We start from the raw sequence: 115343 nt of genomic DNA, 5'->3' as shown, positions 1-115343 counted from the left end.
ACGATATCAGCGGGATGAGGCATGCCTCACCTCATCCCCGGAGCCGAGCCGCGCACCGCAGGAGGTGGTGCCGTTCCGCCAGCGTGGCCGCCTCGGCGGCGGCCCGCACGTACAGCTCCGACGCCTCCTGGACGTCGCCGGCGCGCTCGCGCAGGTACGCCGCGGCGGCGGTCCGCCGGGGCACCCGGTCGAGCACTGCCTCCAGCGCCCGCAGTCCCGCGAGCGCCCCGTCGACGTGCCCGACGGCGATCGCCCGGTTGAGCCGCACGACCGGGGAGTCGGCGAGCGCCACCAGCTCGTCGTACCACTCGAGGATCTGGACCCAGTCCGTCTCCTCGGCCCGCGGGGCGTCGTCGTGCAGTGCCGCGATCGCCGCCTGGACCTGGTACTCCCCCAGCCGGTCGTCGGCGAGCGCGGCCTGCAGGACCTGCACACCCTCGGCGATCGCCGCGGTGTCCCACCGCGACCGGTCCTGCTCGGCGAGCGGCACGAGCTCACCGCGCGCCGTCCAGCGGGCGGCCCGACGCGCATCGGTCAGGAGCATGAGGGCGAGCAGCCCGGCGACCTCCGTGTCGGCCGTGGCGACGGCGAGCTGCCGAGTCAGGCGGATCGCCTCCCGCGCCAGGTCCACCTCGCCCGTGTGCCCCTCGGTGAACATCACGTACAGCACCCGGAGCACGTTCCGTACATCACCCGGGCGGTCGAAGGACCGGCCGGACAGCGTGCGCTTCGCCCGGCTGATGCGCTGGGCCATCGTCGCCTCCGGCACCATGTACGCCCGGGCGACCTGCGCCGTCGTCAGCCCGCCCACGGCGCGCAGCGTCAGGGCCACGGCCGACGCCGGACTGAGCGACTCGTGGCAGCAGCGGCTCAGCAGCAGCAACGTGTCGTCGGTCTGCTCGGTGGGACCCGGGTCCGGCGTGGCGTGGACCTGCTCCTCCCGGCGACGGCGCGCCGTCTCCGAGCGCCGCGCGTCGAGGAACCGGCGCCAGGCCACGGTGACCAGCCATCCCTGCGGCTCGTCGGGGACCCCGTCCGGCCAGCGTCGGGAGGCCTCGAGCAGCGCCTCCTGCACGCAGTCCTCGGCCGTGGCGAAGTCGGCCCCGCGGCGCACGAGCACGCCGAGCACCCGCGGGCCGAGCTCGGCCAGGAGCTCGGCCACGCGGGCCTCCGGTGCCGTGGCACCTCCGGGCGGCACCGTCATCCGTCCGCGGGAGGAGCGTCCGTCATGAACGGGCGCACCTCGATCCACTCCTCGAGGGGCTTGCCACCCTGCCCCGGCGCCGAGGACAGGAACGCCGCCGCCTCGTGGGCCCGCTCGGTCGACTCGACGTCGATGATCATCCAGCCGGCGACGACGTCCTTCGTCTCGGCGAACGGACCGTCGGTCACCGGCGGACGCCCCTCGCCGTCGTACCGCACGAACGTGCCCTCGGGGGACAGCGCCTGGGCGTCGACGAACTCGCCGCGCTCGGTGAGCACGTCGGCGACGTGCTGCATGAACGCGATGTGGTCGGAGACCTCCTGGGGCGTCCAGCGGTCCATCGGCTCGCGGGCGTTCGGACGCTGCTCCGGGCCGCCGCGGTAGTGCTTGAGCAGCAGGTACTTGGCCATGGTCGTCTCTCCTTCGTCTCGAGGTCGCCGATCGGGCCTTCTCCGATCGTGCCGACACCCCGGGGACGGAGCCACCCGGCGGTTCTCGACATCCGGCCGGTGCGTGTCCCCGGGGCGGCCTAGGCTCGCCGGTGACGACGAGGAGGTCGACGTGGACGAGGACGAGGTCAGGGCCACCCTGCACCGCTACCTGCGCGACGCCCGCGAGGCGCTGCTGTGGAAGACGGAGGGGCTGTCCGAGCGCGCGCTGCGCACGCCCCGGACCAGCACGGGCACGAACCTGCTCGGTCTGGTCAAGCACGCCGCGAGCGTGGAGATCGGGTACTTCGGCGAGACGTTCGGGCGCGACTGGCCGACGCCGGAGGAGACCCCCTGGATCGCGCGGCTCGACGAGGACCCGAACGCCGACTTCTACGCCGAGGCCGACGAGACCGCCGACGGCCTGCGCGACCTGTACCGCCGGGTCGCCGAGTTCGCGGACGAGACCATCGAGTCGCTGCCGCTCCGGGCACCCGGCCGCGTGCCGTGGTGGGGCGACCGCGGCGAGGTCACGCTGCACCGCGTCCTGGTGCACGTGCTGGCCGACCTGGAGCGTCACGCCGGCCACGCGGACATCCTGCGCGAGGAGATCGACGGCGAGGTCGGGCTCCAGCCGAGCGCCACCAACATCTGGCCGACGGACTGGGACGCCTACGTCGACCGGCTGCGGGGCATCGCGGACCGGTTCCCCGGGCCGGACGAGGAGGACCGGACATGACAACCCCTACGACGGCGTCCGACGGATACCCGCGCATCCGCCAGGTCGTCCTCGACACCACGGACGCGCGCACCCTGGCGGAGTTCTACCGCCGCATGTTCGGACTGCGCTACCGTCCCGGCGACGACCCTCCGGACGACGGCGAGGCCGACCCCCGGGGTGCCGACTGGCTCGTCCTGGGCGGCACGGGGGGTTTCAGCCTCGCGTTCCAGCAGGTCGACACCGTCGCACCACCGACCTGGCCGGACCCGGCCGTGCCTCAGCAGCTCCACCTGGACACCACGGTCCCCGACGTCGCCACGCTCGACCGGCAGCACGACCGGGCCCTCGCCCTCGGGGCACGGCTGCTGTTCGACCGGTCGGACGACCCGCAGGAACCGTTGCGCGTCTACGCCGACCCGCACGGGCACCCCTTCTGCATGTTCGTGGCCTGACGCACGGGACAATGGGGCCGTGCAGTGCCCCCACTACGACGCCGGCCGGTGCCGCTCGTGCACCCTGATCGAGATCGCGCGCCCCGAGCAGGTCCGCGACAAGCAGGCGCACGTGGCCGAGTTGCTCGCGGACCACGACGACGTCTCGTGGCTGCCGGCCGTCGTCGGCCCCGAGAGCGGCTTCCGCAACAAGGCGAAGATGGTGGTCACCGGCACGGTCGAGGAGCCGGTGCTGGGGATCGTCGGGCCGCCCGGACCCTTCGCGGGCCAGAGCGTCGACCTGACCGACTGCGGCCTGTACCCGCCCGCGCTGCAGGCCGCCTTCGGCCCGCTCGCCGAGCTGGTCACCCGCGCTCGTCTGCAGCCCTACGACCTGTCACCCGCTCCCGCCGGCAGCCGCCGCAAGGTCACGCAGCGCGACGCCGCCCGGCGCGGCGAGCTCAAGCATGTGCTGGTCACGCTCTCCCCCGACGGCGAGCTCATGGTCCGGCTCGTGCTGCGCTCCACCGAGGCCGTGGCCCGGATCCGCAAGCACCTGCCGTGGCTGCACGAACGGCTGCCCGGGCTGGCAGTGCTGAGCGTGAACGTCCAGCCGGCACACGCCGCCGTGCTCGAGGGCGAGCAGGAGATCGTGCTCACCGAGCGCGCCACCCTGCCCATGCGGCTGGACGGGGTCACGCTGCACCTGCGTCCGCAGAGCTTCTTCCAGACCAACACCGGGGTCGCGGAGGCCCTGTACCGCCAGGCACGGCGGTGGATCGACGAGATCGACCCGGCCACGCTGTGGGACCTCTACTGCGGCGTCGGCGGATTCGCACTGCACGCCGCCGCACCGGGCCGGTCGGTCACCGGGATCGAGATCTCCGCCGAGGCGGTCGCGTCGGCGACCACGACGGCGGCCGAGCTGGCCACGTTGCCGCCCGACGCCGTCGTCGGCTCCCGGGACGCGGACTGGTGGCGTCGCGCCATGGCGGACGTCCGGTTCGCCGCCGGGGACGCGACCGGCTTCGCGCTCGGCAGCGGGGACGACCCCGAGCTGGTCGTGGTCAACCCGCCCCGGCGGGGCATCGGCACGGACCTGGCCCGCCGGCTCGAGGCGTCCGCGGTGCAGCACGTGCTCTACTCGAGCTGCCGTGCGAGCACGCTCGCCCGCGACCTGGCCGACATGCCGTCGCTGCGACCCCGGCGTGCGGTACTCCTGGACATGTTCCCGCAGACGAGCCACTACGAGGTGCTGGTGTTGCTGTCCCGCGAGTGACGGGCGCGCTCAGCGCTCGTCGACGGCGTCGAGCCACGCCTCCGGCGTCGTCCCCTCCGGCGCGCTGACCTGCACGGTCACGCTGCCCGGCGACCCGCCCGGGGTCCACACGCGCCACACGCCGTCCGCGGTCTGCTCGATACGGACGTTGCCGCGCGCGGCCTCGACGGCCACGACCTCGACCCCAGGGCTCAGCACGACCCGGAACTCTCCTCGCTCCTCGAGGTCGAGCCCGACGGTGGTCGTGACCGGCTCGGGGGTCGGCTCGGGGGTCGGCTCGGGCTCCGGGGCCGGGTGCTCCGGCGTCGGCTCCGGTTCCGGGGACGGCGCGGGCCCCGGGCCGGGCGGGGGCTCCGGCGAGGGGTCCGCCGGCGGCTCCGGGACGACGGCGGGCCCCGGGGCCGGGGGCTCGGGGGTCGGCTCCGGCGTCGGTTCCGGCGTCGGCTCCGGTTCCGGGGACGGCGCGGGCTCCGCAGAAGGCTCCGGGGACGGCCCCGTGGTATCCCGCGGGGTCGGGGCCGGCGAGGGCCGCTCCATCACCACCGGAGCGGTGGGCGGCGCCTCCTGCGGCGCGTCACCCCCGACGAGGGCGCCGGCCGCGACCGCGACGGCGGCGACCCCGACGCCGGCCGCGACGGCCACCGGGCGCCCGACCAGCCGGCGCGCACCCTGCACGAGCCACTCCCCGGCGGCGACGAGGGCGGTGCCGAACGGCCCCAGCCAGACGAGCGCGCCGTGGGACGCCGCCGCACCGGACGCGCCGACGACGACCGGTACCGACATCCCCGAGACGGCGGCCCCGCTGAGCAGCACCGGCGCCACGTCCCGCAGCGCCCAGGAGGACTCCCGGACGTCGATGAAGGCGCGCAGGCACCCGGTGCAGCCGAACAGGTGGTCCTCGAGCAGCTGCCGCCGGCCGCCGCCGAGACGGTGCTGGACGTAGGCGTGCAGGTCGCGCCGGGTCTCGACGCACGCCCGCCGCGGTCCGCCGCGGGCGTGGGCGGCGGACAGGGCCCGGCCGAGCTGGTCCTCGGCCTGCCGCAGCCGACGCGCCGCCGACTTCACGTGCACACCGAGCTCGCGCGCCACGACCTCGATCCGCCGGCCCAGGACGTGCAGGTCCCAGAGCAGCTGCTGGTCGTCGTGGGACAGCGTGGCCAGGGCGGTCCGCACGACGTCCGGGTCGACCGTCCCCTCGGCGCCCGGCCCGTCGTCGTGGCCCCGGGCAGCGGCCGCGGCACGCATCTGCCGCGCGACGTCGTCGGCGCCCGACGACCCGGAGGCGTCCTGCCTCGCCCTCACGCGTTCCCTCTCCCCTGCCGGTCCACCGGCCTGCCACGGCGGGCTCCGCCCGCGCCGGGGACATGATGGCAGCGGTGCACCCGGTGCTGGCAAGTCCGTGCGCAGGAAACCTGCGACGGGTTCCGGTTGACTGAGCGGGTGCGCACCATCGATCGTCTCCGCCCCTGGGAGCGGCTTCGTGACTGGTCGGCGTCGGCCGCGAACCAGACCGACCTGCTGCAGCTGGTCAAGGCCGTCGTCGCGGCCATGATCGCCTGGGCCGTGGCCGGGTTCGCCCTGGGCCTGGAGCAGTCGTTCCTCGCCCCCTGGGTAGCCCTGCTGACGATGCACGAGACGGTGCACCGCACGCTGTGGCGCGGCGCGCAGACGGTCCTCGCCGTCGCGGCCGGGATCCTCGTCTCGCTGGTCGTCGTGACGTTCTTCGAGGCGACCGTGTGGTCGTTCGGCCTCGCGCTGCTCGTGGGGCTCCTGATCGGGCGTCTGCCCGGTCTGCGGACCGAGGGACTCACCGTCGCGACCACCGTCCTGTTCGTCGTCACCACCGGCTACGACCTGTCGGAGCAGCGCGCGATCGAGCTGCTCCCCGACCGGTTGCTGGACACGGCCGTCGGCGTGGGCGTGGCGCTGCTGGTCAACCTGGTCGCGTTCCCGCCGCTGAACGACCGCAGCGCGCAGCGGCAGATCGACGACGTCGACGAACGACTCGGCGAGCTGCTGGGCGACATGGCCACGGAGATGCGCCGGCCCTGGGACTCACAGTCCGAGGACGACTGGATCGAACGCACCCGGTCGATCCAGCGCGACCTCGACCACGCCTGGTCGCTCGTCCGGACGGCCCGCGAGGCCGGCCGGTGGAACCCGCGCCGACGGCGGCACCCCGGCGCCGCGCTGGCCACCTACCCCGAGGTGCTCCTGCGGCTCGAGGAGGGCGTGGCGCAGACCCAGGCCGTCGCCCGCCACGTCCGCGACGCGGGCCAGGAGGCCTCGGAGTGGGACCCGCGCTTCCGGGACCGGTACCTCGACCTGCTCGAGGAGGTCGGCCGCCGGGTCGCGGACCCGGACCAGGACGTCGCACCCCTGCGCCAGGATGTCGGCCGGCTCGCCGAGGACCTGTCCGACGAGGACCTGTCCGGCCGGTACTGGCCGTTGTACGGGGCGCTCATCGCGAACCTGCGGGCCATCATCGACATCGTCGACGACGTCGCCACCGCCCGGCCCGTGCGGACCTGAGCCCACCGGGCCGGGCGGAGGACGTCGGGCGACCTCAGGCCTGGGGCTGGAGCAGCGGCGCCGCGACGAGCGAGAACAGGTCCTTCGGGTCGGTCGGCTCGGCGATGAGGTCGACCTGCGCCAGCAGCTCGCGTCCGGCCGGGTCCGCGCGCAGGGCGGCGTGCACGAACCGCAGCGTCGTCCAGTCCTCGACGGCGAACCCGACGGAGTCGAACACGGTCACCTGGTCCGGGTCGGTCCGGCCCGAGGCCTGCCCCGCGAGGATCTCCCACAGCTCGATGACCGGGTAGTCGTCCGCGACCTGCTGGATCTCCCCCTCGATCCGGGTCTGGGGGGTGTACTCGACGACGACGGCGGTCCCGGGGGCGGTGAGGATGCCCGCCTCGAGCTCGGTCTTGCCCGGGCAGTCCCCACCGATGGCGTTGACGTGCACGCCGGGGGCCGCGGTCGCGAGCATGTCCGCCGTGAGCACCGTGGCGTTGCGCTTGTCGGCCGTGCAGGTGGTGACGACGTCGGCCCCGGCCACGGCGTCGGCCGCGCTGGTGGCCTCGTGCACGTCGAAGCCGAGCGCCCGCGCGTTGCGGACGAACTTCTCCCGCGCCGCCGGGTCCACGTCCCAGGCCCGCACGTGGGTGGCGCCGAGCAGGGCCCGCATCCCGAGCGCCTGGAACTCGGCCTGGGTGCCGGTGCCGATCAGGGCGTGCGTGCGGGCGCCGGGCCGGGCGAGCGTGCGGGCGGCGAGCGCCGACGTCGCGGCCGTGCGCAGCGCCGTGAGCAGCGTCATCTCGGCGAGGAACGTCGGGTAGCCGTTCTGGACGTCGGCGAGGACGCCGAAGGCCGTCACGGTCTGGAAGCCGCGCGCCGGGTTCAGCGGGTGGCCGTTGACGTACTTGAAGCCGTAGGTGACGTCGTCGGACGTCGGCATGAGCTCGATGACGCCGTCGCGGGAGTGCGAGGCGATGCGCGGTCGCTTGTCGAGCTCCGGCCAGCGCCGGAAGTCCGTGGCGAGGGCGTCGGCGAGCTCGGTGATGATCCGTTCGGGGCCGCGCTCGGCGACCCAGCGGGCGGTGGCGGCGACGTCCAGCAGGTCGACGGTGGTCATGCGCGCACCTCCTGCGCAGGTCGGAGCTCGAGGGTGCAGCACTTGACCGAGCCGCCGCCCTTGAGCAGCTCGGACAGGTCGATGCCGACGGGGGTGTACCCCCGCTCGCGCAGCGCGACGTGCATCCCGGTAGCGCGGTCGGACAGGAACACGTGCTTGCCGTCGCTGACGGCGTTGAGGCCGAGCACGGCCGCGTCGGCCTCGGTCGCGAGGATCGCGTCCGGGTAGCGCTCGCTCAGGACCGCCCGGGACTCCGGGGTGAACGCCCCGGGGAAGTAGGCGACCTCCGGGCGGGTGCCGTCGTCGGACGCCGTCGTCAGCACGGCCAGCGCGGTGTCGAGGTGGTAGAAGCGCGGGTCGACGAGCTCGAGGGTGAGGACGTCGACACCGAGGCGCTCGGCGACCTCGGCGTGGGCCTCGCGGGAGGTGCGGAACCCGGTGCCGGCGAGCATGACCTCGCCGTCCCAGAGCAGGTCGCCCTCCCCCTCGTTCAGCTCCGCCGCCTGTCCGAGGGCGACGAGTCCGTGCCGGGCCCCGGCGTCGCGCATCCAGGCGTCGTAGGCGATGCCCTCGGGCTGCCGCTCGGGGTGGGTGAACCGGGCGGCGAGCGCCTGGCCGTCGACGACGACGCCGCCGTTGGCGGCGTAGACCATGTCGGGCAGGCCGGGCTCGGGCTCGACGACGTCGACGGTGTGGCCGTGCGCCTCGTAGGCGGCCTTGAGGGCCTGCCACTGCACGACGGCGTGGCCGGCGTCGACGGGGACCGTGAGGTCCATCCACGGGTTGATCGCGTAGACGACGTCGAAGTGGACGGGCGGGCACATGAGGTAGTGGCGTGCGGTCGGCGTGCGGTCGGTGCCGGTCGTCGCGGTCTGCGCGACGGGCGGTGTGAGCAACGTCATGCAGCGAGGCTAGGGGGACAGGCATGAACCCGAACGGCGTGTTTCCTGCGCATCCTGACGCAATGTCGCATTATTCCGTACCCTGGGCGCAACGAACCTGCGTCGAGGAGTGGGGATGGACCAGACCAACCGCGAGATCGTGGCGATCCTGCTGCGCGACGGCCGGGCGTCCTACGCGGAGATCGGGGACGCCGTCGGACTCTCGGCGACGGCCGTGAAGCGTCGCGTCGACCGGATGCAGGCCCGCGGGGAGATCGCCGGGTTCACCGTGCGGGTCGCCCCGGAGGAGCTGGGCTGGCGCATCGAGGCCTACGTCGAGATCTTCTGCCGCGGCAACATCTCGCCGGCCGCCCTGGAGCGGGACTTCGGGCCGATCCCGGAGGTCGTGCGCGTCGACACCGTCACCGGCGAGGCCGACGCGCTGGTGCAGATCATGGCGGGGTCGATGTCCGACGTCGAGCGGATCGTCGAGTCGTTCCGGGTCAACGCCCGCGTGGACAAGACGCGCACGGCGATCGTCATGTCCCGGGTCATCGACCGGCCGGCGCGGCTGGACTGAGCCGTGCCCAGACGCGTCGAGCGTCTCTGTTCCTCAGGGATCACCAGCTGATTCCTGAGGAACAGAGACGCTCGACGTCCCGGGTCACGGTCGACGGCACCGACGCGAGGTCAGCGCCGCCGACCCGGGATCACTCGCAGGTGACCGCCTCGTACGGGTGGGTCGTGGCGACCCCGCCCGCGGTGACGGTCAGCTCGCCGGCCTCGAGGGTCGGCGACTCGGCCGAGAACGGCTGCTTCCAGGTCTTGCCCGGCTTCAGCACGTCCCGGGTGCGCTCGTCACCGAGCCCGGTGACGGTGACGTCCGTGCGCTCGCCGGAGGTGTTGGTCACCTCGGCGACGACGAACGCGGCGTTCCCCCGGCACTCGGTGGCGACCTGGACCGTCACCGGGCTGGGCACCACGACGTGGGCCAGCGGGGAGACGGTGATCCGGTCGACGATCGGGGCCCACTGCGAGCGCAGCAGGTAGTCCGCCGGCCAGATCTCGGACGCGTAGGTCTCGCCGTCCCAGTTCGGCATCTCCTCCGCTCGCAGGGAGATCGTGTTCTCGCCCTCGACGAGGTCGAGCACGATCGTGCGCTCGAAGAAGTTGTTCTCGTGGAACGTCGGCACGAACGGCACCCGCTCGGCGTCGCCGCCGTTCACCGAGATGTCGGCGTGCCGGGCGACGGGGTTCGGGTTGTAGTGCGTGCCGTCGACCTGCTCCGGGTTGGAGAACCGCACGACGACCGCGTGCCGGCCGGCCTCGGCCGCCTCGACGTGGAACGTCAGCGTGTTGTCGTTGCCCGGCTCGCCCCCGACGCCGGTGACGGCGGCGCCGCCCTCGGCCAGGGAGTACTCGCCCACGGACGCGTCGCCGGTGAGCTCGGCGTCCTCGGCCTGGTACTCGGCGGGCTCCAGCAGACCCTCGCCCGGGGCCACCGTGAGACGGTCCAGGACGACGCCGTCGGCACCGGCGGTGACGACGATCTTGTTGACGCCGCCGGCCAGGTGGGCGGCGACCTCCTGGGAGGTGCCCAGGTCGAGCACGTCCGCACCGTTGACGGCCAGGGTGCCGTCACCCGCGGAGCCGACGACGTCCGCACCCAGGTGCGCCTCGCCGTCGACCGGCGAGTACACCCAGAACGTCGCGGAATCGCCCTCGGCGAGCTCCACGGCGCCCGGACCGGACACGTCGGAGACCTCGTAGGTGGCGGTCCCCCCGTCGAGGACGGCGGTCTCGGCCTCGTAGACCGAGGTCGCGGCCTCGGGGTTCGGCAGGGCCAGGGTGATGCGGTCGATGATCGCGTCACCCTGCGTGGCGCCGGAGCCGTCGAGGCTCTGCGCGGCCAGCGAGATGGTGTGCGTGCCGGCGGTCAGCTCGACGGTGGTGTCCGCGTGGTCCCACACGACCCACTTGTAGGCGAGCGGCAGGTGGATCTCCTGCTCGGCCCCGCCGTCGACCCGGACGAACACGTTGGTCGGCCCCTGCTCCTGGACCAGCCCGAACCGGTTCATCGTGGAGGAGAACACCGACAGGTCGTAGGTGCCGTCCTCGGGCACGGTGACCTCGAAGTCGAGGACGCCGTCCGACCCGGTGCGCAGGCCACCGACGTTGTACCCGCCGGAGGTGTAGAACTTCGCCACGTCCTGCGGCGAGCCCTCGGGACCGTTGAGCGAGTAGCCGGAACCGGTGTACTCGGCGTCCTCGGCCTCGTAGCTGCCCTGCCACAGCGTCGGGGTCGACGCCGTGGTCTCCCCCGCGCCGACCGGCGTGACGATCAGCTCGTAGGCGCTGGACTCGGCCAGCTCGGGCAGCTGCGACCCGTCGAAGGCCACGGTCGCGACGCCGTCGGTCACCGGGACGGTGAGGTCGGCCAGGTGCCGGGGCTGGGCGGAGTCGCCGAGCTGACCGGTCCACGGGATCTCGCGGGCGGTGACCCGCACCTCGTCGCCGAAGACGTCCGACGGGACGTTCACGAGGTCGACCGGGGCGGGGCCGTCCTGCCCGCCGAGGACGACGCGGGCCTGCCGCTGCTGCTCGTCGAGCGTGGCCAGGCCCTGCAGGCTGTAGTTCTGGCCCGGGTAGGGCGGCGTGACCTCGACGGTGTGGCCGGTCATCCGGCTGTAGGCGTTGTAGAGCCACCACTGCCCGTTGCCGCGGTTGGTCTGCACGGCCGAGTCGGACAGGTTGCCGTTGATGTTCCAGAACGCGATCATCGCCTGGACCTTGGCGTCCTCGATGGCCGACATCCACTGGATCATCTGACCGGGGACCGAGGTGTGGTAGTTGAAGGCGTACTCGTTGACGTTGACGGGGAGCTCGGTGCCCTCGTGCTCGGTGCCGGCGAAGACGTCGGCCTCCCACTCGCGGTACTCGGCCACCGACTCGCGGATCGCCTGCGGGTGGGTCAGCTCGTGCCACGTGACGATGTCGGGGACGGTGTCCTCGGCGACCGTGTGCTCGAGGAAGCCCTCGATCTGGGGCCAGAGCTCGATCGCGCCCGGCCCGGCGACGCGCATGTCCGGGAACCGCTCCTTGATGGTGCGGTACGTCTCGTCCCACGCGGCGAAGTAGTCGGTGGGGTCGGACAGCCACGAGGTGCGGTCGAGGCTCCACTGCCCCGTGCCGAACATGTTGCCCGCGGGCTCGTTGTACGGCTCGATGACGAGGTGCTCGCGGGTGTCCGCGTCGAGCGTGGAGATCATGTCGAGCTGCTCGTCCAGCACGGAGCGGTAGCTCTCGAGCTTCTCGGCGGGCGTGGCGTCGGGCTGGTCGGGCGACGGCCACTGGTAGGGGAAGCCGCGGTACCAGTCGGTGACGCGCAGGTAGACGTCCCCGCCGGTGGTGCGGGCCAGCGGTCCGAGCACCTCGAGAGCGTCGGAGCCGGGGTGCTGGGCGCCGTCCTGGGCCTTGGTGGCCACGGACTGCACGCCCATGCCCTCGACGAGGTTGTCGGTCGGCATGCCCTCGCCGTAGAGGCCGTACAGCAGCCCGGAGGCTCCGCCGGAGAACTCACCGGTGTCGGTGCCCAGGTCGACCTTCAGCTCGCCGCGGTGCACGGTGACCTCGGCGGTCACGGCCGTGCCGGCCGCGTCACCGGCGACGGTGAACGTCCCGGAGGTCTCGTAGTCGGCGGGGTCGACGTCGTCCCAGGTGACCGGCACGTCCCGATCGTAGCCGTCGGAGAACGACGCGCGGACGGCGGACGGCAGGTCGGGGGCCGACCCGGCCGAGGTGCGCACCTCGAAGACGTCCGTGCTCAGCTCCTCCAGCGTCGGGACCGTGCCGCCGAGCTCCTCGGTCAGCTCGGTCACCTGCTGGGCGCTGAGGGCCGAGCGGTAGATCCGGAAGTCGTCCACGGCGCCGTCGAACGCCGGGTCCGGGTAGAACGACCGCCCGATGTAGCCGGCCTGCGCCGCGGCGTCGGTGAGCAGGTCGGTGCCCGCCACGGACGTCTCGGCCGAGCCGACGGCCACGCCGTCGAGGTAGGTGGTGATCTGGCCGGCGTCGGAGTCGAGGGTGACGGTCAGCGTGACCCAGTCCCCGGCCTCCAGCGGCCCGTGCCCGGTGATCTGCGACTCGCCGCCGGCGCCGCCGCTGGTGACCGCCGTGCGCAGGTCCCCGCCGTTCGACGGCGTGGTGAACAGGTAGCGGGACGTGTCGGTCCCGAGGTCGAAGACCCGCTGCCAGGGCCCGCCCTCGCCGTCCCAGCGCACCTGGGCGGAGACGGTCAGGTCGGCGGCGCCGTCGATGGCGTCGCGCGGGATGACCACGTGGCCGCCCAGCAGGTCCAGGGCGCCGTCGGCGGAACCGTCGGCGGCCGTGGTCAGGGCGGTGTCCCCGGCCAGGGTCCCGTCGAGGCCGTTGCCCGACGAGTCCGGCACCGTGGTGTCCGTGACGTCGTCCATCGCGTAGTGCAGGTCCGGGTCGGGCGTGGCGGCGGCCGCGGGGGCCGCGACGGCCCCGCCGAACACGCCGGCACCGAGCATCGTCGCCGCGGTCAGCGCCGCGGTCGTGCGCCGCGGCGAGCGCCGCGGAGGTGTCGTCCTCATCAATGAGTACCTTTCGTCGTCGCGCGCCGCGTCGTGCGCGCCTCGAACCTCGTCGTACGAGCCCCCGCCCCCCGGCGGGGTCCAGCGTCCCCTCCTCTCGTCACGTCGTCGTGGCGATGCCCGGGGCCTGCGTCGAACCGGTTCGATGACCGGCGGACGACGACACGCCCCGGCGGATCGTCAGCCCACCGGCGAACCCCCGGTCACGGACCCGGACCGACCCGCGGTCCGTCCGGCAGTCCGACCCACCAGGTCGCCGAGCGCGCCGTCGCGCAGGAACACCGGCACCACGTCGAGGGGTGCGTCGACGACGACGGTGGTCCCGCCGTCGTGCACCGCACCGCTCGCGGCGTCGGTCCACCGCGCGCCGGCCGGCAGGTACACCGCGCGCTCGCGGGCACCGGCCTCCAGCACGGGCGCGACCAGCAGGTCGCGACCGAGCAGGAACTGGTCCGCCACGTCCCAGCAGGCCGGGTCGTGGGGGAAGTCGTGGAAGAGCCCGCGCATGGCGGGCTGGCCGTCGGCGTGCGCCGTCCGCATGACCTCGCGGACGTAGCCGCGCAGGTCCTCGCGCAGGTGGACGTAGCGCTCGAGGACGGCGTACACCTCCTCGCCGAAGCTCCACAGCTCGTTCGGCCCGCCGCTGCGCAGCCGCGGCGACCCGTCGGCCGCGGTCACCTCGCGGTACGGCAGCCGGTCGCCGTGCAGGCGCATCACCGGGCAGAACGCGCCGAACTGGAACCAGCGCACGAGCAGCTCACCGAAGTCCGGGTCGGTCGCGTCCCCGTCGTGGAACCCGCCGATGTCGGTGGTGAACCACGGGATGCCGGCCACGCCCATGTGGATGCCGGCGACCACCTGGCGGCGCAGGTCGGTGAAGGTCGAGGAGATGTCGCCCGACCACACCAGGGCGCCGTAGCGCTGGCTGCCGGCCCAGGCGCACCGCAGCAGGTTGACCACGTCGGTCTCGCCGTCGGCCCGCTGCCCCTCGGCGAAGGCCCGCGCGTAGTGCTGCGGGTAGACGTTGCCGACCCGGACGTTCGGGCCGGCGTGGTAGCGGTAGTTGTCGAAGTCGTAGACGCCGTACTCGGGCTCGGCCTCGTCGAGCCAGAAGGTGCGGATCCCGTAGCGGCCGTAGTTCTCCCGGCAGGTGTCCCAGAGCCAGCGCCGCGCCTCGGGGTTCGTCACGTCGAGGAACGCGCTGGGCCCCTGGAACGCCATGTGCACGTCCGGGCCGCGCTCGGCCCGGACCAGCAGGTTGTTCCGCCGCAGGTGGGAGTAGTTCTCCGACGTCGTGGCGATCTGCGGCCAGACCGACACCATGAGCTCGACGCCCATCTCGGCCAGCTCGTCGACCATCGCCTGCGGGTCCGGCCAGAACTCCTCGTCGAACCGGAAGTCGCCCATGCGGGGCCAGTGGAAGAAGTCCGCGACGATCACGTCCAGCGGCAGCCCGCGCCGCGTGTGCTCGCGCGCGACCGCCAGGAGCTCGTCCTGCGAGGTGTAGCGCAGCTTGCACTGCCAGAACCCCAGACCCCGCTCCGGCATCATCGGGGCGTGGCCGGTGGCGTCCGCGTACGCCCGCGTGATCGCCGCCGGGGAGTCCCCCGCCGTCACCCAGTAGTCGAGCTGGCGCGTCGACTCCGCGGTCCACTCGGTCCGGTTGCGCCCGAAGGTCGCCCGGCCCACGGCCGGGTTGTGCCACAGGAACCCGTAGCCCGCGCTGGACAGCACGAACGGCACGCTCGCCTGGGAGTTGCGGTGGGCCAGCTCCAGGGTGGAGCCCTTCAGGTCCAGCAGGTCCTGCTGGTACAGGCCCATGCCGTAGAGCTTCTCGTCGGCCGGCGTCTCGAAGGACGCCGTGAGCTCGAGGTCCCCGCCGAGCCGTGGCCGCAGCCGGCGGGCGGTGAGGTTGAGCGACCCGCCCCGGTCCTGCTCGCGCAGGAGCAGGCGGCCGTCGACGGCGTCGTAGAACGCCAGGTCGCACCGGGTCACCTCGTACCCCACGATCTCGTGGAACCAGGCGGCCACCGTGAGCTCGACCCGCAGCCGGCCGACCGTCAGGGTCGCCCCGTCAGCGCGCGTCTCGACGCGGGCGTCGGACGCCGCCGGCGCGAGCAGCGCCCAGTCGGCGTCCTCGACGTCGCCCTGCAGCGTCGAGCGCACGCGGACGGCGTCGGCGCCCCACGGCTCGACGACCAGCGTCTCGCCCTCGCCGCGCCAGGTCAGCCGCGCGCCGTCGACCTGCAGGGACAGGTCACCGGGGACAGGTGGTGTGGTCACGTGGTCTCCTTCGACGACGGTGCGGGAACGCGGCGCGGGTGGTCAGGCGGTGGGCAGGAAGACGCGCATGGTCGAGGGTCCTCGCTCGGCCCACCGGTGGTACGGGACCAGCGGCAGGTCGACCGGCTCGCCGCCCGCCGGCGGCGCCGGGGGGCCGAACGGCGGACGCCCGGCGGGCTGGGCGAAGTCCGGCAGCACGACCGCGCGCACCTGCGCCCCGTCCCCGGCGGTGACCGGGGCGACCGACGTGTCCATCCGGACCCGGTCGATGTCGACACCGTCGGGCAGGTCCGTGGACTCCAGGCAGAGCACCAGCGGCCCCCGCTCGACGGCGACGCACCCGCGCACGGCGTCGACCCGCGGGTCCGGCCAGGTCAGCCGCGGCGCCACGGGCAGCTCCAGCACCACGGTGCTGCCGGTCGCCACCGTCACGTCCGCCCAGCCGGGCGCGACGGCGCGGGGGGCGCCGCCGTCGGTGCTCACGGTCGCGCCGTCGGCCCAGTGCGGCACCCGCAGCCGGAGCGTGACGGGACGTCCGGGCGCCTCGGTGACGTCCACCGTGACCCGGCCGGAGACCGGGTAGTCGGTGGACACCGCCAGCGCCACGGCGGCACCGTCGTCGAGGGCGACCCGCAGGTCGGCCGCGGCGTACTGCACCAGCGAGACGGTGTCACCGTCGACCGCGGCCAGGTAGGTGTGCCACGACGCCAACGTGCGGGCGATGTTCGTGGGGCAGCACGAGACCTCGAACCAGGGGGCGCGCACGCCGCCCTCGGCCCGCGGGTTCTCCGCGTCCATCGGCACGTCCTCGCCCGCCTCGCGCTGGTGCAGCGGGTTGGCGTAGAAGAACGCGCGGCCGTCACCCCGCGGGGAGGTCGCCACGACGTTGAAGAACGTGCGCTCCATGAGGTCGGCGTACCGGACGTCTCCCGTGGCGAGGTGGAGCCGCCACGAGACCATCACCGAGGCGATGCCCGCGCAGGTCTCGCAGTAGGCGCGGTCCGGCGGCAGCTCCCAGTCGTCGCCGAATCCCTCGTCCTGGTGGCGCGAGCCCATGCCGCCGGTGAGGTACGTGCGACGCTCCACGGTGCGGTCCCACTGGCGCTGCACGGCCGAGAGCATCTCGGCGTCACCGGTGTCCAGGGCGACGTCCACCGCGCCGGCGGCCAGGTACAGGGCCCGCACGGCGTGGCCGCGCCAGACGTCGGCCTCCCGCACCGGGACGTCGTCCTGGTAGTAGGTCGGGGCGAGCAGCGGGATCGGGGCGAGCCGGCCGTGGCCGCGCCGGTCCAGGAACAGGCCGGCCTGGGCCGTGTACCGCGGCTCGCCGAGCGCCCGGCCGAGCTCGGCCAGACCGACCTCGATCTCCGGGTGCCCGCACAGGCCGTCGCGCCCGTCCGGACCGAACTCGGCGCAGACCTGGTCGGCCGCCCGGCGAGCGACCTCGACCAGCGGGTCGTCGCCCACCGTCCGGTACCGCGCCACCGCCGCCTGCAGCAGGTGGCCCACGCAGTACAGCTCGTGGCCCATGGCCATGTCGCTCCAGCGGGGCTGCTGCTCGGCGTGGCCGTAGCAGGTGTTGAGGTAGCCGTCCTCGTCCTGCGCCGCGGCGATCCGCTCGGTCAGCGCACGCACGGTGGCGTCGATCCGCGGGTCCTTCGTGCGCCCGAACTCCCAGGCCAGCCCCTCGAGGAGCTTGTAGACCTCGGAGTCCGAGAACTGCCAGCCGGGACGCTCCGTCGACGTGGTGCCGGAGGCCACGCGGTCGAAGTTCGCCAGCCAGCCCAGGTGCTCCATCCACTGCAGGCAGTGGTCGAACGTCGCCGCGGTGTTGGTCGTCTGGAGCTCGCCCCAGAACCCGCCGCGCAGGTGGGCCTCGCCGAGGCCCAGCCCGCGAGCTGTCGCACCGGAGGTCGGTGCGGGGACCACCGGGCGCGCCAGCACGGACGCCGGGGTGGTGTCGGTCATCGTCGGTTCGGTCACGTCTCAGTCCTTGATGGCGCCCGCGGTCACACCCGCGGCGACGTAGCGCTGGGCGATCACCAGGAGGATCGCCGCCGGGATCGAGGCGACGACGGCCGTCGCCATGATCGCGTTCCACTGCGTCGTGTTGTTGCCGATGTAGTTGTAGATGCTCAGGGTGATCGGGATGAGATCGCCGTTGCGGTTGATCGTCGAGGCGAAGATGAAGTCCGACCAGGCCCACAGGAACGCGAACAGCGACACCGTCAGGACCGAGTTGCGCGACATCGGCATGACGATCTCCCAGAAGGTGCGCCACGCCCCCGCCCCGTCGACCCGCGCGGCCTGCAGCAGCTCGCGCGGGATGCCGGACATGAACGCCGTGAACAGCAGCACGCCGAACGGCACCGCGATCGTCGAGTCGGCCACGATCAGCCCCGGGATCGTGTTGAGCAGCCCGAGGTTGTTGTAGACGGCGTAGAAGCCCATCGCCATGACGACGGCGGGGATCATCTGCGCCACCAGCAGCAGGAAGTTCAGCGTGCGGCCGCCCCGCAGGTGCAGCAGCGCCAGCGCGTAGCCGGCCGGAGCGGCGATCACCACGGTGAGCAGCACCGAGCCGAGCCCGATGAGCAGACTGGTGCCCAGTGCGGGCAGCTGCTGGGCGAACACCGCCTCGTAGCCCTCGAAGGTGGGGTCCCAGGGGAACCAGTGGGGCGGGTCCGCGCGCAGGTCGCGCGTCTGGGTGAAGGAGACGTTCACCATCCAGTAGACGGGGAACAGCATCAGCGCGGTGAAGACGAGACCCAGAGCCGTCTTCCACCAGACCTTGCGCTCGGTCATGACGTGGCCTCCTGTCGGTGCTGGAGGCGCAGGTGCAGGAACCCGAACACCAGCGCGATGACGATGAGCAGGTTGCCGACGGCGGCGGCCGGCGAGAAGTCGGGCTGCCCCGTGCCGAACGCCTCCCGGTAGGACCAGATGGCGAGCGTCGTGGACGAGTCGCCCGGCCCGCCCGTCGTCATGACCCAGATGACGTCGACGACCTTGAGCGTGTAGATCAGCCCGAGCAGGATCGTGATCGCGGACACCGGGCGCAGCAGCGGGAAGGTGATGGACCAGAACTGCCGCCAGGCACCGGCGCCGTCGAGGGACGCGGCCTCGTAGACGTCCCCGGGGATGTTCTGCAGCCCCGAGTACAGGATGACCAGGTTGAACGGGATGCCGAGCCAGATGTTGGCGATCGTCACGGACAGCAGCGCCGTGTCGGGGTCGGTGAGCCAGTTGATCTGCTCGCCGCCGAAGGCCGTGATCACCGAGTTGACGATGCCGTTCTCGCTGTTGAGCATCCAGGCCCACGTGGAGGCCGACACGATCAGCGGCAGCAGCCAGGGCACGAGGAACATGGCCCGCAGGGTGGTCGAGAGCCGGAAGCTCGACTTGAAGAACACGGCCAGGGCGAGGCCGAGCGTGAACTGGAAGGCGATCGACCCGAAGGTGAACACGGCCGTGTTCCACAGGGCTGTCGGGAACGTCGACGAGCTGAACACGTCGACGTAGTTCTGCAGCCCCACGAACTCGGCGTTGCCCTGCACGAACGCGCGGATCGTGTAGTCGTGCACCGACAGGTCGATGTTCCGCATCAGCGGGTAGGCGTAGAAGAGCACGAGGTACACCAGGAGCGGTGCGGCGAAGCCGACCGCGGCCCACTGGCTCGAGCTCAGCGTCCGTCGGCGTCGGGGGGCCGACGGCGCGGCGGGCTCGGTGCCCGCCGCGCCGCGCGACTCCCCGCGCGTCCCGACGTCTGCCGGGGTGCTGGTCATCAGAGGTCCTTCTCGACGGCCGCGCTCACGCGGGGTGAGCGCGGGGTGCGTTCAGGCTGACAGGCGGGACGCCGGTCAGCTGGTGGCGGCCTCGGCGTCGGCCTGCGCCGTCTCGAGGGCCTCGGCCGGGGTCGCCGCCCCGGACATGGCGTTCTGGACGGCGGTCCACAGCGCCTCGGAGATCAGTGGGTAGTCGGTCCCCAGACCGTCGCTGGTGCGGCCCTTCGCGCTCTGCACGGCCTCGACCCAGGGCTCCAGGTCGGGGTTCTCCTCGAGGAGCGCCTCCTGGCCCTCGGCCGTCGGCGGGATGTAGTACGCGAAGGTGTTCGCCGTCTCGACGAAGCCCTCGGGCGTCGTCATGCACTCGACGATCTGGCGGGTCACGTCGTAGCGCGCGGTGTCCTCCTGGACGGGCGCGACGATGAACTCACCACCGGTCGGCGCGGGGGCGACGCCGCCGTCCTTGGCCGGGAGCTGGACCAGACCGGTCTCGAACTCGGCCTCGGCGGCGCTGTTGACCTGCCAGGTGCCGTTCTCCGCGAACGCGAAGTCACCGGTGAGGAACTCCTCCCAGACGGTGTTCTGGGAGTTGTTGATCACGGTGTTGGGCGCGTAGCCCTCGTCCAGCCAGCCCTTCCACAGCTCGAGGGCCTCGACGGCCTCCGGCGAGTCGAGCTGGCTCAGGTCGGCACCGGAGCCCCAGAACCACGGGAGGAACTGGAAGGTGCCCTCCTCGGTTCCGATGGCGGAGAAGGTGATGCCCTTGCTCCCGGCGCCGGTGACCTGCTCGAGGGCGGCGGTCAGCGAGTCCCAGTCGGTGATCGACGCGGGGTCGACACCGGCCTCGTCCAGGATCTCGGCATTGTAGTACAGCGAGAGCGTGTTGGCGCCGATGGGGATGCCGTAGGCGTTCCCGTCGACGACGCCCGCGTCCAGCAGGTTCTGGTCGATCGAGGACGTGTCCAGCCCGAACTCGTCGACCGTGGTCAGCATGCCGGTGTCGGCGAGCGTGGACACGGCCGGGTTGTCGATGAGGATGACGTCGGGCGACGTGCCCTCCTGGGCCGACAGCAGCGCCTGGTTGGTCAGCGCGGTCGTGTCGTACGCGGTGCGCTCGATGGTGACGCCGGCGTCCTCACCGCAGGCCTGCACGCGGGCCTCCCAGTCGGAGGAGCCGTCGTGCTGGGGGTACGGGTCCCACCAGGTGTAGGTGCCGCCCGGCGCGTCGCCGGACTCGCCGCCGTCGGCGCCGGTCGAGCCGTCGTCGCTGGATCCGCAGGCGGCCAGCGCGAACGTGAGGCCGGTGACCCCCAGGATCCCGGCACCCCGCAGGGTGTACTTTCGCATCACGGTACTCCTCCTTGAATTCATCTCCGTGAGTGGGTGTCGTACCCGCCCGTGGCAGCGGGCGGAGCGGACCGGCCGCGCGTCAGACGCGCGGTCGGTCCGTACTTCCTCGGTCCACGATCTCCGGCGTGATGTACCGGACGACGTGCGGTTCGGTCACCTCGCCGCCACCCTCGATCCGGCGGACGAGCTGGCGCACGGCCATGCTCCCCAACCGGTCGGGGGCGCTCTCCACGGAGGAGTACGGCAGCGAGAAGTTGCGGGCGAACTCGTCCGAGAAGCGGCCGACGACCGAGAGGTCGGCCGGGACGGAGAGCCCGCGGGTCTGCAGGACGCTGGGCAGTGCTGCCGCGGCGGCCTCGTTGTTGAGCAGCAGCCCGGTGACGTCGGGGTGCTGCTCGAGCAGCGTGCGCAGGTCGGACCCGACCTGCGGCTGGTGCGCGGCGGCGGACGCGGTGTGCAGACGCACCCCGCGCAGCGCGGCCTGGGCGACGGCGGCGTCGCGCAGACGCCACACGTACGCGCCGCCGCGCTCGACGACGTGGTCGGGCTGGGAGACGAGCAGCAGCTCGCGGTGCCCCAGCGCGGCGAGGTGGTCGACCATCGCGCGGCCGGCCTCCTCGAAGTCGAGGTCGAAGACGTCGACGCCGGTCGTGTCGCGCGGCAGCCCGACCAGGGCGCCCGGGGCGCCGGCGGTGCGCAGCACGGGCAGCCGGTCGTCCTGCTCGGCGACGTTGAGCAGGACGACGCCGTCGACCATGCGCGAGTCGGTGATGCGGCGCAGGGCGTTCGGGCCGTCGGCCTCGGAGACCAGCAGGGTGTCGTACCCGAGCTCGCGGGCGGTGTCGGTCACGCCGCGGATGTACTGCATCATCGCGGGGGCGAACTCGTCGTCGAAGAACTGGGCGAGGAGACCGATCACCCGCGTCTGCGAGGTGGCCAGGGCGCGCGCGCCGGCGTTCGGCGTGTACCCGAGCTGCCGGACGGCGTCCTCGACACGACGACGGACGTCGTGCGAGATCGCCCGCTTGCCGGACAGTGCGTACGACGCCGTGCTGCGGGACACTCCCGCGACCTTGGCAACGTCACCGATGGTGGCCACTGCGCCTCCTTGTTGCGAACCGGTTCGACAGTAGCCGGTGGGCTTCAGGTCACGCAACCCCCGTTATTTCACCGAGACTTTTCATCGTTTGCGAACCGATTCGACGATGCGAACGTGACCTGCCTCACGATCGGCCTGACCTGCGCCGAAGTGGTGACACGAGGCCCCCGCGGGCTCCTAGGCTTCCTCCCATGGAGCCACGCGAGGTCTCGCAGCCGCCCGGTCGCCGCCACTCCCGCACGTGGGTGTTCGGCGGGATGCTGTTCTCCGCGCTGATCAGCCTGACCGCCTCCCTGGTGCTGTCGATCGACGCCGTCGTGCTGGCGGCGGACCCCGGCACGGAGCTGTCCTGCGACATCAACGCGGTGCTCTCCTGCGGCAGCGTCGCGCTGTCGTGGCAGGCGCAGCTGCTCGGGTTCCCCAACGCCTTCCTCGGGCTGATCGCCGAACCGGTGGTCATCACGATCGCGGTCGCCGGCCTCGGCGGCGTCCAGTTCCCCCGCTGGTTCATGGCCGCGGCGCAGGGCGTCTACACGATCGGGCTGCTCTTCGCCTACTGGCTGTTCGCGCAGTCGTACTTCGTCATCCACGCGCTGTGCCCGTGGTGCCTGCTCGTGACGCTGTCCACCACCGTCGTCTTCATGACCCTCCTGCACTGGAACGTCATGGAGAACAACCTGTACCTGCCCCGGCGGGTGCAGCGCTGGGCCCTGTCGATGGTCCGCATCGACGCCGACGTCTACCTCACCGCGGCATGGATCATCCTCCTGGTCGCCGCGGTCCTGCTGCGGTACGGCAACGCCCTGCTCGGCTGACCCGCAGCCGCGGCCCGCGCCGATAGCGTGCCGCCATGACGACGACGCCGCAGACCTCCGTAACCGGCCTCCTCGCCCACGCCCTCGGCGCGGCGCTGCTGGTCAACGCCGTCCCGCACACGGTGCACGGCCTGGCCGGCGAGCCCTTCCCGAGCCCGTTCGCGGACCCGCCGGGCGTCGGGGACTCGACACCGGTCGAGAACATCGTGTGGGGCGGCCTCAACGCCGTCGTGGGCGGTGCGCTGCTCCGGGGCGTCGGGGGGTCCCGTCCCCGGACGCGGGTGGACACGGCCGTCACCGTGGCGAGCGGTCTGGCCACGGCGTTCGCCGTCGCCCGCTACTTCACCGCGGCCCGCCGCCGGGACTGATCCCCGCGCCGTCCGGACCGTGGCGCGGCGCACGTCGCGTCGGCTCGTGAGGTGCCCCCGGCACCCGTATCCTCGTGCCTTCGGACGAACCATCGGAGGTGGGTGTGACCGAGCAGGGGTTCCTGGCTCCCGGTGAGGCGGTCGACCTCGACAACTGCGCGCGCGAGCCCATCCACATCCCCGGGCGGATCCAGCCGCGCGGGGTGCTGCTCGCGCTGCGGACCGACGACGGGCTCGTCAACCAGTGCACCGAGAACGTCGCGGACGTCCTCGGCGTCGACCTCGGCACGGTCCTCGGCGCCCCGCTCGCCACCGCCGTCGGCGACGAGGCCGCCCGGACGCTCCTGACGCACGTCGCGAGCGTGGACGACCCCCGCCTGCGCAACCCCGTCGAGATCGACATCGCCGTCCACGGGTCGCCCCGGCGGTTCGAGGCCGTGCTGCACCACGCCCCCGACTCCGCCCTCGACGGCCGCCCCGCGGTCCTGGTCGTCGAGCTCGAGCCCTTCTCCGGCCCCACCTCGCTGACCTACACGAGCACCTTCGAACCCGTGCGCGACGCCTTGACCGAGCTCGACCGGGCCAGCTCGCTGCAGCAGCTCTACGACGTCGCGGTGCGCCGGGTGCGCGAGCTCACCGGCTTCGACCGCGTGATGCTCTACCGCTTCGACCCCGACTACAACGGCGAGGTCGTCGCCGAGGCCCGCCGGGACGACCTCAACCCGTTCCTCGGCCTCCACTACCCGGCCTCGGACATCCCCCCGCAGGCCCGCGCGCTGTACGAGAAGAACTGGATCCGGCTCATCGCCGACGTCGGCTACCGCCCGGCCGACGTCGTCCCCACCGACGACCCGGTCAGCGGCCGGCCGCTCGACCTCACCTACGGCACGCTGCGCAGCGTCTCCCCGATCCACGTCGAGTACCTGCAGAACATGGGCGTCGACGCCTCGATGTCGATCTCCCTGCTCCGCGACGGCCGGCTGTGGGGGCTCATCGCCTGCCACCACTACAGCGGCCCGCACGCGCCGTCCTACGCGGCGCGCGCCGCCGCCGAGTTCCTCGGCTCCACCCTGTCCGCCCGGCTCGTGACCCAGGCCGAGGACGACCGCGCCTCGGCCGCGCGCCGCTCGGCCGGTGTCCTGGCGCGTCTGGTGGCCGTCACGCGCGACGACGACGTCCCCCTGACCAGCGCCCTCACCGGCGACCCGGGCCTGCTGGACCTGGTCGACGCGGACGCCGCGTTCGTCGTGGCCGAGGGCCGTGTCGAACGGCAGGGCGACGCACCCGAGGAGGAGGTCTGCCGCCGGCTGGCCCACGCGCTGGCCGAGCTGGACGTCGAGGTGCTGGTCACCGACCGCCTCGCGCGCCAGGAACCCGAGCTGGCGACCCTCGTGCCCGACGCCGCGGGGATGCTGGCGCTCGTCGTGCCCGGCGGGGCCGTGGCCGTGTGGCTGCGCCGCGAGGTCGTCCAGAGCGTCGACTGGGGCGGCGACCCGCGCAACAAGGCGATCGCGCGCCGCGAGGGTGACACCGTGCGCCTCTCCCCCCGCAAGTCCTTCGCCCGGTGGCGCGAGATCGTCCGCGGCACCAGCGAGGCGTGGAGCGACGACGAGATCGACGTGGCGACCTCGCTGCGCTCCTACCTCGGCGAAGGCCTGCTGCTGCGCGGCCGGCGGGACATCCGCGCCGCCGCGACACTCCAGCGCAGCCTGCTGCCCACCGAGCTGCCGACCGTCGAGGGGTGGACCATCGACGCGGTCTACGAGCCCTCGGGCGGCGGCCTGGCCGGTGGGGACTGGTACGACGCGCTCGTGCTCACCGACGACCGGCTCGCCGTCGTCGTGGGTGACGTCTCGGGGCACGGTCTCTCCGCCGCCGCCACGATGGGTCAGCTGCGCAACGCTCTGCGCGCCCTGCTGGTCACCGGCAGCACCGCCGGGCAGGCGGTCGAGCAGGTCGACCAGCTGCTGCGTTCCACCCTGCCCGGCCAGGTCGCCACGCTGGTCGTCGCGGTCGTCGACCCGGAGACCGGAATGGTGGAGTACGTGACCGCGGGTCACCCGCCGCCCGTCGTGGTCGGTCCCGACGGCGCCGTCGTCGCCGAGGCGCTGGGCACCCCTCCGCTGGGGGTGGGCCGCCGCGAGGCGCGCACGGGGACGGCGCAGGTCGCGCCGGGCGGGTCGCTGGTGCTGTTCAGCGACGGCCTGGTCGAACGCCGCGACGAGTCGATCGTCGACTCCCTGGAGCGGCTGCGCCGGGCCAGCGAGGACGGCCAGGGAGCGGCCGCTCTCGTGCGGCTCGTCCGCGACCCGGACTCGGACGACGACGCCACCGCCGTCGTCGTGCGACGCGACTGAGCCGGACCGTCAGCGCGCCGGGACGACCGTCAGACCGGGACGACCGGCTCCCGCCGGGCCGCCGTGAACGTCGCCCAGACGTGCTTCCCGGCGCTCGTGGCGTACCAGCCGACCGCGTCGGCCAGCCGGGCGGCCAGCAGGAGGCCGAAGCCGCCGCGGGCGGAGGGGTCCTCGGCGACCTGTGGTGCGGAGGACGGGGTCCGGTCGGCGACGTCGAGGAGGAACTCCCCCTCCCGGGCGAGCAGCCGCACGGCCGCCGGGCCGCCGCCGTGCTCGATCGCGTTGGTCGCCAGCTCGCTCGCGACGAGCAGGACCGACTCGGGCACCTCGTCGAGGCTCGCGCTCCGGGCGGCCGGGAGGTTCGCCTCCAGGTCGCCCCGCAGCGCGGCGAGCTCGTCGATCGTCAGGAGCGGCCACGACCTGACCTCGCGGAACCCGTCGGGTGCGGGGGCGGCGGTGATCCTGGTGTCCACCATCTCGCCTCCTTCAGTCCGCGAGAACGAACAGCGTATCCACACCGCTCAGCTTCAGCAGGTCGAGCACACGATCCGGGACGCCCGTGAGCACCGGCGGGGTGGGCTTGGCCTCCGCGGCCTGGTAGAGCAGACGGAGCCCGCCGGAGTCGATGAAGGTCACGTCGGCGAGGCTCACGGTCAGCGGCTCGTCGGCGGTGGCGGCCAGATGCGCCTCGATCTCCTCGCCGACGCGCTTCTTCACCGCTGCGTCGACCTCACCCCACATCGTCCAGTGGGCACGGTCGGGGTCGATGTGCACCCCGCCCTGGATCTGCTGGTCGTCCACAGGCATCCTCACTCGGTCTCTCCACGGGCCGCGTCTTCTCCGCGGACCGGAGACATATAGTGCCCGATGCTCGCGCCCCGCGCAGCACGTCCGGCGCGCACCAGGTCGGGGCCTGCGCGTGCGCCGCCGACAGCGGTCGGGCAGGATCGGCCGCGAGGATCGACCGCCAGGAGTGACACGTGCCGACGACATCGTCCCGGGCCGCTGCCGCCACCGTGCTGACCGGGCTGCTGCTCACCGCGTGCAGCGCGTCCGACGGCGGCGGCTCCGACGGCGCCGCCCCGGAGAGCGCCGCGAGCTCGCTGCCCGCCTCCCCCACCGGCGAGGCGTCGACGGTCGCGACCGGGCTGGCGGCCCCGTGGTCCGTGACGTTCGTCGAGGGCGCCCCGCTGGTCAGCGAGCGCGACAGCGCGCGGATCCTCGAGCTCGCCGACGACGGCGCGGCCCGGGAGGTGGGGGTCGTGACCGGCGTCGACACCGCGGGCGAGGCGGGGCTGCTCGGTCTCGCGGCCCACGACCGCCGTCTGTACGTCTACTCCACGACGAGCGACGGCAACCGCATCGAACGGTACGACCTCGACGGGGCGCCCGGGACGTTCACGCTCGGCGAGCGGGTCACCCTCGTCGAGGGCATCCCCGCTGCCCGCTTCCACGACGGCGGACGGCTCGCGTTCGGGCCCGACGGGATGCTCTACGCCACCACCGGCGACGCCGGCGAACCGGACCGGGCGCAGGACCCCGACTCGCTCGCCGGCAAGATCCTGCGGATGGCGCCCGACGGCGAGCCTCCCGCCGACAACCCGTTCCCCGGCTCGCTCGTCTACAGCCTGGGCCACCGCAACGTGCAGGGGCTGGCGTGGGCCGACGACGGCACCCTGTTCGCGACCGAGTTCGGGCAGAACACCTGGGACGAGCTCAACGTCGTCGAGCCCGGCGCGAACTACGGCTGGCCGGAGGTCGAGGGAGTCGCGGGCGTCGCGGAGTACGTCGACCCGGTCCAGCAGTGGCGCCCCGGCGACGCCAGCCCCAGCGGGCTGGCCCACCTGGACGGCACGCTGTTCGTCGCGAACCTGGGCGGCGAGGTGCTGCGTGCCGTGCCGGTCGACGACCCGTCGACCTCCGCCGTCGTCGTCCAGGACGAGGGACGTCTGCGCGACGCCGTCGTCACGCCGGACGGCGAGCTGTGGATCGTCACCAACAACACCGACGGGCGGGGTTCACCCGGGCCGGACGACGACCGGGTCCTGCAGCTCGAGGTCGCCGGGTCCTGAGAGCGCCGCCGACCCGCGCCCTCAGCAGGGGCAGACGCAAGGCTCCGCGGCGCCGCGCGGGGCCGGTGTCGTCCGCTCGACGCGGGCGGTGCGCTCCTGCCAGGCCGCGTACCGGTCCGCGACGCGCTCGGCGACGGTCGGACGGCGCTGCCGCAGCCGGTACGTCGAGGCGGCGGCGTCGTCGGACACCATCGCGGCGACCTGCTCCGGGCGGCACCGGCCGTAGGTGGCGCGGAAGGCGTCGTCGAGCACGTCGTGCATCTCCGGCGCGACCTCGCTCAGCACGACGAAGTGCTCCGCGCCACCGACCCGGACGCGACCGCGACCGCGGGCGTCGACGACGGAACGAGGCTCGGCCGAGCGCAGGTAGACGTCGTCACCGACCTGGACGAGCCACGCCGGGGCCGGGACCACCTCGCCGAGCAGGTGGACGACGCCACCAGTGGGCAGCGCGTCGGTCTCCGGTCGGGTCGTGGCGATCGTCATGGGACTCCTCGAGGGGTCGGGGGGTGGCGGCGGCCACAGGTTTCACGGGTGACAACACCCGGGGCGCGAAATGATTCCGCCGTGGTGAGAACACCACCGAACCACGGCCGGCTCTCGTCGAGGAGTTCCCGACGAGAGGTGTACCGACAGGACCTGTCGACGGGCCGGGAACCTTCCTAGCGTCGAGCCCATGGACGACCGCAGCGAGACCCCTCGGCGCGACACCACCGCGCGAGACGTGACGTGGGCCCTGGCCGCCCTGACGTACCTGGGGTTCCTGGCCCTGCTCACGCTCACGCCCCGGCCGTGGGGCCGGGAGGTCGACCAGGTGCCCTGGGGCGTGCTGAACCCCGCCGCCTGGCTCTCGTCCGCCACGTGGACCACCGGGACGGCACGCGAGTTCGTCCTCAACATCCTGCTGTTCGTGCCGGCCGGCCTGCTGGCCGCGCGTTTCCGCGGGGCGTGGGGGCTGGGCGCCGCCGTGCTGCTCACCGGTGCCGTCGAGGTCGCCCAGATCCCGCTGGCCAACCGGCTGTCGGACCCCCGCGACATCGTCGCCAACGTCGGCGGCGCCCTGGTCGGCCTCGCCCTCGGGGCCGCCTCGCGGTCCGGCGCGCCACCGCCACCGCCGACCGGGCGGGCGACCGCCGACCCGTCGGCCCCTGAGGGGGACCGCCGGAGCATGTACTGACAGTGACTGTCTCGGACCGGCGAGGCCGCCTAGCGTCGCCGTCGGCGGTCGACGTCATCCGTCGTCCGACATCACGTCCCCCACCGAACGAGAGGTACGCACCACCATGCGCGCATCCGTCATCTACGGCGCCGGCGACGTCCGCGTCGAGGACCTGCCGGCCCCGACGATCCAGGAGCCGACCGACGCGGTCGTCCGCGTCACCCTGGCCTGCGTGTGCGGGTCCGACCTGCACCCCTACCACTCCATGCCCGCCTCGGAGCAGGGCGTCCCGATGGGCCACGAGGCCATCGGCGTCGTCGAGGAGATCGGGGACGACGTCACCGGCGTCTCCGTCGGCGACCACGTCGTCGTCCCGTTCGCCTACGCGGACAACACCTGCTCCGTCTGCCGGGACGGCTTCCAGACCGCCTGCTCCCACGGCGGGTTCTTCTCCGGGGCCCAGGCCGAGAAGCTCCGCGTCCCGCAGGCCTCCGGCACGCTGGTGCAGATCCCGGACGACGTCGACGAGGCCCTGCTGCCCTCCCTGCTCACGCTGTCCGACGTCTACCTGACCGGTTACCACGCCGCCTTCATGGCCAAGGTGCAGCCGGGCCAGACCGTCACCGTGATCGGTGACGGCGCCGTCGGCCTGTCCGCGGTCCTCGCGGCGAAGCAGATGGGCGCGGAGAAGATCATCCTCATGGGTCGGCACAAGGACCGCACCGACCTCGGCCGCGAGTGGGGCGCGACCGACGTCGTCGCCGAGCGCGGCGAGGAGGGCATCGCCCAGGTCATGGAGCTCACCGGCGGCGAGGGCTCGCACGTCGTGCTCGAGGCCGTCGGCCACATGCCCGCCTACGAGCAGTCGTACGGCGTGGTCCGCCCCGGGGGCGTCATCTCCCGCGTCGGCGTGCCCCAGTACGAGGAGGCCCCCGTCGGGTTCATGTCGCTGTTCGGCAAGAACGTCACCCTCAACGGTGGCCCCGCCCCGGTGCGCGCCTACCTCGAGGCCGCCATCCCGCAGGTGCTCGACGGAACCATCGAGCCCGGCAAGGTCTTCGACGCCGAGGTCTCCCTCGACGACGTCGCCGAGGGCTACCGGCTGATGGACTCGCGCGAGAAGATCAAGGTCCTCGTGCGCCCGTGACACCGTGACGTCGACGGCCCGGGACGCCCTGACGGCGTCCCGGGCCGTCGCGTCCCCGGGGCGGGACGGCTCCCTGCCAGGATGACCGCCATGGCCTACTTCCGACGCACCGACGCCTCGACCTTCGCCCCGACCGACCTCGTGGGCGGGGCCTGGCGCACCGACGAGCAGCACGTGGCACCCACGTTCGGTCTGCTCACCCATCTCGTCGAGACCGACCGCACCGCCCGCGGACGCGACGACCTCGCACCGGTCCGACTCACCTTCGACGTCTGGGGCCCGTACCCCCTGGCGCCCATGGACACCGTCGTGCGCGTGCTGCGTCCTGGACGCGGGGTCGAGCTCGTCGAGGCGGAGGTGTCGTGCGCAGGCCGCACGGTCGCCACGCTCCGCGCCTGGCTCGCCGGCCGCGCGGACACGACCGAGCTCGCGGACGGCACGCCGGCGACGGTCCCCGGACCCGACGAGACTCCCTCGTGGGACCCCACGACGGACTGGCCCGGCGGTTTCATCTCCTCGCTCGACGTCCGACGGACCCTCGCCGGGCCAGGTCGCGGCACGGCGTGGGTGCGGACGGACGTCCCCCTCGTCGAGGACGAGGAGGTCGGCGCCCTCGCGCGGACCGCCGGCCTGCTCGACGTCGCGAACGGCATGACCGTCCGTGCCGACCCTCGCCGGGTCGCCTACCCCAACCTGGACCTCACCGCCCACCTGTTCCGGCACCCGACGGACGGGTGGCTCGGCCTGGACACCACCGTGACGTTCGGCTCGGGCGGGACCGGGACGACCGCCTCCGTCCTGCACGACGCCACCGGGCCGTTCGGTCGGCTGGCACAGGCGCTCGTCGTCCGGCCGCTCGGCTGAGCGGGCCTGCGCCGCGCGCACCGCCGTCGTACGCTCCCGACAGCCCACGAAGGAGAACGCATGGCCCGCCTCGACCTGACACAGCGGCTGCGCACCGACACCGGCGCGGCCGTGCTGCTGCTGTCGGTCACGCTGCTCGCGCTGCTGTGGGCCAACTCGCCGCTCTCCGGGGCGTACTCGGCGCTGTGGGAGACCCCGGTCAGCCTCGAGATCGGCGACCTGGCCTTCGACATGGACCTGCACCACTGGGTCAACGACGGGCTGATGGTGCTGTTCTTCTTCGTCGTGGGTCTGGAGGTCCGCCAGGAGCTGTCGGTCGGGTCGCTGCGACGGCGCAGCCAGCGCCTCGTCCCGCTGGTGGCGGGCACGGCCGGCGTCGTCGTCCCGGCCCTGATCTACCTGGCGATCGCCGGCAGCACGGCACCCGAGGGATGGGGCGCCGTCGTCGGCACCGACACGGCGTTCCTGCTCGGGGTGCTGGCCCTGGTGGGGCCGCGGATGTCCAACCAGCTGCGGGTCTTCCTCCTGACCCTGTCCGTGGTGGACGACTTCCTGGCGGTGACGATCATCGGCGTCGTCTACTCCGAGGACGTCCGGATCGGTCCGCTGCTGATCGCGGCCGCCTGCCTCGGGGCGCTGTGGCTGCTCGGGCGGATGCGCGAGTGGCGCAGCACCCCCTACGTGCTGGTCGTCGTCGTCCTCTGGGGCGCCACGATGCAGGCCGGTGTCCACCCCTCCATCGCGGGGATGCTCGCCGGTCTGCTGGTCCCGGCCGCCCTGACCCGGCGGGCCGACGTCGTGCGCACGAAGAACCTCTACCGCGCCTACTGGCAGTCGCCCAGCGCGAGCGTCGCCCGGGACGTCCACCTCGGGCTCTCCCGGTCGATCTCGGTCAACCATCGCCTGCACGAGGTGCTGAACACCCCGGTGAACGTCGTCGTCGTGCCGCTGTTCGCCCTGGCCAACGCCGGGATCGACCTGCGGGGCGGCGCGCTCGGCGAGGCGCTCGCCTCGTCCATCACCTGGGGAGTCGTCGGCGGCCTGGTGGTCGGCAAGCTGGTGGGCATCAGCCTGGGGACCTGGGCTGCGGTCAAGGCGGGGCTGGGGACGCTGCCCGACGGCGTCGGCCCCGGCAGCGTGCTGGGCGGCGCGGCGCTGTCCGGCATCGGGTTCACCGTGTCCCTGCTGGTGATCGGCCTCGCCTTCGACGACGAGTCGCAGGTGCAGGCCGCCACGGTCGGCGTGCTGCTGGCGCTCGTCCTCGCCTCGCTGGTCGCCTGGGCGCTGTTCCGGCTGGCCCGTGTGCGGTGGGGCGAGGAGACCGCCGACCTGCCGACGACGCTCGACCCGCCGGTGGACCCCCGCCACGACCACGTCCAGGGCGAGCCCGACGCCCCGCACACGATCGTCGAGTACCTGGACTACGAGTGCCCGTTCTGCGCCCGCGCCACCGGCATGTGGCGCGACCTGCGCGACGAGCTCGACGGCCGGGTCCGCTACGTGGTGCGGCACCTGCCCCTGGACGACGTGCACCCGCACGCCCACCTGGCCGCCGTCGCCGCCGAGGCCGCGCACCGGCAGGGACGCTTCTGGGACATGCACCACCACCTCTTCGCGCACCAGTCCCGCCTCGAGGCGGAGGACCTGCGCGGCTACGCCGACGAGCTCGGGCTCGACGTCGAGCAGTTCGACGCGGACCTGGCGGACGAGTCGCTGCACGCCCGCGTCCGCGACCACGCCGAGAGCGCCCGCCTCAGCGGGGCCCGGGGCACGCCGACCTTCTTCCTGGACGGTGTGCGCCACCAGGGTCCGCACGACGCGGCGACGCTCATCGCCGCGATCGAGGAGCTGGACGCCGCGGGGCGGACCGGGCGCTGACCCGTCCCGCCCCGCGGCCGTTCCTCAGGCGCCCGGGGGCGCGGCGGGCAGGCCGCTCACCGTGACCTCGGAGACCTTCAGGTAGGAGCCCGGCGTGGCGAACGTCAGCCGGAACCCGGTCGCGACGGTCGGGTCGATCGTGACGGCTGTCGGCTGCCCGTTCGCCGCGGGGGCGACCCCCGTCGCCACCGTCGTCCACAGGCCGTCGGTGCCGCGCGCGGCGACGTCGACCGAGGCGATGGTGCCCTCGGTGTTCGTGAACGACAGCTCGTCCACCGAGACGGCGGTCTCGGGCAGCACCTCGTAGGTCGCCTCGTCCGGCGACGAGCCGCCGTCCCAGGTGGACCACGCCGTGCCGGTGTCACCGTCGCAGGCCTGCTGCGCCGGCATGACCTCGTACCGCGTCTGGTGGAACGACGCCGCGACCTGGGTCCCGGTGAGGGTGCACAGGTCGACGGGGGCCTGCGCCGGGACCGACAGCTCGCTGATCTTGAGGTACGAGCCCGGCGTGGAGAAGGTCAGCCGGAGCGCGTCGGTGGTCACCGCGTCGAAGCCCACGGTGGTGACCGCCCCGTTGGCGGCCGGGGCGACGTCCTGCGCCGTCGTGGGCTGCCACGTGCCGTCGGCGGCACGGTGGTCGACGCTGACGTCCGCGAGGGTCCCCTCGGTGTTGGTGAAGACGATCTCGTCGGCCCCGAACGGGGAGCCCGCGTCCACCGTGAACGTCACCGGGTCGTGCGTGGTGCCGCCGTCCCAGGTCGACCAGGCGGTGGCGCCGTCGTCGTCGCAGGCACGCTGCGCCGGCATCGTCTCGTACCGCGTCTGGTGGAACGACGCCGAGACCGTGGTCCCCGCGGCGCTGCACACGTCGACGTCCCCCAGCGTTCCCCACACCTCGACCTCGGCGACGGACTGCCAGGTGCTGGTGTCGGTGTGCAGGAGCACGCGCAGCCCGGTGGTCGCCGGGATCCCCGCGGCGTCGAGCTGCACGACCGGCGCTCCGGCCGCGGGGTCCTGCACGACGTCGGCGCCGACCCCGGCGTCGGTCCAGGAGCCCGAGGCGTCCCGGTACTGGAGGTCGACGCGTGACGGCCAGGTCGCACCCGCCCCGTCGGCGTAGGTGTGCAGCACGACCTCGTCGGGCTCCTGCGGGCCGTCCCAGGTCAGCTCGAGCCACGAGTCGAGCGGGTACCCGCTGCTGGACCAGTCGTCCCAGCCCTTGGAGCGGGTGTCCCCGTCCACGGTGGTGGCCGCGAGCCCGGTGCGGCTCGAGGCCGACACCGTCGCGTCGCGCGCCAGGTTGACGGTGCCGTGCTCCCACACGGTCAGCTCCCGCGTGAACCGGCGCCCGGCGCCGAACCCGTCGCCGGCCGCCAGCGTGCCGGTCACGGTCTGCCGACCGAGCAGGTCCAGGTCGGCGTCCCAGGTGACGGCGACGTCCGACGTCGTCGTCCCCGCCTGGACGGACACGGTCGCGGGGAGCACGGCGGCCGGGTCGGCACCGCGCAGGACGGTCTCCGGGAGACCGTCGTCGACGACGGTCCAGATCTCCTCGCCCGCGCCCTGGTCGTCCCAGTACGTCGCGTCCCAGCCGGACCCCCAGGCGGTCGGGTCCTCGTCGGCGGGGTTGCGCATCTCGAGCCGTCCGCCCTCGCCGACGGTGATCGGCAGCCACACGTAGGTGGAGTCGGCCGCGCCGTTGTTCCACCGGTCGCCGAGGTAGACGTGCCGCCCGCCCCCCAGGGAGAGCACGTCCGTGGACTGCGACCCGAAGGTCGTCCCGCGGCCGTCGCCGACCGACAGCCGCCCGTCGCCGCCCTCGGGGATGGCGTCGTAGGAGATGTTCTCGGCCGGGTCGTCGGCCTCGACGCCGCGGATCCAGGTGCCGAAGAGGTCGTCGGCCGAGTAGTAGGTCTGCGAGTTCGGCGCCCAGCCCGTCGCCCCGGACGCGACCGTGTAGTAGGTGCCGCCGTGCTCGAACACCGCGGGCGCCTCGAGGTGGCCGCACTCCTTGACGATCTGGAAGTCGTCGCCGCGCACGGGGGCCTGCGGCGACCCGTCGGCGAACAGGTACGGGTACTGCCCGTCCTCGGAGTACTGGATGCCGACCGTGTCCTGGGTCGTGGTGTGCTCGACGTTCGTGTAGTCGGCGTTCAGGCGCGCGATGTAGAGGGTGTGGTTCTCCTCGGAGGAGTACACGATGTACGCGCTGCCGTCGTCCTCCTGGAAGACGGTCATGTCCCGCGCCTGGCCCGGGACCGCCGAGCCGGTGCACGCCTGGTAGTCGGCACGGTTGTACAGCCGGAAGGACCCGGTCATGCGGAACGGGCCCGTGGGGCTGTCGGACACCGCGACGGCGGCCATCGACCGCGAGTACGTGCTGCCGCCGACGCTGGTCTGCCCGTCGGCGTGCCACCACATCACCCAGGTGTCGTTCTGGGCGTTGTAGAGGACCTTCGGCCGTTCGAAGATCGCGGTGTAGTCGGACGCCTGGGCGGAGTTCAGGTAGTAGTCCAGCTCGTCGACACGCGCGGTGTCGACCGTACCGTCGTCGGCCACCGTGTTGTACAGATCGTCGAAGTAGGGGTCCTCCAGCTCGCTCGCCGTCACGACGCTGCGCAGCGCGATCCCCTCGTTCGTCCAGTTCAGCGTGTCGGTGGAGCGGTAGACCGCGACGCCGGGGCTGTCCCAGTAGCCGTTGCTGCGGTCCTCCCCGTACCAGTAGTGGACGGTCTGGCCGTTCTCCTCGACCGTGACGACCTGCCCGCCGTGGGCCTGGACGTGCCGACCGTCGGTGTCGTACCAGAGCGGCTGGAAGTAGTCGGGTGCGGTGCGCCCCGGGTCGTCGATCGCTCCGTACCGCGTGTACGTCGGCGGGTCGTCCGTGGTCGGTACGCCGTCGGCCGCGTGCCCGGCGGGCACCACGGCGGCGGACAGGACGAGTGCCGCGACGGTCGACGCGACGAGTGCATGACGAGACCTCATCGTCTCTCCGTTCGTTCGCGCTGCCCGATGGGCAGCCGGCGTCGTTGCCGGATGTTGACGTCAACATCCGCAGCCGACGCTAGCGACCGTCCACAGGCTTCTCAACAGGGGGAACGCCCCGGGCGCCGAACGAACAGAAGCGAAACCGACCCGGACGCGCCACGGCCCTCGCGCTCCGGTGTCCCGGTGCACGAGGGCCGTGGCGGACCGGCGGCGTCACCGCCGGCCGCGCCCATCAGGAGCAGTCGAACGCGTCGTACGGCACCTGCTCGGTCGTGGACACCTCCTCGCCGTCGATCGTGGCCGTGCCCGTCACCGTCGCCTCACCGGCCGGGACGGACCCGGTGCGCGCCGGGAATGACCGGTAGGCGTTCCCGCCCGGGTCGACGTCCGTGACCGTCCGGGAGCCGTAGGCCGTCGACAGCTCGACGTCCATCGGCACGTCCTCGCCGTTGACCGCCCGCACCGCCACGAAGACCCTGCCGCCCAGGCAGCGCTGCTGCACGCTCGCCTCGAGCGCGAGCCCGTCCTGCGCACCGTCGTCGACGGTCGTGCCCAGGGTGAGCGGCGACAGCGAGAGCCGGTCGATGTTCGGCGCGGCCCCGTCGCTCCGTCCGAAGCGGAGGGTGCCGCCGTCGGTCTCCAGGGTCAGGCCCGAGGTCACGTCCCAGAATCCGTCCCAGGTGTAGTTGTGCCGGTACACGGACCGCGTGGTCGCCCCGCCGTCCTCGGTCGTGTCGACGAACCGGCTCACGACGTCGGTGTTGTACGGGTGCCCGAGGTTGACCTGGGCGTTGGCGTACGCGACGTTCAGCACGTACTCCCCCGCGCCGAGGTCGGCGGGCCGCTCCCACACCAGGGAGCCGTTCTGCCCGAGCCCGTCGACGTAGGTGCCCTGGGAGGCCCACCGGCTCTCCTGGGCGGCGGCCTCGCCCTCCAGCACGAGGTCCTCCGCCTCCACCTGCGCGGTCGAGGCGTCGGCGTCCCGGTCGCGCACGGTGCGCAGCCCGTCGATGGAGACCGGGGTGTCACCGGTGTTGGTCAGCACCAGCTCGTTGACCCCCCGGTGCAGGTAGACCGTCGTCGTGACCGTCGCGGCGCCGGCCGGGACGTGCCCCGCCTCGGCGCCCAGGTCACGGCCCGAGGCCGTGACCTGCACCGTGCCCTCGACGTCGGAGTCGCCGGTGCGCACCAGATCGTAGTAGCCGTCCTCGGGAGCCCCGACGAACGTCTGCGACGACGCACCCGGCGCGAGGGTGACCGCACGGGCCGCCGTCGAGTGGTCCACCGAGACGTCACCGGACAGCCGCGAGCGCCACAGCGGGAAGTGCAGCGTGTCGGGCTCCGGCTCGGCGACGTCGATCCGGTCGAGGGTGATGTCGTAGTGCACGTCCAGCGCACCGTCGTCGTCGCTCGCGCGCAGCGAGATCGTGTGCGCCCCCGCGGTGAGGTCCACGGGGACCTCGGTCCGGCCGCGGTAGGACCAGCCGAGGGTCGCCGAGTACGTGATCCGCTCGCGGAACTCGCCGTCGACGTACAGCGCGTGCTGCCCCCACTGCGTGTTCGACCCGTGCAGGATCCCCAGCTCGTAGGTCCCGTCGGCCGGCACCTCGATGTCGAACGTGGCCCGGGACTCCGGGGTGTTGAACGACCCGACGTCCTGCCGCCCGGACGCGGCGTAGTCCCAGTCGGCGGCCTGGTCGTAGACCTGGGCCGCGACGAGGTCGGCGTCCTCCGCCTCGTACGAGGCCGACCAGCCGGTCTCCGGCTCGTCGACGGCGTCGGACGTCGCCGGGACGACGGTGACCCGGTAGGCGGCCTGCTCGCCGTCGCCCGGGATCGTGACGGTGACGTCTCCGCCGACGGCGTCCAGACGCTGCACGCGGTCCACGCGCGGGGCCGAGGTCTCGCCCTCCTGCCCGGTGAAGTCGGTCGTCTCGAGGTAGACGTCGACCTCGTCGCCGATCGTCTGGTCCACGCCGTGCAGGACCAACGAGCCGCCCTCGGGGTTGCCGCCGAGCAGCACCGTGGCGGTCTGCCGGGCCTCGTCGAGCGCGGCGATCCCCTGCATCGTGTCCGGCGTGTTCTCGGCCTCCGGCGTGAGCTCGACCGTGTGGCCGGTCAGGTCGGAGTACCAGGTGTTGAGCCACCAGCCGCCGTTGCCCATCGAGGTCTGGACGGCGTGGTCGGACAGGTTGCCCGCGTAGGTCCAGAACGCCATGTCGGCGTCGACCTTGGTGTCCTCGAACATCGACAGCCACTGGATCAGGCGCCCGGGGTTGCCCATGTCCTGCCGGTTGCCGTACTCGTCGATGTTGATCGGCAGCGGCCCGATGCCGAGCTCGGCCTCCAGGTCGCGGTACTCCTGGTAGCGGGTGCGGTAGCCGTTGGTCCCGTCGCCCAGCGACCCGGTGCCGAGCTCGTGCCAGGCCATGATGTCCGGCACCGTGCCGGACTCCTGGGCGTGGGTGAGGAACTCCCGCACCGGGCCGGGGCGCCAGTGGGCCTCGTTCGGACCGACGATCAGCGCGTCGTCGTCGACGGAGCGGATCGCGGCGTACGCCGCGTCCCAGTCGGCGAAGAACTTCTCCCGGTCCCCGCCGTACCAGTCCTGGTACCAGATCCAGTCGGGCTCGTTGAACGGGACCCAGGCGAACCTCTCCGGGTCCTGACCGGAGTCCAGCACCGCCTGGACCTGCGCGCGCAGGCGGGGCAGGTAGTCGGCCTGGACGTCCTCCGGCTCCTGGTAGGGCCACCGGCTGTACTCGTCCTGCATGTAGACCACGACCTGCTCGCCGCCGTTGGCGAAGAACGGGGCGGCGATCTCCAGCGCGTCGCCGTTGGGGTGCTGCTCGCCGCCCGGCGCCTTCTGGGCGACGGTGCGCGGCCGCTGGCCGGCGATGAGGTCGTCGCTCGGGACGCCGTCGTCGCTCAGCCCGTACAGGACGCCGGTGGCGCCGCCGTAGATCTCGCCCGTGCTCCGGGTCAGGTCGACCTCGACCGTCCCGGGGGCGGCCGTGGCCGGCATCGCGCCGACGGCTGCCCCCAGTCCGGCGATCATCGCCACGGCGGTCGCCGTGGCCGTCGTTCGTCTCAGCGCCATTGCTGGTTCCTCTCGGTGTGGTGGGTGGTTACTTGACCGCGCCCGACGTGATGCCGGAGATGATGCGCCGCTGGGCCACGATGAAGACGACCAGCAGCGGCAGGCTCATGAGCACCACGTAGGCGAAGATGAGATGCCAGTTGTCGAGGTAGAGGCCCGCGCTCGCGACCTGGAACAGGTTGAGCGGGAGGGTGTCCAGCCGTCCGCCGACCACGAAGAAGGCGTAGAAGACGTCGTTCCAGACGTAGAGGCAGATGAGGATGGTCGCCGTCGACAGCACGGGGACCAGCAGCGGCAGGATGATCGTGCGGAAGACCCGCAGCGGACCCGCGCCGTCGACCCGGGCCGCCTCCTCGAGCTCGTGCGGGATCGTGCGGACGAACCCGGTGACGAAGAAGATCACCGTGGACATGTACATGCCCATGTACACGCCGATCATGCCGACGGCGGTGCCGGCCAGGCCGAGCTGCCGCAGGACCAGCACGATCGTGACGACCGCCGGGGGCAGCACGATCCCGCTGATCGCCAGGGCGTAGAGCACGGCGAACGGACGGGTGGACCGGCGGGCGAGGATCCACGACGCCAGCGACCCGAGCGCGAGGACGCCCAGGACGGCCGGCACCATGACGAGGAGGCTGCCGCCGAGCGCCGCCGGGACGCGTCCCTGCTGCCAGACCTCGGTGAAGTTCTCCAGGTAGTGCCAGGTGGTCGGCAGCGCGAGGTTCGGGTTGAGCGCCTCGGCCTGGGTCTTGCCGGCGGTGACCAGCACGACCCACAGGGGCGCCGCGACGAGGACGACGACCGCCGCGACCGCCACGACGGGCTGCAGGCGCCGCCACACGCCGTGGCGGTCCGCGACGGAGCGCCGCCGGGTGCGGGCGGGGGTGGGGGTGACGGCCGTGGTGCTCACAGGACCTCCTCCCGCTTGCGCAGGGTCCGGATGACGGGGAACGCGAGGGCCACCACGACGACGAAGAGCACCAGGCTCATGGTCGTGGCCTGGGCGAACAGGCCCTGGCCGAACGTGCGGAAGATGAAGATGTTCAGGACCTCCGTGGTGCGCGCCGGGCCTCCCCCGGTGGTCGCCTGGACGATGTCGAAGCCGTTCATCGACCCGAGCAGCGCGGTGGCCACGTTGAAGGTGACGGCCGGGGCCAGCAGGGGGAACCGGATCTCGCGGAACGTGGTCCACGCCGACGCGCCGTCGAGGCGGGCCGCCTCGAGCACGTCCTCGGAGATGGTCTTCAGGCCCGCGAGGTAGATGAGCATGGACAGCCCCATCCACTTCCAGGCGTGCACGAGCGCCACGACGACCAGCGTCCAGGTGGTGCTCCCGAGCCACGGGATCTGGATCTGCTGCCCGAGCACCGCCGACAGCACCTGGTTCACCGCGCCGTCGGGCTTCAGCAGCGCCTGGAAGACGTAGCCGACGGCGAGGGCCGACATCACCACGGGCACGAAGAACATCACGCGGGCGAACCGGTTGACCCGGGTGTCCCGCTCGAGCAGCAGCGCCAGCAGCAGACCGAAGAGGTTCTGGAAGATCGCGACGAGCACCGCGTAGACCAGGGTGATGCGCAGCGAGGCCAGGAGGGTCCCGCTGGTGATCAGGTCCCGGAAGTTCTGCAGCCCGACGAAGCCGATCTCGGCCTTGAAGCTGGACCAGTCGGTCAGCGCGTAGACGAAGTTGAAGAGCGTCGGCAGGAAGAAGAACACCGCGAGCACGGCGAACGCCGGGAGCAGGAACCGCGCGGGGTGGTTCGCCCGGTGGCGGTCCTGCGGCCGACGGCGCTGCGGACCGCGGGCGGACGGCGCGGGCTCGGTGCGTGGTGGCCGGGTGGCCAGGTCTGGGGTCGTCACGTCATCACCTCGACGGTGCCGGGGCCGGACACACGTCCGGCCCCGGCACCACGGTCGGTCAGAAGCCCTCGACGCCCTGGGCGCGCGCGAGCTGGGCGAACTGGTCCTGGGTCTGCTGGGCGACCTCGGCGGGGGTGGTGGTCCCCTGGATCATGTCGGCCAGGTAGATGTAGAGGTCGGGGTTGGCCACGGCGAGCGCCTGCATCGACCCGACGGAGTCGCCGAGGGAGTCGTGCACGTCGAGCAGCGCCTGCGGCACGGAGTCGGGCGTCGTGACGTCGGTGCGCAGCGAGACGGTGTTCTGCGCCTCGACGAAGCCCTCGTACCCGTCGCCGAGCCAGAAGGACAGCAGCTGGCGGGCGGCCGCCTCGCGGTCGGCGTCGCCGGTGCGGAACGCGACCAGCGCGTTGGACTGGTCCGGGATGAAGGTGCCGACGTTGCCGCTCGGAGAGATCGGGAAGAACCCGATCGTCTCGTCGAGCTCGGCCGGGTCGGCCTTGGCCTGGAGCTGCCCGAAGAACGAGTTGACCTGGACCGCCATGGCGGCGTCGCCCGCGAGCAGCGCGTCGCCCTGGTCCTCGAAGGTGGCCGTGGCGATGTCCTCGTTGAACAGGCCCTCGTCGATCAGGCCCTGGTAGGTCTCGATCGCCCCGAGGACGGTCTCGTCGGTGAACGCCTCCTCACCGGTGTTGATCCGGTCCCAGAGGCCGTCGGCGGCGGCGTCGGCCAGCTGGACCTGCACCCACCACTGGGTCGCCCACCGGTCGCCCGCCATCTCGAAGAACGGGGTCTGGCCCTCGGCCTCGAGGTCGCGGGCGATCTGGAGGAACTCGTCCCAGTCAGCCGGCGTCCCGGTGATCCCGTGCTCGGCGAAGACCTCCTTGTTGTAATAGACGCCCTCGACGGCCGGGCTGCTGATGAGGGCCGCGTACCGGGTGTCGTCCAGGAAGCCGGTGATGTCCCGCACGCCGGGGCTGAAGCTGTCCAGCCAGGGCGCGTCGTCGAGCGGCTGCAGGTTCGTCGGCGCGTTGAGGGCCGTGAGCATGGACGCCGTCGGCTGCCAGAAGGCCAGGTCGGGCAGGTCTCCCGTGGCGACCTTGGTCTGCACGCCCTGCTCGTACGGGTCCGGGATCGTGACGACGTCGACCTCGGCGCCGGTGGCGGCCTCGAACTCGCCGACGACCGAGTCCGGCACGGTGGTCGAGTTCTGGGCGGCCCAGATCGTCAGGCTGGTGCCGCTGAGGTCGGCGGTCGGCTCCGGCCAGTAGCCGGCCTCCTCCGTCGGACCGTCGCCGGCGGCGGGCTCGGCCTCCGAGACGCTCGGGTCGCTGCAGCCGGTCGCGACGAGCGCGACCGAGGCCAGGGCGGCGGCCGCTGTCAGATACTTCTTCATATCGACTCCTTCGATGCTCCCGGGTCGTCGATGACCCGGTGCGGACGGGGGCTGGTCGGTCGGTCAGCCCGTCGGGTGGGTGATCTGCAGCAGGCGTGCGCCGGGCCGGGCGGCTCCGGCGCGTACCCGCAGACGGCCGGGCGCGATCTCGGAGACCTCCCAGTCGTCCGTGGCCGCGCGCGGGTAGAGGATCTCGGCCGTGCCCTCGGGCACGGTCAGGTCGATCGTCGTGGCGGAGCCCGACCGCGCCCAGAGCGCGATCCGGCTGTGCGTCGCAGACGACTTGCCGACGGCGACCCAGTCGTCCTCCCAGGACGGCAGGCCGATCGGCCAGAACGGTGCGCCGTCGAGGTCGGCGTCGTCCCAGGAGCGGGCGACCTCGACCCCCTCGCGGACCAGCCGCCGCTGCGCGGCGTCCATCTGGTCGAGCCGGCCCGAGAGGTAGAGGCGCCCGGAGATCCCGGTGATCATCGTGAACGCGATCTCCTCGGCGCTCATGTCCGGCTGGGGGTAGGCCCAGCTCGCGGCCTGCTCCGGCAGGATCGACACCAGGGCACCGGCCGCGATCGGCGGGTACAGCAGCGCGTCCTGCTGGTCGGAGGTCGACTGCAGCTCGAGACGGGACAGCATCGCGAAGTCCGCGCGCAGCCCGCCCGAGGCGCAGTTCTCGACGACGAGGTCCGGGTGCCGCTGCAGCACGCCGTCGAGCCACGACTGGTACGCGAGCGCGTGCTGGAGCAGGCCGTCGCCAGGGCTGTCCGCGGCACGGTCGGTGCCGACGCCCGGCGTCACGTTGTAGTCCAGCTTGAGGTAGCCGACGCCCATGTCGTCCACGAGGCGGTCGACCACGGCGTCGAGGTGCTTGCGCGAGCTCTCGTGGCGCAGGTCGAGCAGGTACCGTCCCTGCTCGACCACCCGGGTCCCGCGCCGCTGCAGGAACGCCTCGTGCGGCAGCGAGTCGGCCAGCGGGCTCCGCACACCGACGACCTCGGGCTCGAGCCACAGGCCCGGGACCATCCCGGCGGACCGCACGTGGTCGAGCACCCGGTCGAGGCCGCCGTCGCGGAAGCGCGCCCGCGAGGGTTCCCAGAGCCCGACCGAGTCCCACCAGTCGCCGTCGTCGTCGTACCAGCCCGCGTCGACGCAGAAGTAGTCCGCGCCGACCGCGGCCGCGGCGTCGATCAGCGGCAGCAGCTTCTCGGTGGTCGGGTCCCCCATCAGGGTGTTCATGTAGTCGTTGAAGACGATCGCGCCGCCGGCCCGCGGGGCGGACCGCAGGTGGCGGCGGTGGCGCGTCATCTCGGCCACGGCGTCCTGCCAGCCGCCGACGACGGCGCTGATCGACACGGGCACGCTCGTGAAGGTCTCGCCGGGGCGCAGCACGCGGGACCAGGCGTGGTCGGTGTCGGTCGGCCCGAACAGCCCGAGCGACACCGTCCCGTCGCCCGCGGCCGTGAGCCGCTCGGCGATCTCCGCCCGCCACGGGCCGTTGTGCTCGACCTGCCAGGCGAGCCCCAGCCCGGAGGTCCGGGAGGCGAGGGCGCCCGCCGGCACGCGCTCGCCCGAGGACCAGGCGCCCCGGCCGACGACGGCGTGGCTCCCCCGCGCGTCCTGCTGCTGGTGCACCGCGAGGTGGGCCTCGGCGAGCATGCCCTGGTCGCGCAGTCCGCGGGTCGTCCACCGGGACTCGGCGAGCCACTCGCTGCTGCCCTCGACCACCTGGACGTCGGCGACGGGCCCGGCGCCGACCGGGTCTCCCACGACGAGGGACGACACCGCCTGGAGGACGATCTCCTCCTCGCCGCCGTGGTGCACCGTCGTCCAGGCCTGGAGCGACGTGCGGCCGTCCGGGAGCACCAGGTGCGAGGTCACCTCGAGACCGGTGACCTCGTCCCGCTGGCGGACCGTCACGACGCGCCGCCCCGCCCCCGTCCCGACCTCGTGGTCGACGTACCGCAGGCGGGCGCCGACGGCGGTGGCGGTGTGCCGGAGGTTCGCGTGGGCGTGCCCGTGCCCCACGGCGAGGATCTCGACCAGCGGCTGGACGTGCCGGCCCGCGGCGTCCTCCGCCGCGTGGCCGACGTACGCGGTCACCGGGGAGTCGTCGGACCAGGAGACCTCGAGGTGCGCACCCCGCTCCCACAGGGGAAGGGTCGTGCGGTCGTGGGTCGTGCTGTCCATCGTGGCTCCCGTGCCTCTGGCGTCGTCGCGTGGCCACCATGAAAGCGTAGATCAGAAGAAATGGCAACGCTCACATCAAAACTGGTGGTCGCAATCTGATCGACGCTTTCACGACGCCGCACGGCCCGGCGCCCGGGATCCGGTGCCGGAGCGCTCAGGACGCGGTGTGCACGGCCGCCTCGACCCGACCGGTCGAGGCCCGGACGACCAGGTCGGGCACCATCCGGACCGACGACGCCGTCGTCCCCGGGGCGAGCTGGTCCAGGAGGAGGCCGACGACGCGGCGTCCGAGCGCCACGAAGTCCTGTCGGACGGTGGTCAGCGGCGGCGACCACAGCCCGCTCAGCGGATGGTCGTCGAAGCCGACGACGGACACGTCGTCGGGCACCCGGCGACCCTGGTCGCCCAGCGCCTTGACGATGCCCATCGCGAGCTCGTCGTTGCCCGCCAGGACGGCGGTGACCTCGTCGTCGGCGGCGAGGCGGGACCCGGCGTCGTACCCGGACATCGGGCTCCAGTCGGCCCCGATCACGGGCGGCACGGGTGCACCGGCCTCCGTGAGCGCCTCGCGCCAGCCGACCAGGCGGGCGCTCTCGGTGCCCACCGACGGGATGGACACGTGGTGGACCGTCCGGTGCCCCAGGTCGAGGAGGTACTGCGTCGCACGGTAGGCCCCGAGACGGTCGTCCATGTAGGCGTGCGGGACCGACTCGCCGCCGGAGCTGCTCCCGGCCGCGGCGGCCACCTTGGGCAGCCAGGCCGGCACGGCCCGGAGCGCCGCGGCCCCCGGGGGGTCGAACTCCAGCACCACGGCACCCGCGAGCGGCTGCCGCAGCGCGTGGTCGATCGCCTGCTCGGCGATCTCCGGCCGCGCCGACTCCACGACCGAGATCACGACCATGTACCCGGCCTGCCGGGCCGCCTCCTCGATGCCCTGCAGCGTGGAGGCGTAGCCGTAGCGCGTGGTGTTGCCGGCGAAGACCGCGATCATGGGCTGACCGCGGTTGGCCAGGGCCCGCGCGGCCCCGTTGGGGCGGAAGCCCAGCTCCTTGACCGCGGCCAGCACCCGGTCCCGGCGCTCGGCGCTCACCGGCACCGAACCGTTCAGGACACGCGACACCGTCGGCACCGACACTCCCGCCACCCGCGCCACGTCGGCGATGACGGGCGGTTTCACACCACGACTGTCGGCCATGGGACCAGCGTACGCGGGCCCCACGGCCGGCCGGTCGCGCGGTGGTGCGCGCGCGACCGGCGCGGGTCACGGGCGTTCCTGCGGGATCCAGACGCGCATCGTGCTGGGGCCCCGGTTCGCCCAGTCGTGGTACGGCACGAGCCGCACGTCGAGGGTCGCGCCCGGGGCGGTCGCGGGACGCGACCGGTACGGCCAGGGACCCTCCTCCCGCTCGACGAGCTCGCCGGAGACGTGCACGCCGTCCTCGAGGTCGTGCGGGACGGCGCCCGCCGCGATCCGGACCCGGTCCACGCCGACGCCGGCCGGGAGGTCGGTCGACTCGACGCACAGCACGAGCGGGCCCCGCTCGACGGCGGCGCAGCCGCGCACGGCGTCGACCCGGTCGTCCGCCACGGTCAGCCGCGGCTGCACGTCGAGGCGCAGCCGGACCTCGTCCCCCGCGGCGAAGCGCCGACGGGTCGTGGCCACCGGGCCGTCGACGGGCTCCCCGTCCAGGCTCGCCCGACCCACCGACCACTCGGGCACCCGCAGGGAGATCGAGACCTCCCCCGCCGGCGCCGCGACCACCCGCACCACGACGTCGCCGTCGTCGGGGTAGGACGTCTCGACCTCGAGCTCGACCTCGCGGCCGTCGCCGAGCGTCGTGGCGATCCGGCTCGGCACGTGCTGGTGGATCTGCACGCCGTCGTCCGAGACGGTCGCGACGTAGGCGGCGAACGACGCCAGGGTCCGCGCGACGTTGGTCGGGCAGCACGACACCTCGAACCACGGGGCCCGCAGGCGCGAGAGCGCGCGGGGGCTGGCCTCGTCGGGGTCGGCCTCCTCCCCCGGCTCCCGCTTGTGCAGCGGGTTGGTGTAGAAGAAGGCGTCGCCGGCGCGGGACGGCGAGGTCGCCACGACGTTGTACATCGTGCGCTCGACGACGTCGGCCCACCGGGTGTCGCCGGTGGCCAGCAGCAGGCGCCACGCCACCATCACCGACCCGATGCCGGCGCAGGTCTCGCTGTAGGCGCGGTCCGACGGCAGCTCGAAGTCGTCGCCGTAGGCCTCGTCCTGGTGGTGCGACCCCATGCCCCCGGTCAGGTACGTCCGGCGGGCGAGCGTCCGGGCGAACTGGTCGCGGACGGTCTGCAGGAGCTCGTCGTCGCCCGTGTCGACCGCGACGTCCACGGCGGCCGCCGTGAGGTACAGCGCGCGGACCGCGTGGCCGCGCAGCACCTCGGCGTCCCGGACCGGCACGTCGTCCTGGTAGTAGGCCCGGCCGAACTCGATGTCGGGCAGGCTGCCGCGCCCCCGCCGCTCGAGGAAGAGCCGCGCCTGCTCGAGGTAGCGCTCCTCCCCGGTGGTCCGGGCGAGCTCGACGAGCGCCACCTCGATCTCCGGGTGGCCGCAGACGTCGTCGCGCCCGGAGGGGCCGAACTCGACGCAGACGTGGTCGGCGGCGCGCCGCGCCACCCGCACGAGGGTGTCGTCGTGCCCGGTGCGCAGGCGGGCGACGGCGGCCTGGATCAGGTGACCGAAGCAGTAGAGCTCGTGCCCCCAGGCCAGGTCCGTGTAGCGCGGCTCCTGCCCGGGCCGGCCGTACTTGGTGCTGACGTAGCCGTCGTCGTCCTGGACCGCCTCGACCAGGAGCGCGATCTCCTCGATCCGCGCGTCCAGGCGGGGGTCGCTCGTGCGGCCGGACTCCCAGGCCATCGCCTCCAGGAGCTTGTAGACGTCGGAGTCGGCGAACTCCCGCCCGGTGCGCTGCTCGACCGTCCCGGCGAGCGCGTGCCGGAAGTTGTCGATCCAGCCGACCCGGGACTCCCAGTGGTCGCAGTGCGGGATGGACACCTCGGCGTTGCGCCGCTGGCGCTCGGCCCAGAAGCCGCCGGTCAGCTCGACCTCGTCGAGCCCCAGGGGACGCAGGGCACCGCGGGCCGGGATCACCGGCACGGGCCGCCTCGTCGCTGTCGTGGTCACGCTCATCCCTTCAACGCTCCTGACATGAATCCGTTGACGTAGTGCCGCTGCAGCACGAGGAACAGCAGGATGCAGGGGATCGTCAGCACGACCACGCCGGCCTGCGTGGCCCCGTAGTCGATGACGCCCATCACCTGCTGCCGCATGTTGACCAGCGCCAGCGGCAGCGGCTGGTTGTCACCGCTGACCAGGTACAGCGGCACCATGAAGTCGTTCCACGCGGCGAGGAACGCGAACAGCCCGATCGTGATCAGACCCGGCTTGACCGCGTGCAGGAGCACCCGGCGCAGCGCGGAGAAGGTGCCGCAGCCGTCGACCAGCGCCGCCTCCTCCATCTCGCGCGGCACCGCCTCGAACGCGATACGCATCATGAAGGTCGCGAAGGGCAGCTGGAACACGGCCAGCACGAGCCCGACGCCCACGAGGGTGTCGTTGAGGCCGATGTTCTTCAGCCAGATCACCAGCGGTACCAGCAGCGCCGCGTACGGGACCATGAGGATGGCCAGCGTGAGCAGGAACAGGGCGTCCTTGCCGGGGAACGTGAAGCGCGCGAACGCGTACCCGCCCAGCGTCGCGACGACGAGGGTCGTCACCACGGCCACGGCCGAGACGACGAGCGAGTTGCCCAGGTAGTGCCAGACGCCGTCCTGGTAGGCCACGAGGGTCTCGTAGTTGCCCCACCCGAAGCCGTCGACCTGGTTGGAGCCGGGCTGCGGGGACACCGAGGAGATCGACGTCCAGATGATGGGGTAGAGGAAGATGATCGCCAGTCCACCGGTCAGCACGTAGAACGGTGTGCGACCGGCGAGGCGGTTGAGTCGAGTCATGACGGGCTCCCTGTCACTCGTCCGGCGAACGCCGCAGCGTCTTGAGCTGGACGATGTTGATGATCACGAGGGCGGCGAGCACGATCACCGACAGCGCGGCGGCCATGCCCAGGTCCCGCTTGGACTCGAAGGCGAAGCTGTAGATCAGCTGCACGACCGTCATCGTCGACCCGTCGGGGCCGCCCTTGGTCAGGATGAAGAACTGGTCGAAGGCGAGCAGGGACCCGGTGACGCACAGGATCGTGCTCATCGCCAGCGACGGGCGCAGCAGCGGGAGCGTGATGCGGCCGAAGATCTGCCACGGCCGGGCGCCGTCGATGCGTGCCGCCTCGTACACCTCGTGCGGGATCCCCTGCAGGCCCACGAGCAGCAGGAGCATGAAGAAGCCCGCGAACCGCCAGACGATGAGGATGACCGTCGACCACAGGGCGCCCGACGGGGTCCCGAGCACGTTGACGTTCGCGTCGGCCAGACCGAGCGCCTCGAGGGCCGGCGAGACCGGTCCCACCTGCGGCGAGTACAGGGCGTAGAAGAGCAGGGACGCCGAGGCGAGGCCCAGCGACGTCGGGACGAGGAACGAGGTCCGCAGGATGCCGCGCCAGCGCGTGCTCTCCTGCACGAGCATCGCCAGGCCGAGAGCCAGCGCGATGAGGATGGCCGTGGTGATCACCGTGTACTTCAGGGTGAACCAGACCGACGGCCAGAACAGCCGGTGGTTGACGACCTCGACGAAGTTCTCGGGGAAGTTGACCCCCGAGTTGCCGCCGAGCAGCGTCCAGTCCGCGCCGGACATCCACACGACGAGGACGAGCGGCACGACGAAGAGCAGGGTGACGAGCAGAGCGGTCGGGCTGGCGTAGATCCAGCCCTGCCAGGCGCCGCGGTCACGGCGCCGGCGCCGTGGCGGCGGGGCGTCCGGCGTCCCCGCGGCGACGGCCCGGGGACGGGTGGGAGCGATGGACATCAGATCTCCAGAGAGGGTCCGGGCAGGAGGTGCGCGGGCGGCAGGGCACAGGGACCCTGCCGCCCGGCACGGTCACTGGTCGAGGACGGCCGTGATGGCCTCGTTGTCCTCGGCCACGGTTCCCGTCTGCCCGAAGGTGGCGTTGCGCGTGAGCGTCAGCCACGGGCTGTTGGCGGCGTTGAAGGCCTCGGAGAAGTAGTCAGCGACCGGGGTCCGGCCGTCGGCCGCGAGCTGGTTCATGGTGAGCGCCAGCGGGTTCTCCTGCGCGTACTCGTTGTCGAGCAGGCTGTTGCGGCCGGGGACGTCACCGCTCTGGGCGACGACCTCGAGCTGCGTCTCGTCCGAGAGCATCCAGGAGAGGAAGTGCCAGGCCTGGTCGACGTTCTCGGAGTCCTTCGAGATGCCCATGGCGTCACCGCCGAGGAAGGTCGACTGCCCGCCGTCGACGCCCGGGATGCCCCCGACGCCCACGTCGATGCCGGCCTCCTGGGCGGCGTACACGGCGGTGTTCGGGTACTGCATCACGCCGACGTTGCCGTTGGAGAAGGGGGCGGTCCAGGTGGCGCCGTTCTCCTCCTCGGAGCCGGCACCGACGGCACCGGCGTCGTTCATCGCCGCGTAGGCGTCGTAGACGGCCTGTGCGGTCTCGGAGTCGAGCAGCGACTCGCGACCGTCCTCGGAGAGGACCTCCTCACCGGAGGCCCAGATCGAGGGGAACCAGGTGAAGACCAGGCACCCGCCGCAGTTGCCGCCGTAGTACGTGCCGGAGACGCCGTCCTTGTCCAGGGCGGCGATCGCCTCGGCGTGCTCGCGGAACTCGTCCACGGTCGTCGGCCCCTGCTCCGGGTCCAGACCGGCCTCGCGGTAGAGGTCCTTGTTCCACGCCATGACCGAGATGTCGGTGACGAACGGCAGGGTGTGCTTGTTCCCGTCGACGTCGGTCCCGGCGTCCACGTGGCCGCGGGTGATGTCGTCGACGTAGTCGAGCCCGTCGATCTGGGCGGTCAGGTCGGTGAAGAGGCCGTTGGTGACCCAGTAGGGCAGGCGGACGACGTCGCCGGCCAGGAGGTCCGGCAGCTCGCCGTTGGTGGCGGCGGCGCCGACCTTGCCCTCCATGTCGTCGTTGGGGACGATCTCCAGGTCGACCTGGTTCTCGTGCGAGGCGTTGTAGGCGTCCACCAGGGTGCGCGCCTGGCGCTCCAGCGGCGCCCGGGTCCACATCGTCAGCGTCGTGCCGTCGTCCGTGCCGGTGGCCGACATCTCCGCCGGCTCGCTCCCGGCGCTGGTGCCGCCGTCGGAGCAGGCGGTCAGTCCGGCGAGCGCCAGACCGGCCACGGTGACCGCGGCAAGGCCCTTCGCGCCCCGGAAGGTGCGGTACGTCATCGTGCTCTCCTCAGTTCGTCGTCGAACGTGCACGTCCGGTACGGACGCGAGGCCGAAAGCCTTTTCGGCACATTAGGTTCTCGCGCGGGCGGTGTCAAGGACTGACGGCAACCTCGCTGCCCGATATAGTCGTCGGTAGGTCGGACGACGAGTGTGCCGACGCCGAGCCGACGGAAGGTCCCCGATGCCGACGAAGCCTGAGAAGAAGCGCAGGCCAGCCACTCTCGCCGACGTCGCCCAGATGGCCGGGGTCTCGATCGCGACGGCCTCGAAAGCCTTGAACGGCCGGAGCCAGGTGAAGGCCGAAACCCGGGCACGAGTTTTCGCCGCCGCCGAGCAGCTGAAGTTCTCCCCGAACGCCATGGCGCAGAACCTCATCAGCGGCCGGTCGGGGACGATCGGGCTGGTGACGCACGACCTCGAGGGCCGCTTCTCGATCCCGACCCTCATGGGTGCCGAGGACGCCGCCGGCAACGGCCGCACCTCCGTGCTGCTCTGCGACGCGCGCGGCGACGCGCTCCGCGAGAAGTACCACGTGCAGACGCTGCTCGGCCGCCGCATCGACGGCCTCATCGTCGTCGGCGCCCGCCCGGACCCGCGCCCCTCCCTCGGACCGCTGCCGGTACCGGTCGTCTACGCCTACGCACCGTCCGAGAACCCGCACGACACCTCGATCGTCACCGACAACCGGCTCGGCGGGCGGCAGGCGGCCGAGCACATGCTCGCCTGCGGCCGGCGGCGGATCGCGCTCATCACCGGCGACTCGGACTACGGCGCCGCCCACGACCGTGTCGACGGCGCGCGCGAGGTCCTCGACGCGGCCGGCGCCGAGATCGTGCAGGGCGACGCCCTCTACGGCGCGTGGAGCGAGGAGTGGGGACGCACGGCCGCCGGTCTGGTCGTCGCCCAGCACCCCGACATCGACGGGATCATCTGCGGCAGCGACCAGATCGCCCGCGGCGTCCTCGACACGCTGCGCGAGACCGGTCGCAAGGTGCCCGACGACGTCGCCGTCACGGGCCACGACAACTGGGAGATCCTCGCGCTCAACGCGCGTCCGCAGCTGACCAGCATCGACATGCGCCTGGAGGAGCTGGGACGACAGGCGGCCGCGCTCCTGTTCGACGCGATCGGCGGACGGGCCGACGAAGGGGTGCACGTCGTGGCCCCGCGCCTCATCCCGCGCGCCTCGACAGGGCCGCGCGTCGCCTGACCGCGCGGACGGATCCTCCGACCACGGACGACGGGACGCCCTCGTCCCTACGCACCCGACCCGCGGTGCGCAGGGACGGGGGCGTCCGCTCGCGCGTCCCCACGGTGAGCGGGCGATTCGCCCGAAATCCTGGTGCACTGAGACCGTAACTCCACGAAACCCCTTTCACTATTTCCGGATCTGTGTGAGCATGACGGCTGAGCCCGCACGGCTCTCCGGAGGGGAAGGACACCGCGGTCCTGCCACGACCGGCCGACGACGGCACCTGGTGCGATCCCTCCTCCGGGGCCGGGCTCGACGGACCGCACCGGACGAATCGATGGAGAGAAGTCAATGAACGCACGTGCAACGACGCAATGGTTCGCAGGCGCCACGATGGGTGTGCTGCTGGTGGCGACCGTGGGCGCCGGGACCGCAGCCGCCGAGGACGTGGACGACCAGGGGATCGACGTCTCGGTCGACATCACCGACCAGGGCGGCGGCGAGCTGTCCATGACCGTCGCCGCCAACGAGGGGGTCGACCTCGTCGAGGAGGGCTCGGACGAGTCCGCCCGGCAGTTCGTGGGGACGACGCCGACCGTCACCGTGACCGACACCCGCGACCCCGCCGACGTCCCCGAGGGCCACTACTGGGCCGTGCTCGGCCAGGCCGGCGAGTTCGTCGACGCCACCGACGGGACGAAGACGATCGGGGCGGAGTACCTGGGCTGGACCCCGACGCTCCTGTCGGAGAGCTCCACGGGACTCGTCTCCGAGGGCGAGCCCGTGGACAGCGCCGTGGACGCCGGCCCCGGTCTGGCGGGCCAGGAGCTGCTCGTCTCGACCTGGGAGTCGGGCGCGGAGAGCGGGACGTGGGACGTCGCCGCGGACCTCGCGCTGCGCACCCCGGCGGACGTCGAGGCCGGGTCGTACTCGTCCACCATCACCCTGACCCTCATGGAGCAGTCCTTCTGAGAGCAGGCCCCGGTGCCTCGACGGCGCGCGGCCCCGCGGTGCGGGAGCGCACGCCGTCGAGGCACCCCGTCGCGAATGGAGGTCCCATGCCCCGGAGCATCGCGCGCCTCGCGGCCGGTGCGGGCACGGCCGCCCTGCTGGTCGCCGGCGTCCCAGGAGCGGCCGGTGCGGCCGCGCCCGGACCGGCCGTGACCACGGCCGACACCGACACCATCACCTGGTCGCTGACCCCCGCGGACGCCGAGGGCGCCGACGGCCGGCGCCGCATCGCCCTGGAGCTGGAGCCCGGCCGCTCGACGACCGAGCACGTCGCGCTGACGAACAGCAGCGCCACGAGCGTCACCTTCGACCTCTCCGCGGCGGACGGCTACCTCACCGCGAACGGCAGCTTCGACCTCCGGGCGGCCGACGTCGAACCCGCCGGGGGCGGCGCCTGGATCGAGCTGGAGGACGAGATCACCGTCGCCGCCGGCGAGACCAGCGTGATCCCCCTGACCGTCGCCGTGCCCGAGGACGCGGTGCCCGGCGACCACCCGGCGGGCGTGGCCGCCGCCGTCTCGACGAGCGACGGGCCGGTCACGGTCAGCAACCGCGTCGGCGTCCGCGTCGACGTCCACGTGCCCGGCGAGGTCTCCGCGGCGGTCGCCGTGGCGGACGTGACGGCGGTGCACGCCTCCTCCTGGAACCCGTTCGAGCCCGGCACCGTGGACGTGGAGGCCACCCTGACGGCCACCGGCAACGTCGCGGTCGCCGTCGACCAGGCGGCCGCGGCGAGCGGAGCGGCCGGGCTGGTCCCGCAGGCCCGCAGCGCCCCGACGACGCCGGTCGACCTCATCCCGGGCTCGAGCGTGCGCACCTCCGTCCAGGTCCCCCGGGTGTGGCCCCTGGGCCCCGTGTCCGTCGACCTGACGGTCACCCCCACCCCCGCGGACGGCGTCGACGCCGCCACGTCGCCGCAGACCGTCACCGTCACCGCCTGGGCGATCCCCTGGCCCCAGCTCCTCCTGGTCCTCCTCGCCGTGGCGACGGTGCTGGGGCTCCGCGCGGTGCGCGCCGCGCGCCGCGAGCGCCTGGACGCCCTGCTCGCCGCCGCCCGTGCCGAGGGCGCGGCGTCGGCCGCGCGCTACCGCGCGGAGCGGAGCCCGGTCGGCCCGCCCGGCTGACCCGCACGCACGCCGCGGCCCCACGGCCCCGTCGCGTCGCCTCCCCGGAGACGGCGCGACGGGGCCGTCCTGCGTCCCGGCGGGCCGGGCCACGCTCACCTCGCGCCACCGCTCCCCCGACGGCCCGGCACGAAAACAGGTGCCGAAAACACCGAAAGCCATTGCAGGCTTTCGGCACCGGTGCTTGACTGTCGCCCAACCGGCGATCGAGGACGATCCGCCCTCGGTGCACGACGCCCGCCCTCGACGGACAGGCCCGGCGGATCCGTCCGATCGCACCTGCAGGTTCCCGACGGAGAGGACTTGGTGATGTCAGCAAGACGCAGAAGCAGGCTCGTCGCATGCGCGACGACCGGCGCCCTGGCACTGACCGGGCTGGGGGTGGTCCCCGCGGCGGCGGACGACCACGTCGTGCCCGGCAACGAGAGCGACGTCGGCGTGTACACCGACGGCACGACGGACTCCATGGACATCGGCGACCCGACGTACGCCGGCGTCGCCGAGACGACCGCCGCGCTCGAGCCCGGGGTCCCGTGGACCGCCGGCTCGATGCACCAGTCGATCTTCGACCAGGACCTCGCGGCCGGCGGGACCGACTACTACCTGGACCGCGTGCTCGGGGTCTCCGGGACGGCGAACAACGGCGTCCTGCAGACCCGCGGGCGCTCGCTCTACCTGCGCGGCAACAGCAGCTGGGGCGTCATGGGCTTCGCGGGTGACGCGCACGCCGGCGGACCGAACAACCTGGGCGACTTCTACCGCGTGACCGTGCCCGGCGAGGACGTGTCCGAGGTCGGCGCCGAACGCTTCAACGCCCCCAGCCACGCGAAGGCGCGCTACACGGTCGGCTCGACCGGGGTCACGGCCGACCTCAAGAAGTTCATCACGTACGACAACGTGGCCGTCTCGGCGGTCACCTTCACCAACGACGGCGACTCGGACGCCACGTTCACGGTCCGGGCGACGTCGCCCGTCGCGACGGGTACCGGGGAGGCGGCCGACGAGCTGACCGGCCGCCACACCCTCACCAGCGGCGCGAACAACGGTCTGGTCGACACGCCGTGGTCCACGGTGACGGTCGACCTCAAGGCCGAGGGCTTCGAGCGGTCCGGCGCGAACCTCGAGCGGGAGATCACGGTCCCCGCCGGGGGGTCGGTGGACCTGTCCGTCGTCGGCGCCCTGTACAGCGCGTCGATGCCCGACACCCGCCCGAGCCTGGAGGACTACGCCGCGCTCGAGCCGGCGGAGGCCTTCCGTCAGGGCGTCACGGAGTTCAACCGCCGCTGGGCCCAGGACATCCCCTACATCGACGTCCCCAGCGACCCGATCGAGAAGGCGATCGTCTACCGCTGGTGGGGCGAGCGCTACAACATCCTCGACACGAACGAGCCCGGGTACGTCTACCAGTACCCGACGACCGTCGAGGGGTCGAACCTCTACCAGAACTCGGTCGCGCTCACCCAGCCGATGCACCTGCAGGACACCAAGTGGATCCGCAACCCGTACCTCGGGTACGGCCAGGTGCTCAACATCGGTGAGCTGTCCGGCTCGTCCGCGTTCCTGGACAGCCCCGGCCACACGAGCTGGAACAACCACTACTCGCAGTACCTCGGCACGGCGGGCCTGGAGGCCTTCAACGTCCACGGCGGAGGCGCCGACGTCGCCGAGCGGTTCGCGTCCTACTTCGAGTGGGACGGCGTCGGGCAGCTCGAGCACTACGACGGCAACGACGACAAGCTGATCGCCTACGACACCAACTACATGCCGGGCAACGACGCCGACGCGATCAGCTTCGGCTACCCGAAGGACGGCACCGGCGAGCCGGGGGCGTGGACGATCGAACGTCCCGAGTCGGCCTACGTCTGGGGCGACTTCGACGCGGCCCGCCAGCTCTACGAGATGGCCGGCGCCGACGCCGCGAAGGTCCAGGAGATGGGCGACACCGCCGACCAGATCCGCGACGCGATCCTCGGCCGGCTGTGGAGCGACGAGATGCGGATGTTCCTCGCGGGCACCTCGCACGGTGCCACGTCGGCGGGCAGCCAGAACCCGCTGTCCGAGGCCGAGCGGGACCTCATCCCGGCGAAGGAGTCGAACCTCTACGACGTCTACGCCCAGAACCTCATCCCGACCGACCAGGCGGAGCAGTACGTCGACGGGTTCCGGTTCCTGCGCTACGGGGACAACTTCCCGATCTTCCCGTTCTACACGGCGAACCAGTACGACAAGGACAAGTTCGGGATCGGCGGGTCGAACAACTTCTCCAACATCAACTTCACGGTCCAGTACCGCGCGGTGCGTTCCGCCCTGCGCCACTACGACCCGGAGGGGAAGTACATCACCCCCGAGTACGCCGCCCGCCTGCTCGACTGGATGGCGTGGAGCGTGTACCCGGACGGTGACACCCGGATCCCGAACCAGTCCGAGTACTACGCGAACTGGAACCCGGACACGCAGTCGTACAGCCGCGTGAACCCGAACCACGTGATGCTCGGCAACATGAACTACATCTACGTCGAGGACATGGGCGGCATCCAGCCGCGGTCCGACGACAAGATCGAGCTGTGGCCGATCGACCTCGGGTACGACCACTTCATGGTCAACAACCTGCGGTACCACGGCCACGACCTGACGATCGTCTGGGACCCGGACGGCTCGCACTACGGGCTCGGCGAGGGCTACAGCCTGTTCGTCGACGGCGAGCGCAAGGCCGCGGCCGACGGCCTGGGTCGCTTCGTCTACGACCCGGCCGCGCACGAGGTCGTGGAGTCCGACGACGGCCTGACCGTCGCGGTCGACGGGACCGAGGGAGCCGACCTGCCCGCGGCGGTCGACACCCCCCTCGAGGACGAGCGCGTGGTCTCCTACCTCAAGACCGCCGGCATCGACGCCACCGAGGACGCGCCCGACCTGGCCACCGACGCGGTGCTCTCGTCGTCGGCCACCCAGGACGGACCGCGCCCGACCCCGTGGCGCGAGTTCCACACGCCCGGCACCGGGTCGATGAACTACACGCCCGGCGCGATCAGCGCGACCGAGCGGCCCGTGTCCCTCGACGCGGTGACGGACGGCGTGACCGCCAACGAGCCCTACTGGGGCAACTACGGCACCGAGGGCGACACCGGGTACGTCGAGCTCGACCTCGGCGAGCCGACGTCGTTCGACAACGTCAAGGTGTGGTTCGTCAGCGACCGTCAGGACGGCGGCTACCACGAGCCCAGCCGGTACTCGATCCAGGTGCCCGACGGCGACGGCGGCTGGACCACCGTGCCGGACACGTACAAGGCGCCGAAGATCCCGGGACCGAAGTTCAACGAGGCCCTGTTCCCGACCGTCACGACGGACCGTGTCCGGGTGGCGTTCACGAACACCCCGGACCGCTGGACCGCGATCTCCGAGATCCAGGTCTTCGACTCCGGGCGCGACGTCCCCGCGGTCGTCAACGACCCGCCCGTCGTCACGGCCTCGGCCGACCTGACCCAGGACGGCAACCTGTCCACGCGCCTCGTGGGCACCGTCGTCGACGACGGGCTGCCCGAGGGCGGCGAGCTCACCCACGCGTGGTCCGTGGCCTCCACCCCGGAGGGCGCCACCGCCATCGTCAGCGACCCGGACGCCCTGACCACGACCGTCACCGGGACCGTCGAGGGCACCTACGTCTTCCGCCTCACCGCGGACGACGGCGAGCTGACCACGGAGCGGGACGTCGAGGTCGAGCTGACGGCGAAGGAGGCCTCCGCGGAGTTCGGGGCGGCCGCGTCGATCTCGACCAGCGGCTCGGCGTCGTGGGAGAACCCCTCCCTCGTCAACGACCCGAGCACGCCCTCGAGCTCGGGCCCTGGCGCGGGCAACGGCTGGGGCACCTGGGGCCAGCCGAACAACGGTTCCAGCGAGTCGAACGCGGCGTGGATCCAGTACGCCTGGGACTCGCCGGTCCTGGTCGCCTCGACCGAGATCTACTGGTACGACGACCAGGGCGGCACGCGCATGCCGCAGGCGGACGCGTACACGGTCGAGCACAGCCAGGACGGCGAGAGCTGGACGCCGGTCACCCTGACCGGCGACTCGTCCTACGCCGACGCCCTGCAGCGCGACACGTACAACCGGCTCGAGTTCGAGCCGGTCGAGGCGAGCCACCTGCGGATCCGCATCACCGGCATCCAGGGCGGCGCCGGCGGGACCGGCGTGCTGCGCTGGCGCGTCAACGGGGACACCGTCGACGAGCTGGCCAGCCCGGTGATCATGCGCACGGTCACGGGGACCGTGCCGACCCTGCCGACGTCGCTCGACGTCGTCTACTCCACCGGTCAGCGCGGCACGGTCGACTTCACCTGGCAGGAGATCACGCCGGACATGGTCGCCGAGACCAACGTGGACCCGTTCACCGTCTACGGCTCGAACACCACGTACGGCCTGATCGCCGAGGCCCAGATCTACGTGCGGCCCGAGGACTCCCCGGGCGGCATCTCGATCCAGGGCGCGGAGCAGTTCAGCGAGACCGTGGACGTCGGCGAGGAGCCCTGGCTGCCCACCACGGTCCAGGTCTCGTACAACGACGGCTCGCGCGACAACCAGGCGATCGGCGTCGAGTGGGACTACGACCCGTCCGTGGTGGAGACGCCCGGCGTGTACGAGATCCACGGTGACCTGGTGCTCCCGGAGTACGTCGGCACCGCCGGCACCACGACGACGACCCTGACGCTCACGGTCGGCGACGGTCAGCCGGCCGGGCCGGAGGTGTCCGTCACGACGCAGACGCGCTGCCTCGGCGGGAAGGTCTACCTCGCGGTGCGGGCCACGAACGACGACGACGCGGCGCTCGCCGTCACGATCGACACGCCGTTCGGGTCGAAGGAGTTCGCCAACGTCGAGCCGGGCAAGAACGCCTACCGGGCGTTCCCGGCCCGCGCGGCGTCGATCGACGCCGGCGAGGCGACCGTGGTCGCGACGGACGCCGAGGGCGCCTCGTCGACGGTCACGAGCGCCTACGAGGCCGCGAGCTGCGGCTGACCGGAGGTGCCGTCGCAGCGGCGGTGACGTCCCGGGCTCCGGCCCGGGGCGTCACCGCCGCTCGCCGGCCGCGCCCCCGGGCGCGGCCCTGATCCCAGGAGAGAAGCATGTTCCCTCGCAGCAGGAGCAGGACCCGGTCCGCCGTGCTCGTCGGGGTGCTGGCACCGACCCTCGCGCTGGGCGCGACCGTCGGAACGCTCGCCCCGGCGGCCGCCGCCGACCCGTACACCGTCACGTCCGCCGAGAACCCGATCCTCGCCGACGGCAGCTACTACTCGGCCGACCCGGCCCCCCTGGTGGTCCCCGCGGGCGCCCCGGGGAACGACACCGCGCAGGACCAGCTCTTCGTCTACACGGGCCACGACGAGGCTGGCCCGACGCAGAACGACTTCATCATGAACGAGTGGGGGGCGTTCCGGACGACGGACGTCGACGCCGGGGAGTGGACCCACCACCCGTCCCTCATGCGCCCGGAGGAGGTCTTCGACTGGGCGACGCCGGGCCGCGCCTACGCCGGCCAGGTCGTCCAGGGCGTCGACCAGCGCTACTACTGGTACGTCCCCGTGGCCGAGCGGGACACCACCGCGTCCGACGCCTTCGGCATCGGCGTGGCCGTGTCCGACTCGCCGACCGGGCCGTGGACCGACCACGTCGGCGGCCCCCTCATCTCCCAGCGCGCGCCGGAACCGAACACGATCCACAACATCGACCCGACCGTCCTCGTCGACGGCGAGGGCACCGACGCCCGCGTCTACGTCTGGTGGGGCAGCTTCGGCACGCTGCGCATGCTCGAGCTCGAGCAGGACATGCGCACGCCCGTCGGTGACATCCAGGCGGTCTCGGGGCTCGAGGGCTTCTTCGAGGCGGCGTGGGCCTTCGAGCGCGAGGGCACCTACTACCTGGCGTACGCCGGGAACAACGCCGGGCCGACGTCGTCGTGCACCCCCGCGACCTACCACGCGTGCATCGCCTACGCGACGGCCTCCTCGCCCCAGGGTCCGTGGACCTCCCGCGGCAGGATCCTGGCGCCGGTGTCGTCGACGACGAGCCACCCCGGCATCCTGGAGTTCGACGGTGAGTGGTGGATCGCCTACCACACGGCCGACGCCGAGGGCGGCAACCACTTCCGCCGCTCGGTGGCGATCGACCGCGTCGAGTGGGACGACACCCAGTCGCCGCCCCGGATGGAGCCGGTCGTCACGACGCCTGCGGCGGAGCGCGACACGACTCCACGGGCGAACGTCGCGCACGAGGCCACGGTCCGCGTCTCCAACGAGCCCGTCCCGACGCAGTACTGGACGAAGGCGCTCAACGACGAGCTCGTGCGGCCGAACCCCCTGCCCCCGGACATGTGGGGGACGTACACCGGGGACAACCCGCCGCAGCAGTGGGTGCAGTACACCTGGGACCAGCCGATGCGGCTGGCCGGGTCCCGGATCGACTTCTGGAACGACCAGCCCCGGGGCACCGGCATCGGCGTGGCGGCACCCGACGCGTGGCACATCGAGTACTGGGACGCCGACGCCGGCGGCTGGGCCGAGGTCCCGGACGCCGACGGCTACGGCACCGGGACCGACGGGTTCCAGGACACGACCTTCGACCCCGTGACGACCACGCAGGTACGGGCGGTCCTGGACGCCTCGACCGACGGCAGCACGTACTCCGCGGTCGCGGTCGAGGAGTGGGAGGTGCACGCCGAGCAGCCCGTGTCGGTCGGCACGCCCGACCTGACCGTCGAGGTCGGCGAGACCGCCCTGCCGGGGACGGTCCCGCTCACCTTCGCCGACGGGGAGACGCTCGACCTCCCCGCCTGGTGGGACGACGTGACGGCCGAGGACGTCGCCGCCCCCGGCACGTTCGCCGTCGAGGGGTCGGTGCTCGGGTACGCCGGAGGCCGGGTCGGCGCGGACGTGACCGTGATCCCGGCCGAGGCACCGGCGGACGACGACACCGCCCCCGACGTCGCGCTCACCCCGCTCGGCAGCGCCGGCGCCGAGGGCTGGTTCCGCTCCGACGTGCGCGTACGCGTCGACGGCACCGACGACTCCGGCGGGCGCGTGGTGCTGACCACGGCGGTCGACGACGCCGAGCCCGTGGTCACGAACCACGTCCGGTCCACCGAGGTCGACGTCAGCGGCGAGGGCGCCCACCGCGTCGTCGCCACCGCGACCGACCGCGCGGGCAACGTCTCGGCCGAGCAGTCGCTCGACGTCCAGATCGACAGCGTCTCCCCGGAGGCCTCCGGCGAGCTGGACGCCGCGGCACGGACCGTCACGGTCACGGCGAGCGACGAGACCTCGGGCGTGGCGCGCGTGGAGTTCGCCGTCGGCACGGGCGAGTGGCAGGTCTACGACGGTCCGGTCGCCGCCCCCGACACGGGGCAGCACCGGGTGTCGTTCCGGGCCGTCGACACCGCCGGGAACGTCGGGACCCCGCGGTCCGTGACGATCCCCGCCGACGTCTCCGGGCCGCTCAGCGGCAACGTCGGGCCGATCGCGACGGTGTCGGCGTCGTACACGGCGGGCTGGAACAGCGTCGACGCCCTCCACGACGACGCCGACCCGTCGAACCCGAGCCAGGCGCAGCTCTGGGGCACCTGGTCGGGCGACCGCCCGTCGTCGCAGTGGGTGCAGTACGAGTGGTCACGTCCGATCCGGCTCACCGGCACGGAGCTGAAGTTCTGGCAGGACTCCCCCGCCGGCACCGGTGACGGCGTCGCCGCGCCGGACTCCTGGTCGATGGAGTACTGGGACGACGCGGCCGAGGGGTGGGCGCCCGTGACCGGCGCGGACCCCTACGACGTGAGCACGACGGAGTTCACCACCGTGGGCTTCGACCCGGTGACGACGTCCCGGCTGCGGGCCACGTTCCAGGCGAACGGCGACGGCAGCACGTACTCGGCCGTCGCCGTCACCGAGTGGCGCGTCCTCGCCGACGACCCGGGTGTCGACGGGTCGGAGCCCGACCTCGACGTCACGGCGACGGTGAGCACCCGCTGCCTCGGCGGCCGGGCCTACCTCGCGGTGCGGGCGCTGAACGAGGACGCCGTCCCGGCGGACCTCACCCTCACGACGCCGTTCGGCACCCGGACGGTCGAGGACGTGGCCCCGGGCGAGAACGCCTACCAGGCGTTCCCCACGCGGTCCGTCTCCGCCGCGGCGGGGTCCGTGACCGTGTCCGCGACGGGCGTCGTCGACGGCGAGGAGGTGAGCTCCGAGCAGACGGTCGAGCACGACGCGATCGACTGCTCCTGACGAGGGCAGACCGTCCCGGGGTCGCCGGGGGAGGACGACGTCGTCCTCCCCCGGCGACCCCGGGCACGACACCACGGCTCGACGACGAGTACACGAGGAGTCCACCCACCATGCCTGACCCGACCTACTCACGGCGGTCCGTCCTGCGCCTCGGCGCGATGGCCGCCGGCGCCACGGCCGGTGCCGTCGCGCTCGCCGGCAGCGGGACCGCCGTCGCGACCGCGCCGCCCGTCCGCACCTTCGCCCCGGCGGCACCTCCGGTGAGCCGCGGCTTCCTGCGGTCCCTGGACCGCACCGTCACCTTCGACGGCTGGACGGCCCGGCCGTTCGCGATGGCCGACGTCGACCTCGCCCCCAGCATCGCCACCCGGTCCCAGGACCAGATGCTGCACCTGGCGCGCGTGTACCCCGTCGACCGGGTGCTCGCCGTCTTCCGCCGCAACGCGGGCCTCGACGACCGCGGGGCGGCCCCGCCCGGCGGGTGGGAGGGCTTCGGGCACCCGAACGAGGACGCCTGGGGCCCGGACGACTACCCCGGCCGGGAGAACACCCAGACCGCGAACCTGCTGCGCGGCCACTACGGCGGGCACTTCCTGTCGATGGTGGCCCTGGCCTGGGCGAGCACCGGCGAGCAGGTCTTCGCGGACAAGGTCGACGCGATCGTCACCGGCCTCGGCGAGGTCCAGGCGGCGCTGGCGGAGACCGGCCGGTACTCCCACCCCGGGTTCCTCGCCGCGTACGGCGAGTGGCAGTTCAGCCGGCTCGAGGAGTACGCGCCCTACGGCGAGATCTGGGCGCCCTACTACACCTGCCACAAGATCCTCGCGGGGTTGCTGGAGGCGTACTCCCTCACCGGCAACGACCAGGCCCTCGAGATCGCCGCCTCGATGGCGCACTGGGTCCACGGCCGACTGTCGGTGCTCCCGCGCGCGCAGCTCGACCGGATGTGGGGTCTCTACATCGCCGGCGAGTACGGCGGCATGAACGAGTCCCTGGCCGACCTGGCCGCGATCACCGGCGACGACACGCACCTCGAGTCCGCGCGGTGCTTCGACCTGACGCGGCTCGTCGACGCCTGCGCCGGCGGCGACGACGTCCTCGACGGGCTGCACGCCAACCAGCACATCCCGCAGTTCCCCGGCTACCTCAAGCTCCACGACCTCACGGGCGAGCAGCGCTACCTCGACGCGGTCGAGGGTTTCTGGGACATGGTCGTCCCGGGCCGGACCTACGCCCACGGCGGCGACGGGGAGAGCGAGCACTGGGGCCCGCCGGACACGGTCGCCGGAGACATCGGTCCCCGCAACGCCGAGACCTGCGCCACCTACAACATGCTCAAATTGTCGCGGCTGCTGTTCTTCCACACCCTCGACCCGCGGTACATGGAGTACTACGAGCGCGGCGTCCTCAACCAGATCGTGGGGTCGAAGAAGAACGTGCAGTCCGACACCTCGCCGGAGGTGACCTACATGTACCCCGTCGACCCCGGGACGTGGCGCGAGTACGGCAACACCGGGAGCTGCTGCGGCGGGACGGGCCTCGAGAACCACGTGAAGTACCGCGACTCGGTGTACTTCCGCACCGCCTCCGGCGACGCCGTCTACGTCAACCTCTACCTCGCGTCCACGCTCGAGTGGCCGGAGCGCGGCGTCACGGTCGTCCAGGAGACGGCCTACCCGCTCGAGGGCTCCAGCCGCCTCACCGTGCAGGGCAGCGGACCGCTCGACCTGCGGCTCCGGGTCCCCGGCTGGGTGCGCCGGGGCTTCACCGTCGCGGTCAACGGCGTCGACCAGCAGGTGGACGCGACGCCCGGGACGTACGTCAGCGTGTCCCGGGACTGGTCGCCGGGCGACGTCGTGGACGTCACGATGCCGCTGAGCATCCGTGCGGTGCCCACGATCGACAACCCGGCGATCCAGAGCATCGAGAACGGCCCCACCGTGCTGGTGGCACGCAGCGCGTCGCGCGAGTTCCTCCGGCTCTCCCTCTACCCGCACATGGCCCTGGACGGGACGCTCGACGGCGCCTTCACCGACCTGGGCGACGGGTACCGCCGGCTCGGGGACCTCACCTTCGAGCCGGCGTGGTCCGGCGACGACACCCAGTACCACCTGTACGTCGAGCGGTCCGAGCCGCGCGTCGTGTTCGCGGGCCGCGACAGCCGGGTGGCGAACCCGGTCCGCGCCGACGGCACGTCGTTCCTCGACGCGGTCTGGGCCGACGGCGGGTTCGCCGACCGCGCCGCGTTCCTGCGCACGGTGCAGAGCACCGTCGAGCAGTTCTCCGCCGACGGGCTCCTCAGCCGTCGCGACGGGCAACGGATCCTGGTCACGGCGGGGAAGGCGAGGTTCGCATGAGCACGCACAGCGACGACACGGTCCTCGTCCCGCTCGGCGCCCGGGAGCGCCACGTCCCCGACGGCTCGCGGCAGCGGCGGATCCTCGCCGGCGCCACCGCCCTGGCCCTCGCGGTCGCGGGCGCGGGCGCGGCCCTGTGGACGGCCGGGACGGGCGGCGGCACGGCCCCCGCCGTGGCGGCGGCCGCGGAGGACGACCCCGCGAACGTGGCGCTGGTCGGCACGCCGGAGGCCAGCTACACGGCACCGTGGCACCGCCTCGACGCCGTCCACGACGGCGAGGTGGCGCCGACCGGCACCTGGGAGCAGGCCTGGTCGACGTGGAGCGGGGAACGCCCCGCCTCCCACTGGCTGGAGTACTCGTGGCCGGTGCCGGTGACGGTCGACCGGTCGGTGATGTCCTTCTGGACGGACGGGACCGGCGCGAACGGCGACAACGTCCGGGTGCCGTCGTCGTGGTCGATCCAGTACTGGGACGCCGACGCCGAGCAGTTCGTCGACGTCCCGAGCCCCAGCGGGTTCGGTCTCGAGCGCACCACCCCGAACGAGACGACCTTCGACCCGGTCACCACGACCCGCGTCCGGGCGGACCTCGACGCCCTGCAGGGCACCGACGTCGACTCCTACTCGGCCGTGGGCGTCACCGAGTGGGAGCTCTGGGGCACTGGTGGCGTGGAAGAGCCCGACCCGGTCGACCCGAACGGGCCGATCGACCACGAGCCGGTGCACGTGCCCACCGACGTGGGCGTGCTGCCCGAGCTGCCCGCCGACCTCGACGCGGTCTACACCGACGGCCGGGTCGAGACCGTCGAGGTGAGCTGGGAGGAGGTCACGGCCGAGGACGTGGCCGAGCCCGGGTCGTTCGCCGTCGCGGGCACCTCGCCCGAGCTCGTCGCCCCGGTCGAGGGCACGGTCCACGTGCGCGACGGCGAGCCCGGCGACGTCGTCGCCGTCGACTACGTCAGCGTCGTCACGCTCGCGGGCACCGCACCGGTCCTGCCCGGCACCGTGGTCGCCGAGTACGCGGACGGGACGCGGGACAGCAGCGTCCCGGTGACGTGGGACGCCGTCGACCCGGCCGACCACGCGGAGGCCGGGACCCTGTTCTTCGTCACCGGCGACGTCACCGGGACGGACGTCGCCGCCGAGGCCACCGTGTTCGTGGTGGCCCCGGACGACGGCGAGGACGCCGTCGCCCCGACGGTGACCGTGTCCGCCGAGCCGGGCCCGGCGACGTCGGGCTGGTTCCTGAGCAGCCCGACGGTCACCGTCACGGCCACCGACGACCGCGATCCCTCCCCCGCGGTCGAGGTCGCGGTCGACGGCGGGGACTGGACCCCCGACGACGGGCCGTTCGTGCTCGAGGACGACGGCGAGCACACCGTGGCCGTCCGCGCCACGGACGCCGCGGGCAACGTGGGCGAGGGGTCGCGCACCCTCCGGGTCGACACCACCGCCCCGGCGACCACGGCGACGGTGCGCGATCTCGGCACGAGCGTCGAGGTCACCCTCGCCGCGACGGACGCCGGGTCCGGTGTGGACCGGATCCAGTGGGAGGGTCCCGGCACGTTCTGGGGCACCTACACCGAACCGTTCACCCGGGCGCTGACCGACACCGAGCAGGTCCTCGAGTTCGCGGCGACCGACGTCGCGGGCAACGTCGAGGAGCGGGGTCGGGTCGTGCTCCCGGCGCTCGACGCCGGGGACCGTCCGGCCGTCGAGGCGACGGTGCAGCAGCGCTGCCTGGGCGGCCGCGGCTACGTGGCGGTGCGGGCGCAGCACGCCGAGGAGGTCCCGGTCTCGCTCACCGTGGACACCCCCTACGGGTCCCGGACGGTCGAGGACGTCGAGCCGGGCGGGAGCGTCTACCGGGCCTTCCCGGCACGCACCGGGTCCGTCCCGGCCGGCGAGGCGACCGTGACGGGCACCGCCACGATCGACGGCGAGGAGGTGTCCGCCACCGAGCGCGTCGGCTACGACGCGTTCGACTGCGGCTGATCGGCGGCCGGTGATCGGCGGCGGCCGGCCGGGGGTGCGCGCGAGGCTCCCGGCCGGCCGTCACCGGCGACGTACCGGGGTCGTCGGTGACGGACCGGGTCAGTCGAGCGGGTCGCGCACGATCGGGCACGTCATGCAGTGCCCGCCGCCGCGCCCGCGCCCGAGCTCGGCACCGACGATCTCGATCACCTCGACCCCGGCGTTCCGCAGGGCGGCGTTCGTCTGGGTGTTGCGGTCGTAGGTGAACACCACGCCCGGCTCGACGGCGACGGCGTTGTTGCCGGAGTCCCACTGCTGACGCTCGGAGGCGTACACGTCGCCGGCGGTCTCCACGACCCGCAGGCGAGGCAGGCCCATCGCCTCCGCGACGATGTCGACGAAGGACTTGCCCCGGGCGTCGACCACCTCGACACCGGGCGACTTGTCGCTCGGGTAGAGCACGTAGGGGTGAATGCCGTCGACGATCCGCGGGTGGACGGTCACCAGGTCGCGGTCGGCGAAGGTGAACACGGTGTCCAGGTGCATCGCCGCCCGCAGCCGCGGCATGCCGGCCACCACCACCTGCTGCGCCGCCCCGGCCTCGAACAGCGCCTTGGCGAGCTGGCTGATGGCCTGGCGCGAGGTGCGCTCGCTCATCCCCACGAGCACGACGCCGCCGCCGACCGGCATGACGTCGCCGCCCTCCAGGGAGGCCTGGGCCCAGTCGACCTCGGGGTCGCCCCACCACACCGTCGCGTCGCGGTAGTCGGGGTGGAAGGCGTAGACCGCCTTCATCAGCAGCGTCTCCTCCTTGCGCGCCGGCCAGTACAGCGGGTTGAGCGTGAGGCCCCCGTAGATCCAGCACGTGGTGTCCCGGGTGTAGAGCGTGTTGGGCAGCGGCGGGAGCAGGTACTCGCGGGCGTCCGGCGACTCGTGGGCCAGGGACACGTAGCCGGTGCGGTAGTCGTCGGGCAGGTCGGCGGTGGACAGCCCACCGACGAGGTACCGGGACAGCTCTGCCGGCGCCAGCCCGTCCAGGTAGGCCCGCGCGGGTTCCACGAGCCCCAGGCCGACCCGGTTCGGGACCACCTTGCGGTCCAGCAGCCACGAGCGGGCCTGCGGGTCCGCCATCGTCTGCGCGAGCAGGTCGTGCAGCTCGACGACCTCCACCCCGCGGACGGTCAGCTCGTCGACGAAGTCGGCGTGGTCGCGCTGGGCGGCCTCCACCCACATGACGTCGTCGAACAGCAGGTCGTCGGAGTTGCTGGGCGTCAGCCGCTCGTGCGCCAGGCCCGGCCGGCAGACCAGGACCTTGCGGAGCCGACCCACCTCCGAGTGCACGCCGAGGGTCGGGGTCGTGTCCGTCACCGTCGTTCTCCTCTCCTCACAGGGTGATCCAGCCCGTCGCCAGCCCGACGATCCCGAGGACCGCCCCGGCCGCGACGACCACGAACAGCACGAGCTCGGCCGGGGAGAACACGCCGCGGCCCTGCTCCCGCCGGGTCATCGCGAACAGCAGCGTCGCGGGCGCGTAGAAGACCAGGGACAGCAGCAGCAGGTCGAGCCCCGCCGCGAACACGAGGAACGCGGTGTACGCGGTCGCGAGCACGGCGACGACGAGGTCGCGGCGCAACGTGCCGGGCCGGGCGTCGTCGTACGTCTCCCGGGTGGCGCGGAGCTTGAGCGCGTACGCGGCGGCGAGCAGGAAGGGGATGAGCGACATCGCGGCCGTCAGGTCGAGGGCGAAGTCGAAGGCGTCGCTGCTGAACAGGGTGACCACCAGCACGACCTGCGACAGGGCGGTGGTGAGCACCAGGGCGTTGACCGGGACGTCACGGGACGAGGCGCGGGACAGGAACCGCGGCATGTCCCGGTCCTTCGCGGCGACGAACAGCACCTCGGCCGCCATGAGGGTCCAGGCCAGGTACGCACCCAGCACGGAGACGATCAGGCCGATGCTGACGAAGACGGTCCCCCAGTCCCCGACCGCGGCCCGCAGCACCCCGGCCATCGAGGGCTGGCGCAGCGCGGCGATCTCCTCGGCGGGCAGGACGCCGTAGGACACCATCGTCACCGACGCGAACACCGCCAGGACGCTGGTGAACCCCAGGATCGTGGCCCGCCCGACGTCCTCGCGGCGCCGGGCGTGCCGGGAGTACACGCTCGCCCCCTCGACGCCGAGGAACACGAAGACGGTGACGAGCATCGTGGCGCGCACCTGGTCGAACAGCGAGCCGTAGGACTCCCCGGCCCAGTTGCTCGCGAAGGCCGCCGGGTCGAACACGAGCAGGGCCAGCAGCACGAAGACGAGGATCGGCACGAGCTTGGCGACCGTGACGACACGGTTGATCGCCGTCGCCTCGCTGATCCCGCGGCGCACCAGCAGGAAGAACAGCCACAGGCCCACCGAGGAGATCGCCACGGCGAGCACCGTGTCCCCCTCGCCCAGGGCCGGGATCCACGCGCCGAGGGTGGACATGATGAGCACCCAGTAGGTCACGTTGCCCACGCAGGTGCTGGCCCAGTAGCCCGCCGCGGAGAAGAACCCCGTGTACTCGCCGAACCCGGCCTTGGCGTAGGCGAACACCCCGGCGTCGAGGTCCGGCTTGCGCACCGCGAGCCGCTGGAAGACCAGCGCCAGGGTGAGCATGCCCGCCCCGGCCACGGCCCAGGCGATCAGCGCGCCGGCGACCCCGGTCTCCTGAGCGAACCGGCTCGGCAGGGAGAACACCCCGGCCCCGACCATCGAGCCCACGACCATGGCGGTCAGCGTCCCGACGCCGACCTTCGTTCCCGTGCTGGTGCGTTCCGCCATCGCCCGTCCGTCGTCAGGGTGCCGGTGGGGCCGTCTCCGTCATCGTGGCAGCGCCGCCCCGGTCCTGCACCAGGGAGGTGTGGACCACGGGGACCGCCCGCGTCAGCCGGGACGCTCGACCTCCAGCAGCGCGAGGGCACCGTCGAGGGCGGCGACGGCCCCGGCCGGGTCGACCCGCACGGTCGCGTAGGCGCTGACGACCAGCGCGGTGCACAGGTCCGCGAGCCGGTCGCGCTCGAGGGCGTCGAGCTCGCCGTACCGCGCCCCGACCCCGCGGCCGAGCGCGTGCCGCAGCTCGGCCCGGTAGTCGGCGACGACGCGGCGCACGCCCTCGTCCCGCGAGAGCGGCGAGCCCGCGGTGTTGACGAGCAGGCATCCGCTGTCGGCCTGGATCTCTCCCGTGCGCGCGAGCGCCTCGCGGAGCTCAGCGAGGTACGCGACGACGGCGTCCGGGGCGACCGGGTCGGCGAGCAGGGGGCGCAGCCGCGGCCGCACGACGGCGTCGAGGTAGGTCTGCACGGCTGCGTCGAACAGTCCGCGCTTGGACCCGAAGGCGTGGTAGAGGCTCGAGCGGTTCAGCCCGGTCGCCTCCTCCAGCGCCGGGACCGACGTCGCCTCGTACCCCGTGCGCCAGAACACGCCGAGGGCCGCCCGCACCACGCGGTCGGTCTCGAAGGTCTGCGCCCTGCCCATCTCTTGCTCCCGAGTTTGCTGCAACGACCGTTCCAGAATACGTTGTGGACCGAACGTTGCAGAACCGCCGACGCACCGCGAGCCGAGGAGCACCTGATGATCGTCGCCGGACTCGTGCTGGCCGCCCTGGCTGCCGTGCTGCACGTGTACATCTTCTGGCTCGAGTCGTTCGCCTGGACGACGCGCGCCCGGGCGGTGTTCGGCACGACGGCGGAGCAGGCGGCGGCGACCCGCGAGCTCGCGTTCAACCAGGGTTTCTACAACCTGTTCCTCGCGATCATCGCCGTCGCCGGCATCGTCCTGACGCTGCTGACCGGGCCGTTCGACAGCCCGCGGCCGGGCATCGCCGGCGCCTCGCTGATCCTGGCAGGCACGGGCGCGATGCTGGCCGCCGCTCTCGTGCTGCTCGTCTCGTCACCACGCCAGTGGCGTGCCGCCGTCGTGCAGGGCGCGCTGCCGCTGCTCGCCGTCGTCACCACGACAACCACCCTCGTCCCCTGAACCCGGGAGAAGCACCCATGACCGAGGCCACCTCCACCCAGGTCCAGCTCGCCGCCCGCCCGACCGGCTGGCCGACCGCCGACACCTTCCGCACCGTCCAGGTCACCTACGGCGACCTGGAACCCGGCCAGGTGCGGGTCGTCAACGAGTTCGTCTCCGTCGACCCCTACATGCGCGGCCGGATGAACGACGTCAAGAGCTACGTCCCGCCGTTCGCCCTCGACGAGACCATGACCGGCGCGGCCGTCGGCCGCGTCGTCGAGTCGCGGTCGGACGACGTCGAGGTCGGCGCTCTCGTCCAGCACCAGTACGGCTGGCGCGACGTCGTCCAGGAGGACGCCCGCGGCTTCCAGGTGCTGCCGGAGATCCCGGGCGCGCCGTCGTCGCTGTACCTCGGCATCCTCGGGATGACAGGGCTGACGGCCTACGTGGGCCTGACGGCGATCGCCGACCTGCGTGAGGGTGACACCGTGTTCGTCTCCGGTGCGGCCGGCGCCGTCGGGACCGCCGTGGGGCAGATCGCCCGCCTGCTCGGCGCCTCGCGGGTGATCGGCTCGGCAGGGTCGCCGGAGAAGGTGGAGCTGCTCACCGGCCGGTACGGCTACGACGCCGCGTTCAACTACAAGGACGCCTCCGTGCGCGAGCAGCTGCGGGACGTCACGCCGGACGGCGTCGACCTGTTCTTCGACAACGTCGGCGGCGACCATCTCGAGGCGGCGCTGGACCGGATGAACACCGGTGGGCGCGTCGCGCTGTGCGGCGCCATCTCCCAGTACAACGACACCGAGCGTTCCCCCGGGCCGGACAACCTCGCGAACGCGACCACGCGCAGCCTGACCCTGCGCGGCTTCACCCTGGGCGGCTACCTCGACCACGCGCCGCGGTTCCGCGAGCTCATGACCGGCTGGTTCTCGGACGGCCGGATCGCCTACGACGAGACCGTCGTCGACGGCATCGAGAACGCACCCCAGGCGTTCCTGGACATGATGCGCGGCGGCAACATCGGCAAGATGGTCGTGCGCACCGGCGCCTGAGGACCAGCGGGGCTGCGGCCGGCGCGCGGGCTCAGGCCCGCACGCCGGCCGCGGCTCACGGCTTGGCGGCCTCGTGCGGCTCGCCCGCCGACCGTCGCCCGGCGTCGCGGGCCACCACGAACCCGGCAACGACCGACAGCAGCGCCGTCGGCAGGACGAGCAGACCGAGGACGTTGTCGCCGCCGGGCGCGGCGGACTGCGTGAAGATCGAGAAGTCCCACAGCCCGTGCAGCGCCATGGCCCACGCCAGCCGCCCGAGGACCCGGCGCAGCACGTAGAAGGCGCTCCCCTGCATCCCGGCGACCACGACCTGCTGCAGGGTGCTGCCGACCTCGGCCCCGAAGACGATGTTGAGTCCGTGCATGGCGCCGAAGAGCACGCAGGTCGTCGCCCAGACGGCGATCTCGCGCATCGTGCCTCGCAGGCCGACCAGCAGCGTGCCGCGCGTGGTGAGCTCCTCCGCGAACCCCACGGTCACTCCGAGCACGACGGCGGACAGGACGAACCCGATCTCGAGCGCGCCCCAGTCGGTGACGACGAGGTTGCCGAGCGCGACGGCCAGGTAGATCGCGGGTGCGACGAGGGTCCACCGCTTGCGACTGCGCACGGTCTCCACCGTGGCCGCACGCCACCACCCGAACCAGACGGTCAGCGCGGTGACGGCGAGAGCCCCGACGCCCAGCGACAGGATGCCGAAGCGCCAGATGTTCTGGCTGGAGGCGGCGAGGTCGTCGTAGTCGACCCCGCTGGTGCTCTGCACCAGCACGATCAGCGCGAGGTACAGCAGGAACACCCCCAGGCCGGCCAACGCCGTGGGGCGGACGCGCATCCCGGTGGTGGTGTCGGTGGTCATCCGATGCTCCGTTCAGAGGGCGACGAGGGATGCGCCGGCGCCCACGATCCCGACGCCGAACAGGGTCCAGTCGTTGAGGACGTGCGCCCCGGCGCAGACCCAGAGGTTCTTGGTGAGCAGGTACGGGACCGTCAGGACGAGTCGCGCGGTCCCGATCACCACGAAGCACTGCACGACGTTCCAGTCGTACGTCGGCAGGTGCACCGCACCGAACAGCAGCGCCGTGCCGATCCACGCGGTCACGATCGTGGCGCGGCGTGACCAGCCCAGCCGCGTCACCCCGAGGTAGAGCAGCGCCAGGAAAGGCAGGATCGTCAGCAGCTCCTCACCGACGAGCTGCGGGACCATCGAGGCGAACCGCAGCACGCGCTCCCCCGCGCTCATCTCCAGGATCTCCGCGCCCGCCGCGTTGGTCGCCGTGCCCGTCGTCGCCCGGACGATGCCACCGACGATCAGCGTGACGACGACGTTCAGCGCGGCGAAGCCGACCATGATCCCCACGTCCTTCCACCCGACACGGTGGAAGAGTGCCGTCCAGGACCGCCCGGCCACCACGGCGAGCGCGGCCAGGGGGACGACCATGAACAGCAGCGCCCGGACCCACTCGCCGACGAGCGGCGAGCCCGGCACGGGCAGCAGGACCAGCAGGAGGAAGGCGACCGCGACGGCGGCCAGGACGATCGCCCACGCCGGGCCCCGCAGCAGCACCGGGTCACCGGCGTAGAAGGGGAAGTCCCGCGTGGGCGGCGTCTGCGCCGTGCGGGACTCGGTCGGTTCGGTCGTGGCCATGAGATCCTCGTCTCGTCAGGTGCCTGTCCGACGGGAGTCTGTCTACCGAACCTTCACAGTTCGCGCGACCGGGCCGTCCGTGTTCACCCTCGGGCGGCGCGCGGACGGGCATGCTGGGCACATGTCCCGTGACGACCCGCGTCCGCCCCGCCGCCTCCTCGTCGGGACGGTCGGGCTGATCGTCCTGAGCTGGACGGTCGGTGCCGCCGTCGTACGCGTGGGTCTGGACCTGACCGACCGCCGTCCGTACTCACCCCTCTCGGAGTGGCTGTATCTGCTCGTCGCGGTGTGCGCGCTGACGGTGGCCGTCGGCGGAACCGTCCTGGCGGTCCGCCGTCACCGGCGGTCCGCGAGTCCTCCCAGCGGCCCCCCGCGAGGCTGACCGACCCTGCGCAGGCGCCACCGGCGCAGCCGTCCGCGGCGAGGGCTGACGAGGAGCACGACGGCGAACACGGCGCCCTGGACGAGCACGACCATCCCGCCCGAGGCGGCGTCCAGCCAGTACGATAGGTAGATCCCCACGATCGAGGACAGCGCCGAGATCGTCGGCGCCAGCACCAGCATCCGGCCGAACCGCTGGGTGAGCAGCGAGGCCGTCGCGCCGGGGATGATGAGCATCGCCACGACGAGGATCACGCCGACCACCTGCAACGTCACCACGGCGGTCAGGGCGAGCACGCCCAGGAGCAGCGCGGACAGCCGCCGGGTGGACAACCCGATCGCATGGGCGTGGGTGGGGTCGAAGGCGAAGAGCACCAGGTCCCGCCGCTTGACCAGCAGCACCGCGGAGCCGACGACGGCGAGCACGGCCACCTGCAGCAGCTCGGACGACGAGATCCCCAGGACGTTGCCGAAGATGATGTGGCTGAGGTCGGTCTGGCTGGGCGTCACCGAGACCAGGACCAGCCCGAGGGCGAAGAGGGTCGTGAACACGATGCCGATGGCCGCGTCCTCCTTCACCCGGCCGGTGTCCCGGACCGCCCCGATGAGCACCACCGCCAGACCGCCGAACACGAGCGCCCCGAGGGCGAACGGGGCGCCGAGGATGTAGGCGAGGACGACGCCGGGCAGCACCGCGTGGGAGACCGCGTCGCCCATGAGGGACCAGCCGACGAGCACCAGCCAGCAGGACAGCAGCGCGGCGACGACCGCGGCGATCGTCGTGGTGACGAAGGCCCGGGCCATGAAGTCGTACGTCCAGGGTTCGACGAGCAGGTCGACGAGGGTCATGCGGCCTCACCGCCGCGGGCGTCCGAGACGTCGAGCCCGAAGGTGCGCGCCAGGTTGTCCGGCTCCAGCGCCTCGGCGACGGACCCGTGGAACAGCACCCGGCGCAGCAGCAGGACCGCCTCGTCGGCGAGCTGCGGCAGGGCGTGCAGGTCGTGGGAGGAGACGAGCACGGTGCGGCCGTCGGCGGCCAGCTCGCGCAGCAGCCGCACGATGGTGGCCTCCGAGCGCTTGTCGACCCCGGCGAACGGCTCGTCGAGCAGCATCGTGCGCGCGTCCTGGGCGATGCCGCGGGCGACGAACGCCCGCTTGCGCTGGCCCCCCGAGAGCTGTCCGATCTGGCGGTCGGCCAGGTCCGTGAGCTCCACCCGCTCCAGCGCGGCCTCGACCGCCTCGTGATCGGCCGGTCGCGGTCGGCGCGTGATCCCGAGGTGGCCGTACCGGCCCATCATCACCACGTCCCGCACCGAGACGGGAAAGGCCCAGTCGACGGCCTCCGTCTGGGGCACGTAGCCCACCGCACCCCGGCGACGGGCACGCGCCGGGGTGCCGCCGTCGACCCGCACCGTGCCGGCGGTGAGGTCGACCATGCCGAGCAGCGCCTTGAACAGCGTGGACTTGCCCGAGCCGTTCATCCCGATCAGCCCGCACACGGTGCCGCGGCCCAGGCGCAGCGTGACGCCGTCCAGGGCGAGCACGTCGCCGTACCGGACGGTGACGCCGTCGGCCTCGAGGGCGGGCGCGCCGCCGGGGCCGCTCACGAGTCCGCCCCGGCTGCGGCGGTGGCGCCCGTGAGCCCTTCGACGATGACGTCGGCGTCGTGCCGGATCAGCTCGAGGTAGGTCGGCACGGGACCGTCGGGCTCGGACAGGGAGTCGACGTACAGCGTGCCGCCGAACGCCGCGCCCGTGGCCTCGACGACCTGCTGCATGGCGGCGTCGGAGACCGTGGACTCGCAGAACACGGCCGGCACGTCCTGTGCCTCGACGACCTCGATGACCCCGGCCACCTGCTGCGGGGTGGCCTGCTGCTCGGCGTTGACGGCCCACAGGTAGTGCTCGCTCAGCCCGGCGTCGCGCGCGAGGTAGGAGAACGCGCCCTCGCAGGTCACGAGCGCACGTTGCTCGGCCGGCAGGGTCTCGACCTCGGCGACGAGGTCGTCCTGCACCTGCTGCAGCTCGGCGTCGTAGGCCGCGGCGTTCGCGGCGAAGTCGTCGGCGTGCTCCGGGGCGAGGTCGGAGAACGCGGTGACCATGTTCTCGACGTAGGTCTGGACGTTCAGCGGGCTCATCCACGCGTGCGGGTTGGGCGTGCCGCCGTAGGCGCCGTCCGCGATGTCGAGCACCTCGACCCCCTCGGAGACGACGACGTGAGGAGCGTCGGCGTCGGCCACGAACTGGGCGAACCACGCCTCGAGGTTGAGCCCGTTGTCGAGGATCAGGTCGGCGTCGGAGGCACGCCGGATGTCGCCGGGGGTCGGCTCGTACCCGTGGATCTCGCTGCCGATCTTGGTGATCGACTCGACCCGCAGGTGGTCGCCGCCGACGTTCTCGGCGATGTCGGCCAGCACCGTGAAGGTGGTCAGCACGACGGGGCGGTCGTCGTCGGCGGCGTCCTGGCCTGACGCCGTGGTGCACGCGGTGAGCAGGGCGGCGGCAGCCGCGATCGACACCATCGATCCGGTTCTCCGCGTCAGGGGTTTCGCCATACCGAAAACTGTAGTTCAGACACCGCCGAGTACTCCAGCCCGCACGACGGACGGGGCGCCACCGACGCCCGTGGACGCCGGCGACACCCCGTCCCGGTACGGCGCTCCGTCAGCGGCGGGCGGATCCCGCCACGATCGAGACGCCGATCGCCGCGAGCCCGATCTGGAAGGCCAGCTCGATCCAGTCGATGCCGCCGGTGTCGGCCACCCCCACGAGGCTCGCCAGCCAGGTACCGACCAGGGCCGCCACGATCCCGACGAGGATCGTGGCGATGATCGAGATGTTCTGCTTGCCCCGCAGCACGAGACGTCCCAGCGCCCCGATGACGGCGCCGACGACGATGGCGGTGATGATCCCGGTCACGGTCATGCGGTGGTCTCCTGAACGGTCGACGGTCGGTCGGTCACCCGCAACCTAGGACATCGACCGGGCGAGCGCGCGACGGGGCGCCGCGCTCCCCCGGCCGTGCGCACGCCCCCACGCCTTGGCCCCCTCGACCAGCAGGAAGACGACACCGGAGAGCGCGGCCGCCGACGCCCACTCGGACGGCCCCAGCGGCGCCGAGCCGAACCAGGTGTGCATGAACGGGGCGTAGACGAACCCCGCCTGCAGCACGAGCAGCACCGTCACGGAGATCCACACCGCCGGGTTCCCGCGCAGGACGTCGAACGTCAGCGAGCTGCGGTCCAGCAGACGGCAGTTGAACAGGTAGGCGAGCTGCCCCAGGGCGAGCATCGTGACCGCCGTCGTCTGCGCCTCCGCCACGGGGACGCCGGCGGCCCGCGCGCGGTAGAAGACGAACAGGGTCGCCCCGCCGATGAGCAGCGAGACGAGCACGATGCGGCGCATCAGGACCCCGTCCAGGATCGGGGCGTCCGCCGGCCGGGGCGGGCGCGCCATGATGTCCTGCTCGGCGGGCTCGTAGGCCAGGGCCAGGGTGAGGGTGATCGCGGTGATCAGGTTGATCCACAGCACCTGGACCGGCTCGAGGGGCAGCGCGAGCCCGAACAGCACCGCGACGAGCATCACCAATGACTCGGCCCCGTTGGTCGGCAGCAGGAAGAGCACGGACTTGCGGATGTTGTCGTAGATCCGCCGCCCCTCCTCGACAGCGCGCTCGATGGTGGCGAAGTTGTCGTCGGCGAGCACGACGTCGGCGGCCTCCTTGGTGGCCTCCGTGCCCTTGATGCCCATGGCCACGCCGACGTCGGCCTGGGTCAGCGCCGGCGCGTCGTTGACGCCGTCGCCGGTCATCGCCACGACCTCGCCGTGCGACTGCAGCGCCTGGACGATGCGGATCTTGTGCTCGGGACTGGTGCGTGCGTAGACGTGGACGTCCTGGACGACGGCGCTCAGCTCGTCGGCGCTCATCGCCTCCAGCTCCGCCCCGGTCAGCACGGTGTCGGACAGCACCGTGTCGGACCGCACGGGACCGCCGTGGATGCCCATCTCCCGGGCGACCGCGAGCGCGGTGCCCGCGTGGTCACCGGTGATCATCGTGACCTGGACCCCGGCGTCCCGGCACCGGGCGATCGCGTCGACGGCCTCGGGTCGGGGCGGGTCGACGATCCCCACCAGGCCGCACAGCTCCAGGCCGCCGTCGACGTCGGGCACGTCGACCTCCGCGGCCCCCTCCGGGGCGTCGGACCGGGCCGCGGCCAGCACCCGCAGCCCCTGTGCGCCGAGCTCCTCGATCTGGGCGTCCCAGAACGCGCGGTCGAGCGGGGCCGGTGCGCCGTCGGCGCCGACCTGGGTCGCGCAGCGGTCGAGCACGTGGTCCGGGGCGCCCTTGAGGTGCACGTGCAGCCCGCCCGCCGGGTCCTCGTCGAGCGTGACCATGAACTTGGTGTCGGACTCGAAGGGCACGAGGTCCACGCGCCGCCAGCCCGCGTGGTCGACGCCGGTCTTGTGACCGAGCGTGCGCAGGGCGCCCTCGGTGGGCTCGCCCACGAGCGCCCAGCCGTCGTCGGTCGCGCCGTCGCGCACGATGCGGGCGTCGTTGCACAGCATCATGACCTCGGCCACGGCCACGAGGTCCGGGTCCGCGGCCGGGTCGGCGGGGCGGCCGCCGTGGTCGGGCGAGAGCTCGACGATCCCGTGCGGCGCGTACCCGGCGCCGGAGACGAGGAACGACCGGGCCGCGGTCCGCACCGTCCGGGCCGTCATCTCGTTCCTGGTCAGCGTGCCCGTCTTGTCCGAGCAGATCGTCGTCACCGAACCGAGGGTCTCGACGGCGGGCAGCTTCCGGGTGATCGCCCGGCGCCGCGCCATCTGCTGCACGCCGAGCGCCAGCGTGATCGTCACCAGGGCCGGCAGGCCTTCCGGGATGGCGGCCACCGCGAAGCCGATGGACGCCGAGACCAGCTCGTCGACGCCGAACCCGTGCACGAACCACCCGACGGCCACCATGAGGACCGCCATCGCGACGATGACCACCGCCAGGATGCGGCCGAACCGGTCGAGGCGGCGGGTCAACGGCGTCTCGAGGCTCTGGACGTCGGCGATGAGGGTCTGGATGCGCCCGAGCTCGGTCGACCGCCCGGTGGCGGTGACGACCCCCACGCCCTGCCCCGCGGCGACCAGGGTGCCGGAGAACAGCATGCTCGTCCGGTCCCCGACCCCGGCGTCGGCCGCGACGGCGTCCACCCGTTTGGTGGCGGGCACCGACTCGCCGGTCAGCGCGGACTCGTCGACGCGCAGGTTGGTCGCGCGCAGCAGGCGGACGTCGGCCGGGACACGGTCGCCCGAGCTCACCCGCAGCAGGTCGCCGGGGACGACGCCGTCGGCCGGGATCTCGGTCCAGGCGTCGTCGCGCCGCACCTGGGCCGAGGCCGACAGCATCCGGCGGATCCCCTCCAGGGCCTTCTCCGCCCGCCCCTCCTGGACGAACCCGACCCCTGCGTTGATCACCGCCACCGCGAGGATGACGGTCACGTCGACCCAGTCGCCCAGGAACGCCTTGAGCAGCGCCGCCACGAGCAGGATCTCGATGAGGATGTCGTCGAAGTGGACCAGGACCCGCTTCCACAGGGGGTCGCGCCGCACGGTCGCGAGGCGGTTCGGCCCGACGGCGGCGACCCGCTCGGCGACCTCGTCGGTCCGCAGGCCCGCCGCCCCCGTGCCCAGGGCGCTCAGCACCGCCTGCGGTGGCGACGCCCAGGGCGACTCGGGCGGTGACGTGGCCGCGGCAGCGGATCCCATGACTCCATCTCACCGCCGTCGGCCCGCGCACGCGCGACGTGCCGTCGTGACGAGGGCCACGCCGACGTCATCTTGTCCTGATACCCCAAGGGGTATATTCTCGCAGCCATGAAGATCGTCATCGTGGGTGGAGTCGCCGGCGGCATGAGTGCCGCCGCCCGGGCTCGGCGGCTCGACGAGAGCGCCGAGATCGTCGTGCTGGACCGCGGCGAGCACGTGTCGTGGGCCAGCTGCGGCCTGCCGTACCACGTCGGAGGCGAGATCCCCGAGGCCGACGACCTCCTCGTCCAGACGCCGGACAAGCTCCGCGCCGCGCTGAACCTCGACGTGCGCACCCGGCACGACGTCGTCGGCCTCGACACCGCGGCCCGCCGGCTCACCGTGCTCACCGACGACGGCACCGACACCGTCGACTACGACGCGCTGATCCTCTCCCCCGGCGCTCGGGCGGTCCGCCCGCCGCTGGACGGGCTCGACTCCTCGCGCGTGCACACCCTGCGCTCCATCGACGACGCCACCGCGCTGCGCGAGCAGCTCGACCGCGGCGCCGGGCGCGCCGTCGTCCTCGGTGCCGGGTTCATCGGCCTCGAGGCCGCCGAGACCCTCGCCGCACGCGGGCTGGACGTGACCGTCGTCGAGCTCTCCTCCCACGTGCTGCCCCCGCTGGAGCACGAGGTCGCGTGGCGCGTCACGGCCGAGCTCGAGCGCATCGGCGTCACCGTGCGCACCGGCCTGGCCGCGACCGCCGTCGAGCAGGGCGCCGACCACGACACCGTCGTGCTCGCCGACGGCACGCGCCTGCCGGCCGACGTCGTCGTGCTGTCCGTCGGCGTGCGCCCCGACACGGCCGTCTTCGAGCAGGCCGGCATCGCCACCGACCGTGGCGCCCTCGTCATCGACGAGCACGGCCGCACCAACGTCGACGGCGTCTGGGCCGTCGGTGACGCCGTCACGAGCACCGACGCCGTCACCGGGCTGCGCCGCCCCGTCGCGCTGGCCGGCCCGGCGAACCGTGCCGGCCGGCTCGTGGCGGACGACATCCTGCGCCCCGGCAGCGCCCGGCCGCTGCCCCCCACGCTGTCCACCGCCGTCGTGCGCGTCGGGGAGCTGACCGCAGCCGCCACCGGCGCCGACCGCGCCGCCCTGCGCGCCACCGACGTCTACTTCCACACGCTGCACCTGCACCCCAGCCACCACGTCGGCTGGTTCCCCGGGGCGGAGCAGATCCACATGATGATCCACTTCCGCGCCGGCGACGGGGTCCTGCTCGGCGCCCAGGCCGTCGGCCGCGCCGGTGTGGACAAGCGGATCGACGTGCTGGCCACCGCGATCCGCGGCGGCATGACCGTGGCCGACCTCGTCGACCTCGACCTGGCCTACGCCCCGCCCTACGGTGCGGCCAAGGACCCGGTGAACCTCGCCGGCATGGCCGCGAGCAACGTGCTCGACGGCACCCTGCACATTTGGCACGTCGACCAGCTCGAGGAGGTCCGGCGCGACGCCCTCGTGCTGGACGTCCGCAGCACCGCCGAGTTCGCCTCGGGCCACATCCCCGGCTCGCTCAACATCCCCCACACCGAGCTGCGCGAGCGGCTCGGCGAGGTCACCGCCGCGGCGAAGGGCCACCCGGTCCGCGTGCTGTGCGCCTCCGGCGTCCGCTCGAACATCGCCCACCGCGTGCTCGCCCAGGCCGGGTTCGACTCGGCCTCGCTGTCCGGCGGCATGCTCACGCTGCGCGCGGCCCTCGGCCAGGCGGCCGACGACCTGCTCATCAGCACCGCACCCGCCGAGACCGCCGAGGCCGCCGAGCCCCGCACGGTGCGCTGACCCACCCCTTCCCGAGAGGACCAGACCGATGTCGACCCAGGACGCCGCCGCCCAGCGCAAGATCGTCAACCGGCTCAAGCGTGCCCGTGGGCAGCTCGACGCCCTCATCACCGCCGTCGAGGACGGCAAGAGCTGCCGCGACGTCGTCACCCAGCTCTCCGCCGTCGCCAGCGCGCTCGACAAGGCCGGCTACGCCGTCGTCGCGAACGCGATGCAGGAGTGCCTCGTCGACCCCGACCACACCACCGAGGACGGGCTCACGCCCGCCGAGCTCGAGAAGCTCTTCCTCACCCTCGCCTGACCACCCCCACACCCCGCCTGAGAAGGAGAACGACCCATGTGCTTCCCCGCCACCTGCTCCACCTGCGGCAAGACCACCTGGAGCGGCTGCGGCCAGCACGTCGCCGACGTGCGCCGCTCCGTGCCCGCGTCCCAGTGGTGCGACGGGCACGACGACGCACCGAACGCCGGCGGGAGCTTCTTCTCGCGCCTCTTCAACCGCTGAGTCCCGGCACCCGATTGCCTGACGCCGTGGCGCGCGCCAGGCTCGGAGGGTGCGCCTGACACCGGCCGGCCTCGGTCGCGCCACCCTGGCCCGCCAGCTCCTGCTGGAGCGGGCGGACCTGACCGTGCCGGACGCCGTCCACCGGGTCGGCGCGCTGCAGGCCCAGGAGCCCGCCGCGCCGTACGTCGCGCTGTGGAACCGGGTCGCCGCGTTCCGCCCGGCCGACCTGGACGACGCCTACGCCACCGGCGCGGTGGTGCGGGCCTCCCTGCTGCGGATCACCCTGCACGCCGTCCACCGCGACGACTGGGCGCCGTTCCACCGGGCGATGACCCACCCGTTGCGGGGGTCGCGCCTGAACGACCGTCGGTTCGCCCCGGCCCGCCTCACGCCCGCCGAGGCGAACGGCGTCCGCGACGCGCTGCTCGCCTTCGTGGACCGGCCCCGCACCCAGGACGAGATCCTCGCCGAGCTCACCCGGCTCCTGGACGCCGAACGGGCTCCGGCCACCTGGTTCGCCCTGCGGACCCTGGCCCCGCTGCACCACGTGCCGACCGGCCCGCCCTGGTCGTACTCGCCCCGGGACCGCGTGTACCGCGCCGGCGCCTCCACGGCCGCCGACGAGCCGCCACCCGGCGACGACCCCGCCGTCGTGCACCTGCTGCGCCGCTACCTCGCCGCCTTCGGCCCCGCCACGGAGCGGGACTTCGCGCAGTTCACGATGCTGCGCAAGCCCTGGACGGGGCCCGCGGTCGAGACCCTGCGGCCGGAGCTCGTGGAGATCACCGGATCCGACGGCGGCACGCTGCTCGACCTGCCCGACGCCCCGCGACCACCGGCGGACACCCCCGCTCCCCCGCGCCTGCTGGGCATGTGGGACAGCGTCCTGCTGGCGCACGCCGACCGCTCCCGGGTGCTGCCCGAGGCGCTGCGCGGCCACGCGATCCGCCGCAACGGCGACACGCTCGCGACCGTACTGGTGGACGGGCGCGTCGTCGGGTTCTGGCGGGCGACGGACGACGGCATCGACGCCGCCGTCGTCGAGCCGCTGCCCGACGCCGCGTGGCGAGAGCTGGCCGCGGAGGCGGCGCTGCTGGTGGACCTGCTCGCCGACCGTGAGCCGGCGGTGTTCCGCCGCTACCGGCGGTGGTGGGACCGGCTGCCCACGGCCGAGGTGCGGCGCCTGGCGGACCGCCACGACGCTGCCGAGTGAGCCGCCTCGAGCGACGTCGGCGACACGACCTCGGCCTGACTCCTCAGCCCCGGGGCGGCACCGTCGATCCCCGCACGACGAGGCTCGTGGCGAGCTCGGTGCGCAGCGTGTGCCCGCTCCCGCTGCGCGCCCGGTGCACGAGGTCGACGGCGGTGGCCCCCATCTCGGCCAGCGGCTGTCGGACGGTCGTCAGCGGCGGGTCGATCCACGGCGCCACCGGCAGGTCGTCGAAGCCGACCAGCGAGACGTCGTCGGGCACCGTCAGGCTCCGCTCGCGCAGAGCGTGCAGGGCGCCCAGCGCGGTGTCGTCGCTGCTGGCGAAGATCGCGGTGGGCGGGTCGGTGAGCTCCAGGAGGCGCTGCACGCCGTCGTACCCGGCCGTGACGCCGTACGAGCCGGCGACCACGAGGTCGTCGTCCACCTCGACCCGAGCCTGCAGCATCGCCGCGCGGTAGCCGGCCAGGCGCGCGATGGCGTTGTCCTGCTCGAGGGCACCGGTGATGGTGGCGATCCGCCGGTGGCCGAGGGACAGCAGGTGGGCGGTGGCCTCCAGGCCGCCCTGGAAGTTGGTCGCGCTGACCGAGAGCATGCCCTCGGGCGGACGCTGCCGGGGGTCGACGACGACCAGCGGCGTGCCGGACTCCGCCAGCGCCTGGCGGGCCTCGGCGTCCGGCACGGCGACGACGCTCACCAGGCCGTCGGTCCCCCGGTCCAGGGCGTGACGCACCCAGGCGCTGCAGTCGTCCGGATCGGGTTCGACGGCGAGCACCGCGTCGAGCCCGAGCCGGCGCGCCCCGGCGACCGCGCCGCGCACGACGGCCTCGGACCAGGTGCCTTCCAGGTCGACGATCCGCACGTCGATCATGCCGGTCGCCCGCCGACGCCGCGGCCGGACGGCGTAGCCGTGCCGGCGCAGGACGGCGGTGACGCGCTCACGGGTCGCCACGGCCACGTCCGTGCGCGAGTTGAGGACCTTGGACACCGTCGGCACGGACACGCCGGCCTCGCGCGCCACGACCGCGAGCGGCACCTCGGGTTGTTCCGCCGCCACGACCCCTCCTTTGCTGATCGTTTCCGAAATAGAGATGCTACAGCAAACCGCATGATCCCGTTGACAGTCCGGGGTTCCGGCTCTATTGTCTCGAGGCGATTTCGAGATCGTGTTTCGAAATTTCGACGGATCGACAAGGGAGTGACCGTGAACAGCACATCGCGCCGCGCCGCAGCGGCGACCGCCTCGACACTCGTCCTCACGCTGAGCCTGACGGCCTGCGGACGGGACGACGCCGGCACCGGCTCGGGCGGGTCCGACGCCGCCGACGAGCCGGGCACCCAGATCTCCGAGGGCCCCGCGTCCGGGACCGTGGAGGTCTGGGCCATGGGCACCGAGGGTGAGCTCCTGCCCGAGCTCGCCGCGCAGTTCGAGGACGACAACCCCGACGTGACCGTCGAGGTCACGCCCGTGCCCTGGGAGTCCGCCGTCCAGAAGATCAACACCGCGATGGCGACGGGCGAGGTCCCGGACGTCCTGCAGGCCGGCACCACGCTGATGAGCGGGTTCGTCGAGCTGGGCGGGCTCGCCCCGACGCCCGACAGCATCGACTCCGAGGCCTTCTTCCCGGGCGCCTGGGACACCACCGTGGTCGACGGCACCTCCTACGGCGTGCCCTGGTACGTCGAGACGCGGGTCCTGTACTACCGCACCGACCTCGCCGAGCAGGCCGGCGTCGACGAGCCGCAGAGCTGGGACGAGCTCACCGCGTTCGCCGCCGGGATGCAGGACGCCGGCGCCGAGCACGGCATCGCCCTGCAGACCAACGGTGACGGCACCGCGCTCATGTACTTCCCGTTCTTCTGGCAGGCCGGTGGCGAGATCATGTCCGACGACGGCACGGAGTTCACGCTCGACGGCGACGCCCAGGTGGCGGCCCTCGACTACTACTCCTCCTTCATGGCCGACGGGCTGGCCCCGCAGACCCTCGTCGAGGACGAGAAGGTCCAGGACTTCATCGACGGCGACCTCGGAGCCTTCGTGTCGGGGCCGTGGGAGCGCGCGAACCTGCTCACCACCGCGGGTGAGGACTTCGCGGACAAGTTCGCCGTCACCGCACTGCCGCCCGAGGAGCAGGACGCCTCGTTCATCGGCGGCTCCAACCTCGCCGTCACCGCCGAGGCCGCCAACCCGGACGCCGCGTGGAAGTTCGTCGAGTTCGCCACCGACCCCGCCGTCCAGGTCGACTGGTTCGAGATCTCGAACGACCTCCCCGCCGTCCAGGCCTCCTGGGACGACGAAGCCCTGGCCGGGGACGAGTCGCTCGCCGTCTACGGCGAGGCACTCGAGACCGCCCGGTCGACGCCGGCGCTGCCCACCTGGTCCGAGATCGAGCACGAGCTGAACCTCGTCGTCGAGCAGGTGATCAACGGGCAGCTCGAGCCCGAGGAGGCGGCCCGGCAGATGCAGGACGCCGCCGACTCCGTCGGCACGGGGCTGGGCTGAGCCGTGGCGCTGCGCACCGACGCGCCGCCGGTGAACGGCGGCCCCGCGACGCGGGGCCGCCGCCCGGAGGGCGCCCGACGACGACGCCGCGGCTACGCGGCGTGGGGCTTCGCCCTGCCGTTCACCGTCCTGTTCGCCGTCTTCATGATCCTGCCGGTGGGCGCCTCGCTGTACATGGCGTTCACCGACATGCGCGGCGCCGACCTGCGCTCGCCGCTGGCGGTGAACTTCGTCGGCCTCGACAACTTCGTCACGGCCGTCACCGACCCGCAGTTCCAGCAGGCCGCCGGCAACACCGTGTACTTCGTCGGGGTGGCGATGCCCCTCACCCTCGGCATCGCGCTGCTGCTCGCCGCGCTGCTCAACTCCGGGCTCACCTGGTTCCGCTCGGTGTTCCGCGTCGGGTTCTACGCCCCGGTCGTGACCTCGATCGTCGCGGTCGCCGTCGTCTGGCGCTTCCTGCTGCAGCCCGACTTCGGGCTGGTCAACACCGTGCTCGGGTTCGTCGGGATCGACGGTCCGGACTGGCTCACCGACCCCACCTGGGCGATGCCGTCGCTCATCATGCTCGCCGTCTGGCGCAACGTGGGGTTCTCCATGGTGATCCTGCTCGCCGGGCTGCAGGGCATCCCGAAGGACCTGTACGAGGCGGCCGCCCTGGACGGTGCCGGACCGGTGCGCACCTTCCGCTCCGTCACCGTGCCCCTCCTGCGCCCCACCCTGCTGTTCTGTGCCGTCATGGCCGGCATCGCCTACCTGCAGTTCTTCGAGGAGCCGTTCGTCATGACCCAGGGCGGCCCGCTCGGAGCCACCAACTCGGTGGCGTACGAGATCTACAACCAGTTCGGGTTCGGCGACTACGGACTGTCCGCCGCGATGAGCTACCTGCTGTTCGTCGCCATCGCGATCCTGTCCTTCCTCCAGTTCCGCCTGCTGCGGCCCAAGAACTGACCGGGCAGCGAGAGGAGCACCCGTGACCACCACACCCCTGCCCCCGGCGACGACCAGCGCCGCACCGGCGGAGCTGCCCGCACCAGCCCGCGGCGATCGCCGTCGTCGGTTCGGCCCGCGCGCCCTGCTGCTCAACGGCGCCCTGCTCGTCGGGCTCGTCGCCTCGCTCGGCCCGCTCGTCTGGATGGTCCTGTCCTCGGTCAAGCCCGAGGGCGAGATCCGTCAGTTCCCACCGACCCTCGTCCCCCAGGACGTGACGCTCGAGAACTACACGGCGCTGTTCGACCGGATGAACTTCCCGCAGTTCTTCCTGAACTCCGTGATCGTGGCGCTCGCCGTCACCGTCGGCGCGGTGCTGTTCAGCGCCATGGTCGGCTACGCCCTGGCCAAGATCGACTTCCCCGGGCGCAAGGCGCTGTTCCTGCTCATCATGGCCACGCTCATGGTGCCCGGGACCATCACCTTCGTGCCGCTGTTCGTCCTGGTGGCGAACCTCGACCTGATCAACACCTACGCGGCGCTCATCCTGCCGTTCCTGGCCGCGCCCTTCGGCGTGTTCCTGATGCGCCAGTTCATGCTGGACATCCCCGACGAGCTGCTCGACGCCGCACGGGTCGACGGTGCCGGGGAGTTCCGGACCTTCTTCCGCATCGTCCTGCCGCAGACGGGGCCGGCCCTGGCCACGCTGGGGATCCTGACCTTCCTCGGGTCGTGGAACAACTTCCTGTGGCCGCTCGTGGCCGTGCAGTCCGCCGACATGTACACGCTGCCCGTCGCGCTCGCCCTGTACTCCACCGGCCAGAACACCGTCCAGTACGGCCTGCTGCTCGCCGGGGCCACCGTCATCGTGACGCCGATCCTCGTCGTCTTCCTCGTGCTGCAGCGCCGCATCATCCAGGGCATTGCCACCACCGGCATCAAGTAGCCCCGCCCATCCGCTCGACCCCGCAAGGAGCCACCCCGTGACCGACGCGACCACGCTGCCCACCGCACCCGACTTCCTCTGGGGCGCATCCACCGCCGCCCACCAGATCGAGGGCGGCAACGTCAACAGCGACTGGTGGGCCAAGGAGCACCAGCCCGGCAGCCTGTGCGCCGAGAGCTCCGGCGACGCCGTCGACAGCTACCACCGCTACGGCGAGGACATCGCGCTGCTGGCCGACGCCGGGCTCAACGCCTACCGCTTCTCCGTGGAGTGGGCGCGCATCGAACCCGCCGAGGGCGAGGTCTCCCGCGCCCAGCTCGACCACTACCGCCGCATGATCGACACCTGCCTGGCCGCCGGCGTCACACCGATCGTCACGTTGCTGCACTTCACGCTGCCGCGCTGGTTCGCCGAGCGCGGAGGATGGCTGGCACCCGACGCCGTCGACACCTACACCCGGTACGTCGAGACCGTCGCGCCGATCCTCGACGACGTCGAGCGGGTCGTGACCATCAACGAACCCAACATCACCTCGATGATGCTCGGCGCCAGCCGCCGGACGAATCTCGACGCCGCCGGCCTCGCCGCACCCGACCAGCAGGCCTCGGAGGTCCAGGCCTCCGCGCACCGCCGGGCCGTGGAGATCATGCACGGCCTGGGCCACGTGCGTGCCGGCTGGTCGATCGCCAACCAGGTCTTCCAGGCCGCGCCCGGAGCCGAGGAGGCCCGCGACGCCTACGCCTGGCCGCGCGAGGACTTCTTCCTCGAGGTCGCCCGCGACGACGACTTCGTCGGCGTGCAGAGCTACCTGCGCACCATCATCGGCACCGACGGCGAACCCGTCCCGTTCGGCGACGACGTCGAGAAGACGCTGACCGGCTGGGAGTACTACCCCCAGGCCCTCGGCGAGGCGCTCGAGTACTCCCACCGGATCACCGGCGGCGTGCCGATGCTCGTCACCGAGAACGGCATGGCGACCGACGACGACGCCCGCCGCATCGACTACACCCGCGACGCGCTCGCCGGCATGGGACGGGCCATGGCCCGCGGCTGCAGCGTCGAGGGATACCTGCACTGGTCGCTGCTCGACAACTACGAGTGGATGAGCGGCTTCCGCCCGACCTTCGGGCTGATCGCCGTCGACCGGAGCACGTTCGTGCGCACCCCCAAGCCGAGCCTCGCCTGGCTCGGGAAGGTGGCACGGACGGGCAGCCTCCCGACCACCTGACAGGGGGCCGGGAGAGGGGTGCCGCCACCCGACCGGGTGGCGGCACCCGCACGTTTCGCACGACGACGACGTTGAGGAGACGACCCATGACCAGACGCCGCACCCTCGTGGCCGCGCTCGCGGCCACCGGCGTGGCCCTCGCCGGGATGCCCGCGAGCGCCGCCGACGACCGACCGACCCCGCCCCGCGGCGCACCGCCCGGACTGCTGCAGCACTGGGCCGAGGACACCTGGACCTCGTTCGAGGCCCTCGTGGTGGACTCCACGGGCCTGCCGGACGACAACATCGGCGGGGACCTGAGCGCCGAGAGCCGGGGCGGGTACACCTCGCCGACCAACATCGGCGCCTACCTGTGGAGCACGGTGGTCGCCCGGGACACCGGGATCATCGGCGCGGACGAGGCCCGCGAGCGCATGGCGACCACGCTGGACACCGTCGCCGAGCTGGAGAAGCACGACGCCAGCGGCATGTTCTACAACTGGTACGACCCGGCCACGGGTGCGAAGCTCGACGCGCTCGGCGAGGACGACCCGGTGGAGCCGTTCCTGTCCAGCGTCGACAACGGGTGGCTGGCCACGGGTCTGCTGCTCGCCGCCAACGCCGAGCCCTCGCTGGCGGACGAGGCGGACGCGATCCGGTCCGAGATGGACTTCGGCTGCTTCTACGACCCGGACGTCAACCAGATCCGCGGCGGGTTCTGGGACACCGACCAGGACGACCCGAACCTGCCCACCGACGACTACTGCGGCATGGGCACCGACGTCTGGTACACCGGGCACCACTACGGCGCGTTCAACACCGAGCCGCGCATCGCGTCCTACCTCGGGATCGCCGAGGGGCAGATCCCGGCCGAGCACTACTTCGGGCCGGTGCGGACCTTCGCGCCGACGTGCGACTGGTCCTGGACGGAGACCAAGGCGTCCGGCGAGTGGCAGACCTACCTGGGCGTCGACGTCTTCGAGGGGACGCTCCCCTACCGCGGCATGGACATCGTGCCGACCTGGGGAGGCAGCATGTTCGAGGCGCTCATGGTGCCGCTGTTCGTCCCCGAGGAGGAGTGGGGCCCCGACTCCTGGGCCGTCAACCACCCGCTGTACGTCCAGGGGCAGATCGAGCACGGTCTCGAGGAGGCCGACTACGGCTACTGGGGCTTCTCGCCGTCGAACGACCCCGCCGGGGGCTACCGCGAGTACGGCGTCGACCAGCTCGGCATGGACGGCCCCGGCTACACCTCCGACCAGGAGCGCACCTCCGTGGACCAGCCGTACGAGGGCTGCCGGGAGGGCTCCGACGCCCCCACCCAGTACGGCGACGGCGTGGTCACCCCGCACGCCTCGTTCCTGGCGATGCGGTACGCGCCGCAGGAGGCCGTCAAGAACCTGCGCAACATCGCACGGGACTTCGACGCCTACGGCCCGGGCGGCTTCTACGACGCCGTCGCGGTGCGCTCCGGGCAGGTCTCCGAGCGCTACCTCGCCCTCGACCAGGGCATGATCATGGCGGCGCTCGGCAATGCGCTCGCGGACGACGCGATGCGTGACTACGTCGCCGACGGCGCCGTGGAGGACTCGCTGCGCCCGCTGATGGAGATGGAGGAGTTCGGCTCCTCCGGCCGGGAGGCGTCGCACGCCGAGTGACGTCGCATCCGGCTGAGGGGCGGGTCCCGGAGGTGCGCCTCCCGGGACCCGCCCCGGCCGACGCCAGCAGGTGGGCGGGAAAGCCCCGCCCACCCCGACGAAGGAGGAGCACCGTGCTCGCCACGACCCCGGATCCGGACCACGAGGGTCCGACGTCGCCGCAGGGAGACCTGGCGGACCGCCTCGACCGGACGGTGCTCTACCAGATCTACCCGCAGAGCTTCGCGGACGCCGACGGCGACGGCATCGGCGACCTGCGCGGCATCGCCGAGCGGCTCGACTACCTGGCGTGGCTCGGGGTCGACGCGATCTGGCTCAGCCCCTGCTTCGTCTCCCCGTTCGCCGACGCCGGCTACGACGTGGCCGACTTCCTGCGCATCGCGCCGCGGTACGGCACCAACGCCGACCTGGAGCACCTCACCGAGCAGGCGGCCCGGCGCGGGATCGCGGTCCTGCTCGATCTCGTCGCCGGCCACACCTCGGACCAGCACCCCTGGTTCCGCGCCGCGATCGACGACCCGGACGACGACCGGTACGTGTGGAGCGACGTTCCCGTCGAGGGCTTCGAACCCGGTCCGGGGCGGCGCGGCGGGTACTACCGGCCCAACTTCTTCCCCGTGCAGCCCGCCCTCAACTACGGGTACGCGCGCCTCGACCCGGCCGAGCCTTGGCGGCAGCCGGTGGACGCCCCGGGGCCGCGCGTCAACCGGGCCGCGCTGCGCGAGATCATGGCGTTCTGGTTCGACCGCGGTGTCGCCGGGTTCCGTGTCGACATGGCCGCCTCCCTCGTCAAGGACGACCCCGGGCTCGTCGAGACCCGGCGGCTGTGGCAGGAGATGCGCTCCTGGCTGGACCGCACCTACCCCGGCCGGGTCCTCGTCAGCGAGTGGGGCGACCCCGAGGTCTCCGTCCCGGCCGGCTTCCACGCCGACTTCCTGCTGCAGTTCGGCGGGGACGACGACGGCCTGCCGCTGCGTTCGCTGTGGAACAACGGCGCCGGCACCACCCAGCCCACCTGGGGCGACGTGCCCGCCTGGGCCGACGCCGAGGCCCGCGGCGACGCCGCGACGTTCGTGCGCGCGTGGACCGCGGCGACCGCAGCGATCGCCGCCGCGGGACGCGGCGGCGTCGTCGGGCTGCCGACGTCGAACCACGACTTCACACGACTCGTCGCCGGCCCGCGGGACGCCGAGCAGGCGCGCGCCGCCCACGTGCTGGTCATGACCTGGCCCGCGATGCCCTCGGTCTACCAGGGCGACGAGATCGGCATGCGGTACGTGCCCGGCACCCCCACGACGGAGGGGTCCCGGCTCGGCCCGACCTACGACCGGGCGGGGTCGCGCACCCCGATGCAGTGGGGAGATCTGGACGCCGGGCGCTTCGGTCCGGGGACACCCGCGACGTCGTCCTACCTGCCCGTGGACCCGGACCCCGGCCGTCCGACGGTGGCCGACCAGGTCGACGACCCGGACTCGTTGCTGCACCTGGTGCGCGACCTGATCTCGCTGCGGCACCGGGACCGGCGGCTCGACGTCGGTTCACCGCTCGAGGTGCTGGCCACCGGCTACCCGATGGCCTACGTGCGCGGCGGGTCCCTCGCCGTCGTGCTCAACCCCGGTCGGCACCCGGTGGAGCTGCCGCTGCCGGGCGCGGGCGACGCCAGGCTGCTCGTCGGTCGGGGCGTGCGGACCGAGGACGCCGTGGTGGAGCTCGACCCCCACGGCTACGCCGTGCTCGACCTCGGCACAGCCCGCGTCGGCTCAGCGCGGTAGCTGCACAGGAGTGGCAGCCGGGAGCCGCGCGGTCCCCGAGTCACGACGCGGTGGCGCTCAGCGTGGCCACGTCTCGAACATTCACCCGGCCGCCCACTGCCGCCCCGGTTGCGGGACACCGCGGTCCACGCGGTCATGGAGGGACATCGGGCCGGGGGGAGCCGTGTTCGAGCCGCCGCTGATCGGTCGCGACCGGGAGAGAGCAGGCATCGAGGCCGCCCTCTCCTCGGGCGGTTCGGTGCTGCTGTCCGGCCCGCCCGGCGTCGGCAAGACGTACCTCGTGCGCGACGTGCTCCACCGCGGAGGCGTGCACGCCCCGGTCGAACGCGTCCTGGCCACCCCGACGACGTCGGGGCACCCGTTCGGCACGCTCGCACCGCTGGGCCTGATCACGGACGGCGACCCGCTCCCCCAGACCGTGGCCGCCGTGCTGCGCGCCTGGTCCGCACGTCCGGGACTGGTCCTGTGGATCGACGACGTCCAGCACGTCGACGCCACGACGGCGATGCTGGTCCGCACCGCCGTGCTCGCGGGGGTGGTGCGGCTCGCCGCGACCCAGCGGAGCAGCGCCTCGATCCCCGAGGACCTCGAGGCTCTCGTCACCGAGTCCGCCGTCCGCCGCATCACGCTCGACGTGCTCGACGGCGGTTCCACAGCACGGCTGGTCCGGCACTGGGTCGGGCACCGGGAGATCCCGGAGCACCGGCTCGTCGACATCGCGGCGCTGTCGGGGGGCAACCCGCTCTACGTCCGGGAGCTGACCCGGGCCGCGCTCGACGGCGTCGAGGACCTCCGCGACGCACCGGCGCTGGAGGTCCTGGTCGGTCGGGCCTGCCGCGTGCTCGCACCGCGGCTGCGCGAGGTCCTCGAGCTGGTCGCGGCGGCGGAACCCGTGCCGGCCGACCTCCTCGTCCGGTGGCAGGAGGAGATCGTCGCGCTGGAGGCGCTCGGGCTGGTGGACTCGCACGGCCGGACGCTGCGGGTCGACCACCCGCTGCGCCGCGCCTGGCTGCTGCACGCGGCGGAGGCCCGGCATCCCTTGATCTCCGGCACGCTCCTCGACGAGCTCGCCCGTCGGCCCGACGCCGACGTCGCACCGCGGCTGGTCGTCGAGTGGCACGACCGCGCGGCCCGCCCGGTCTCCGCCGCACTGCTCGAGCGCACCGCGCGCCGCGCCGTCGCGCACGGCGACACCGCGACCGCCCACGCCGTCGCCGAACGCCTCGACGGCGAGGTCCGCGAGCTGGTCGAGGCCCAGGCGCTCGCGCTCGAGGGCCGTCTGGACGAGGCCCTGCCGCGGTTGGAGCGGCTCGCGCTGGAGGGGACCTCCGAGCACGTCGCCGCCGCGCACTGGGCGGTGCGCTTCCACGGGGTCGCCCTGGGAGACCTCGAGCGCGCGCACCGGGTGGTCGCGCGTTTCGCCGAGCTGCCGGGCGACGCCGCGCGGACGCTCGTGCTGCGCTCGACGCTCTGGCTGTGGACCTACCGGCCGCTGCCCCCGGACGCCGACCCGCCGGCGCTCGCCGCGGCGATCACCGCGCTGCCGGACGGTTCGCCGGCCGCGACCGAGGCCAAGGCGGGCGTCGCGATCCTGGTGGCCAACACGCTGGGTCCCGACCAGGGCCGTGCGCACCTCCCCGCCCTGGTGCGCTCGGCCGACGCCCTGCCCGTGTCCGAACCGATGCGCACCCAGGTGCCGTTCACCCGCGCCTGGCTGGCGCTGCAGTCGGGCGACGGCGACAGCACGGCGCGATACGCCGCCGAGGCGTTCTCCCTGGCCCGCGCCAGCCACGACGTCGAGCTGATCTCGATGGTCGCGGGCAGCCTGGGACTGCTGGTGACCTGCACGGGCCGCGTCCGCGAGGGCCTGCGGATGTCCGGCACGCCGACGGCCCTCGGCGGGCCCGGACCGTTCCGCTTCGCCGAGCTGCAGCATGCCGTGCACGCGGGGTCGCTGGTCTACCGGGGCGATGTCGCGCCCGCCCGGGAGGCCGTCGCGACCCTCGTGGAGTCCGACGACCCGGGCCCGGACCCGCTCGAGCTCCTCACCTGGCGAGCACGGTGCCTGCTCGCCGACGCCGAGGGGACAGGCGCACCGCCCGGACCGGACGCCGCGACCGTCGTCGGACGCTGCCTCGCCTCCCGACGGTTCGGGTACCTCTCGCTCGTGTACCTCGAGTGCGGGCCGGCCGAGGTCGTACCGCGCACCGTGCACGAGCTGGTGGCCACAGGTCTGCCCGCGGAGATCGGCGGCATCAGCGCCTTGGCGCACGCCGCGGCCGCTGCGCGGGTCACCGACGACGCGCCGGCGTCGGTCGAGGTCGCAGCACGCCTCGAGGCCGGCGGCCTGGTCACGCCGGCGCTGCGCCTCCTCGGAGCCGTGTGCCTCCGTGACGACCTCGACGCCGAGTTGCGTGGTACCGCGCGCGCCGCCGTGCTGCGCCTCCTGCACCGCTGGGACGGCGCCGAACCGTGGTGGCTGCCCGGCATCCCCACACCTCGACAGCGCGAGATCGCCTGGGCCGTGGTCGACGGCGCCGCGCCGGGCGAGGTCGCGGCACGGTTCTCGCTGTCGCGCCGGACCGTGGAGAACCACCTGCAGCACGTCTACGACCACCTCGGGGTGCACCACCGCGACATGCTCGTCGCCACGCTCCGACCGGCGTGAGGACCGCCCGCGACCGCCGTCTACTCATCCGGACCGCTCCGCTACCCGTCGTGACCGGACGACCCCCGGCGGGCACGTCCTCGTGCCTAGCGTGCAGGAGCACCCGGCGTCGTGCCCACGACGGCGCCACGGTCCGCGGAGCGATCCATGGTCCACCCAGCACCACCCACCGGCGACGGCGCCCACCGGCTGCACACGGCCGGCCTGGTGGCCGTGCTGGTCGTGAGTCTCCTCGGTCTGCCCGGGGATGCGGTCACGAGCACCGGACCGGCGTCGCAAGCTTCGGCACCCGCTCCACGACAGGCCCCGGAGGACCGGACGGCGTCCGCACCGGCGGACCCTGAGCCCACACCGCAGCCCACGCCGACCGCCGGACGATGGCTGCCCTGCCCGCGGCCCGCCCAGGCGCTGTCGGCGCTCGAGCACGTGTCCGTGACGACGAGCAGGGCCCTGGTCGCCCGGCACGACGCCCTGGTCGACCTGCTGGCGGACACCGCCTACTGGAGGACGCTCGAGGCGCGTCACCGCGCGCGGGCCGGTCACCCGTCGGCCGGCGACGCCGGCCGGGAGCGGACGGCCCGCACGGCCGGGTTCTGGACGGCGGTCCGCCGCGGGACGTTGCACGCCGACGGCGACCCCCTCGACCGCTATCTCCACGGCAGGGGTGTGGCCGGACCGGACGCGGGCCGGCTGTCCCCGCGCCTGGGGGCGCGATACGCGGCGGTCCACGACGACCTGGAGGCCACGCTGCGCGAAGGGCTCCGGCGCGGGGGCGACCGGACCGACTTCGCCGACGCCGTGGCACTCCGGGACCTGTCGCACCGGGTCGCCGTCGCCGACCGGGTCGCCCGGGTCCGGTCCGTGCTCTCCGTGGACGCCGCGCTCGGGAACCCGACGGCCCTGGGGGACGCCGTCTGCGGGTGGTACCGGGAGGCGCGCAGCTACGCCGACCGCTACGCGGCGACCTGGGCGGGAGGAGCGGATGCCGCGGGGTCGCCGGCAGGAGATCTGATGGCATCGGGCACGCGTCAGGGCGGGTCGTTGACGAACCGGAACCGCACCCGGACGTCGTCCATCGGCACGGCGAAGGTGGAGCCGTGCTCGGTCCAGACCTCCGGCACGAGGAAGAGCACCCCCGACCCCTCGACGAGCAGCCGCAGCCCGCGGTAGCGGTAGGCGGGCTCCCCGGGGTCGCCGTTCTCCAGGCGGGTCTCGGCGATGGTGTCGTCGCCCGTGAACATCCGTTGCGGCGTGTCGAGCACGACGGCGGGCAGCGTGCTCAGGTCGGCGGCCCGCGCCTTGGCGCGGTCGGTCCCCGACCACTGCGCCACCGTGGCGGTGGCCCAGAACACCGCGGCCAGCACCGTCAGGACGAGCAGCAGGACCGCCGCCCTCCCGGGCTCGGGCCCGCCGGCCGTCTGCGTCGCCTCGTGGCCGTGCCCGGTGACCTCGGCGCGGTGGGTCGCCTCGGCGCGGTGCCGGGCCCACGACAGCCCGTAGGCGAGCAGGGCGGCACCGGCGGCGAGGACCAGCGGGGCGACGAGGGGGAACAGCGCCCAGCCGCCCAGTGCCGGGTAGGCCAGCATGAGACCGAGCCCGACGACCAGCACCACGGAACCTCCGACCACGGCCACGCGCACCATGTGTCCGACCACCGGGGACGACGCCCGGGCGGCACGGCGCCGCACGGCCGCGTCGCCCAGCACCAGCAGGGCGCCCACCACGAGCACGAGCAGCATCGGCACGAGCAGCGGCTGCGGGCTGCGCATCACGTAGTCCTGGGTGCCGAAGCCGAGCACGTCGACGTCGACGCCGAAGTACAGGAAGTAGGCCCGCGTCGAGACGTAGCCGAAGTAGAACAGGATGCCGGTGACCAGGGTCGCCGGTGCCACGATCGAGCCGAGCAACGCGCCGACTCGCCCGACCGTGCCGGCGTCGGGGGACGGGGTCACGGCGAGCCCTCCTCGTCCTCCGGCGGGGCACCCTCCGGCTCGTCCGGGTCCTCCGGCTCGTCCGGCACTTCGGGGCCGCTCGGCGCGGTCGCCGGACCGGCCTCGGCCGGCCGGTCGAGCTCCCACCAGAACCCCGGCGTCACGGACGCCCGGTACTCCTCGCACGCCGCGACCTCCGCGCAGTCCAGGCGCACGTCGACGGCGGCACGCACCCGGTCGGCCCCCGGTGGCGGGACGACGGCGATCGCGCAGAGCTGCTGCTCCTGGCTCAGCGTGGTGCCGAGGCACGGCGGGACGTCCTGGCACGCCAGAGCGGGTGTCTCCAGGCCCTCCGGGTCGGTCCGCAGCCCGGTGACCACCAGGTCCACGCCGTCGGGCGGGGCCTGGCCGACGGCGATCGCGCCGCACCAGGCGTCGTCCACGAGGTCGGCCGCCCCGCCGCCCGCCGGGAGCCCGACGATCGTCAGCGTCGGGCCGGCGTCGTCCGGCGGCAGCGGCGGCTCCTCACCGCCTTCGAGCGGCGGTTCACCGGCGACGTCGGGGTCGAGCGGCGCCGAGGTGCCACCGTCGACCGCGGTGTCGGACGGCGCGGGGCTCGCGCCGTCGTCGTCCACCGGTGCGGTGCACCCGGCGACGAGCAGCGCTCCCAGCAGCAGGGCCGTCGCCCCTCCGGTACGTCGTCGCATCCCCCACCTCCGGCAGGTCCTCCACCGGTCGCGCGTGGTCGGGTGGCGTCCCGGCCACGTCGGGCCGTGCGGTCGCTCTTCCTGGCAGGGAGCCGCCGCACCGGCGGGCTGATACGCCCCGAGGATCGGGTCCCCGTCGCGGCGAGCTCAGGCGCCGGCGGCCGGAGCCCCGACGAGCGGCCCGCCGAACGCGGCGGTGACCGCCGCCAGGCGCGTCGTCACCCCGAGCCGTTCGAACGCGTGCTCCAGATGGGTGCGCACGGTCGTGGCGGAGATCGCCAGCGCCTCGCCGATCTCCCGGTTGGACATGCCGAGCTCGACCAGGTGCAGGATCTCCACCTGGCGTTCGGTCAGGCATCCGTCGGGCGGTGGGGGCGGCGCGACGACGGCGGCGAGCACGTCTCGCAGCCACGGCAGCAGGAGCCGGCAGATCGTCAACTCCCGGTCGCCGAACGCCGGGCCCCCCTCCCTGCCGGCCAGCAGGCGCAGCGACTTCCCCGGTCCGTCGGGGTAGCCCAGGATGATCTCGTCGTCGAACGGCAGGTAGTCGAGGCGCACCGGGTGCTGCGCCCAGCGCCGCTGACCGTAGTGCTCCCGGATGCTGGTCACGACGGGCGACCCGGTGCGTTCGATGAGGCTGCACGGTTCCGTCCACCAGTGGTCGACGAGGATCTGGCAACCCTCCGACTCGATGTCGACGTCCCCCAGGTCCTCCGGTCCGGCCACATGTCCGGTTCCGTCGACGACCTCCTGCATGTGCTGGTAGGTGAAGTCCCGCGAGTCCATGGCGTGGAACGCGACGCCCTCGGACCGCAGAAGCATCTCCAGCCGGCGCAGGATCTCGGTGACCACGTCGACCGTCGGTGGATGTCGTCGGGGCTCGGCCAGGTCGAGGATGTCGCGCAGGACCGCGTAGTCGTCGGTGGTGGGGTCGATGTGCGTCATCGGGCCTCCCGGGTCGCCCGACTCAACGGTAGGACGCCACCCAGCCGCTCGCGCCCCCGGGCACAGGCCGCGGCACGGATACGACGGATGTCGTATGGGCAGCCCGCACCCGCCGTCGAAGGCTGGGAGGCACGGGTCGGCACCCGGCCGGCCCCCGCTCCCCGGGAGACGCCATGACCGTCCGACTCCGCACGACCCCGCTGCACCGCCTCCGCCGTCGGACCGCGGTGCTCCTCGCCACGTTCCTCGTGGCGACCACCGTGACCACGGCGAACGCGACCACGGACGACGGCGCCCCGCCACCGATCGCCGTCGAGGTGCTCGCCGGCCACGCCGGGTTCCCGGACGACGTCGGCGTGACCTTCACGCGCAAGCTGTCCGGAGAACGTCGCGAGGTGATCCGCGTCCGGGACGCCGGGCACCTCGTGGTCGCGCGGATCACCGTGCAGCCCGGGGCGCGCTTCCCCTGGCACACCCACCCCGGCCCCGTCGTGGTGTCCGTCGTCGAGGGGGATCTCGTCTACCAGCAGGCGTCGGACTGTAACGAGCGCGGCTACACGACCGGTGACGCGTTCCTCGACCCCGGCAACAAGGTCCACACCGCGTGGAACCCCGGGGACGCGCCGACCGTGCTCGTGGCTACGTTCTCCGGGGTGCCGGACGGCGGACAGGTCACGCTGCCGACCCCGGAGCAGCCGACGTCCTGCGACCGGACGGTGGCGAACGACCGTCGCGTCGAGCCGGTCGGCAGGGACCGCGTCCCCGGGAGGACCCCGCACACCGGCGAGGTCCCGGGCTGGTCCAGCGTGCGCTGAGGGCGGGTCAGACGATCACCCAGGCCATCGCGCCGATGAGCACCAGGCACACCGCGGCGACCGGCAGCGCCTGGCGCAGCACCTGGCCCTCGCGGCCGCCGAGACCCACGGTCGCGGCGGCCGCGACGACGTTGTGCGGGCAGATGATGTTGCCGATCGCGGCCCCCGAGCCCTGCGCCCCGAGCAGCGGCACCGGGTCGAGGTCCGCCGCGAGCGCCGTCTGGTCCTGGAACTCGGTGAACAGGATGTTGGACGCCGTGGCGGACCCCGTCATGAAGGTGCCGAGCGCGCCGACGAACGGCGAGAGCACGGGCCACAACGCACCGGCACCGGCGGCGGCGACGGCGAGCTGGGTGGTCATCCCGGACTCGGACATGGTGAACGCGACCGTCACCATCGCCACCAGGGCGACGAACACCGGGACCACCTGGAGCGTGGCGCGGCGGAAGGCGGCACCCATGTCGGCCGGGGCGGCGCGCTGCCACAGGGCGCCGGCGACGAAGGACAGCGCCAGCAGCAGGCCGGGGTGGTACAACGGCTCGATGCTCTCGGAGAAGTGGCCGAACAGCTCCCACCGCCACACCACCGACCGGGCGGTGTCCTGGACGGGCCCGATCAGCCGCGTGACGAGCACGAGGACGACGAGCACCAGGTAGGGCGCGGTCGCGGCGAGGAAGCTCATCGGCGGGGCGTGCTCCTCGGCGGCGGCCTCGACGACGGTCTCCTCGGCGTCCTCCTCGGCCTGCAGCGCGCCGACCGCCGCGGCCCGGGACACGTGGGACCGTCGTCGGATCACCCACCGCACCACCAGCACGAAGACGATCGCCCCGCCGATCGCCCCGACCAGGGACGGCAGCTCGGGCCCCACGAACCGTGCGATGAGGAGGTTCGGGGCGAAGAACGCGACGTAGGCGACCGCCATCCACGTCCACGGCGGACCCGCGGCGGGCAGCAGGGTGCCGACGAGACGCGCGACGACGAACGCGAGCACCAGCCCCGCGACGGCCATGTACGGGGCCACCGCCCAGGAGAGCTCGCGGGGCGCGTAGTCGACGATGGCCAGCTGGGCGAGCGTGGGGGTGCCGACGGCGGCGAACGGCACCGCGGAGGCGTGGCCGACCATGGCGCCGACGACGGCGGTGACCGGCTTGAACCCGGCGGCCACGAGGAACGGGGCCGCGAGCGCCACCGGGGTGCCGAACCCGGCGGCGCCCTCGATGAGCAGGCAGAAGAACCAGACGATGAGCAGCGCCGCGACCCGCGGGTCGGGCGTGATGCGGGCCAGTCCGGCCTCGAGGGCCTTGGTGGCGCCGGTGCGCTGCTGCAGGTGGTGGATGCCGAGCGCCGGGCCGATGATCAGCATCACCGTCAGGGCCACCCAGGCCGCGGTGGCGAGCACCCCGACGATCCCCTCGACGGGCCCGAACGGGAAGCCCGTGCCGCCGAAGTCGAAGGCGGTGAGCGCGAGCACCATCGCGCCGACGGCCGCGGTGGCTCCCGCCGCGGCCGCGGACCACCTGACCGCGACCATGAGCACGAGGATCGCGACGATCGGGAGCGCCGCGAGCGCGGTCAGCACGGGACCGCCGGCCGGATGATCAGGGTGCGCGCCCAGGTCATGGTGACCACCCTGTCACGTCGGGTCCGGTTCGACCTCCGCCAGCAGGGCGGCGCGCCGGTCGGCGGGCAGGACGGCGGAGCGGATCGAGTTGGCCGCGAGGCGCGCCCGCTGCTCCGGCGTCATCCCCAGGGAGTCGGTCAGGGCCGCGAGGTTGTCGTCGAGGTAGCCGCCGAAGTACGCGGGGTCGTCGGAGTGGACCGACACGTTGAGCCCCCGGTCGAGCATGTCGAGCACCGGGTGGTCCTCCAGCCGGTCGACGCCGCGCAGCGCCACGTTCGACAGCGGGCACACGGTCAGCGGCACCTGCTCGGCGACCAGCCGCTCGACCAGGGCGTCGTCCTCCAGCGAGCGGACGCCGTGGTCGATCCGGTCCACGCCGAGCACGTCCAGGGCCTCGACGACGTACGCCGGCGGCCCCTCCTCCCCGGCGTGCGCGATGAGGTGCAGACCCTCGGCGCGTGCCCGGTCGTACAGGCGGACGAAGTCCGACGGCGGGTGGCCGGCCTCGGCGGAGTCCAGCCCGATGCCGGTGATCGGGGCGTGCATGCCGAGCAGGTGGTGGAGCACGTCGAGGGCCTCGCCCTCGGGGCGGTCGCGCAGGAACGCGGCGAAGAGCGCCGTCGAGACCCCGTGGTCGCGCTCGCTGGTGGACAGCGCGTCGTCGACGCCCTCCATGACGGCCTCGAGCGGCACCCCGCGGACCAGGTGCGCCTGCGGGTCGATCATCACCTCGGCGTGCCGCACCCCGGCCCGGGCGGCACGGGCCAGGTAGGCACGGGTCATGTCCGCGAAGTCCTCGGGCGTGCGCAGCACGGCCATGTTCGCGTAGTACAGGTCCAGGAAGGACTGCAGGTCGCTGAACGCGTAGGCGCGGCGCAGCGCGTCGACGTCCGCGAAGGGGAGCGTGACGGCGTTGCGCTCGGCCAGCTCCAGGACGAGCTCGGGTTCGAGGGTCCCCTCGAGGTGCAGGTGCAGCTCGGCGAACGGCAGCGTGGAGGTCATGGTCCGATCCTCGCCGCCGCGGCCCCGATGCACCAGGGCCCGGCCCCGACGCAGGGCCCGGCCCCTCCCCCTCAGCCCGTGGTGTCGAGCTCGCGCACGCGCAGGTCCCGCCACCGGCAGCGCGCGCCGGGACCCCAGCGCGACGCGCCGAAGAGCGGGTCGTTGTCGTGCACCTCGAGCGCGAGACGACCACGGGGGCCGAGCAGCCCGAGCACGTCGTCCGGGACGTAGTCCTCGGCGAGACGCGTCGAGGTGTCGACCTCGGCGATCTTCACGCCGTCGACCCAGGTCGTGATGGTCGGCAGGGCACCGACGCACCGGATCCGCAGCTCGTTCCAGTCGTCCCAGCGCCACACCTCGAGCAGCTCGTCCACGTCCGCCGCGTAGGTGAGCCGCTCCCGCTTGGCGGGGGTCACGGGCTCCGTCGAGGTGGCGGGGTCGTCGGCGCGCAGCCCGACGGGGCGTCCGGCGTCGTCCAGCACGGCGTCGACGGCGAACGGCACCGCCGAGAAGCTCGCCAGACCGTTGCCGAAGAAGCCACCGATGCCACCGGACGGACGGTGGTCCAGCAGCACCTGGAACCCTTCCCAGCTGTCCGGGCGACGGCGGAGCATCACCCCCGTGTCCGCGGGCCAGTCGGGGCGCACGTCGACGACCAGCTCGATGTCCCCGAAGGACTCGTCGGAGACCAGGTAGCCGCCGTACCCGGGCGTCGCCTGCTCGCCGACCACGGACCCGTCGTCGTCCACGAACCAGCGGGCGGGGTGCTTCTCCGGCTCCGGGAGCGGGGTGTGCCCGGCCGCCGCGAGCACGTCGCCGACCAGCGGGCCACCCGGACGGATGCGGCCCGCCACGCGGGGCGCCGCGTGCCAGCCCGCGAGGGTCGACCCGTCGAAGAGGGGCCGGAACCCGTCGTCGTCGACCGGCCGCGCCCCGCTCACGAGGCCACCGGGTAGTCGACGAAGGCGAACCGCGCGCCGTCGGGCGACCAGCTGTTGACGTTGATCGTGCCCTGGCCGCCGAAGAGGTCGATCCGGCGCACCGGGGCGTCCCAGCCGCCGTCGGCCACGAGGCAGACCTGGACCGGCAGGTCCGGCGGGTGCCCCACCGTTCCCGGCGGGTAGCTCAGGTAGGTCGCGTGCCCGCCCCGCGGCGCGAGGTGCGGGAACCAGTCGACGCGGTCGCCGTGCGTCAGCCGCTCGACGCCCGACCCGTCCGGACGCATCCGGGCGATCTGCGCGTGGCCGGGCGCCTCGGTGAAGATCTCGGTGTTCAGGTACAGCCACTCCCCGTCCGGGGAGTACTCGGGCCCGTCGTCCGGGCGGGCCGACGCCGTGAGCTGCCGGTCGCCGGTGCCGTCGACGCCGACGACGTGGACGTTCGCGGCCGCCCACCAGTCGTCGCCTGCGGGGGTGAGCGCGACGTAGGCGAGCTCGCGGCCGTCCGGGCTGACGCCGTGCAGGAAGTGCATGCGCCCGTCGTCGCGGGTGACCCGCCGTACCGCACCGCCCGCGCGCGGGACGGCGTACAGGTTCCAGTCGTCGGCCGAGGCGTAGACCGTGGCGCCGTCGGGCGACAGCACGTGGTCGTTGTTCACGTCGGGCAGGCCGGGCGTGTCGAGCGGCACGGCGTGCCCGCCGTCGGCGGGCAGCTCCCAGAGCCGCCCGGCGCCGTTGAGGACGAGCGCGCCGTCCGGGTGCCAGTTCGGCGCCTCCAGGAGCAGCTCGTCGCTCTCCCAGACAGTGCGCACCGCGCCGTCGAGGTCGGCGACCCGGACGCGGCACCGCTGGCCGGCGGCCAGGGTGCGGGGCGGCGGCGAGGCCGGGAACGTCGTCATACCGTCACCGCCTCGGCGGGCGTCGCGTCCGCGGGCAGCAGGTCGGCGGCGGCCACGGTGCTCGTGATCTCGACGCTCGACCCGTCCGCCACCGAGCGCTCGGTGGCCAGGAGGACCTCGAGCACGTGCAGGGCCAGCTCCCCGGACGCCCGGTGGGGCGTCCCGTCGTGCAGCGACCGGGCGATGTCGACGACGCCGGCCCCGCGGCCGTCCACGGCGGCCCCGCGCGGCTCGAGGGGTTCCTCGCTGCCGTCGAAGGCGACCAGGGAGGTCGTCCCGGTGAACTGGTTCGGGTCGACGAGGCGGACCCCGCCCTCGGTGCCGGCGACCTCGAGGACCATCCGCTGCACCGGGGCGTCGAACGAGAACACCGCGTCGGCGACCGAGCCGTCGGCGAACTCGTACAGCGCCGTCACGTGCGTCGGCACCTCGACGTCGAACTCCGTGCCCGCGCGCGGACCGGTCTCGACGCGCCGCCGGCGGCGGGTCGTGACGCCGCGGGCGGTCACCCGGCGGACCGGGCCGAAGACCTGGACGAGCGCCGTCACGTGGTACGGGCCGACATCCAGCACGGGTCCGCCGCCCTCGGCGAAGAGGAACTCCGGGGACGGGTGCCAGATGTCCGGCCCGCCGTACTGGAAGGCGCAGGAGGCCGACCGGGGCCGACCGACGCGGCCGTCGCGGATGGCGGCGAGACCGGTCTGCAGCCCGGTGCCGAGGAACGTGTCCGGTGCGACGCCGACGCGCCGGTCCGCGGTCTCCGCGGCGGACAGGACGGCCCGGGCGTCCTCGAGCGTGGTCGCGAGCGGCTTCTCGGACCACACGTGGCGGCCGCTCTCGAGCGCCGCCACGCTCACCTCGGCGTGCGCCTGCGGCACGGTGAGGTTCACGACGAGGTCGACGGTGGAGTCGGCCAGGAGGTCGTCGTACGTGCCCCAGGCCGGGACGTCGAACTCCTGGGCCCGTGCACGGGCCCGCTCGGGGTCGCGGTCGGCGACGAACCGGACGTCGACGCCCGGGGCCCCCGAGAGGGTCTGCAGGTACTGCTCGCTGATGACGCCTGCTCCGACGACACCGACACCGGTCACCGGCTCGGTCATGGGCTGCTCCTCGTGCTGGGGCCCGCGGACTCGTCCGCGCGCCGCTGGGTCGGACTGGTGCGGGCACATTAGCACGTGCTAAGGATTCCTGGCACGTGACAGAATGGCGCGGTGACGACAGGCGGGGACGAGGGGCAGCACGGCCGGGACGTGACGCGCCCGCCCACGATGCGCGACGTCGCCGACCACCTGGGCGTGTCCCGCCAGCTCGTCTCGCTCGTGATGCGGAACGCCCCCGGACCCAGCGACGAGTCGCGCCGACGGATCCTCGCCGCGGCGCGCGAGCTCGGGTACCGCCCGAACGCCTCCGCCCGGCTCCTGCGCCAGCACCGCACCCGCCTCCTCGGCACGATGTTCACGATGCGCAACCCCTTCCAGGTGCGCTTCGTGGAGCAGCTCGCGGCGCGGGCGGCCGAGCAGGGGTACGGCCTCACGCTCGGGCCGATCACCGCGGACGAGGCCACGGACGACGTGGTGGCCCAGCTGATGGAGGAACGCGTCGAGGCGGTCGTCGCCTTCAACCCGGGCCCGGACTCCGCGTCGCTCGCCGAGGCCGGCGAGCGGGTACCCGTCGTCTGGCTGGGCGAGTGGGTGGAGGGACGCCCGGTCGACAACGTCCACGTCGACGAGGTCGAGGGGCTGCGGCTGGCGGTGGAGCACCTGACCGGCCTGGGCCACCGCGACATCGCCTACGTCGGCGAGACCGGGACCCGGCTGGGGCGGCACCGCGCGGCGGCGTACCGGGCGGCCATGGCCGGGGCCGGGCTGGCCGACCACGCCGAGGTCGTGCCCGGAGGGTTCGGGGAGGAGGACGGCGCCACGGCCGCACGAGAGATCGTCGCGCGGACCGAGCGCCCGACGGCCGTGGTGTGCTGCGGCGACCAGTGCGCCGCCGGCGTCCTGGCCGTCCTCGCCCGCTCCGGCGTGGCGGTCCCCGGCGAGATCTCCGTCGTCGGCTTCGACGACAGCTATCTGGCGTCGCTCTCCTACCATCGCCTGACCTCCGTGCACCAGGACGTGGGCGCCACGGTCGAGGCCGCGCTCTCGACGGCGCTGGCCCGGATCGGCGGCGACGACGGACCGCCGCGCACCGTCGCCACCCCGACCACGCTGGTGGTCCGCGACTCGACAGGACCGGCGCCGGCCGGGCGCTGAGGCACGGCGGTGCCCCGCGCACGACGCACGGGGCACCGGACCACCGGGCCGGCGCTCAGCGCACCCCGCGGATCGGGATGACGACGAGCGCGCCGACGAGGGCGACGAACCCCGCACCCCACAGCAGCGCCGGGTAGTTGTCCCCGCCGCCCAGCCCCAGCAGGACGACCCCCACGGCCGGGGCGAGGGACTGCGGCAGGGAGTTGGCGATGTTGATGACGCCCAGGTCCTTGCCGGGGTTGCGCGCGTCGGGCAGCACGTCCACAACCAGGGCCGTGTCCACCGCGGTGTAGATGCCGTACGCCAGCCCCATGACCACCTCCGCGAGGTAGAACGCACCCACGCTGTCGGCGAAGACGAGCATGACCAGACCGACGCCGAACATCAGCGTCGAACCGGCGACGAAGACCTTGCGACGCTCGACCTTGTCGGAGAGCCAGCCCGAGACCATGGCGCCGGCGAACAGGGCGATCGTGTAGAAGAGCACACCGTTGGCGACCGCCGCGACGGCGGCGGCGGCGTCCAGACCCAGGTGGTCCTGCATGTAGAGCAGCCGGTACGTGGTGAACAGGAAGGTCGCGAAGGTGATGAGGAACCGGGACCACCAGGCCAGGCCGAAGTCCGGGTGCTTGATCGGGTTGGTCCAGAACGTCCCCGCGATCCGCGCGAGGGAGAACGGGGCCGGCGGGGTGTCCGGGAGCCGGTCCGGCGTGACGAGGACGTAGACGACGACGCAGGCGACACCGAGGAGCCCGGGGACGACGAACAGGACCGGCAGGTTGTTCACGAGCAGGACCGCTCCGTAGATCCCCGCCAGGATCGAGACGTTCTGCGCCAGCGCGAACAGGCTCGAGGCGCGCCCCCGCTGCGCCTCGGGGACGTTGTCGGCGAAGCTCGCGATCAGCGCCGCGGAGGCGGCGTTCGAGGCCAGCTGGCAGACGAGCCAGGCGAGGGTCAGCGTGAGCAGGTCCTGGCTCGCCGCCACCCCGGCGAGCCCGGCGAGCAGCGCGACGATGCCGCCCACCAGCCACGGCTTGCGCCGGCCCCAGCGGGTCCTCGTCGCGTCGCTCAGGGCGCCGAAGACCGGGTTGCCGACGAGGGCGCCCAGGGCGCCGACGGGCAGGGCCACACCGATGACGGACGCGGGGTCCTGCGGGTCCAGCTCCTGCGCCTTGAGCTGCATGCTCACGAAGACCGGCGACAGGATCGCCACGAAGATCCCGAACTGGGCGAGGGCCAGCGCGGCGAGATAGCCGTTGCTCACGGGCGTGGGCCCGGGACCGGCGGACTGGGGCACGGGCAGTTTCGTCGTCGACATCGACGCCTCCTTGAGTCGTGGACGACGCACAGGATGGACCGTCCTTGGCCGTTTGGCTCGTGCTAATCTGTGCGTCGAACATGGACCTTAGCTCGTGCCAACGAGTGTGGCAACGACGACGACCCGGAGCGCGACATGCTGCCTGACCACCTCCCCGCCCCCGAGCTCTACCTGCCCGGCACCGGCGAACCCTCGCTCGGCTGGGGGATCGTGGGGCCGGGGTGGATCGCCGGCGAGTTCGCGACGGCGCTGCGCCAGCACACCGCGCAGCGCGTCGTGGCCGTGGCGTCCCGCTCCGCCGAGCGCGCCGCCGCCTTCGCCGCGACGCACGGGATCGAGCACGCCCTCGGGTCGACCGAGCAGCTCCTCGACCGTCCCGACGTCGACGTGGTCTACATCGCCACCCCGCAGAGCGAGCATCTCGCGCTCGGCCTCGCCGCGATCGCCGCGGGCAAGCACGTCCTCGTGGAGAAGCCCGTCGCCCTGAGCGCCGCCGAGGCACGGACGCTCGCCGACGCGGCGCGCTCCGCGGGCGTCCTGCTCATGGAGGCCCTGTGGAGCCGGTACCTGCCGCAGGCGTCCGTGCTGCGCCGCCTGCTGGCGGACGGGGTGCTCGGGGACGTGCGCGCCGTGCTCGCCGACCACGGGCAGGCGATCACGCCGGACCCCGGGCACCGCCTCTACCGGCCGGAGCTCGGCGGCGGCGCACTGCTCGACCTGGGCATCTACCCGGTGCAGCTCGCCTCGATGGTCTTCGGCACCCCCCGCGGCGTGACGGCCTCCGGCGGCATGACGGCGACCGGCGTGGACGCGTACTCGACCGTGGTGCTCGACCAGGGGCAGGGCGCGCAGGCGACCCTGTACTCCTCGATCCTGACCCGCACGCCCATGACGGCGGTCGTCGCGGGCTCGGAGGCGACGATCACCCTGGACGGCCCGTTCTACGTCCCGACGTCGTTCACCCTGTCGAGCGCCGACCACGCCGGACCCACGCTCACCTGGGAGGACCCGACGGACCTGCGGCTGTTCGACGGGTTGTCGTGGGAGGCTACCGCCCTCGCACAGTTCGTGGGCGACGGCCGGACGGAGTCACCCGTGCACACGCTCGACGAGACCGTCTCGATCCTCGCCACCATCGACGCCGCGCGAGCCCAGCTCGCCGCGGCCTGACCACCGACCTCGCCGACCGACACCAGGAGTACCCCGTGACCGACCTCATCACCACGCTGGAGCGCCAGGAGCACGAGCTCGTCCTCGACGCCTTCGACCACACCGCGGCCTGGCGGCTGGGATCACGGATCACCGAGATCGCCCAGGAGGCCGGGCACGCCGTCGGGATCGACGTCCGGCGCCCGGGCCTGACCCTGTTCCGCGCGACGCTGCCCGGCGTGACCCCCGACCAGGAGGTGTGGATCGAGCGCAAGTCCGCGGTCGTCCTGCGTATGGAGAACAGCAGCGCGCTCGTCGACGCCCGCCTGTCCGCGGCCGGGATCGACCCCGCCGCCGTGGGCTGGCTCGGCGCGGACTACGCCGTCACCGGCGGCTCGTTCCCCGTCCGGGTCCGCGGCGTGGGCGTGGTCGCCGCCGTGACGGCGTCCGGGCTGAGCTCCATGGACGACCACGACCTCGTCGTCGCGGGCCTGCGCGCCCACCTCGCCGAGGAGGGCTGACCGCCGGGCGGGAGGAGCTGCTCAGTCCGTGAACCGGTCCTTGACCACCGCGACGACACGACCGACGTTCACGGTCCAGCCGACACCGAAGACCTGCGGGCCGATGACGTGCTCGGCCTCCGGGTCCCACAGCCGTTCCTTGGCCCGCGCGAAGGTCGGGATCCGGAACTCGTAGGGGACGAACCCGGCCACGGTCCCGTGCCACTCGCGGTCCGCGGGATCCTTCTGCAGCTCCTTGGTGACCGCCGCGACGACGAGCGCGAACATCACCGCCTTGTAGAGCTTCTGGAGCCCGCTCCTGCTCTTCTTCTCGCTGCTCTTCTCGACGTCCATCGTGGACCTCCACCGGTCGGTCTCGTCACCTTCGGCCTCACCACCATCCTGCCGCGCGCCGACCCCGCGGTCCACAGGTGCGCGACGGAGGGACCCGAGTCCCCTGCCGATTCGGGACCAACGGCCCTTCTGCCCCGCACCGCCGCGGCGCATCGTGGAGTCATGCCCTTCACCGACCGCACCCAGGCCGGACGGCGCCTCGCCGAGGCGCTCGCCGGGCTGCGCGACGAGGACGTCGTCGTCCTCGGCCTCCCCCGGGGCGGGGTCCCCGTGGCGTTCGAGGTCGCCGTCGCGCTGGACGCGCCGCTCGACGTCATCGTCGTGCGCAAGCTCGGCGTCCCTTTCCAGCCCGAGCTGGCGATGGGTGCGGTCGGTGAGGGCGACGTGCGCGTGGTGGACGACGAGGTCGTCCGACGCGCCCAGATCACGGCCGAGGAGCTCGCGGGCGCCGAGGCCACCGAGCGCGCAGAGCTCGAGCGACGGCTGTTCCGGATCCGGCGCGACCACCCGTTGGTCCCGATCGAGGGCCGGACGGCCGTCGTCGTGGACGACGGCGTCGCGACCGGGTCGACGGCCCGCACGGCCTGCCTCGTCGCGCGGGAGCGCGGCGCGGCACGTGTCGTCGTCGCCGTCCCCGTGGGGGCCGCCCCGGCGCTCGACGCACTGAAGGAGGTGGCAGATGAGGTGGTCTTCGTGGAGAGCCCCCGCGGCTTCCGCGCCGTGGGCGAGTGGTACGCCGACTTCCGCCAGGTCGACGACGGACAGGTCGTGGAGCTGCTCGACCGGGCGGCGAACCACCCCGGCGACCCGGTCGGGGACCCGGCGGATCCCCCGGCTCCACGGGACGAGGCCGTCGAGATCCGGGCCGGCGCCGTCATGCTGAACGGACAGCTCACCGTCCCGGACCGCCCCGTGGGGCTGGTCGTCTTCGCGCACGGCAGCGGCAGCAGCCGGCACAGCCCGCGCAACCGGCACGTCGCGCAGGTGCTCAACGAGGCGGGACTGGGCACCCTGCTGTTCGACCTGCTCACCGCCCGCGAGGAGTGGGAGCGGCCGATGGTGTTCGACATCCGGCGCATGGCGGCCCGGCTGGTGGACGCGACCTGGTGGCTGCGCACCGCGCAGGGGTGGGACGACTTCCCGATCGGGTACTTCGGAGCGAGCACCGGTGCCGCCGCCGCCCTGCGCGCCGCCGCGCAGCTCGGCCACGACGTCTCCGCCGTCGTCTCCCGCGGGGGCCGGCCCGACCTGGCCGCGGACTGGCTGCACGAGGTCAAGGCGCCGACCCTGCTCCTGGTCGGGAGCGAGGATCCGTGCGTGCTGGACCTCAACCGTCGGGCCCAGCGTCGGCTGCGGTGCGAGAACGAGCTGGCGGTGGTGCCCGGTGCGACGCACCTCTTCGAGGAACCGGGCACGCTGGACCAGGCGGCCGTGCTGGCCCGCGACTGGTTCCTCGGGCACCTGCCCCAGAGCACGACGACGCAGCACGCCGTCCTGCAGACCTGAGCGGGGTGCTGCGTAGGGTGGAGGTCGTCGACGATCGGAGAACCGATGACCTTCAGCCACTCGACCGGCACCCGCGGAGCGCGCAAGCCGGGTCGGCTCGTGCGCTGGTTCAACGGGCTGGCGCTGCGCCGCATCCGACGCCGCGGCGGCCGGGTGCTGGGGATGCGCCTGCTGGCCCTGACGACGGTGGGACGGCGCAGCGGGCAGCCCCGCACCATCCCGCTGGCCTGGTTCCCCGGGGGCGAGGGCCGGTGGTACGTCGTCGCCTCCGCCAACGGCGCGGCCACCAACCCGGCCTGGTACCTCAACCTCGCCGCCCGGCCGGACGACGTCGAGATCGTCGTGGACGGCGAGACCGTCCCGGTGCGCGCCCGCGAGCTGCAGGGCCCCGAGCGGGACGAGGTGTGGGGACGCATCAAGGACTCCGCGTCCCAGTTCGCGACGTACGAACGCGCCACCGACCGGCACATCCCGGTCGTCGAGCTCACGCGGCGCGACACCGCCGGGAGCTGACCCGACGGCGCGGGACTCGCCGCGCGGATTCCTGAGCAGCCTCCTACCGTGGGGAGCCCCCCGAGGAAAGGAGCGAACCATGGCGACCGACCTCACCGACCGCACCGTCCTGGCCGTCGTGACGAACTACGGCGTGGAGCAGGACGAGCTCGTCGTCCCGCTGGAGCACCTGCGCGACAGCGGCGCCGTCGTCACCGTCGCCGCCGCGACCTCCGACGACGTCGCCACGCTCGTGGGCGACAAGGACCCCGGCCGCACGGTCACCCCGGACGTGACGCTCGACGACGTCGACCCGGCCGGCTTCGACCTGCTGCTCGTGCCCGGCGGCACCCTCAACGCCGACACGCTGCGGCTGCAGCCCGCCGCGACCGAGATCGTGCGGTCCTTCACCCGGTCCGGTCGGCCCGTCGCGGCGATCTGCCACGGACCGTGGCTGCTCGTCGAGGCCGGCGTCGTCCCCGGCAAGACCGCGACGTCGTACCCGTCTCTCGAGACGGACCTGCGCAACGCCGGCGCCTCCTGGAAGGACGCCCCCGTGATCGTGGACCCGGCCGAGGGCTGGACGCTCATCACCTCCCGCACCCCCGACGACCTGGACGACTTCCTCGATGCCGTCGACGCCGCGCTCGCCGAGCGCTGACCTGAGCCTGCCGCCCGTCGGGTTCGGCACCGCCTCCCTGCGCGGCGAGCACGGCGTGCGCACGGTCGCCGCCGCGCTGGACGCCGGCTACCGGCTGCTGGACTCCGCGTTCAACTACGAGAACGAGGGGGCGGTCGGCGCCGCCGTCCGGGCCTCCGGGGTCCCCCGCGACGAGGTGATCGTCACCTCCAAGCTGCCCGGGCGGCACCACGCCCACGACGCGGCCGTCGCCACGATCGAGGAGAGCGTCTACCGCACGGGCCTGGACCACCTCGACCTGTACCTGATCCACTGGCCGAACCCGTCGCAGGACCGGTACGTCGAGGCCTGGGGGGCGCTGATCGAGGCATGCGAGCGCGGCCTCGTGCGCCACATCGGGGTGTCGAACTTCCTGCCCGAGCACGTCGACCGCCTCGTGGCCGAGACGGGGGTGACGCCGGCGGTGAACCAGGTCGAGCTGCACCCCTACTTCCCCCAGGCCGAGCAGCGCGCCGCCGACGCCGCTCGCGGGATCGTCACCGAGGCGTGGAGCCCGCTCGGGCGCGCCAACAGCCTGCTGGACGAGCCGGTGCTGACCCGGATCGCCGCGGACCGCGGCGTGACCGTGGCGCAGGTGATCCTGGCCTGGCACGTCGGGCTCGGCGTACTGCCCCTGCCCAAGGCGACCTCGCCGGACCGGCAGCGCCAGAACCTCGAGGCCGCCGACCTGGAGCTCTCCGCCGAGGAGATGGCGGCCGTCGCGGGGCTCGCCCGCGCTGACGGCCGGAACAACGACCAGGACCCGGCCGTGTACGAGGAGTACTGAGCGAGGGTCCGGGGAACGAGGGGCCGGTGATCGGGCGGGTCACTCCTCCGCGGCGGGCCGCAGCATGCCGACCGGTGCGTCGGCGTCGTCCGCGACCGGGCCCTGGGCGCGGAAGCCGAACCGCTCGTAGAGACGCTGGTTGCCGGGACCGGTGGCCTCCAGGTACGCAGGTCGGGCCTGCGCGTCGACGACGCCCAGCCGGTGCGCGATCAGGGCAGAGCCCACGCCGCGGCCACGGGCCGCGGGACTCAAGGCGAGGTCCGCCAGGTACCAGTGCGCCGTCGCCGGGCGCTGCCGCGCCCAGCGGGCCAGGCGGGACCTCACCGCGGGCAGGTGCCGCAGCCCGAGCGCCCGCAGGTAGCGCGGGAGCTCCCGCAGCTCGGTCGGCAGGTGACGCCGTCGCTCCGGCCCCTCCCACGCGGCTACTCCGAGGATCGGTCCGCCGGGACCGGCGCGGGCGACGTCGACGGTCCCGGACACGCAGGCACCCGTGCGCAGCGCCGCGGTGTAGACGTCGGTCAGGCGTGCGACCCGGTCGTGGTCGCCCGGGACGATCCGGCGCACGACGGCGTCGTCCCGGAACGACTCGGCGATCAGCCGGGCACCGGCCTCGATCTCGGCCTCACCGGCGGGTTCGACGAGCACGGTCATGAGCGGGAGTCTGCCAGCACCCGGTCACGGCACGTCGACCCTCCCCTCGCGGACCGCGCGGGCCAGCCGGGGCGGGACCTGCACGGTCCGACCGCCGGCGTCGACCGGCACCAGGGCGGGTGCGGTCGTCTTCCACTGCGCCCGGCGGCTGCGGGTGCGTGACCGGGACGTCTTGCGCTTCGGGACGGCCATGATGTCCTCCTCAGCCCTGGCGGGCCTTGAACTTCGGGTAGAGCCGGTTGATGACGTAGGTGCGCCCGCGGCGGCGCACGACCTTGGATCCCGGCTGGTTCTTCAGGGACCGCAGGGAGGAACGGACCTTCATCGGGAGTCTGCCTTTCCGTAGCGTCGGCGGAACGTCGAGACCCGGCCGGCGGTGTCGACGACGCGGGCGCTGCCGGTCCAGAACGGGTGGCTCGCGCTGGAGATCTCGACGTCGACCACCGGGTAGGTGTTGCCGTCGGTGGGGTGGATGTCCTTCTTCACGGCGGTGATCACCAGCTCGACTTGGTCACGCCGGGCAGCTCGCCGCGGTGCGCCATCTGGCGCAGCCGGATGCGGGAGAGCCCGAACCTGCGGTGGTAGGCGCGCGGACGGCCGTCCACGACGTCGCGGTTGCGCAGCCGGGTGCGGCTGGCGTCGCGCGGCTGACGGCGCAGCTCCATCGTCGCCACGGCACGCTCGGCGTCGGTGGACGACGGCGAGGCGATGACGCGCTGGAGCTCGGCGCGCCGCTCGGCGTACTTCTCGACCGTCTCGCGACGGCGGGCCTCCGCGGCGATCTTCGACTTCTTGGCCATCAGCGGGTCTCCTTGAACTCGACGTGGCGGCGGACGACGGGGTCGTACTTGCGCAGCACGAGCCGGTCGGGGGTCGTGCGGCGGTTCTTGCGGGTCACGTAGGTGAACCCCGTGCCGGCCGTGGAGCGCAGCGTGACGATGGGTCGCAGGTCGGTGCGCTGGGCCATCAGACCTTCTCCCCTCGGGCGAGGATGTCGGCGACGACCGCGTCGATGCCGCGGCGGTCGATGGTCTTGATGCCGCGGGCGCTGACCCGCAGCGTGACCTTCCGCCCCAGGGACGGCACCCAGTAGCGCTTGGTCTGGATGTTCGGGTCGAACCGTCGCTTCGTCCGCACGTGGGAGTGCGAGACGGAGTGCCCGAAGCCCGGCGAGGTGCCGTGCACCTGACAGTGGGCGGACATGTGGATCTCCTCTCAGGACGTGCCGGCGCGCTGGACAGCCACGCGGCGTGGGCTACAGTGAACCACTGCTGATAATGATTCTCAATCTAGGAAGATTCCCATGCCGGACCTCCACACCTCGCTCAGCGTCCTCGTCGGCGTCGACCCCGTGCTGCGGGACAGCGCCCTGACCGGGCTCGCCTTCGACGCCCCGAGCACCGTCACGGTCAAGCACGACCTGCTGATCGCCGAGAGCGCCCTGCGCCGTGTCGTCGTGGACGTGACCGGCGTCGTCGAGGACGAGACGCTCCCCCTGGAGCACGCCTGCGTCTCGTGCTGCGTGCGGGAGGACGCGGTCCCCACGATCGCCCGGCTGGCCGCGACCGGCCGCTGGACCGACGTCGTGCTCGCCCTGCCCGTGACGGCCGAGCCGCTGCCGATCACCCGCGGCCTGGCGGCGATGTGCGAGCCCGGCGGCGAGCTCGAGAACCTGCGCCTGGCCAGCAGCGGCGTCGTGGTCGACCTCGCCTCCGTCGAGGACGACCTGCTCGGCGACGACTGGTGCGCCGAGCGCGGCCTGGCCCTGACCGACGACGACGAGCGCGGCGTCGGCGAGGCCCTGGCCACCCAGCTCGAGCAGGCCGACGTCGTGGTCACCAGCGGCACCGACGCCACCGGCTCGGGGCTCGTCGACCGCCTGCGCGGCGCCGACTCGCGGCGCGTCGACGGGCTGCACGCCCTCGTCGTGGACCAGCTCGCGGCGTTCCGGCACCGCAGCGAGACCGCCGAGCGCCGCGCCCACCCGCTGGGTGCCCGCGGCGCGCTCGCCCCCGGTCGCGGCCCGGCCGGGGGCACCGACGTCGACCGGAGCTGGAGCCTCGAGCTCACCTCGTCCCGGCCGTTCCACCCCGAGCGGCTCCTGGACCAGGTCGAGGAGCTCGGCACCGGACGCCTGCGCTCGCGCGGCGCCTTCTCCGTGGCCAACCGGCCGGACTCGCTGTGCCTGTGGGACGGCGCGGGCGGCCAGCTGTGCATCGCGGACCTCGGCACGTGGGACGAGGTCGCGGCGGGCGCCGCCCCGCACACCCGGATCGTCGTGGTCGGCGCCGGCACCGTGGACGAGGGCGAGGCCCTGCGCGCGCGGCTGACCGCGGCGTTCCAGGCGGCCCTGGCCGCCTCGGACGAGATCGCCGACGGCGGGCTCGCATGGCTGGGCAGCGAGGACGCGCTGGCCCCGTGGCTCGGTCAGCGCGCGGCGTAGCCCGGGATCACTCGGCCGGGGTCGCCGCCGGGACCGGACCCGGCACGGTCGCCCAGACGTGCTTCGCGGTCTCGGTGGTGTACCACCCCACGGCGAGCGAGAGACGCCGGGCGATCCGCAGACCCAGGCCCCCGTGCCCCGGGTCCCGGTCGCCG

General features: G+C 73.1%; 96 protein-coding genes and 1 pseudogene (1 of these 97 running past the window's edge). 43 read left to right on the top strand and 54 right to left on the bottom strand.

The window, feature by feature from the left end:
• Nucleotides 1–31: 31 nt before the first annotated feature.
• Both V5O49_RS09955 and V5O49_RS09950 read right to left on the bottom strand, forming a co-directional pair.
• Entirely contained in the window at nucleotides 32–1204 is a 1173-nt protein-coding gene (locus tag V5O49_RS09955) for an RNA polymerase sigma factor (RefSeq protein WP_332902088.1), read from the bottom strand.
• Nucleotides 1201–1614 (bottom strand): YciI family protein, encoded by a 414-nt coding sequence (locus V5O49_RS09950; RefSeq protein ID WP_332902087.1) that lies wholly within the window; start codon nucleotides 1612–1614, stop codon nucleotides 1201–1203. Before V5O49_RS09950 ends, V5O49_RS09955 begins: the two co-directional genes overlap by 4 nt.
• Before the next feature lie 151 nt (nucleotides 1615–1765).
• Here V5O49_RS09950 and V5O49_RS09945 point away from each other — a divergent pair, with 151 nt between their 5' ends.
• The 3 genes from V5O49_RS09945 to rlmC are packed head-to-tail and all read left to right on the top strand — an operon-like array spanning nucleotide 1766 to nucleotide 4063.
• Entirely contained in the window at nucleotides 1766–2371 is a 606-nt protein-coding gene (locus V5O49_RS09945) for a DinB family protein (protein WP_332902086.1), read from the top strand.
• Nucleotides 2368–2805: a VOC family protein gene (locus tag V5O49_RS09940; RefSeq protein ID WP_332902085.1), complete on the top strand. Its 438-nt coding sequence runs from the start codon at nucleotides 2368–2370 to the stop codon at nucleotides 2803–2805. Before V5O49_RS09945 ends, V5O49_RS09940 begins: the two co-directional genes overlap by 4 nt.
• Nucleotides 2806–2824: 19 nt before the next feature.
• Nucleotides 2825–4063 (top strand): 23S rRNA (uracil(747)-C(5))-methyltransferase RlmC, encoded by a 1239-nt coding sequence (gene rlmC, locus V5O49_RS09935; RefSeq protein ID WP_332902084.1) that lies wholly within the window; start codon nucleotides 2825–2827, stop codon nucleotides 4061–4063.
• Between the two features lie 9 nt (nucleotides 4064–4072).
• Here the strand turns inward: rlmC and V5O49_RS09930 are convergent, their stop codons facing one another.
• Nucleotides 4073–5365: a zf-HC2 domain-containing protein gene (locus V5O49_RS09930; RefSeq protein ID WP_332902083.1), complete on the bottom strand. Its 1293-nt coding sequence runs from the start codon at nucleotides 5363–5365 to the stop codon at nucleotides 4073–4075.
• A 138-nt stretch (nucleotides 5366–5503) separates the two neighbouring features.
• On the opposite strand from V5O49_RS09930, the gene V5O49_RS09925 reads away from it, so the two are divergent.
• A complete protein-coding gene (locus V5O49_RS09925; RefSeq protein ID WP_332902082.1) occupies nucleotides 5504–6595 on the top strand; it encodes an FUSC family protein in 1092 nt (363 codons plus the stop codon).
• 34 nt (nucleotides 6596–6629) lie between these two features.
• Here V5O49_RS09925 and V5O49_RS09920 read toward each other — a convergent pair whose 3' ends face one another.
• Both V5O49_RS09920 and ddaH read right to left on the bottom strand, forming a co-directional pair.
• The gene (locus V5O49_RS09920) at nucleotides 6630–7697 is read right to left on the bottom strand and encodes an ornithine cyclodeaminase (protein WP_332902081.1); all 1068 of its coding nucleotides are present in this window, start codon (nucleotides 7695–7697) and stop codon (nucleotides 6630–6632) included.
• Nucleotides 7694–8599, bottom strand: a complete 906-nt coding sequence (gene ddaH / locus V5O49_RS09915; protein WP_332902080.1) for a dimethylargininase — start codon at nucleotides 8597–8599, stop codon at nucleotides 7694–7696. The genes V5O49_RS09920 and ddaH overlap by 4 nt, the downstream gene beginning before the upstream one ends.
• A gap of 115 nt (nucleotides 8600–8714) precedes the next feature.
• Between ddaH and V5O49_RS09910 the strand changes: the two genes are divergently transcribed.
• Nucleotides 8715–9158: an Lrp/AsnC family transcriptional regulator gene (locus V5O49_RS09910; RefSeq protein WP_278235685.1), complete on the top strand. Its 444-nt coding sequence runs from the start codon at nucleotides 8715–8717 to the stop codon at nucleotides 9156–9158.
• A 130-nt stretch (nucleotides 9159–9288) separates the two neighbouring features.
• Here the strand turns inward: V5O49_RS09910 and V5O49_RS09905 are convergent, their stop codons facing one another.
• The 7 genes from V5O49_RS09905 to V5O49_RS09875 form a co-directional block, all read right to left on the bottom strand.
• Nucleotides 9289–13194 carry a LamG-like jellyroll fold domain-containing protein gene (locus V5O49_RS09905; RefSeq protein ID WP_332902079.1) on the bottom strand — a complete coding sequence of 1302 codons (3906 nt, stop codon included), beginning with the start codon at nucleotides 13192–13194 and terminating at the stop codon, nucleotides 9289–9291.
• Between the two features lie 180 nt (nucleotides 13195–13374).
• Nucleotides 13375–15477, bottom strand: coding sequence for a glycoside hydrolase family 31 protein (locus tag V5O49_RS09900; RefSeq protein WP_332902078.1), 2103 nt, complete (start codon nucleotides 15475–15477; stop codon nucleotides 13375–13377).
• A 42-nt stretch (nucleotides 15478–15519) separates the two neighbouring features.
• Nucleotides 15520–17445, bottom strand: coding sequence for a glycoside hydrolase family 127 protein (locus V5O49_RS09895; RefSeq protein WP_405001164.1), 1926 nt, complete (start codon nucleotides 17443–17445; stop codon nucleotides 15520–15522).
• Between the two features lie 18 nt (nucleotides 17446–17463).
• Nucleotides 17464–18282 carry a carbohydrate ABC transporter permease gene (locus V5O49_RS09890; RefSeq protein WP_278235688.1) on the bottom strand — a complete coding sequence of 273 codons (819 nt, stop codon included), beginning with the start codon at nucleotides 18280–18282 and terminating at the stop codon, nucleotides 17464–17466.
• Nucleotides 18279–19262 (bottom strand): carbohydrate ABC transporter permease, encoded by a 984-nt coding sequence (locus V5O49_RS09885; protein ID WP_278235689.1) that lies wholly within the window; start codon nucleotides 19260–19262, stop codon nucleotides 18279–18281. Before V5O49_RS09885 ends, V5O49_RS09890 begins: the two co-directional genes overlap by 4 nt.
• Before the next feature lie 75 nt (nucleotides 19263–19337).
• Nucleotides 19338–20609: a sugar ABC transporter substrate-binding protein gene (locus tag V5O49_RS09880; RefSeq protein WP_278235690.1), complete on the bottom strand. Its 1272-nt coding sequence runs from the start codon at nucleotides 20607–20609 to the stop codon at nucleotides 19338–19340.
• 82 nt (nucleotides 20610–20691) lie between these two features.
• On the bottom strand, nucleotides 20692–21711 hold the full coding sequence (locus V5O49_RS09875; protein ID WP_332902076.1) for a LacI family DNA-binding transcriptional regulator: 1020 nt from the start codon (nucleotides 21709–21711) through the stop codon (nucleotides 20692–20694).
• Nucleotides 21712–21902: 191 nt separating this feature from the next.
• Here V5O49_RS09875 and V5O49_RS09870 point away from each other — a divergent pair, with 191 nt between their 5' ends.
• The 3 genes from V5O49_RS09870 (at nucleotide 21903) to V5O49_RS09860 (ending at nucleotide 25251) form a co-directional block, all read left to right on the top strand.
• Nucleotides 21903–22526 (top strand): vitamin K epoxide reductase family protein, encoded by a 624-nt coding sequence (locus V5O49_RS09870; RefSeq protein WP_278235692.1) that lies wholly within the window; start codon nucleotides 21903–21905, stop codon nucleotides 22524–22526.
• A 35-nt stretch (nucleotides 22527–22561) separates the two neighbouring features.
• Nucleotides 22562–22894 (top strand): hypothetical protein, encoded by a 333-nt coding sequence (locus V5O49_RS09865; protein ID WP_332902075.1) that lies wholly within the window; start codon nucleotides 22562–22564, stop codon nucleotides 22892–22894.
• Between the two features lie 104 nt (nucleotides 22895–22998).
• Nucleotides 22999–25251, top strand: a complete 2253-nt coding sequence (locus V5O49_RS09860; protein WP_332902074.1) for a SpoIIE family protein phosphatase — start codon at nucleotides 22999–23001, stop codon at nucleotides 25249–25251.
• A 29-nt stretch (nucleotides 25252–25280) separates the two neighbouring features.
• Here the strand turns inward: V5O49_RS09860 and V5O49_RS09855 are convergent, their stop codons facing one another.
• Both V5O49_RS09855 and V5O49_RS09850 read right to left on the bottom strand, forming a co-directional pair.
• Nucleotides 25281–25727 carry an ATP-binding protein gene (locus V5O49_RS09855; protein ID WP_332902073.1) on the bottom strand — a complete coding sequence of 149 codons (447 nt, stop codon included), beginning with the start codon at nucleotides 25725–25727 and terminating at the stop codon, nucleotides 25281–25283.
• Between the two features lie 10 nt (nucleotides 25728–25737).
• Complete coding sequence (locus tag V5O49_RS09850) at nucleotides 25738–26058, bottom strand: STAS domain-containing protein (protein WP_332902072.1); 321 nt, start codon at nucleotides 26056–26058, stop codon at nucleotides 25738–25740.
• 173 nt (nucleotides 26059–26231) lie between these two features.
• On the opposite strand from V5O49_RS09850, the gene V5O49_RS09845 reads away from it, so the two are divergent.
• Complete coding sequence (locus V5O49_RS09845) at nucleotides 26232–27323, top strand: PQQ-dependent sugar dehydrogenase (protein ID WP_332902071.1); 1092 nt, start codon at nucleotides 26232–26234, stop codon at nucleotides 27321–27323.
• 21 nt (nucleotides 27324–27344) lie between these two features.
• Here the strand turns inward: V5O49_RS09845 and V5O49_RS09840 are convergent, their stop codons facing one another.
• A complete protein-coding gene (locus V5O49_RS09840) occupies nucleotides 27345–27809 on the bottom strand; it encodes a DUF2255 family protein (RefSeq protein ID WP_332902070.1) in 465 nt (154 codons plus the stop codon).
• A gap of 190 nt (nucleotides 27810–27999) precedes the next feature.
• On the opposite strand from V5O49_RS09840, the gene V5O49_RS09835 reads away from it, so the two are divergent.
• The 4 genes from V5O49_RS09835 to nhaA all read left to right on the top strand — a co-directional run bounded on the left by V5O49_RS09835 (nucleotide 28000) and on the right by nhaA (nucleotide 32371).
• Nucleotides 28000–28500: a VanZ family protein gene (locus tag V5O49_RS09835; RefSeq protein ID WP_332902069.1), complete on the top strand. Its 501-nt coding sequence runs from the start codon at nucleotides 28000–28002 to the stop codon at nucleotides 28498–28500.
• 106 nt (nucleotides 28501–28606) lie between these two features.
• Entirely contained in the window at nucleotides 28607–29629 is a 1023-nt protein-coding gene (locus tag V5O49_RS09830; protein WP_332902068.1) for a zinc-binding dehydrogenase, read from the top strand.
• Between the two features lie 90 nt (nucleotides 29630–29719).
• Entirely contained in the window at nucleotides 29720–30493 is a 774-nt protein-coding gene (locus tag V5O49_RS09825; RefSeq protein ID WP_332902067.1) for an acyl-CoA thioesterase domain-containing protein, read from the top strand.
• Nucleotides 30494–30553: 60 nt separating this feature from the next.
• Nucleotides 30554–32371 carry a Na+/H+ antiporter NhaA gene (gene nhaA, locus V5O49_RS09820; protein ID WP_332902066.1) on the top strand — a complete coding sequence of 606 codons (1818 nt, stop codon included), beginning with the start codon at nucleotides 30554–30556 and terminating at the stop codon, nucleotides 32369–32371.
• A 24-nt stretch (nucleotides 32372–32395) separates the two neighbouring features.
• Here nhaA and V5O49_RS09815 read toward each other — a convergent pair whose 3' ends face one another.
• The 11 genes from V5O49_RS09815 to V5O49_RS09765 form a co-directional block, all read right to left on the bottom strand.
• Nucleotides 32396–35356, bottom strand: coding sequence for a glycoside hydrolase family 43 protein (locus V5O49_RS09815; protein WP_332902065.1), 2961 nt, complete (start codon nucleotides 35354–35356; stop codon nucleotides 32396–32398).
• A 235-nt stretch (nucleotides 35357–35591) separates the two neighbouring features.
• Nucleotides 35592–38459, bottom strand: a complete 2868-nt coding sequence (locus V5O49_RS09810; protein ID WP_332902064.1) for a CBM35 domain-containing protein — start codon at nucleotides 38457–38459, stop codon at nucleotides 35592–35594.
• A gap of 28 nt (nucleotides 38460–38487) precedes the next feature.
• Nucleotides 38488–39369 carry a carbohydrate ABC transporter permease gene (locus tag V5O49_RS09805; RefSeq protein ID WP_278235705.1) on the bottom strand — a complete coding sequence of 294 codons (882 nt, stop codon included), beginning with the start codon at nucleotides 39367–39369 and terminating at the stop codon, nucleotides 38488–38490.
• Complete coding sequence (locus tag V5O49_RS09800) at nucleotides 39366–40319, bottom strand: carbohydrate ABC transporter permease (RefSeq protein ID WP_278235706.1); 954 nt, start codon at nucleotides 40317–40319, stop codon at nucleotides 39366–39368. Before V5O49_RS09800 ends, V5O49_RS09805 begins: the two co-directional genes overlap by 4 nt.
• Before the next feature lie 58 nt (nucleotides 40320–40377).
• Entirely contained in the window at nucleotides 40378–41712 is a 1335-nt protein-coding gene (locus tag V5O49_RS09795) for an ABC transporter substrate-binding protein (protein ID WP_332902063.1), read from the bottom strand.
• Between the two features lie 63 nt (nucleotides 41713–41775).
• Complete coding sequence (locus V5O49_RS09790; protein WP_332902062.1) at nucleotides 41776–43893, bottom strand: glycoside hydrolase family 36 protein; 2118 nt, start codon at nucleotides 43891–43893, stop codon at nucleotides 41776–41778.
• A 154-nt stretch (nucleotides 43894–44047) separates the two neighbouring features.
• On the bottom strand, nucleotides 44048–45088 hold the full coding sequence (locus tag V5O49_RS09785) for a LacI family DNA-binding transcriptional regulator (RefSeq protein WP_332902061.1): 1041 nt from the start codon (nucleotides 45086–45088) through the stop codon (nucleotides 44048–44050).
• Between the two features lie 66 nt (nucleotides 45089–45154).
• Nucleotides 45155–47056 carry a glycoside hydrolase family 127 protein gene (locus V5O49_RS09780; RefSeq protein ID WP_332902060.1) on the bottom strand — a complete coding sequence of 634 codons (1902 nt, stop codon included), beginning with the start codon at nucleotides 47054–47056 and terminating at the stop codon, nucleotides 45155–45157.
• Nucleotides 47053–47877, bottom strand: coding sequence for a carbohydrate ABC transporter permease (locus V5O49_RS09775; RefSeq protein ID WP_278235711.1), 825 nt, complete (start codon nucleotides 47875–47877; stop codon nucleotides 47053–47055). Before V5O49_RS09775 ends, V5O49_RS09780 begins: the two co-directional genes overlap by 4 nt.
• A gap of 13 nt (nucleotides 47878–47890) precedes the next feature.
• Nucleotides 47891–48841: a carbohydrate ABC transporter permease gene (locus V5O49_RS09770; RefSeq protein WP_332902059.1), complete on the bottom strand. Its 951-nt coding sequence runs from the start codon at nucleotides 48839–48841 to the stop codon at nucleotides 47891–47893.
• Between the two features lie 72 nt (nucleotides 48842–48913).
• On the bottom strand, nucleotides 48914–50224 hold the full coding sequence (locus V5O49_RS09765; protein WP_332902058.1) for an ABC transporter substrate-binding protein: 1311 nt from the start codon (nucleotides 50222–50224) through the stop codon (nucleotides 48914–48916).
• Between the two features lie 184 nt (nucleotides 50225–50408).
• Here V5O49_RS09765 and V5O49_RS09760 point away from each other — a divergent pair, with 184 nt between their 5' ends.
• The 7 genes from V5O49_RS09760 (at nucleotide 50409) to V5O49_RS09730 (ending at nucleotide 66172) form a co-directional block, all read left to right on the top strand.
• Nucleotides 50409–51437, top strand: coding sequence for a LacI family DNA-binding transcriptional regulator (locus V5O49_RS09760; RefSeq protein WP_332902057.1), 1029 nt, complete (start codon nucleotides 50409–50411; stop codon nucleotides 51435–51437).
• A 333-nt stretch (nucleotides 51438–51770) separates the two neighbouring features.
• The gene (locus V5O49_RS09755) at nucleotides 51771–52391 is read left to right on the top strand and encodes a hypothetical protein (protein WP_332902056.1); all 621 of its coding nucleotides are present in this window, start codon (nucleotides 51771–51773) and stop codon (nucleotides 52389–52391) included.
• A gap of 86 nt (nucleotides 52392–52477) precedes the next feature.
• Nucleotides 52478–53554, top strand: coding sequence for a WxL protein peptidoglycan domain-containing protein (locus V5O49_RS09750; protein ID WP_332902055.1), 1077 nt, complete (start codon nucleotides 52478–52480; stop codon nucleotides 53552–53554).
• Between the two features lie 309 nt (nucleotides 53555–53863).
• Entirely contained in the window at nucleotides 53864–58564 is a 4701-nt protein-coding gene (locus V5O49_RS09745; RefSeq protein WP_332902054.1) for an Ig-like domain-containing protein, read from the top strand.
• 107 nt (nucleotides 58565–58671) lie between these two features.
• Nucleotides 58672–61818: a family 43 glycosylhydrolase gene (locus V5O49_RS09740; RefSeq protein WP_332902053.1), complete on the top strand. Its 3147-nt coding sequence runs from the start codon at nucleotides 58672–58674 to the stop codon at nucleotides 61816–61818.
• Nucleotides 61819–61928: 110 nt separating this feature from the next.
• Nucleotides 61929–64175: a glycoside hydrolase family 127 protein gene (locus V5O49_RS09735; RefSeq protein WP_332902052.1), complete on the top strand. Its 2247-nt coding sequence runs from the start codon at nucleotides 61929–61931 to the stop codon at nucleotides 64173–64175.
• Entirely contained in the window at nucleotides 64172–66172 is a 2001-nt protein-coding gene (locus V5O49_RS09730) for an OmpL47-type beta-barrel domain-containing protein (protein WP_332902051.1), read from the top strand. Before V5O49_RS09735 ends, V5O49_RS09730 begins: the two co-directional genes overlap by 4 nt.
• A gap of 99 nt (nucleotides 66173–66271) precedes the next feature.
• On the opposite strand, the gene V5O49_RS09725 is transcribed toward V5O49_RS09730, so the two are convergent.
• From V5O49_RS09725 to V5O49_RS09715, 3 genes are all read right to left on the bottom strand, one after another.
• Nucleotides 66272–67519, bottom strand: a complete 1248-nt coding sequence (locus tag V5O49_RS09725) for an arginine deiminase (RefSeq protein WP_332902050.1) — start codon at nucleotides 67517–67519, stop codon at nucleotides 66272–66274.
• A gap of 16 nt (nucleotides 67520–67535) precedes the next feature.
• The gene (locus tag V5O49_RS09720) at nucleotides 67536–68966 is read right to left on the bottom strand and encodes a basic amino acid/polyamine antiporter (RefSeq protein WP_332902049.1); all 1431 of its coding nucleotides are present in this window, start codon (nucleotides 68964–68966) and stop codon (nucleotides 67536–67538) included.
• Between the two features lie 102 nt (nucleotides 68967–69068).
• Nucleotides 69069–69659: a TetR/AcrR family transcriptional regulator gene (locus tag V5O49_RS09715; protein WP_332902048.1), complete on the bottom strand. Its 591-nt coding sequence runs from the start codon at nucleotides 69657–69659 to the stop codon at nucleotides 69069–69071.
• Nucleotides 69660–69755: 96 nt separating this feature from the next.
• Here V5O49_RS09715 and V5O49_RS09710 point away from each other — a divergent pair, with 96 nt between their 5' ends.
• Nucleotides 69756–70160 (top strand): DUF1304 domain-containing protein, encoded by a 405-nt coding sequence (locus V5O49_RS09710; protein WP_332902047.1) that lies wholly within the window; start codon nucleotides 69756–69758, stop codon nucleotides 70158–70160.
• A gap of 17 nt (nucleotides 70161–70177) precedes the next feature.
• A complete protein-coding gene (locus V5O49_RS09705; protein ID WP_332902046.1) occupies nucleotides 70178–71194 on the top strand; it encodes an NADP-dependent oxidoreductase in 1017 nt (338 codons plus the stop codon).
• A 55-nt stretch (nucleotides 71195–71249) separates the two neighbouring features.
• Here V5O49_RS09705 and V5O49_RS09700 read toward each other — a convergent pair whose 3' ends face one another.
• The 7 genes from V5O49_RS09700 to V5O49_RS09670 all read right to left on the bottom strand — a co-directional run bounded on the left by V5O49_RS09700 (nucleotide 71250) and on the right by V5O49_RS09670 (nucleotide 78973).
• The gene (locus V5O49_RS09700) at nucleotides 71250–72047 is read right to left on the bottom strand and encodes a CPBP family intramembrane glutamic endopeptidase (protein WP_332902045.1); all 798 of its coding nucleotides are present in this window, start codon (nucleotides 72045–72047) and stop codon (nucleotides 71250–71252) included.
• A gap of 12 nt (nucleotides 72048–72059) precedes the next feature.
• On the bottom strand, nucleotides 72060–72836 hold the full coding sequence (locus V5O49_RS09695; RefSeq protein WP_332902044.1) for a CPBP family intramembrane glutamic endopeptidase: 777 nt from the start codon (nucleotides 72834–72836) through the stop codon (nucleotides 72060–72062).
• Between the two features lie 336 nt (nucleotides 72837–73172).
• Complete coding sequence (locus V5O49_RS09690) at nucleotides 73173–74066, bottom strand: metal ABC transporter permease (RefSeq protein ID WP_332902043.1); 894 nt, start codon at nucleotides 74064–74066, stop codon at nucleotides 73173–73175.
• Nucleotides 74063–74824, bottom strand: a complete 762-nt coding sequence (locus tag V5O49_RS09685) for a metal ABC transporter ATP-binding protein (RefSeq protein ID WP_332902042.1) — start codon at nucleotides 74822–74824, stop codon at nucleotides 74063–74065. The genes V5O49_RS09690 and V5O49_RS09685 overlap by 4 nt, the downstream gene beginning before the upstream one ends.
• Nucleotides 74821–75771: a metal ABC transporter substrate-binding protein gene (locus tag V5O49_RS09680; RefSeq protein ID WP_332902041.1), complete on the bottom strand. Its 951-nt coding sequence runs from the start codon at nucleotides 75769–75771 to the stop codon at nucleotides 74821–74823. Before V5O49_RS09680 ends, V5O49_RS09685 begins: the two co-directional genes overlap by 4 nt.
• Before the next feature lie 109 nt (nucleotides 75772–75880).
• Nucleotides 75881–76141: a GlsB/YeaQ/YmgE family stress response membrane protein gene (locus V5O49_RS09675; RefSeq protein WP_332902040.1), complete on the bottom strand. Its 261-nt coding sequence runs from the start codon at nucleotides 76139–76141 to the stop codon at nucleotides 75881–75883.
• Nucleotides 76142–76186: 45 nt separating this feature from the next.
• On the bottom strand, nucleotides 76187–78973 hold the full coding sequence (locus V5O49_RS09670; protein WP_332902039.1) for a cation-translocating P-type ATPase: 2787 nt from the start codon (nucleotides 78971–78973) through the stop codon (nucleotides 76187–76189).
• A gap of 108 nt (nucleotides 78974–79081) precedes the next feature.
• Here V5O49_RS09670 and V5O49_RS09665 point away from each other — a divergent pair, with 108 nt between their 5' ends.
• From V5O49_RS09665 to V5O49_RS09650, 4 genes are read left to right on the top strand one after another with little or no spacing between them, the layout of a single operon-like run.
• The gene (locus tag V5O49_RS09665) at nucleotides 79082–80800 is read left to right on the top strand and encodes an FAD-dependent oxidoreductase (RefSeq protein ID WP_332902038.1); all 1719 of its coding nucleotides are present in this window, start codon (nucleotides 79082–79084) and stop codon (nucleotides 80798–80800) included.
• A 28-nt stretch (nucleotides 80801–80828) separates the two neighbouring features.
• A complete protein-coding gene (locus V5O49_RS09660; RefSeq protein ID WP_278235729.1) occupies nucleotides 80829–81101 on the top strand; it encodes a metal-sensitive transcriptional regulator in 273 nt (90 codons plus the stop codon).
• A 36-nt stretch (nucleotides 81102–81137) separates the two neighbouring features.
• On the top strand, nucleotides 81138–81305 hold the full coding sequence (locus V5O49_RS09655) for a hypothetical protein (protein WP_278235730.1): 168 nt from the start codon (nucleotides 81138–81140) through the stop codon (nucleotides 81303–81305).
• Between the two features lie 49 nt (nucleotides 81306–81354).
• Nucleotides 81355–82518: a winged helix DNA-binding domain-containing protein gene (locus V5O49_RS09650; protein ID WP_332902037.1), complete on the top strand. Its 1164-nt coding sequence runs from the start codon at nucleotides 81355–81357 to the stop codon at nucleotides 82516–82518.
• 43 nt (nucleotides 82519–82561) lie between these two features.
• Here V5O49_RS09650 and V5O49_RS09645 read toward each other — a convergent pair whose 3' ends face one another.
• Nucleotides 82562–83569: a LacI family DNA-binding transcriptional regulator gene (locus tag V5O49_RS09645; protein WP_278235732.1), complete on the bottom strand. Its 1008-nt coding sequence runs from the start codon at nucleotides 83567–83569 to the stop codon at nucleotides 82562–82564.
• A gap of 147 nt (nucleotides 83570–83716) precedes the next feature.
• On the opposite strand from V5O49_RS09645, the gene V5O49_RS09640 reads away from it, so the two are divergent.
• The 8 genes from V5O49_RS09640 to V5O49_RS09605 all read left to right on the top strand — a co-directional run bounded on the left by V5O49_RS09640 (nucleotide 83717) and on the right by V5O49_RS09605 (nucleotide 95366).
• The gene (locus V5O49_RS09640) at nucleotides 83717–85015 is read left to right on the top strand and encodes a sugar ABC transporter substrate-binding protein (protein WP_332902036.1); all 1299 of its coding nucleotides are present in this window, start codon (nucleotides 83717–83719) and stop codon (nucleotides 85013–85015) included.
• A gap of 3 nt (nucleotides 85016–85018) precedes the next feature.
• Nucleotides 85019–85966, top strand: coding sequence for a carbohydrate ABC transporter permease (locus V5O49_RS09635; protein WP_332902035.1), 948 nt, complete (start codon nucleotides 85019–85021; stop codon nucleotides 85964–85966).
• 22 nt (nucleotides 85967–85988) lie between these two features.
• The gene (locus V5O49_RS09630; protein WP_405001160.1) at nucleotides 85989–86891 is read left to right on the top strand and encodes a carbohydrate ABC transporter permease; all 903 of its coding nucleotides are present in this window, start codon (nucleotides 85989–85991) and stop codon (nucleotides 86889–86891) included.
• Between the two features lie 37 nt (nucleotides 86892–86928).
• Entirely contained in the window at nucleotides 86929–88119 is a 1191-nt protein-coding gene (locus tag V5O49_RS09625; protein WP_332902034.1) for a glycoside hydrolase family 1 protein, read from the top strand.
• Between the two features lie 86 nt (nucleotides 88120–88205).
• Entirely contained in the window at nucleotides 88206–89756 is a 1551-nt protein-coding gene (locus V5O49_RS09620) for a glucoamylase family protein (RefSeq protein ID WP_332902033.1), read from the top strand.
• Nucleotides 89757–89869: 113 nt separating this feature from the next.
• On the top strand, nucleotides 89870–91528 hold the full coding sequence (locus V5O49_RS09615; protein WP_332902032.1) for an alpha-amylase family glycosyl hydrolase: 1659 nt from the start codon (nucleotides 89870–89872) through the stop codon (nucleotides 91526–91528).
• A gap of 163 nt (nucleotides 91529–91691) precedes the next feature.
• On the top strand, nucleotides 91692–94196 hold the full coding sequence (locus tag V5O49_RS09610) for an AAA family ATPase (RefSeq protein WP_332902031.1): 2505 nt from the start codon (nucleotides 91692–91694) through the stop codon (nucleotides 94194–94196).
• 147 nt (nucleotides 94197–94343) lie between these two features.
• Nucleotides 94344–95366 carry a hypothetical protein gene (locus V5O49_RS09605; RefSeq protein WP_332902030.1) on the top strand — a complete coding sequence of 341 codons (1023 nt, stop codon included), beginning with the start codon at nucleotides 94344–94346 and terminating at the stop codon, nucleotides 95364–95366.
• Nucleotides 95367–96144: 778 nt separating this feature from the next.
• On the opposite strand, the gene V5O49_RS09600 is transcribed toward V5O49_RS09605, so the two are convergent.
• Together V5O49_RS09600 and V5O49_RS09595 are read right to left on the bottom strand one after the other, a co-directional pair.
• On the bottom strand, nucleotides 96145–96834 hold the full coding sequence (locus V5O49_RS09600; protein ID WP_332902029.1) for a hypothetical protein: 690 nt from the start codon (nucleotides 96832–96834) through the stop codon (nucleotides 96145–96147).
• A gap of 147 nt (nucleotides 96835–96981) precedes the next feature.
• The gene (locus tag V5O49_RS09595) at nucleotides 96982–97779 is read right to left on the bottom strand and encodes a helix-turn-helix transcriptional regulator (protein WP_332902028.1); all 798 of its coding nucleotides are present in this window, start codon (nucleotides 97777–97779) and stop codon (nucleotides 96982–96984) included.
• 173 nt (nucleotides 97780–97952) lie between these two features.
• On the opposite strand from V5O49_RS09595, the gene V5O49_RS09590 reads away from it, so the two are divergent.
• Nucleotides 97953–98594 carry a cupin domain-containing protein gene (locus V5O49_RS09590; RefSeq protein WP_332902027.1) on the top strand — a complete coding sequence of 214 codons (642 nt, stop codon included), beginning with the start codon at nucleotides 97953–97955 and terminating at the stop codon, nucleotides 98592–98594.
• A 7-nt stretch (nucleotides 98595–98601) separates the two neighbouring features.
• Here V5O49_RS09590 and V5O49_RS09585 read toward each other — a convergent pair whose 3' ends face one another.
• The 5 genes from V5O49_RS09585 to V5O49_RS09565 form a co-directional block, all read right to left on the bottom strand.
• Complete coding sequence (locus V5O49_RS09585) at nucleotides 98602–100173, bottom strand: L-lactate permease (RefSeq protein ID WP_332902026.1); 1572 nt, start codon at nucleotides 100171–100173, stop codon at nucleotides 98602–98604.
• Nucleotides 100174–100227: 54 nt separating this feature from the next.
• Nucleotides 100228–101217: an adenosine deaminase gene (locus V5O49_RS09580; protein WP_332902025.1), complete on the bottom strand. Its 990-nt coding sequence runs from the start codon at nucleotides 101215–101217 to the stop codon at nucleotides 100228–100230.
• 71 nt (nucleotides 101218–101288) lie between these two features.
• Nucleotides 101289–102158, bottom strand: a complete 870-nt coding sequence (locus tag V5O49_RS09575) for a 3-keto-disaccharide hydrolase (protein ID WP_332902024.1) — start codon at nucleotides 102156–102158, stop codon at nucleotides 101289–101291.
• Nucleotides 102155–103054 (bottom strand): TolB family protein, encoded by a 900-nt coding sequence (locus V5O49_RS09570; RefSeq protein WP_332902023.1) that lies wholly within the window; start codon nucleotides 103052–103054, stop codon nucleotides 102155–102157. The genes V5O49_RS09575 and V5O49_RS09570 overlap by 4 nt, the downstream gene beginning before the upstream one ends.
• A complete protein-coding gene (locus tag V5O49_RS09565) occupies nucleotides 103051–104154 on the bottom strand; it encodes a Gfo/Idh/MocA family protein (protein ID WP_332902022.1) in 1104 nt (367 codons plus the stop codon). The genes V5O49_RS09570 and V5O49_RS09565 overlap by 4 nt, the downstream gene beginning before the upstream one ends.
• 111 nt (nucleotides 104155–104265) lie before the next feature.
• Between V5O49_RS09565 and V5O49_RS09560 the strand changes: the two genes are divergently transcribed.
• On the top strand, nucleotides 104266–105309 hold the full coding sequence (locus V5O49_RS09560) for a LacI family DNA-binding transcriptional regulator (RefSeq protein WP_332902021.1): 1044 nt from the start codon (nucleotides 104266–104268) through the stop codon (nucleotides 105307–105309).
• Between the two features lie 55 nt (nucleotides 105310–105364).
• Here the strand turns inward: V5O49_RS09560 and V5O49_RS09555 are convergent, their stop codons facing one another.
• Complete coding sequence (locus tag V5O49_RS09555; protein ID WP_332902020.1) at nucleotides 105365–106627, bottom strand: MFS transporter; 1263 nt, start codon at nucleotides 106625–106627, stop codon at nucleotides 105365–105367.
• A 135-nt stretch (nucleotides 106628–106762) separates the two neighbouring features.
• Here V5O49_RS09555 and V5O49_RS09550 point away from each other — a divergent pair, with 135 nt between their 5' ends.
• A complete protein-coding gene (locus V5O49_RS09550) occupies nucleotides 106763–107797 on the top strand; it encodes a Gfo/Idh/MocA family protein (RefSeq protein WP_332902019.1) in 1035 nt (344 codons plus the stop codon).
• A gap of 35 nt (nucleotides 107798–107832) precedes the next feature.
• Entirely contained in the window at nucleotides 107833–108297 is a 465-nt protein-coding gene (locus V5O49_RS09545) for a heme-degrading domain-containing protein (RefSeq protein ID WP_332902018.1), read from the top strand.
• A gap of 21 nt (nucleotides 108298–108318) precedes the next feature.
• Here the strand turns inward: V5O49_RS09545 and V5O49_RS09540 are convergent, their stop codons facing one another.
• Nucleotides 108319–108630 (bottom strand): DUF5808 domain-containing protein, encoded by a 312-nt coding sequence (locus V5O49_RS09540; RefSeq protein WP_332902017.1) that lies wholly within the window; start codon nucleotides 108628–108630, stop codon nucleotides 108319–108321.
• A 162-nt stretch (nucleotides 108631–108792) separates the two neighbouring features.
• On the opposite strand from V5O49_RS09540, the gene V5O49_RS09535 reads away from it, so the two are divergent.
• From V5O49_RS09535 to V5O49_RS09520, 4 genes are all read left to right on the top strand, one after another.
• Nucleotides 108793–110136, top strand: a complete 1344-nt coding sequence (locus tag V5O49_RS09535) for a phosphoribosyltransferase family protein (protein ID WP_332902016.1) — start codon at nucleotides 108793–108795, stop codon at nucleotides 110134–110136.
• A gap of 45 nt (nucleotides 110137–110181) precedes the next feature.
• A complete protein-coding gene (locus V5O49_RS09530) occupies nucleotides 110182–110649 on the top strand; it encodes a nitroreductase/quinone reductase family protein (RefSeq protein ID WP_332902015.1) in 468 nt (155 codons plus the stop codon).
• 79 nt (nucleotides 110650–110728) lie between these two features.
• Entirely contained in the window at nucleotides 110729–111289 is a 561-nt protein-coding gene (locus V5O49_RS09525) for a type 1 glutamine amidotransferase domain-containing protein (protein WP_332902014.1), read from the top strand.
• On the top strand, nucleotides 111258–112094 hold the full coding sequence (locus V5O49_RS09520) for an aldo/keto reductase (RefSeq protein WP_332902013.1): 837 nt from the start codon (nucleotides 111258–111260) through the stop codon (nucleotides 112092–112094). Before V5O49_RS09525 ends, V5O49_RS09520 begins: the two co-directional genes overlap by 32 nt.
• Nucleotides 112095–112133: 39 nt before the next feature.
• On the opposite strand, the gene V5O49_RS09515 is transcribed toward V5O49_RS09520, so the two are convergent.
• The 7 genes and pseudogenes from V5O49_RS09515 to rpmB form a co-directional block, all read right to left on the bottom strand.
• Nucleotides 112134–112745 carry a GNAT family N-acetyltransferase gene (locus V5O49_RS09515; RefSeq protein ID WP_332902012.1) on the bottom strand — a complete coding sequence of 204 codons (612 nt, stop codon included), beginning with the start codon at nucleotides 112743–112745 and terminating at the stop codon, nucleotides 112134–112136.
• 24 nt (nucleotides 112746–112769) lie between these two features.
• Nucleotides 112770–112937 carry a 50S ribosomal protein L32 gene (gene rpmF / locus V5O49_RS09510; protein ID WP_278235779.1) on the bottom strand — a complete coding sequence of 56 codons (168 nt, stop codon included), beginning with the start codon at nucleotides 112935–112937 and terminating at the stop codon, nucleotides 112770–112772.
• A 10-nt stretch (nucleotides 112938–112947) separates the two neighbouring features.
• Entirely contained in the window at nucleotides 112948–113070 is a 123-nt protein-coding gene (gene ykgO, locus V5O49_RS09505; RefSeq protein ID WP_332902011.1) for a type B 50S ribosomal protein L36, read from the bottom strand.
• Nucleotides 113067–113210, bottom strand: a pseudogene (gene rpmE, locus V5O49_RS09500) (50S ribosomal protein L31); the annotation flags it as partial. The pseudogene rpmE and the gene ykgO, both read right to left, overlap by 4 nt.
• A 29-nt stretch (nucleotides 113211–113239) precedes the next feature.
• Complete coding sequence (gene rpsN / locus V5O49_RS09495; RefSeq protein WP_332902010.1) at nucleotides 113240–113545, bottom strand: 30S ribosomal protein S14; 306 nt, start codon at nucleotides 113543–113545, stop codon at nucleotides 113240–113242.
• Nucleotides 113545–113712: a 50S ribosomal protein L33 gene (rpmG, locus tag V5O49_RS09490; protein WP_332902009.1), complete on the bottom strand. Its 168-nt coding sequence runs from the start codon at nucleotides 113710–113712 to the stop codon at nucleotides 113545–113547. The genes rpsN and rpmG overlap by 1 nt, the downstream gene beginning before the upstream one ends.
• Complete coding sequence (gene rpmB, locus V5O49_RS09485; RefSeq protein WP_278235783.1) at nucleotides 113712–113948, bottom strand: 50S ribosomal protein L28; 237 nt, start codon at nucleotides 113946–113948, stop codon at nucleotides 113712–113714. Before rpmB ends, rpmG begins: the two co-directional genes overlap by 1 nt.
• Nucleotides 113949–114048: 100 nt before the next feature.
• On the opposite strand from rpmB, the gene V5O49_RS09480 reads away from it, so the two are divergent.
• Complete coding sequence (locus V5O49_RS09480; RefSeq protein WP_332902008.1) at nucleotides 114049–115188, top strand: GTP-binding protein; 1140 nt, start codon at nucleotides 114049–114051, stop codon at nucleotides 115186–115188.
• A 7-nt stretch (nucleotides 115189–115195) separates the two neighbouring features.
• Here the strand turns inward: V5O49_RS09480 and V5O49_RS09475 are convergent, their stop codons facing one another.
• A protein-coding gene (locus V5O49_RS09475; protein WP_332902007.1) for an ATP-binding protein crosses the window boundary here: on the bottom strand, nucleotides 115196–115343 show its 3' end. 314 nt of this gene lie beyond the right edge of the window; the window shows 148 of its 462 coding nt (coding positions 315–462); the start codon falls outside the window, past its right edge; the stop codon is at nucleotides 115196–115198.

The sequence above is a fragment of the Isoptericola haloaureus genome (assembly GCF_036689775.1).
Taxonomy (GTDB): domain Bacteria; phylum Actinomycetota; class Actinomycetes; order Actinomycetales; family Cellulomonadaceae; genus Isoptericola; species Isoptericola haloaureus.
The sequence above is the reverse complement of the archived record's forward strand: the minus strand, read 5'-3'. Positions and strand labels throughout refer to the sequence as shown.

Excerpts from the sequence above, each read along its gene's own strand:
- V5O49_RS09955 (WP_332902088.1), bottom strand. The coding sequence starts at position 1,204 with ATGACGGTGCCGCCCGGAGGTGCCACGGCACCGGAGGCCCGCGTGGCC.
- V5O49_RS09950 (WP_332902087.1), bottom strand. The coding sequence starts at position 1,614 with ATGGCCAAGTACCTGCTGCTCAAGCACTACCGCGGCGGCCCGGAGCAG.
- V5O49_RS09940 (WP_332902085.1), top strand. The coding sequence starts at position 2,368 with ATGACAACCCCTACGACGGCGTCCGACGGATACCCGCGCATCCGCCAG.
- V5O49_RS09920 (WP_332902081.1), bottom strand. The coding sequence starts at position 7,697 with ATGACCACCGTCGACCTGCTGGACGTCGCCGCCACCGCCCGCTGGGTC.
- ddaH (WP_332902080.1), bottom strand. The coding sequence starts at position 8,599 with ATGACGTTGCTCACACCGCCCGTCGCGCAGACCGCGACGACCGGCACC.
- V5O49_RS09910 (WP_278235685.1), top strand. The coding sequence starts at position 8,715 with ATGGACCAGACCAACCGCGAGATCGTGGCGATCCTGCTGCGCGACGGC.
- V5O49_RS09905 (WP_332902079.1), bottom strand. The coding sequence starts at position 13,194 with ATGAGGACGACACCTCCGCGGCGCTCGCCGCGGCGCACGACCGCGGCG.
- V5O49_RS09895 (WP_405001164.1), bottom strand. The coding sequence starts at position 17,445 with ATGACCGACACCACCCCGGCGTCCGTGCTGGCGCGCCCGGTGGTCCCC.
- V5O49_RS09890 (WP_278235688.1), bottom strand. The coding sequence starts at position 18,282 with ATGACCGAGCGCAAGGTCTGGTGGAAGACGGCTCTGGGTCTCGTCTTC.
- V5O49_RS09885 (WP_278235689.1), bottom strand. The coding sequence starts at position 19,262 with ATGACCAGCACCCCGGCAGACGTCGGGACGCGCGGGGAGTCGCGCGGC.
- V5O49_RS09880 (WP_278235690.1), bottom strand. The coding sequence starts at position 20,609 with ATGCGAAAGTACACCCTGCGGGGTGCCGGGATCCTGGGGGTCACCGGC.
- V5O49_RS09870 (WP_278235692.1), top strand. The coding sequence starts at position 21,903 with ATGGAGCCACGCGAGGTCTCGCAGCCGCCCGGTCGCCGCCACTCCCGC.
- V5O49_RS09865 (WP_332902075.1), top strand. The coding sequence starts at position 22,562 with ATGACGACGACGCCGCAGACCTCCGTAACCGGCCTCCTCGCCCACGCC.
- V5O49_RS09855 (WP_332902073.1), bottom strand. The coding sequence starts at position 25,727 with ATGGTGGACACCAGGATCACCGCCGCCCCCGCACCCGACGGGTTCCGC.
- V5O49_RS09850 (WP_332902072.1), bottom strand. The coding sequence starts at position 26,058 with ATGCCTGTGGACGACCAGCAGATCCAGGGCGGGGTGCACATCGACCCC.
- V5O49_RS09840 (WP_332902070.1), bottom strand. The coding sequence starts at position 27,809 with ATGACGATCGCCACGACCCGACCGGAGACCGACGCGCTGCCCACTGGT.
- V5O49_RS09835 (WP_332902069.1), top strand. The coding sequence starts at position 28,000 with ATGGACGACCGCAGCGAGACCCCTCGGCGCGACACCACCGCGCGAGAC.
- V5O49_RS09830 (WP_332902068.1), top strand. The coding sequence starts at position 28,607 with ATGCGCGCATCCGTCATCTACGGCGCCGGCGACGTCCGCGTCGAGGAC.
- V5O49_RS09825 (WP_332902067.1), top strand. The coding sequence starts at position 29,720 with ATGGCCTACTTCCGACGCACCGACGCCTCGACCTTCGCCCCGACCGAC.
- nhaA (WP_332902066.1), top strand. The coding sequence starts at position 30,554 with ATGGCCCGCCTCGACCTGACACAGCGGCTGCGCACCGACACCGGCGCG.
- V5O49_RS09815 (WP_332902065.1), bottom strand. The coding sequence starts at position 35,356 with ATGAGGTCTCGTCATGCACTCGTCGCGTCGACCGTCGCGGCACTCGTC.
- V5O49_RS09810 (WP_332902064.1), bottom strand. The coding sequence starts at position 38,459 with ATGGCGCTGAGACGAACGACGGCCACGGCGACCGCCGTGGCGATGATC.
- V5O49_RS09795 (WP_332902063.1), bottom strand. The coding sequence starts at position 41,712 with ATGAAGAAGTATCTGACAGCGGCCGCCGCCCTGGCCTCGGTCGCGCTC.
- V5O49_RS09790 (WP_332902062.1), bottom strand. The coding sequence starts at position 43,893 with ATGGACAGCACGACCCACGACCGCACGACCCTTCCCCTGTGGGAGCGG.
- V5O49_RS09785 (WP_332902061.1), bottom strand. The coding sequence starts at position 45,088 with ATGGCCGACAGTCGTGGTGTGAAACCGCCCGTCATCGCCGACGTGGCG.
- V5O49_RS09780 (WP_332902060.1), bottom strand. The coding sequence starts at position 47,056 with ATGAGCGTGACCACGACAGCGACGAGGCGGCCCGTGCCGGTGATCCCG.
- V5O49_RS09775 (WP_278235711.1), bottom strand. The coding sequence starts at position 47,877 with ATGACTCGACTCAACCGCCTCGCCGGTCGCACACCGTTCTACGTGCTG.
- V5O49_RS09770 (WP_332902059.1), bottom strand. The coding sequence starts at position 48,841 with ATGTCCATCGCTCCCACCCGTCCCCGGGCCGTCGCCGCGGGGACGCCG.
- V5O49_RS09765 (WP_332902058.1), bottom strand. The coding sequence starts at position 50,224 with ATGACGTACCGCACCTTCCGGGGCGCGAAGGGCCTTGCCGCGGTCACC.
- V5O49_RS09760 (WP_332902057.1), top strand. The coding sequence starts at position 50,409 with ATGCCGACGAAGCCTGAGAAGAAGCGCAGGCCAGCCACTCTCGCCGAC.
- V5O49_RS09755 (WP_332902056.1), top strand. The coding sequence starts at position 51,771 with ATGAACGCACGTGCAACGACGCAATGGTTCGCAGGCGCCACGATGGGT.
- V5O49_RS09750 (WP_332902055.1), top strand. The coding sequence starts at position 52,478 with ATGCCCCGGAGCATCGCGCGCCTCGCGGCCGGTGCGGGCACGGCCGCC.
- V5O49_RS09745 (WP_332902054.1), top strand. The coding sequence starts at position 53,864 with ATGTCAGCAAGACGCAGAAGCAGGCTCGTCGCATGCGCGACGACCGGC.
- V5O49_RS09740 (WP_332902053.1), top strand. The coding sequence starts at position 58,672 with ATGTTCCCTCGCAGCAGGAGCAGGACCCGGTCCGCCGTGCTCGTCGGG.
- V5O49_RS09735 (WP_332902052.1), top strand. The coding sequence starts at position 61,929 with ATGCCTGACCCGACCTACTCACGGCGGTCCGTCCTGCGCCTCGGCGCG.
- V5O49_RS09730 (WP_332902051.1), top strand. The coding sequence starts at position 64,172 with ATGAGCACGCACAGCGACGACACGGTCCTCGTCCCGCTCGGCGCCCGG.
- V5O49_RS09720 (WP_332902049.1), bottom strand. The coding sequence starts at position 68,966 with ATGGCGGAACGCACCAGCACGGGAACGAAGGTCGGCGTCGGGACGCTG.
- V5O49_RS09715 (WP_332902048.1), bottom strand. The coding sequence starts at position 69,659 with ATGGGCAGGGCGCAGACCTTCGAGACCGACCGCGTGGTGCGGGCGGCC.
- V5O49_RS09710 (WP_332902047.1), top strand. The coding sequence starts at position 69,756 with ATGATCGTCGCCGGACTCGTGCTGGCCGCCCTGGCTGCCGTGCTGCAC.
- V5O49_RS09705 (WP_332902046.1), top strand. The coding sequence starts at position 70,178 with ATGACCGAGGCCACCTCCACCCAGGTCCAGCTCGCCGCCCGCCCGACC.
- V5O49_RS09700 (WP_332902045.1), bottom strand. The coding sequence starts at position 72,047 with ATGACCACCGACACCACCACCGGGATGCGCGTCCGCCCCACGGCGTTG.
- V5O49_RS09695 (WP_332902044.1), bottom strand. The coding sequence starts at position 72,836 with ATGGCCACGACCGAACCGACCGAGTCCCGCACGGCGCAGACGCCGCCC.
- V5O49_RS09690 (WP_332902043.1), bottom strand. The coding sequence starts at position 74,066 with ATGACCCTCGTCGACCTGCTCGTCGAACCCTGGACGTACGACTTCATG.
- V5O49_RS09680 (WP_332902041.1), bottom strand. The coding sequence starts at position 75,771 with ATGGCGAAACCCCTGACGCGGAGAACCGGATCGATGGTGTCGATCGCG.
- V5O49_RS09675 (WP_332902040.1), bottom strand. The coding sequence starts at position 76,141 with ATGACCGTGACCGGGATCATCACCGCCATCGTCGTCGGCGCCGTCATC.
- V5O49_RS09670 (WP_332902039.1), bottom strand. The coding sequence starts at position 78,973 with ATGGGATCCGCTGCCGCGGCCACGTCACCGCCCGAGTCGCCCTGGGCG.
- V5O49_RS09665 (WP_332902038.1), top strand. The coding sequence starts at position 79,082 with ATGAAGATCGTCATCGTGGGTGGAGTCGCCGGCGGCATGAGTGCCGCC.
- V5O49_RS09660 (WP_278235729.1), top strand. The coding sequence starts at position 80,829 with ATGTCGACCCAGGACGCCGCCGCCCAGCGCAAGATCGTCAACCGGCTC.
- V5O49_RS09655 (WP_278235730.1), top strand. The coding sequence starts at position 81,138 with ATGTGCTTCCCCGCCACCTGCTCCACCTGCGGCAAGACCACCTGGAGC.
- V5O49_RS09620 (WP_332902033.1), top strand. The coding sequence starts at position 88,206 with ATGACCAGACGCCGCACCCTCGTGGCCGCGCTCGCGGCCACCGGCGTG.
- V5O49_RS09605 (WP_332902030.1), top strand. The coding sequence starts at position 94,344 with ATGGTCCACCCAGCACCACCCACCGGCGACGGCGCCCACCGGCTGCAC.
- V5O49_RS09600 (WP_332902029.1), bottom strand. The coding sequence starts at position 96,834 with ATGCGACGACGTACCGGAGGGGCGACGGCCCTGCTGCTGGGAGCGCTG.
- V5O49_RS09595 (WP_332902028.1), bottom strand. The coding sequence starts at position 97,779 with ATGACGCACATCGACCCCACCACCGACGACTACGCGGTCCTGCGCGAC.
- V5O49_RS09590 (WP_332902027.1), top strand. The coding sequence starts at position 97,953 with ATGACCGTCCGACTCCGCACGACCCCGCTGCACCGCCTCCGCCGTCGG.
- V5O49_RS09580 (WP_332902025.1), bottom strand. The coding sequence starts at position 101,217 with ATGACCTCCACGCTGCCGTTCGCCGAGCTGCACCTGCACCTCGAGGGG.
- V5O49_RS09570 (WP_332902023.1), bottom strand. The coding sequence starts at position 103,054 with ATGACGACGTTCCCGGCCTCGCCGCCGCCCCGCACCCTGGCCGCCGGC.
- V5O49_RS09565 (WP_332902022.1), bottom strand. The coding sequence starts at position 104,154 with ATGACCGAGCCGGTGACCGGTGTCGGTGTCGTCGGAGCAGGCGTCATC.
- V5O49_RS09555 (WP_332902020.1), bottom strand. The coding sequence starts at position 106,627 with ATGTCGACGACGAAACTGCCCGTGCCCCAGTCCGCCGGTCCCGGGCCC.
- V5O49_RS09550 (WP_332902019.1), top strand. The coding sequence starts at position 106,763 with ATGCTGCCTGACCACCTCCCCGCCCCCGAGCTCTACCTGCCCGGCACC.
- V5O49_RS09540 (WP_332902017.1), bottom strand. The coding sequence starts at position 108,630 with ATGGACGTCGAGAAGAGCAGCGAGAAGAAGAGCAGGAGCGGGCTCCAG.
- V5O49_RS09535 (WP_332902016.1), top strand. The coding sequence starts at position 108,793 with ATGCCCTTCACCGACCGCACCCAGGCCGGACGGCGCCTCGCCGAGGCG.
- V5O49_RS09530 (WP_332902015.1), top strand. The coding sequence starts at position 110,182 with ATGACCTTCAGCCACTCGACCGGCACCCGCGGAGCGCGCAAGCCGGGT.
- V5O49_RS09525 (WP_332902014.1), top strand. The coding sequence starts at position 110,729 with ATGGCGACCGACCTCACCGACCGCACCGTCCTGGCCGTCGTGACGAAC.
- V5O49_RS09520 (WP_332902013.1), top strand. The coding sequence starts at position 111,258 with ATGCCGTCGACGCCGCGCTCGCCGAGCGCTGACCTGAGCCTGCCGCCC.
- V5O49_RS09515 (WP_332902012.1), bottom strand. The coding sequence starts at position 112,745 with ATGACCGTGCTCGTCGAACCCGCCGGTGAGGCCGAGATCGAGGCCGGT.
- rpmF (WP_278235779.1), bottom strand. The coding sequence starts at position 112,937 with ATGGCCGTCCCGAAGCGCAAGACGTCCCGGTCACGCACCCGCAGCCGC.
- ykgO (WP_332902011.1), bottom strand. The coding sequence starts at position 113,070 with ATGAAGGTCCGTTCCTCCCTGCGGTCCCTGAAGAACCAGCCGGGATCC.
- rpsN (WP_332902010.1), bottom strand. The coding sequence starts at position 113,545 with ATGGCCAAGAAGTCGAAGATCGCCGCGGAGGCCCGCCGTCGCGAGACG.
- rpmG (WP_332902009.1), bottom strand. The coding sequence starts at position 113,712 with ATGGCCCAGCGCACCGACCTGCGACCCATCGTCACGCTGCGCTCCACG.
- rpmB (WP_278235783.1), bottom strand. The coding sequence starts at position 113,948 with ATGTCCGCCCACTGTCAGGTGCACGGCACCTCGCCGGGCTTCGGGCAC.
- V5O49_RS09480 (WP_332902008.1), top strand. The coding sequence starts at position 114,049 with ATGCCGGACCTCCACACCTCGCTCAGCGTCCTCGTCGGCGTCGACCCC.